Source organism: Mesorhizobium sp. W050, assembly GCF_054719535.1.
The window spans coordinates 5,787,234-5,897,324 of the sequence record NZ_JBTTIH010000001.1; the positions used below are offsets into that span (position 1 = coordinate 5,787,234).

At 62.9% G+C, this 110,091-nt stretch carries 112 protein-coding genes, 1 tRNA gene and 1 pseudogene (2 of these 114 running past the window's edge); 63 read left to right on the top strand and 51 right to left on the bottom strand.

The genetic code is table 11. The features are described from left to right. The 3 genes and pseudogenes from ACYG9Y_RS27990 to ACYG9Y_RS28000 all read left to right on the top strand — a co-directional run. Positions 1-76, top strand: a pseudogene (locus tag ACYG9Y_RS27990) (chloramphenicol phosphotransferase CPT family protein); it begins 473 nt to the left of the window's first position. Between the two features lie 174 nt (positions 77-250). Beyond that, positions 251-1,381: a sterol desaturase family protein gene (locus ACYG9Y_RS27995; RefSeq protein WP_031253464.1), complete on the top strand. Its 1,131-nt coding sequence runs from the start codon at positions 251-253 to the stop codon at positions 1,379-1,381. An 80-nt stretch (positions 1,382-1,461) separates the two neighbouring features. Continuing rightward, positions 1,462-2,214, top strand: a complete 753-nt coding sequence (locus ACYG9Y_RS28000) for a Stf0 family sulfotransferase (RefSeq protein WP_023737362.1) — start codon at positions 1,462-1,464, stop codon at positions 2,212-2,214. On the opposite strand, the gene ACYG9Y_RS28005 is transcribed toward ACYG9Y_RS28000, so the two are convergent. The 3 genes from ACYG9Y_RS28005 to ACYG9Y_RS28015 all read right to left on the bottom strand — a co-directional run bounded on the left by ACYG9Y_RS28005 (position 2,215) and on the right by ACYG9Y_RS28015 (position 5,885). Further along, a complete protein-coding gene (locus ACYG9Y_RS28005) occupies positions 2,215-4,557 on the bottom strand; it encodes a response regulator (protein WP_023737363.1) in 2,343 nt (780 codons plus the stop codon). An 85-nt stretch (positions 4,558-4,642) separates the two neighbouring features. Continuing rightward, complete coding sequence (locus tag ACYG9Y_RS28010) at positions 4,643-4,828, bottom strand: hypothetical protein (RefSeq protein ID WP_023684018.1); 186 nt, start codon at positions 4,826-4,828, stop codon at positions 4,643-4,645. Between the two features lie 37 nt (positions 4,829-4,865). Further along, positions 4,866-5,885 carry a LacI family DNA-binding transcriptional regulator gene (locus tag ACYG9Y_RS28015; protein ID WP_031208759.1) on the bottom strand — a complete coding sequence of 340 codons (1,020 nt, stop codon included), beginning with the start codon at positions 5,883-5,885 and terminating at the stop codon, positions 4,866-4,868. A 218-nt stretch (positions 5,886-6,103) separates the two neighbouring features. Here ACYG9Y_RS28015 and ACYG9Y_RS28020 point away from each other — a divergent pair, with 218 nt between their 5' ends. From ACYG9Y_RS28020 to ACYG9Y_RS28035, 4 genes are all read left to right on the top strand, one after another. Then, the gene (locus tag ACYG9Y_RS28020; RefSeq protein ID WP_050587730.1) at positions 6,104-6,937 is read left to right on the top strand and encodes an inositol monophosphatase family protein; all 834 of its coding nucleotides are present in this window, start codon (positions 6,104-6,106) and stop codon (positions 6,935-6,937) included. A 34-nt stretch (positions 6,938-6,971) separates the two neighbouring features. Further along, positions 6,972-8,024 carry an ABC transporter substrate-binding protein gene (locus tag ACYG9Y_RS28025; RefSeq protein ID WP_031253465.1) on the top strand — a complete coding sequence of 351 codons (1,053 nt, stop codon included), beginning with the start codon at positions 6,972-6,974 and terminating at the stop codon, positions 8,022-8,024. Between the two features lie 91 nt (positions 8,025-8,115). Continuing rightward, positions 8,116-10,320: an ABC transporter permease gene (locus ACYG9Y_RS28030; RefSeq protein WP_023749354.1), complete on the top strand. Its 2,205-nt coding sequence runs from the start codon at positions 8,116-8,118 to the stop codon at positions 10,318-10,320. A 14-nt stretch (positions 10,321-10,334) separates the two neighbouring features. After that, positions 10,335-11,435, top strand: coding sequence for an ABC transporter ATP-binding protein (locus tag ACYG9Y_RS28035; protein WP_023737366.1), 1,101 nt, complete (start codon positions 10,335-10,337; stop codon positions 11,433-11,435). Positions 11,436-11,598: 163 nt separating this feature from the next. On the opposite strand, the gene ACYG9Y_RS28040 is transcribed toward ACYG9Y_RS28035, so the two are convergent. From ACYG9Y_RS28040 to ACYG9Y_RS28055, 4 genes are all read right to left on the bottom strand, one after another. Next, positions 11,599-13,980 (bottom strand): xanthine dehydrogenase family protein molybdopterin-binding subunit, encoded by a 2,382-nt coding sequence (locus ACYG9Y_RS28040; RefSeq protein WP_023737367.1) that lies wholly within the window; start codon positions 13,978-13,980, stop codon positions 11,599-11,601. Then, positions 13,977-14,969: an FAD binding domain-containing protein gene (locus tag ACYG9Y_RS28045; RefSeq protein WP_023737368.1), complete on the bottom strand. Its 993-nt coding sequence runs from the start codon at positions 14,967-14,969 to the stop codon at positions 13,977-13,979. The genes ACYG9Y_RS28040 and ACYG9Y_RS28045 overlap by 4 nt, the downstream gene beginning before the upstream one ends. Beyond that, positions 14,966-15,457 carry a (2Fe-2S)-binding protein gene (locus tag ACYG9Y_RS28050; protein ID WP_023737369.1) on the bottom strand — a complete coding sequence of 164 codons (492 nt, stop codon included), beginning with the start codon at positions 15,455-15,457 and terminating at the stop codon, positions 14,966-14,968. Before ACYG9Y_RS28050 ends, ACYG9Y_RS28045 begins: the two co-directional genes overlap by 4 nt. Positions 15,458-15,696: 239 nt before the next feature. Continuing rightward, positions 15,697-16,530 carry an SDR family oxidoreductase gene (locus ACYG9Y_RS28055; protein ID WP_031253467.1) on the bottom strand — a complete coding sequence of 278 codons (834 nt, stop codon included), beginning with the start codon at positions 16,528-16,530 and terminating at the stop codon, positions 15,697-15,699. 156 nt (positions 16,531-16,686) lie between these two features. Between ACYG9Y_RS28055 and ACYG9Y_RS28060 the strand changes: the two genes are divergently transcribed. Beyond that, positions 16,687-17,580: a LysR family transcriptional regulator gene (locus ACYG9Y_RS28060; RefSeq protein WP_023737371.1), complete on the top strand. Its 894-nt coding sequence runs from the start codon at positions 16,687-16,689 to the stop codon at positions 17,578-17,580. A gap of 308 nt (positions 17,581-17,888) precedes the next feature. Here the strand turns inward: ACYG9Y_RS28060 and ACYG9Y_RS28065 are convergent, their stop codons facing one another. After that, a complete protein-coding gene (locus ACYG9Y_RS28065) occupies positions 17,889-18,476 on the bottom strand; it encodes a TetR/AcrR family transcriptional regulator (protein WP_023737373.1) in 588 nt (195 codons plus the stop codon). A 105-nt stretch (positions 18,477-18,581) separates the two neighbouring features. Here ACYG9Y_RS28065 and ACYG9Y_RS28070 point away from each other — a divergent pair, with 105 nt between their 5' ends. Beyond that, positions 18,582-19,397, top strand: a complete 816-nt coding sequence (locus ACYG9Y_RS28070) for an oxidoreductase (protein ID WP_023737374.1) — start codon at positions 18,582-18,584, stop codon at positions 19,395-19,397. 68 nt (positions 19,398-19,465) lie between these two features. Beyond that, positions 19,466-20,467 (top strand): NADP-dependent oxidoreductase, encoded by a 1,002-nt coding sequence (locus tag ACYG9Y_RS28075; protein ID WP_023737375.1) that lies wholly within the window; start codon positions 19,466-19,468, stop codon positions 20,465-20,467. Between the two features lie 97 nt (positions 20,468-20,564). On the opposite strand, the gene ACYG9Y_RS28080 is transcribed toward ACYG9Y_RS28075, so the two are convergent. After that, positions 20,565-21,482: a polyprenyl synthetase family protein gene (locus tag ACYG9Y_RS28080; protein WP_023693656.1), complete on the bottom strand. Its 918-nt coding sequence runs from the start codon at positions 21,480-21,482 to the stop codon at positions 20,565-20,567. 132 nt (positions 21,483-21,614) lie between these two features. Here ACYG9Y_RS28080 and ACYG9Y_RS28085 point away from each other — a divergent pair, with 132 nt between their 5' ends. From ACYG9Y_RS28085 to ACYG9Y_RS28100, 4 genes are all read left to right on the top strand, one after another. Further along, positions 21,615-22,322, top strand: coding sequence for a transglycosylase domain-containing protein (locus tag ACYG9Y_RS28085; RefSeq protein WP_050593100.1), 708 nt, complete (start codon positions 21,615-21,617; stop codon positions 22,320-22,322). A 153-nt stretch (positions 22,323-22,475) separates the two neighbouring features. Then, positions 22,476-22,658 carry a 50S ribosomal protein L32 gene (gene rpmF / locus ACYG9Y_RS28090; protein WP_008834724.1) on the top strand — a complete coding sequence of 61 codons (183 nt, stop codon included), beginning with the start codon at positions 22,476-22,478 and terminating at the stop codon, positions 22,656-22,658. Between the two features lie 197 nt (positions 22,659-22,855). Continuing rightward, a complete protein-coding gene (locus ACYG9Y_RS28095) occupies positions 22,856-23,803 on the top strand; it encodes an agmatinase (protein ID WP_023737377.1) in 948 nt (315 codons plus the stop codon). Positions 23,804-23,995: 192 nt separating this feature from the next. Continuing rightward, positions 23,996-24,397 (top strand): hypothetical protein, encoded by a 402-nt coding sequence (locus ACYG9Y_RS28100; protein ID WP_023670154.1) that lies wholly within the window; start codon positions 23,996-23,998, stop codon positions 24,395-24,397. Positions 24,398-24,644: 247 nt separating this feature from the next. Here ACYG9Y_RS28100 and ACYG9Y_RS28105 read toward each other — a convergent pair whose 3' ends face one another. The 3 genes from ACYG9Y_RS28105 to ACYG9Y_RS28115 all read right to left on the bottom strand — a co-directional run bounded on the left by ACYG9Y_RS28105 (position 24,645) and on the right by ACYG9Y_RS28115 (position 26,092). Continuing rightward, complete coding sequence (locus tag ACYG9Y_RS28105; RefSeq protein ID WP_023690074.1) at positions 24,645-25,076, bottom strand: GlcG/HbpS family heme-binding protein; 432 nt, start codon at positions 25,074-25,076, stop codon at positions 24,645-24,647. Positions 25,077-25,251: 175 nt separating this feature from the next. Then, the gene (locus ACYG9Y_RS28110) at positions 25,252-25,485 is read right to left on the bottom strand and encodes a hypothetical protein (protein ID WP_023670152.1); all 234 of its coding nucleotides are present in this window, start codon (positions 25,483-25,485) and stop codon (positions 25,252-25,254) included. A gap of 79 nt (positions 25,486-25,564) precedes the next feature. Further along, positions 25,565-26,092: a winged helix-turn-helix transcriptional regulator gene (locus ACYG9Y_RS28115; RefSeq protein WP_023737378.1), complete on the bottom strand. Its 528-nt coding sequence runs from the start codon at positions 26,090-26,092 to the stop codon at positions 25,565-25,567. A 114-nt stretch (positions 26,093-26,206) separates the two neighbouring features. On the opposite strand from ACYG9Y_RS28115, the gene ACYG9Y_RS28120 reads away from it, so the two are divergent. The 5 genes from ACYG9Y_RS28120 to ACYG9Y_RS28140 all read left to right on the top strand — a co-directional run bounded on the left by ACYG9Y_RS28120 (position 26,207) and on the right by ACYG9Y_RS28140 (position 29,024). After that, positions 26,207-27,040 (top strand): alpha/beta fold hydrolase, encoded by an 834-nt coding sequence (locus tag ACYG9Y_RS28120; RefSeq protein WP_023737379.1) that lies wholly within the window; start codon positions 26,207-26,209, stop codon positions 27,038-27,040. Positions 27,041-27,156: 116 nt separating this feature from the next. After that, positions 27,157-27,813 (top strand): glutathione S-transferase family protein, encoded by a 657-nt coding sequence (locus ACYG9Y_RS28125; RefSeq protein WP_023737380.1) that lies wholly within the window; start codon positions 27,157-27,159, stop codon positions 27,811-27,813. A gap of 5 nt (positions 27,814-27,818) precedes the next feature. Further along, on the top strand, positions 27,819-28,145 hold the full coding sequence (locus ACYG9Y_RS28130; RefSeq protein WP_023699361.1) for an ArsR/SmtB family transcription factor: 327 nt from the start codon (positions 27,819-27,821) through the stop codon (positions 28,143-28,145). Between the two features lie 23 nt (positions 28,146-28,168). Then, positions 28,169-28,543, top strand: a complete 375-nt coding sequence (locus ACYG9Y_RS28135; RefSeq protein ID WP_050593101.1) for a nuclear transport factor 2 family protein — start codon at positions 28,169-28,171, stop codon at positions 28,541-28,543. Positions 28,544-28,559: 16 nt separating this feature from the next. Continuing rightward, on the top strand, positions 28,560-29,024 hold the full coding sequence (locus ACYG9Y_RS28140; RefSeq protein ID WP_023715031.1) for an SRPBCC family protein: 465 nt from the start codon (positions 28,560-28,562) through the stop codon (positions 29,022-29,024). Between the two features lie 29 nt (positions 29,025-29,053). Here ACYG9Y_RS28140 and ACYG9Y_RS28145 read toward each other — a convergent pair whose 3' ends face one another. The 3 genes from ACYG9Y_RS28145 to ACYG9Y_RS28155 all read right to left on the bottom strand — a co-directional run bounded on the left by ACYG9Y_RS28145 (position 29,054) and on the right by ACYG9Y_RS28155 (position 30,879). Next, positions 29,054-29,317: an ArsR/SmtB family transcription factor gene (locus ACYG9Y_RS28145; RefSeq protein WP_023737382.1), complete on the bottom strand. Its 264-nt coding sequence runs from the start codon at positions 29,315-29,317 to the stop codon at positions 29,054-29,056. Between the two features lie 32 nt (positions 29,318-29,349). Continuing rightward, positions 29,350-30,588, bottom strand: a complete 1,239-nt coding sequence (locus ACYG9Y_RS28150) for an MFS transporter (protein ID WP_023683997.1) — start codon at positions 30,586-30,588, stop codon at positions 29,350-29,352. A 96-nt stretch (positions 30,589-30,684) separates the two neighbouring features. Then, the gene (locus ACYG9Y_RS28155; RefSeq protein WP_023670145.1) at positions 30,685-30,879 is read right to left on the bottom strand and encodes a DUF1192 domain-containing protein; all 195 of its coding nucleotides are present in this window, start codon (positions 30,877-30,879) and stop codon (positions 30,685-30,687) included. 146 nt (positions 30,880-31,025) lie between these two features. Here ACYG9Y_RS28155 and ACYG9Y_RS28160 point away from each other — a divergent pair, with 146 nt between their 5' ends. The 3 genes from ACYG9Y_RS28160 to ACYG9Y_RS28170 all read left to right on the top strand — a co-directional run bounded on the left by ACYG9Y_RS28160 (position 31,026) and on the right by ACYG9Y_RS28170 (position 33,551). Further along, positions 31,026-32,036: an NAD(P)H-quinone oxidoreductase gene (locus ACYG9Y_RS28160; RefSeq protein ID WP_031253468.1), complete on the top strand. Its 1,011-nt coding sequence runs from the start codon at positions 31,026-31,028 to the stop codon at positions 32,034-32,036. Positions 32,037-32,391: 355 nt separating this feature from the next. Continuing rightward, positions 32,392-32,532, top strand: coding sequence for a DUF1127 domain-containing protein (locus ACYG9Y_RS28165; protein ID WP_023670143.1), 141 nt, complete (start codon positions 32,392-32,394; stop codon positions 32,530-32,532). Between the two features lie 326 nt (positions 32,533-32,858). Next, positions 32,859-33,551, top strand: coding sequence for a DUF1013 domain-containing protein (locus tag ACYG9Y_RS28170; RefSeq protein WP_023670142.1), 693 nt, complete (start codon positions 32,859-32,861; stop codon positions 33,549-33,551). Between the two features lie 63 nt (positions 33,552-33,614). Here ACYG9Y_RS28170 and ACYG9Y_RS28175 read toward each other — a convergent pair whose 3' ends face one another. From ACYG9Y_RS28175 to ACYG9Y_RS28185, 3 genes are all read right to left on the bottom strand, one after another. After that, the gene (locus ACYG9Y_RS28175; protein WP_023683994.1) at positions 33,615-34,334 is read right to left on the bottom strand and encodes a helix-turn-helix transcriptional regulator; all 720 of its coding nucleotides are present in this window, start codon (positions 34,332-34,334) and stop codon (positions 33,615-33,617) included. Positions 34,335-34,460: 126 nt separating this feature from the next. Next, positions 34,461-34,871: a hypothetical protein gene (locus ACYG9Y_RS28180; RefSeq protein WP_031253469.1), complete on the bottom strand. Its 411-nt coding sequence runs from the start codon at positions 34,869-34,871 to the stop codon at positions 34,461-34,463. 181 nt (positions 34,872-35,052) lie between these two features. Beyond that, a complete protein-coding gene (locus ACYG9Y_RS28185; RefSeq protein ID WP_023670139.1) occupies positions 35,053-35,223 on the bottom strand; it encodes a hypothetical protein in 171 nt (56 codons plus the stop codon). Between the two features lie 203 nt (positions 35,224-35,426). Here ACYG9Y_RS28185 and ACYG9Y_RS28190 point away from each other — a divergent pair, with 203 nt between their 5' ends. Next, on the top strand, positions 35,427-35,588 hold the full coding sequence (locus tag ACYG9Y_RS28190; protein ID WP_023737386.1) for a hypothetical protein: 162 nt from the start codon (positions 35,427-35,429) through the stop codon (positions 35,586-35,588). Between the two features lie 9 nt (positions 35,589-35,597). On the opposite strand, the gene ACYG9Y_RS28195 is transcribed toward ACYG9Y_RS28190, so the two are convergent. The 8 genes from ACYG9Y_RS28195 to tkt all read right to left on the bottom strand — a co-directional run bounded on the left by ACYG9Y_RS28195 (position 35,598) and on the right by tkt (position 45,379). After that, entirely contained in the window at positions 35,598-35,747 is a 150-nt protein-coding gene (locus ACYG9Y_RS28195) for a hypothetical protein (protein ID WP_023737387.1), read from the bottom strand. Positions 35,748-35,944: 197 nt separating this feature from the next. After that, entirely contained in the window at positions 35,945-36,658 is a 714-nt protein-coding gene (locus ACYG9Y_RS28200; RefSeq protein ID WP_023737388.1) for an SGNH/GDSL hydrolase family protein, read from the bottom strand. A gap of 63 nt (positions 36,659-36,721) precedes the next feature. Beyond that, positions 36,722-37,462: a DUF899 domain-containing protein gene (locus ACYG9Y_RS28205; RefSeq protein WP_023737389.1), complete on the bottom strand. Its 741-nt coding sequence runs from the start codon at positions 37,460-37,462 to the stop codon at positions 36,722-36,724. Between the two features lie 172 nt (positions 37,463-37,634). After that, positions 37,635-38,660 (bottom strand): class I fructose-bisphosphate aldolase, encoded by a 1,026-nt coding sequence (locus ACYG9Y_RS28210; protein WP_460223145.1) that lies wholly within the window; start codon positions 38,658-38,660, stop codon positions 37,635-37,637. Positions 38,661-38,780: 120 nt separating this feature from the next. After that, a complete protein-coding gene (locus ACYG9Y_RS28215) occupies positions 38,781-39,983 on the bottom strand; it encodes a phosphoglycerate kinase (RefSeq protein ID WP_023737391.1) in 1,203 nt (400 codons plus the stop codon). 145 nt (positions 39,984-40,128) lie between these two features. Next, positions 40,129-42,015: a potassium/proton antiporter gene (locus tag ACYG9Y_RS28220; protein ID WP_023737392.1), complete on the bottom strand. Its 1,887-nt coding sequence runs from the start codon at positions 42,013-42,015 to the stop codon at positions 40,129-40,131. Between the two features lie 206 nt (positions 42,016-42,221). Beyond that, positions 42,222-43,232 (bottom strand): type I glyceraldehyde-3-phosphate dehydrogenase, encoded by a 1,011-nt coding sequence (gene gap, locus ACYG9Y_RS28225; RefSeq protein ID WP_023683984.1) that lies wholly within the window; start codon positions 43,230-43,232, stop codon positions 42,222-42,224. A gap of 155 nt (positions 43,233-43,387) precedes the next feature. Continuing rightward, a complete protein-coding gene (gene tkt / locus ACYG9Y_RS28230) occupies positions 43,388-45,379 on the bottom strand; it encodes a transketolase (RefSeq protein ID WP_023737393.1) in 1,992 nt (663 codons plus the stop codon). A 273-nt stretch (positions 45,380-45,652) separates the two neighbouring features. Between tkt and ACYG9Y_RS28235 the strand changes: the two genes are divergently transcribed. The 4 genes from ACYG9Y_RS28235 (at position 45,653) to ACYG9Y_RS28250 (ending at position 48,171) form a co-directional block, all read left to right on the top strand. Further along, positions 45,653-45,925 carry a DUF4164 domain-containing protein gene (locus ACYG9Y_RS28235; protein ID WP_023670128.1) on the top strand — a complete coding sequence of 91 codons (273 nt, stop codon included), beginning with the start codon at positions 45,653-45,655 and terminating at the stop codon, positions 45,923-45,925. 12 nt (positions 45,926-45,937) lie between these two features. After that, positions 45,938-46,303, top strand: coding sequence for a cell division protein ZapA (locus ACYG9Y_RS28240; protein ID WP_023670127.1), 366 nt, complete (start codon positions 45,938-45,940; stop codon positions 46,301-46,303). Positions 46,304-46,493: 190 nt separating this feature from the next. Further along, a complete protein-coding gene (locus ACYG9Y_RS28245) occupies positions 46,494-47,153 on the top strand; it encodes a peroxiredoxin (RefSeq protein WP_023670126.1) in 660 nt (219 codons plus the stop codon). Between the two features lie 145 nt (positions 47,154-47,298). Then, positions 47,299-48,171 (top strand): MBL fold metallo-hydrolase, encoded by an 873-nt coding sequence (locus tag ACYG9Y_RS28250; RefSeq protein WP_023706285.1) that lies wholly within the window; start codon positions 47,299-47,301, stop codon positions 48,169-48,171. A gap of 152 nt (positions 48,172-48,323) precedes the next feature. On the opposite strand, the gene rpoH is transcribed toward ACYG9Y_RS28250, so the two are convergent. Continuing rightward, positions 48,324-49,235: an RNA polymerase sigma factor RpoH gene (gene rpoH, locus ACYG9Y_RS28255; protein ID WP_023670124.1), complete on the bottom strand. Its 912-nt coding sequence runs from the start codon at positions 49,233-49,235 to the stop codon at positions 48,324-48,326. A 188-nt stretch (positions 49,236-49,423) separates the two neighbouring features. Further along, positions 49,424-50,482: an RluA family pseudouridine synthase gene (locus ACYG9Y_RS28260; RefSeq protein ID WP_023706286.1), complete on the bottom strand. Its 1,059-nt coding sequence runs from the start codon at positions 50,480-50,482 to the stop codon at positions 49,424-49,426. A 25-nt stretch (positions 50,483-50,507) separates the two neighbouring features. Here ACYG9Y_RS28260 and ACYG9Y_RS28265 point away from each other — a divergent pair, with 25 nt between their 5' ends. From ACYG9Y_RS28265 to ACYG9Y_RS28290, 6 genes are all read left to right on the top strand, one after another. Continuing rightward, complete coding sequence (locus tag ACYG9Y_RS28265; RefSeq protein WP_023701325.1) at positions 50,508-50,888, top strand: hypothetical protein; 381 nt, start codon at positions 50,508-50,510, stop codon at positions 50,886-50,888. 13 nt (positions 50,889-50,901) lie between these two features. Beyond that, a complete protein-coding gene (locus ACYG9Y_RS28270; protein ID WP_023706287.1) occupies positions 50,902-51,309 on the top strand; it encodes a VOC family protein in 408 nt (135 codons plus the stop codon). A 92-nt stretch (positions 51,310-51,401) separates the two neighbouring features. After that, positions 51,402-51,476, top strand: a tRNA-Glu gene (locus tag ACYG9Y_RS28275). Between the two features lie 588 nt (positions 51,477-52,064). Beyond that, on the top strand, positions 52,065-52,646 hold the full coding sequence (locus ACYG9Y_RS28280; protein ID WP_023683976.1) for a VOC family protein: 582 nt from the start codon (positions 52,065-52,067) through the stop codon (positions 52,644-52,646). 25 nt (positions 52,647-52,671) lie between these two features. Further along, complete coding sequence (locus tag ACYG9Y_RS28285; protein ID WP_023706289.1) at positions 52,672-53,556, top strand: glutathione S-transferase family protein; 885 nt, start codon at positions 52,672-52,674, stop codon at positions 53,554-53,556. A 220-nt stretch (positions 53,557-53,776) separates the two neighbouring features. Next, entirely contained in the window at positions 53,777-54,145 is a 369-nt protein-coding gene (locus ACYG9Y_RS28290) for a hypothetical protein (protein WP_023690097.1), read from the top strand. Between the two features lie 135 nt (positions 54,146-54,280). Here ACYG9Y_RS28290 and ACYG9Y_RS28295 read toward each other — a convergent pair whose 3' ends face one another. After that, complete coding sequence (locus tag ACYG9Y_RS28295; RefSeq protein ID WP_023690098.1) at positions 54,281-54,496, bottom strand: hypothetical protein; 216 nt, start codon at positions 54,494-54,496, stop codon at positions 54,281-54,283. Positions 54,497-54,788: 292 nt separating this feature from the next. Here ACYG9Y_RS28295 and ACYG9Y_RS28300 point away from each other — a divergent pair, with 292 nt between their 5' ends. Then, positions 54,789-55,694 (top strand): DUF2865 domain-containing protein, encoded by a 906-nt coding sequence (locus tag ACYG9Y_RS28300; protein WP_023737394.1) that lies wholly within the window; start codon positions 54,789-54,791, stop codon positions 55,692-55,694. 118 nt (positions 55,695-55,812) lie between these two features. Here ACYG9Y_RS28300 and ACYG9Y_RS28305 read toward each other — a convergent pair whose 3' ends face one another. Continuing rightward, positions 55,813-56,169, bottom strand: coding sequence for a hypothetical protein (locus ACYG9Y_RS28305; protein WP_023670115.1), 357 nt, complete (start codon positions 56,167-56,169; stop codon positions 55,813-55,815). Between the two features lie 188 nt (positions 56,170-56,357). Here ACYG9Y_RS28305 and ACYG9Y_RS28310 point away from each other — a divergent pair, with 188 nt between their 5' ends. The 7 genes from ACYG9Y_RS28310 (at position 56,358) to phoB (ending at position 67,608) form a co-directional block, all read left to right on the top strand. Then, the gene (locus ACYG9Y_RS28310) at positions 56,358-60,920 is read left to right on the top strand and encodes a PAS domain-containing hybrid sensor histidine kinase/response regulator (RefSeq protein WP_198018603.1); all 4,563 of its coding nucleotides are present in this window, start codon (positions 56,358-56,360) and stop codon (positions 60,918-60,920) included. Positions 60,921-61,416: 496 nt separating this feature from the next. Next, positions 61,417-62,445: a substrate-binding domain-containing protein gene (locus tag ACYG9Y_RS28315; RefSeq protein ID WP_023737396.1), complete on the top strand. Its 1,029-nt coding sequence runs from the start codon at positions 61,417-61,419 to the stop codon at positions 62,443-62,445. A 95-nt stretch (positions 62,446-62,540) separates the two neighbouring features. Further along, positions 62,541-64,001, top strand: coding sequence for a phosphate ABC transporter permease subunit PstC (pstC, locus tag ACYG9Y_RS28320; RefSeq protein WP_023737397.1), 1,461 nt, complete (start codon positions 62,541-62,543; stop codon positions 63,999-64,001). Next, positions 63,998-65,314, top strand: coding sequence for a phosphate ABC transporter permease PstA (gene pstA, locus ACYG9Y_RS28325; protein WP_023706294.1), 1,317 nt, complete (start codon positions 63,998-64,000; stop codon positions 65,312-65,314). The genes pstC and pstA overlap by 4 nt, the downstream gene beginning before the upstream one ends. 17 nt (positions 65,315-65,331) lie before the next feature. Next, positions 65,332-66,156, top strand: a complete 825-nt coding sequence (gene pstB, locus ACYG9Y_RS28330) for a phosphate ABC transporter ATP-binding protein PstB (protein WP_023670110.1) — start codon at positions 65,332-65,334, stop codon at positions 66,154-66,156. A 41-nt stretch (positions 66,157-66,197) separates the two neighbouring features. Beyond that, positions 66,198-66,902, top strand: a complete 705-nt coding sequence (gene phoU / locus ACYG9Y_RS28335; RefSeq protein ID WP_023737398.1) for a phosphate signaling complex protein PhoU — start codon at positions 66,198-66,200, stop codon at positions 66,900-66,902. A 16-nt stretch (positions 66,903-66,918) separates the two neighbouring features. After that, entirely contained in the window at positions 66,919-67,608 is a 690-nt protein-coding gene (gene phoB, locus ACYG9Y_RS28340; protein ID WP_031253470.1) for a phosphate regulon transcriptional regulator PhoB, read from the top strand. Between the two features lie 30 nt (positions 67,609-67,638). On the opposite strand, the gene ACYG9Y_RS28345 is transcribed toward phoB, so the two are convergent. Further along, a complete protein-coding gene (locus ACYG9Y_RS28345) occupies positions 67,639-68,874 on the bottom strand; it encodes an ROK family protein (protein WP_023737400.1) in 1,236 nt (411 codons plus the stop codon). 260 nt (positions 68,875-69,134) lie between these two features. On the opposite strand from ACYG9Y_RS28345, the gene xylF reads away from it, so the two are divergent. The 4 genes from xylF (at position 69,135) to ACYG9Y_RS28365 (ending at position 74,248) form a co-directional block, all read left to right on the top strand. After that, the gene (xylF, locus tag ACYG9Y_RS28350; RefSeq protein WP_023683968.1) at positions 69,135-70,175 is read left to right on the top strand and encodes a D-xylose ABC transporter substrate-binding protein; all 1,041 of its coding nucleotides are present in this window, start codon (positions 69,135-69,137) and stop codon (positions 70,173-70,175) included. Between the two features lie 144 nt (positions 70,176-70,319). Then, positions 70,320-71,636 (top strand): sugar ABC transporter permease, encoded by a 1,317-nt coding sequence (locus ACYG9Y_RS28355; protein WP_023737401.1) that lies wholly within the window; start codon positions 70,320-70,322, stop codon positions 71,634-71,636. 12 nt (positions 71,637-71,648) lie between these two features. Beyond that, the gene (locus tag ACYG9Y_RS28360; RefSeq protein WP_023737402.1) at positions 71,649-72,446 is read left to right on the top strand and encodes an ATP-binding cassette domain-containing protein; all 798 of its coding nucleotides are present in this window, start codon (positions 71,649-71,651) and stop codon (positions 72,444-72,446) included. Between the two features lie 155 nt (positions 72,447-72,601). Next, positions 72,602-74,248, top strand: a complete 1,647-nt coding sequence (locus tag ACYG9Y_RS28365) for a CHASE domain-containing protein (RefSeq protein WP_023737403.1) — start codon at positions 72,602-72,604, stop codon at positions 74,246-74,248. A gap of 39 nt (positions 74,249-74,287) precedes the next feature. Here ACYG9Y_RS28365 and ACYG9Y_RS28370 read toward each other — a convergent pair whose 3' ends face one another. From ACYG9Y_RS28370 to ACYG9Y_RS28395, 6 genes are all read right to left on the bottom strand, one after another. Then, positions 74,288-74,530 (bottom strand): YMGG-like glycine zipper-containing protein, encoded by a 243-nt coding sequence (locus ACYG9Y_RS28370; protein WP_023670102.1) that lies wholly within the window; start codon positions 74,528-74,530, stop codon positions 74,288-74,290. A gap of 83 nt (positions 74,531-74,613) precedes the next feature. Next, the gene (locus ACYG9Y_RS28375; protein ID WP_023670101.1) at positions 74,614-74,940 is read right to left on the bottom strand and encodes a hypothetical protein; all 327 of its coding nucleotides are present in this window, start codon (positions 74,938-74,940) and stop codon (positions 74,614-74,616) included. A 142-nt stretch (positions 74,941-75,082) separates the two neighbouring features. Further along, positions 75,083-75,259 (bottom strand): hypothetical protein, encoded by a 177-nt coding sequence (locus ACYG9Y_RS28380; protein ID WP_023683964.1) that lies wholly within the window; start codon positions 75,257-75,259, stop codon positions 75,083-75,085. Between the two features lie 123 nt (positions 75,260-75,382). Further along, positions 75,383-76,417, bottom strand: a complete 1,035-nt coding sequence (locus ACYG9Y_RS28385) for a sensor histidine kinase (RefSeq protein ID WP_023737404.1) — start codon at positions 76,415-76,417, stop codon at positions 75,383-75,385. Positions 76,418-76,577: 160 nt separating this feature from the next. Further along, positions 76,578-76,745 (bottom strand): DUF1328 domain-containing protein, encoded by a 168-nt coding sequence (locus tag ACYG9Y_RS28390; protein ID WP_023670098.1) that lies wholly within the window; start codon positions 76,743-76,745, stop codon positions 76,578-76,580. Positions 76,746-76,963: 218 nt separating this feature from the next. After that, on the bottom strand, positions 76,964-77,758 hold the full coding sequence (locus tag ACYG9Y_RS28395; protein ID WP_023670097.1) for a response regulator: 795 nt from the start codon (positions 77,756-77,758) through the stop codon (positions 76,964-76,966). A gap of 212 nt (positions 77,759-77,970) precedes the next feature. Between ACYG9Y_RS28395 and ACYG9Y_RS28400 the strand changes: the two genes are divergently transcribed. Beyond that, entirely contained in the window at positions 77,971-78,174 is a 204-nt protein-coding gene (locus ACYG9Y_RS28400; RefSeq protein ID WP_023670096.1) for a NepR family anti-sigma factor, read from the top strand. Between the two features lie 3 nt (positions 78,175-78,177). Beyond that, positions 78,178-78,729, top strand: coding sequence for a sigma-70 family RNA polymerase sigma factor (locus ACYG9Y_RS28405; RefSeq protein WP_023670095.1), 552 nt, complete (start codon positions 78,178-78,180; stop codon positions 78,727-78,729). Between the two features lie 56 nt (positions 78,730-78,785). Here ACYG9Y_RS28405 and ACYG9Y_RS28410 read toward each other — a convergent pair whose 3' ends face one another. Then, positions 78,786-79,103 (bottom strand): response regulator, encoded by a 318-nt coding sequence (locus ACYG9Y_RS28410; protein WP_050485906.1) that lies wholly within the window; start codon positions 79,101-79,103, stop codon positions 78,786-78,788. A 339-nt stretch (positions 79,104-79,442) separates the two neighbouring features. Between ACYG9Y_RS28410 and ACYG9Y_RS28415 the strand changes: the two genes are divergently transcribed. The 3 genes from ACYG9Y_RS28415 (at position 79,443) to ACYG9Y_RS28425 (ending at position 81,128) form a co-directional block, all read left to right on the top strand. Beyond that, positions 79,443-80,204, top strand: a complete 762-nt coding sequence (locus ACYG9Y_RS28415) for a Crp/Fnr family transcriptional regulator (RefSeq protein ID WP_023737405.1) — start codon at positions 79,443-79,445, stop codon at positions 80,202-80,204. Between the two features lie 124 nt (positions 80,205-80,328). Beyond that, complete coding sequence (locus tag ACYG9Y_RS28420) at positions 80,329-80,655, top strand: ElaB/YgaM/YqjD family protein (protein WP_023670092.1); 327 nt, start codon at positions 80,329-80,331, stop codon at positions 80,653-80,655. A gap of 11 nt (positions 80,656-80,666) precedes the next feature. Continuing rightward, positions 80,667-81,128, top strand: a complete 462-nt coding sequence (locus ACYG9Y_RS28425) for a hypothetical protein (RefSeq protein WP_023737406.1) — start codon at positions 80,667-80,669, stop codon at positions 81,126-81,128. Positions 81,129-81,185: 57 nt separating this feature from the next. Here the strand turns inward: ACYG9Y_RS28425 and ACYG9Y_RS28430 are convergent, their stop codons facing one another. Then, positions 81,186-82,760, bottom strand: a complete 1,575-nt coding sequence (locus tag ACYG9Y_RS28430; RefSeq protein WP_084014248.1) for a sensor histidine kinase — start codon at positions 82,758-82,760, stop codon at positions 81,186-81,188. A gap of 112 nt (positions 82,761-82,872) precedes the next feature. On the opposite strand from ACYG9Y_RS28430, the gene ACYG9Y_RS28435 reads away from it, so the two are divergent. After that, positions 82,873-83,100, top strand: coding sequence for a hypothetical protein (locus ACYG9Y_RS28435; protein ID WP_023693688.1), 228 nt, complete (start codon positions 82,873-82,875; stop codon positions 83,098-83,100). A 26-nt stretch (positions 83,101-83,126) separates the two neighbouring features. Here the strand turns inward: ACYG9Y_RS28435 and ACYG9Y_RS28440 are convergent, their stop codons facing one another. After that, on the bottom strand, positions 83,127-84,047 hold the full coding sequence (locus ACYG9Y_RS28440; protein ID WP_023670088.1) for a diacylglycerol/lipid kinase family protein: 921 nt from the start codon (positions 84,045-84,047) through the stop codon (positions 83,127-83,129). Between the two features lie 258 nt (positions 84,048-84,305). Here ACYG9Y_RS28440 and ACYG9Y_RS28445 point away from each other — a divergent pair, with 258 nt between their 5' ends. Continuing rightward, complete coding sequence (locus tag ACYG9Y_RS28445) at positions 84,306-85,610, top strand: PRC-barrel domain-containing protein (protein ID WP_023708587.1); 1,305 nt, start codon at positions 84,306-84,308, stop codon at positions 85,608-85,610. Between the two features lie 77 nt (positions 85,611-85,687). Here ACYG9Y_RS28445 and ACYG9Y_RS28450 read toward each other — a convergent pair whose 3' ends face one another. Then, positions 85,688-87,241, bottom strand: a complete 1,554-nt coding sequence (locus ACYG9Y_RS28450; protein WP_023737408.1) for an alkaline phosphatase family protein — start codon at positions 87,239-87,241, stop codon at positions 85,688-85,690. Positions 87,242-87,457: 216 nt separating this feature from the next. Here ACYG9Y_RS28450 and ACYG9Y_RS28455 point away from each other — a divergent pair, with 216 nt between their 5' ends. The 4 genes from ACYG9Y_RS28455 (at position 87,458) to ACYG9Y_RS28470 (ending at position 90,627) form a co-directional block, all read left to right on the top strand. Beyond that, positions 87,458-88,390, top strand: coding sequence for a VOC family protein (locus ACYG9Y_RS28455; RefSeq protein WP_023737409.1), 933 nt, complete (start codon positions 87,458-87,460; stop codon positions 88,388-88,390). Positions 88,391-88,394: 4 nt separating this feature from the next. Then, entirely contained in the window at positions 88,395-89,027 is a 633-nt protein-coding gene (locus tag ACYG9Y_RS28460; protein ID WP_023734636.1) for an alpha/beta hydrolase, read from the top strand. Next, entirely contained in the window at positions 89,020-89,319 is a 300-nt protein-coding gene (locus ACYG9Y_RS28465; protein ID WP_023737410.1) for a GNAT family N-acetyltransferase, read from the top strand. Before ACYG9Y_RS28460 ends, ACYG9Y_RS28465 begins: the two co-directional genes overlap by 8 nt. 249 nt (positions 89,320-89,568) lie before the next feature. Beyond that, the gene (locus ACYG9Y_RS28470) at positions 89,569-90,627 is read left to right on the top strand and encodes a dipeptidase (protein WP_023737411.1); all 1,059 of its coding nucleotides are present in this window, start codon (positions 89,569-89,571) and stop codon (positions 90,625-90,627) included. Between the two features lie 3 nt (positions 90,628-90,630). Here the strand turns inward: ACYG9Y_RS28470 and ACYG9Y_RS28475 are convergent, their stop codons facing one another. From ACYG9Y_RS28475 to ACYG9Y_RS28490, 4 genes are read right to left on the bottom strand one after another with little or no spacing between them, the layout of a single operon-like run. Beyond that, positions 90,631-90,876: a hypothetical protein gene (locus ACYG9Y_RS28475; protein ID WP_023708591.1), complete on the bottom strand. Its 246-nt coding sequence runs from the start codon at positions 90,874-90,876 to the stop codon at positions 90,631-90,633. 2 nt (positions 90,877-90,878) lie between these two features. Next, positions 90,879-92,105 (bottom strand): aminomethyltransferase family protein, encoded by a 1,227-nt coding sequence (locus tag ACYG9Y_RS28480; RefSeq protein ID WP_023737412.1) that lies wholly within the window; start codon positions 92,103-92,105, stop codon positions 90,879-90,881. 51 nt (positions 92,106-92,156) lie between these two features. Next, positions 92,157-93,722, bottom strand: coding sequence for a phytoene desaturase family protein (locus ACYG9Y_RS28485; protein WP_023737413.1), 1,566 nt, complete (start codon positions 93,720-93,722; stop codon positions 92,157-92,159). Further along, positions 93,709-95,328, bottom strand: a complete 1,620-nt coding sequence (locus ACYG9Y_RS28490) for a phytoene desaturase family protein (RefSeq protein ID WP_023737414.1) — start codon at positions 95,326-95,328, stop codon at positions 93,709-93,711. The genes ACYG9Y_RS28485 and ACYG9Y_RS28490 overlap by 14 nt, the downstream gene beginning before the upstream one ends. A gap of 201 nt (positions 95,329-95,529) precedes the next feature. On the opposite strand from ACYG9Y_RS28490, the gene ACYG9Y_RS28495 reads away from it, so the two are divergent. From ACYG9Y_RS28495 to ACYG9Y_RS28515, 5 genes are all read left to right on the top strand, one after another. Continuing rightward, positions 95,530-96,330: a class I SAM-dependent methyltransferase gene (locus ACYG9Y_RS28495; protein WP_023737415.1), complete on the top strand. Its 801-nt coding sequence runs from the start codon at positions 95,530-95,532 to the stop codon at positions 96,328-96,330. Between the two features lie 27 nt (positions 96,331-96,357). After that, on the top strand, positions 96,358-97,038 hold the full coding sequence (gene betI, locus ACYG9Y_RS28500) for a transcriptional regulator BetI (protein ID WP_460222749.1): 681 nt from the start codon (positions 96,358-96,360) through the stop codon (positions 97,036-97,038). A gap of 58 nt (positions 97,039-97,096) precedes the next feature. Beyond that, on the top strand, positions 97,097-98,179 hold the full coding sequence (locus ACYG9Y_RS28505; RefSeq protein ID WP_023737416.1) for an ABC transporter substrate-binding protein: 1,083 nt from the start codon (positions 97,097-97,099) through the stop codon (positions 98,177-98,179). Between the two features lie 115 nt (positions 98,180-98,294). Continuing rightward, on the top strand, positions 98,295-99,371 hold the full coding sequence (locus tag ACYG9Y_RS28510; RefSeq protein WP_023670074.1) for an extracellular solute-binding protein: 1,077 nt from the start codon (positions 98,295-98,297) through the stop codon (positions 99,369-99,371). Next, positions 99,368-100,657 (top strand): flavin monoamine oxidase family protein, encoded by a 1,290-nt coding sequence (locus ACYG9Y_RS28515; RefSeq protein WP_023737417.1) that lies wholly within the window; start codon positions 99,368-99,370, stop codon positions 100,655-100,657. Before ACYG9Y_RS28510 ends, ACYG9Y_RS28515 begins: the two co-directional genes overlap by 4 nt. Before the next feature lie 50 nt (positions 100,658-100,707). Here the strand turns inward: ACYG9Y_RS28515 and ACYG9Y_RS28520 are convergent, their stop codons facing one another. From ACYG9Y_RS28520 to ACYG9Y_RS28530, 3 genes are all read right to left on the bottom strand, one after another. After that, on the bottom strand, positions 100,708-101,781 hold the full coding sequence (locus tag ACYG9Y_RS28520) for an ABC transporter ATP-binding protein (RefSeq protein WP_023696411.1): 1,074 nt from the start codon (positions 101,779-101,781) through the stop codon (positions 100,708-100,710). Positions 101,782-101,872: 91 nt separating this feature from the next. Continuing rightward, on the bottom strand, positions 101,873-102,697 hold the full coding sequence (locus tag ACYG9Y_RS28525; protein ID WP_023690125.1) for an ABC transporter permease: 825 nt from the start codon (positions 102,695-102,697) through the stop codon (positions 101,873-101,875). Then, positions 102,694-103,611 (bottom strand): ABC transporter permease, encoded by a 918-nt coding sequence (locus ACYG9Y_RS28530; protein ID WP_023737418.1) that lies wholly within the window; start codon positions 103,609-103,611, stop codon positions 102,694-102,696. Before ACYG9Y_RS28530 ends, ACYG9Y_RS28525 begins: the two co-directional genes overlap by 4 nt. A gap of 292 nt (positions 103,612-103,903) precedes the next feature. Between ACYG9Y_RS28530 and ACYG9Y_RS28535 the strand changes: the two genes are divergently transcribed. Continuing rightward, positions 103,904-105,316 (top strand): aminotransferase, encoded by a 1,413-nt coding sequence (locus tag ACYG9Y_RS28535; RefSeq protein ID WP_023670068.1) that lies wholly within the window; start codon positions 103,904-103,906, stop codon positions 105,314-105,316. A 15-nt stretch (positions 105,317-105,331) separates the two neighbouring features. Here ACYG9Y_RS28535 and ACYG9Y_RS28540 read toward each other — a convergent pair whose 3' ends face one another. Further along, positions 105,332-106,534 carry an aromatic ring-hydroxylating oxygenase subunit alpha gene (locus ACYG9Y_RS28540; RefSeq protein WP_023737419.1) on the bottom strand — a complete coding sequence of 401 codons (1,203 nt, stop codon included), beginning with the start codon at positions 106,532-106,534 and terminating at the stop codon, positions 105,332-105,334. A 503-nt stretch (positions 106,535-107,037) separates the two neighbouring features. Between ACYG9Y_RS28540 and ACYG9Y_RS28545 the strand changes: the two genes are divergently transcribed. Further along, positions 107,038-107,418 (top strand): hypothetical protein, encoded by a 381-nt coding sequence (locus tag ACYG9Y_RS28545; protein WP_023737420.1) that lies wholly within the window; start codon positions 107,038-107,040, stop codon positions 107,416-107,418. 234 nt (positions 107,419-107,652) lie between these two features. On the opposite strand, the gene ACYG9Y_RS28550 is transcribed toward ACYG9Y_RS28545, so the two are convergent. Further along, positions 107,653-109,743, bottom strand: a complete 2,091-nt coding sequence (locus ACYG9Y_RS28550) for a hybrid sensor histidine kinase/response regulator (RefSeq protein WP_023737421.1) — start codon at positions 109,741-109,743, stop codon at positions 107,653-107,655. A gap of 222 nt (positions 109,744-109,965) precedes the next feature. Further along, a protein-coding gene (locus ACYG9Y_RS28555) for a response regulator (RefSeq protein WP_198018604.1) crosses the window boundary here: on the bottom strand, positions 109,966-110,091 show its end. It continues 651 nt past the right edge of the window; the window shows 126 of its 777 coding nt (coding positions 652-777); its start codon lies beyond the right edge, outside the window — the gene reads right to left on this strand; the stop codon is at positions 109,966-109,968.

Sequence of the window (110,091 nt, forward strand, 5' to 3'; positions counted from 1 at the left end):
CGACCTCGAAGTCGACACCAGCCGGCTGACGCCGCTTGAATGCGCCCGTCGCATCCAGGAAAGATTCCGACTATAGCGGCCGGTGTTCTTTTGTTGCAATCATAGCTCTTCCAATCGCCCAAAAGCGATAGTCACCCGTCATGTGCAGGGTCGTGGCGATTAAATATTAATGAGCCCTGCTGTAGCAAAAGAGGTCGATATCTCCGACGAGAGCTTTTTGCGATCGTCAAAAAGGCGGGGCATAGGGGCGGTGACAAATTTCCTTAGACGCGTTGTAAGTGAACTTGAAACGCCGCGCGCCAAACGGCCGTTCGGTTCTGGCTGGCTGTCCGGCTCGATTGGCTTGCTTGCCGGGGTCACCGCCCTGCTGATGGTCATCGTGCTGCGCTACCCGTCGCTTACATCGATGCCGGATCTGGCCCCCATCCACCAGATGCTGTTCTTCAAGCCGGTGCTCTATTTCGTCCTCATCTCCGGCTATATCCTGGCGATCCTCAGCATGACGCTGCGCAGGCAAAAGACGCTCGGCGCGGCAGCGATGTTCACTGTGCTGCTGGCGTCGCTGGTCGGCATGCTTCCGGTGCGCCATCAACTGCACATCGAAGGGGTGTTCTTCGGGCTTGATTTCTTCATCCTGAACGCCCTGTTCATGGGTGTGCTGTTCGTTCCGCTCGAACGTCTTTTCGCGCGCAACAAGGATCAGACCGTGTTCCGCGACGAATGGCGCGAGGACCTGTTCTACTATCTGGTCTCATCGCTGCTGGTGCAGATTTTGACCTACCTGACCTTGGCGCCGTCCAACTTCGTCAATGCGCAGGGCGCCCTTGGTTCGGTGCGCGCCTGGGTCCACGACTTGCCGTGGCTGGTGCAACTGCTGGCGGTAATGTTCCTGACCGACTTTGCCCAGTATTGGGTGCATCGGGCCTTTCATCGCACTCCCTGGCTGTGGAAGTTCCATGCCGTGCACCATTCCGCCAAGTCGATGGACTGGATTGCCGGTGCGCGCATGCATTTCCTGGAAATCATCATGCTGCGCAGCCTGACGGCAACCCCGATGTTCGTGCTGGGGTTCGATGAATCGGCTATCCAGACGTATATTTTGATCGTCTACGTCTATTCGTCTTTCATCCATTCCAACATCGGAACCAGTTTCGGTCCAGTCGAAAAGGTGCTGGTGTCGCCGCGTTACCACCACTGGCATCACGGCCTCGAGAAAGAAGCGATCGACGTAAACTTCGCCATCCATTTCCCGCTGCTCGACCGGCTGTTCGGTACCCATCATATGCCCGAAGGGCGCTGGCCGAACGGCTACGGCATTCAAGGACATCCCGTTCCGAACGGATACTGGCAGCAATTCCTCTACCCCTTCCGGCGCGGCTAGACTGGAGTCCTTCGCGAAGCGCGCGTGTCACCGCGCCTGGCGAGGTTAGCCCAATCCATGACAAGCGACAGAGCCCCGAGATGCGTGACGGCTACATAATCTGCGGCACGCCGAGAACCGGAAGCACCTTGCTGTGCGGCCTTCTGGCCTCGACGAAAACAGCCGGCGATCCGCACTCGTTCTACCGGCGGCAGGACAAGGCGGAATGGGCAGAAGAGTGGAAATTGCCGCATCCCGATACGATGAGCGCGCATGACTTCGATGTCGCCTACCTCAAGGCGGCAATCAGCGCGGGAAAGGGCGGAACAGCCGTCTTCGGCTTGCGCCTGATGCGGGAGAACCTGGGTGAACTCTCGGCCATCCTCGACCGGATCTACCCAGGCCTGCCATCGGACAAAGCACGCTTTGGAAAAGCCTTCGGGCGGGTCCTCTACATCCATCTTTCGCGCGAAAACAAGCTGGCGGAGGCGGTGTCGCTGATCAAGGCCGAGCAGACCGGGCTTTGGCACATCGCGCCCGACGGAACCGAGATCGAACGAGTCGCACCGCCGCAGGAACCCCGCTACGATTTCAAGCGGATACAGCGCGAGCTTGCCGAACTCGAAGCCTATGACGCGGGCTGGAACGTCTGGTTCGCGGAGCAGGGGATCGTCCCGCTGCGCATCGGCTATGAGCGCCTGTCAGGCGATCCGGCAGCGGCATTGGCATCCATCTGCAAGGCCCTGGGCGTTCCGGCGCCGAATGCCGCCGAAGTAAAGCCGGGCGTCGCCAAGCTCTCGGACGAGATTAGTCTGGACTGGATGCGCCGCTATCGTCTGGACGCGGCGATTTGATCAAGCCCTCTTTACCGCGACCGTTTCGCTGAGCCATGTGCCGATCTTGCTGCCGAGGCGGTCGGGCGACACCGGCTTGGGCAGATAGTCGTCCATTCCGGACTCGATACATTTGTCGCGGTCGCCCTTCAGTGCGTGCGCGGTGACGCCGATGATTGGTGTGTGATTGCCACTCGCTGCCTCCGCCGCCCGGATGGCGCGGGTCGCCTCGTAGCCGTTCATCTCCGGCATGGAGACGTCCATGAGGATCAGCTTCGGCCGCAGCGCCCGGTACATCTCGACGGCCGTGCGGCCATTGCTGGCGATGCGGTAGCTGAGGCCAAGCCCATTGAGGATTTGGCCGAACACCAGCTGGTTCACGTCATTGTCCTCGGCGATCAGAATATCGATCGGGCCGTTTGGCGTGGCGATCGATTCAGGCACTGTGGCCGCCGGAATTGCCGGGCCGCGAATGACGGTGAAGGCGGGTGGCGTCACGGGTGCCGCCTGCGTGACAACCGGCTCGCGAACAAACTGGGCCTTGCCGATCTGGGCCCGCGCTTTCTGGATGGCCGAGATGACGGTGCCGAGCAGGATGGCCGAGCGCGCCGGCTTGGTGAGATGCGCGGCGATGCCGAAATCGATGACCATCTTGCCGAAATCGACCTGATCGACGGAGGTCAGCAGCACCACCGGGATGGCGGAGAGACGGCTGTCGGCGGAAATCGCCTTGGCGACATCGGCGCCGTTCATGCCGGGCATCTGGTAGTCGAGAATGATGCAGTCGACCGCAGCACCGAGTTGGCTGGCCCGGTCTAGAAAGGCGAGGCCGACGGCGCCGCTTTCGGCGGCCGCGCAGTCGAAGCTCCAGCTTCTGAGCTGCTCCAGCAAGATCTCGCGGTTGACCGGGTTGTCGTCGATGACCAGCACGCGGGCGCCGGTGACATCGACCGGCACGGTCTCGTTGCGCGTGTCCTGCTGATGCGCCGGCAGCGGCACGGCGAACCAGAACACCGAGCCGCGGCCGATCTCGCTTTCGACGCCGATCTTGCCGCCCATCAGGTCGATGAGGCGGGCGGCGATGGCAAGGCCGAGGCCGGTGCCTTCATGGCGGCGCGTCGACGAGCCGTCGACCTGCGCGAATTTCTCGAACACGTTCTCGAGCTTCTCGGCAGGAATGCCGATGCCTGTGTCCTCGACGCGGACCTTGAGCTGGACGATGCCGTCGACCATCTCGCCGCCGACATCGATCAGCACATGGCCCTTCTCGGTGAACTTCACCGCATTGCCGAGCAGATTGGTGACGATCTGACGAAACCGTCCGGCATCACCGACGACATGGGCAGGCAGGCGCGGGTCGACACGCACGATCAGCTCGAGGTTCTTTTCGGCGACGCGCGCCGACACCAGTGTGGCCACGTCCTCGACCGCTTCGGCAAGCCGGAAGGGTGCAGGATCGAGCGTCAGCTGACCGGCATTGATCTTGGAGAAATCGAGGATGTCGTTAATGATGGTGAGCAGCGCATTGCCGGACTTGACGATGACTTCGGTGAAGGTCTTCTGGCGCGCGTTAAGCTCGGTCTTGGCGAGCAGTTCGGCCATGCCCAGCACGCCATTCATCGGCGTGCGGATCTCATGGCTCATATTGGCCAGGAATTCCGATTTGGCGCGGTCGGCCGCTTCGGCCTTGAACAAGGATGCGGCGGATTCGGTGAAGGCGCGGCGGATCGCCTTTTCCATCGGCCGGAAGATCCAGAGGGCAACGATGGCAAGAACCGCGAACAGAAGGCCGCTTGCCCACAACAGCAGCCTGTCGCTGGAGGCGTCGGCCAGATGGCGTTCGCCATCCATGGCGGTACGCACACGCACCAGCATCGGCTGGACGAACAGGTCGTTCTGGTTGAGGATTTCGCGCGAACTCCATTCGTCGGTCTGTTGCGCCGCCGACATCAGGTTGAAGTTGCGCACGATGTCGCGCGACGACCAGAACAGGTCGCCGTTGACGGCGGCCGACGAGAGTTCGTCCAGCGTTTTGGCCGATAGGCTCGGCTTGATCGCGGCCAACTCCGCGGACAGTGTTTCGATCTCGCTGGTCAGGCGTTGCGAATGGCCGCGCGCGGCGGCGGCAAGGCCGTCACGGGTTTCGGTGCGCCAGGTCGTGCTGGCGGTTTCGGCAAAGCTGGAGGCGTTGCGCAGGTCGCGGGTGAAGACGACGAGATTGCTGCTCAGCGCGTCGATGTCGTGGCGGAAGGAATTGACGCGATTGAGCGCAAACATCACCGCGGTGGAAGCCAGCGCAAAGATGAGCAATCCCGAGATGTAGCGGATCCGGATCGAGCGGATGAAGAAAGAATATTCCGGCATGCGCAACCCCAACACATACGCATCATTTTAACGGTCGGGATTACGCTTGATTTACATTAAAATTCCGTTCGCGCCTGGCGGGCCGTCAAGATCCTGGCTGCACGTGCCCGGAGTTGGCGCCATAGAGGGTGGCATCGCATTCGCGCATCATGCGCAGTGCTTCTTCCTCGGTCAGGCCGAACTTGCGCATCATGCTCCGGATTTCGGGGCCTACAGCTATCTCCACCGGTCTTGCCGCCTGGCGGGTCTTCCTGGCCTTTTTCTTGGACATCAGTACGTTTCCCGTCTTGACCGACACATGTTTCGCATCAGCCCTGGCCCGGCCTCACCGTGCTGCGCCAGACCATGGGCGCATGGCAGATCAGGCGGCTGCCAGCCTCCTCCCGCGCGCCGGTCGCGAGCCGCACGGCGCGCCTGGCGATCTCCTCGATCGGCGGCGAGAACGTCGTCAGCCGGTAAGAGGCCCAGTCGGCCTGTTCGATGTCGTCAAAGCCGATGACGCAGAGATCGCGGGGTACGCTGATGCCGAACTCGTGGCGGGCCGCATCGAGAAAGCCGCACGCAATCAGGTCGGTCACGCAGAACGCCGCATCCGGCCGCTGCCGGCCGGAAAAGAGCCGCCTGGCGCCATCGGCTCCGGTGGCATAGCCGGTGCGGCCCTCGCGCCACACGGTCACCTCCAGCCCTTCCTTCTGCGCGGCGGTAAGGAAGGCGGTTTCGCGGGAGAGCAGGCTGGGCGTGCCGGCGGCCGAGGTCACCAGAGCGGGGCGGGTACAGCCGGCGCGGATGAAGGCATGCAGCGCTGCCTCTGCGGCTGCAGCGTTGTCGACACCGATATTGTGCGGGCCGTCGAAGCGGTCATCGCGATTGATCAGCACCAGCCGCTGGCCGTTCTCAAGACAGGTGCGGATCAGCAACTGCGGCGGCGAGCCGGACAGAACGATGCTCGCATCGGCGCGATAGTTCAGCGTGTTGCGCAGCGCCTGGTCGACATGGTGGCTGGGGCCGGAGGTGTTGAACACCATGGCCATTTTGCCGGCGTCCCGCAGATGTTGGGTCAGCGCCTTCTGCAGGCGGGCATGATAGGGCGTGTCGCCATCGGCAACGATGAGGCAGACGATGCCGGTCGAAGCCCGCATCAGGCCGCGAGCCAGATGGTTGACGTGATAGCCGAGTTGCTCGGCCGCCAGCATCACGCGCTCGCGGGTTTCCCCGGAAACGGAAGCGCCGGGCGTGAAGGTACGTGACACGGCCGAGCGTGAAACCCCGGCGAGGTCGGCAACCTGCTGGGCGCTGGAAAAACCGGTGCGGATTCTCGGAACCGTCAAGCGAACGCTCTCGCTGCTGTTTTCGTGATTCTTTGCACGCCAGTGCAATGTAATGCAACTCTCCTGCCATTGCCACCCACCGCACTTGACAGGCATGGCCGAATGCAACAGCTTTGCACAGCCGTGCAATACAAGCCGGCTCAAGAGTGGCATCGGAGGAATACCCTGTCCATTTCGCCGAAGACGGCTTTGAGGGCGCGATTGTCCGGACCGGCTGCATGAGCAGGGCGGCGGCGCATCCGAAGGCGGACCGGCTGTCCAAGGCCGAGATGGACAGGCGTGCCGAGGTCTGCCGGAAACTGCTTGTCACGGCCGGGCAACTGGCGATGGAAGGCTATGCCCGGCAGGGCGCCGTCCAGCCGGTGGCGATGAAAGGCCCGCAGGATTTTCTCACTGAAACCGACGGCAAGGTCGAGGAGCACATCCGCGCGACGCTGGCAGAGGCTTTTCCGCAGGACGGGTTTTTGGGCGAGGAAGGCGGTGGCATGGGCTCTGCCCGCATGTGGGTCGTCGACCCCATCGACGGCACCGCCAATTTCATGCGCGGTATTCCGCATTTCTGCATTTCGATAGCTTTCGTCGAGAACGGCCGCAGCGAGATCGGCGGCATTGCCAATCCGGCCATCGGCGAAACGTACTTTGCCCGTCGCGGGCAGGGCGCGACGCGCAATGGCGCGCCGATCCATGTGTCGCCGACGCAAGCGTTCGACCGCGCCTTTGTCGAGTTCGGCTGGTCGCCCAGGATTCCCAATCGCGACTATCTGGACAAGGTGAGCCTTGTCTGGGCACTCGGCGCCAATGTGCGGCGCTCCGGCTCCGGAGCGCTTGGGCTGGCCTATGTGGCCGACGGCCGCTCGGATGCCTATGCCGAGCTGCACATCAATTCGTGGGACTGCCTGGCCGGATTGCTGCTGGTGGAGGAGGCCGGCGGCCGTGTGAACCGGTTCCTCGACGGCGACGGCATGGCGAAGGGCAATCCCGTGCTAGCGGCAGCACCCGGCGTTGCGGCGACATTGTCCCAGGTGATCGGAGTGCCGCTCGACGACGGGTAGATCGTTTCCAGTGAGAAGACAGGGAGGAATATCGATGAAGACATTTGACAGTAAGCAAGGCTTGCGCGCCGCCTGGCTTGGCCTTGGCGCGGCGCTGGCCATGTTCGGATTGGCGAGTGCCGCCCAGGCGGCCGACCGCAGCCTCACAATGTATTGCGCCGTCGACGAGGCCTGGTGCCGGGCGATGGCGACCACCTACCAGAAGGAGACGGGCGTCAGCGTCGACATGACCCGCATGAGCGCCGGCGAAATCTACGCCCGCCTCCGGGCCGAGAAGGACAATCCGCAAGCCGATATCTGGTGGGGCGGCACCGGCGACCCGCATCTGCAGGCGGCGGAAGAGGGCCTCACCCAGGAATACAAGTCGCCGCAACTGGCAAACTTGCGCGACTGGGCGCTGAAGCAGGCCGACAGGTCGAAGAACCGCACGGTCGGCATTTATCTCGGTGCGCTCGGTTACGGCTACAATGAGGAAGATCTGAAGCAGCGCGGGCTGACCGCGCCGGCGTGCTGGGCCGATCTGGTCAAGCCGGAATTCCAGGGCGAGATCGAGATGGCCGACCCGAATTCATCGGGCACGGCCTGGACCATGCTTGCCACCATCGTCCAGCTGATGGGCGAGGACAAGGCATTCGACTATCTCAAGCAGCTCAACAAGAACATCGCCGAATACACCAAGGCAGGGGCCGCGCCGGCGCTCGCCGTCGGCAAGGGCGAGACGCTGATCGGCATCTCCTTCCAGCACGACGTGATCAATGCCGCGAAACAGAACCCTGCCGTGAAGGTGGTGTCGCCTTGCGAAGGCACCGGCTTCGAGATCGGTTCGATGAGCATCGTGACGGGCGCCAAGCATGCCGAAGAGGCGCAGAAATTCTACGACTGGGCGCTGAGCCCGGACGCGCAGAAGCTCGCGGCGCCGAACGGCAGCTTCCAGATCCCGTCGAACAGCGCCACGCCGGTGCCGCCCGAGGCGCCGGACCTCTCGAAGATCAAGCTGATCGACTACGACTTCGCCAAATATGGCTCGTCCGCCGAACGCAAGCGGCTGTTGAAGAAGTTCACCGACGAGGTCCGCAATGGCGGCTGAGCGCGTTCTTTTGCGCTCACTCTAGCATCTGATCGCCGGCTGCCCTTCGCGGCAGCCGGCGCACCATCCTTTGGCAACAGAAAGACATTGAATGGCCGCGGCCGGTTCCATGGTCAGTTCCGCTCCTGGACGCAGCGCGCTCGCCTGGGTAATGGCCGCGTGGGCGAGCTTCGTGCTCTTGCCTTGGTACAAGGTCGAAGGCGGCTTCCTGTCGTTCGACTGGCTGGCACAGCCGGCGGATGCGACGCCGGCCATCATCCTGGCGCTCGGTGGCCGGCCCTGGCTGTTGCCGCTTGTCCTGCCGCTTCTGCTGGCGAGCTGGCTGGTGGGGCGCAACAACCCCAAGAGCCTTGCGGTTGCAGGCGCGGCGGGCCTGCTGTGGCTGGCCATCGAAGGCTTTTCCATCATCCATTCGGGCTGGGGATTTGGCTTGCTTACCCGGATCGCCGGCACGCCGGGACCGATGCAGCCGGGGCTTGGCTGGGGCGCGGCGCTCTATGCCGTGGCGATGCTGATGTTCATCGCCGAGGCGCTCGCCGCGCGGGGATGGTGCAAGGGCGACCGTTTCGTCGTCGGCTCGCTCTCAATCGTGATTGCTTCGCTGATCCTGTTCGTCGCCTATCCGCTGCTGTCGATCCTCACCTCGGCCATCAAGGACAATGACGGCAATGTCGTGCCGGCGCTGTTCTTGGATAAGATCTTCAGCGCCAATATATGGAGCCTGCGCTGCCTCTATGGCGAGGGCTCCTGCGGCGTCGCGTGGAACACGGTGGCGATCGCAGTCCTCGTCGGCTTTTTCTGCACGGCGCTTGGGCTGGCTCTGGCGCTGATTGCGCTTCGCACCAAGCTGCCGGCCAAATGGCTGCTGCGCGGCCTGTCCATCCTGCCGATCATCACGCCGCCCTTCGTCATCGGCCTGGCGCTGATCCTGCTGTTCGGCCGCGCCGGCATCGTCACCAACCTCATGTCGGTGCATCTCGGCATTCCGCGCAGCCGCTGGATCTACGGCATGGCCGGCATCACCATCGCGCAGGTGCTGGCCTTCACGCCGATCGCCTTCCTGGTTCTGGTCGGCGTGCTGCAAGGGGTCAGCCCAAGCATGGAGGAAGCATCACAAACCCTGCGCGCCAGCCGCTGGCGCACATTTCGCACCGTCACCTGGCCGTTGATCCGGCCGGGGCTGGCCAGCGCCTTCCTGATTTCGTTTATCGAGAGCATGGCCGATTTCGCCAATCCGCTGGTGCTGGGCGGAAACTTCAACGTGCTGTCGACCGACATCTTCTTTGCAGTGGTCGGTGCGGCGCACGACCAGGGCCGCGCGGCGGTGCTGGCGATCGTGCTGTTGATGTTCACGCTGGCAGCCTTCGTCATCCAGCGCCGCTGGATCGGCAGCCGCAGCTACGTCACCGTCGCAGGCAAGGGCGATGGCGGCGTACCGGCGACGCTGCCCAAGGCCTTACGGATCGGCTGCTACGCCGCCGTCGTTCCGTGGCTGGTTCTGACCATCGTGGTCTACGGCATCATCCTGGGCGGCGGTTTCGTGCAATCGATCGGGCGCGACAACACGCCGACGCTCGAATATTTCCTCACCGCCTTTTCGATCGAGAAAGGCGTCAATGGCTGGTTTTTCAGCGGCTCGGCCTGGCCGTCGCTGCTGATGACCATCGGCCTGGCCCTGGTGGCGATGCCGTTCACCGCGGCGCTCGGCATCCTGACGGCCTATCTGCTCGACCGGCAGCGTTTCGCCGGGCGCACGATGTTCGAATTCCTGGCGATGATGAGCTTTGCGATTCCCGGCACGGTGATCGGCGTCAGCTATATCCTTGCCTTCAACGTGCCGCCGGTGCAGTTGACCGGCACCGGGCTGATCATCGTGATCTCCTTCATCTTCCGCAACATGCCGGTGGCGATCCGTGCCGGGCTCGCCAATCTCGGACAGATCGACAAGAGCCTGGACGAGGCATCGCTGACGCTTGGGGCGCGATCCTTCGCCACCTTGCGGCGGGTGATCCTGCCGATCCTGAAGCCGGCGATCGTGACCGCGATGATCTACAGTTTCGTGCGCGCGGTGACGGCGGTCAGCGCCGTCATCTTCCTGGCGAGCGGCCGGTTCAATCTCGCCACGGTCTACATTGTCGGGCGCGCAGATGTCGGCGAATACGGCATCGCGATTGTCTATTCGGCGGTGATGATCGTCGTCATGATGGTCATCCTGATCGGCATCCAGCTGCTGGTCGGCGAACGCCGGCTCGGCCGGCGCCGGCCTGGTCCGGAAGCCGTTGTGGCAGCAATCTGATGGGGAGAAGCGGCGTGGATCAGACGGCGAAGACTGCTGCCCCGGTTGCGACGGACAGGCCAGCGGTGCGGTTCGAGGGCGTCACCAAGAAATATGGCGCGGTGACCGCCGTCGACAACGTCAGCTTCGACATCGCGCCGGCCAGCCTGGTGACGCTGCTCGGGCCCTCGGGTTGCGGCAAGACCACGACGCTCAGGCTGATCGCCGGGCTGGAACAGACCAGCACCGGGCGCATCCTGATCGACGACAAGGACGTCACCTTGCTGTCCGCCGCCGAGCGCGATGTCTCCATGGTGTTCCAGTCCTATGCGCTGTTTCCGCATATGAACGTGATGGAGAATGTTAGCTACGGCCTGCGGGCGATGGGGCTTGGCAAGGCGCAGGCAGCCGAGCGCGCCGCCGAAAAGCTGTCGCTTGTCGGCCTGTCCGGCTACGAGAAGCGCCAGCCGAGCGAATTGTCCGGCGGCCAGCAGCAGCGCGTCGCGGTGGCGCGCGCCATCGTACTGGAGCCGAAGGTGCTGCTGTTCGACGAGCCGCTGTCCAATCTCGACGCCAAGCTGCGCCGGCGGGTGCGCGACGAAATCCGCGGCCTGCAGCAAGATCTGGCGCTGACCATGGTCTATGTCACGCATGACCAGGAAGAGGCGCTCGCCGTCTCCGACCGCATCATCGTCATGAACGCCGCTCGCGTCGCCCAGGACGGCACGCCGCGCGACCTCTACAACGAGCCGACCAACCGTTTCATCGCCGACTTTATGGGCGACGCCAATCTGCTCGACGTCGAGGTGCTTTCCAGCAATGCGACCAGTGCAAGGGTCAAGGTCGGACCCTTGCTGCTCGACATGCCGGGTCGCGGTAACGCTCCGGGACCGGCGATGCTCGCTGTGCGCCCGAATGCCGTGCGAATCTTGCCCGGCCAGCCAGCGGGCACCATGAAGGGCCAGGTGGTCAAGAGCTCGTATCTCGGCGACCACATGGAATACCGGATCGCGATCAGCGATCCGGCGGTCGAACTGTTCGCGACATCGCCTGATGTCACACCCGCTGTGGCGGAAGGGACGATGGTCGGGATCGATTTCGATCCGGCGAAGATCGTGCTGATCAAAGACGATTGAACGCGCCGGAAAACCGTTGCACACTGTCTGGCGTTGCTTGGTGACGCGTCACAACAGGCGGCGACCAGGGATTAGCGCTCCAGTTTGCATTGGGTTTAGATCGTTCTGTTTGCATGCTCGCCTGTTGCGAGCCTGTGGATCACCAAGGGCGCATCGACCGAACTCAAACGAGCTTTTCCAGCGTGATTGGAAGGCTTCGAATGCGTTTGCCGGTGGCGTGGAAGACGGCATTGCCGATCGCAGGTGCGACCCCTACGACACCGATCTCGCCGACGCCTTTGCCGCCAAGAGCGGTTGCCTGCATGTCCGGAATTCCAACCGAAATCACCTGGATGTCGGGCACATCGGCGTTAACCGGGACGGCATAGTCGGCAAAATTCGCGTTGATGGTGCGCCCGTCTCGCTGGTCGACGTAACCTTCTTCCAGGAGAGCCTGCCCGAGACCCATGACCATACCGCCGATCCACTGGCTTTCCGCAAGCTTCGGATTGAAGATCCTGCCGCTATCGAATGCCGAGACCATGCGCTTGACGCGGATCGTGCCAAAATCCTCATCGATCCGAACTTCCACGAAATGCGCACACCAGCTATGGGCCGAGACGCCTCCTTCCACAGCGCCCTTCAACTGGGCAAAACTGCGGTCAGCTCCGTTCTTCATCTCCTCGGTGGCGCCGGGAGCAAAGGTGTTACCCTCGATTTCCAGTTTGTCTTTGCCCACTGCCTTCAACAGTTCCGCGATGCCGATACCGCCGTTCGGCCGCCGGGTCGGTCGCACCGAGCCGTTTTCGAACGTGAGGTCACTCGCCTTCGAGGTTGCCAACGGCGACTTCGGATCGGATGCGGCAAGCGCCAGCAAGGCGTCCCGTGCATTCCTGGCCGCCTTGTCCACCGCTCCCGTCAGGTTGTTGGCCTGCTGGGAGCCGCCAGCGAGCGCCGATCTGGGGAGGAGGGTATCACCCAGCCGCACCGCGACTGTCTCAACAGGAACGCCCAGAGCGTCAGCCGCTGTCTGGGCGAGAATGGTATAAGTCCCCGTTCCCATGTCGGTGCCCGCGCTGAGGACTTCGATCTGCCCACTGGCATGGAGTACGATCTTGGCTTCGCTCGCGGTACGGATCATGGGGTATGATCCGGCGGCCATTCCATAACCGATCAACTCGCGGCCTTCGCGCATCGAGCGAGGGGCCGGGTTCCGGTTCCACCAGCCGACGGCTTCCGCGCCAGCGGCATAGGCTTCGCGCAACTGTCGAGTGGTCCACGGCATACTGTTGCTGGGATCGATGTCCGCCCAGTTGGCAAGGCGCAGCGTGATCGGATCCATGCTGAGCGCATACGCCAGCTCGTCGATCGCGCTTTCCAGAGCATAGGCACTGGGGTTTTCGCCGGGGCCCCGTTTCCAGCCGGGCTGGACCGTATTGACCGGGACGACGTTGAGACGTGAAGAAAAGTTCGGCGTCGCATACATGATCTTCGTCACATTGTTGCAAGCCTCGATATGGACTTCGTCAATCGCCGTCTCGTTCCAGCTCTCATGGACGATCGAGCTTATCTTTCCGTCCTTCGAGGCTCCGATTGAGAGTGTCTGCCGTGTCGCCGGTCGGCCGCCAAGGCCGGTAAAGGTCTGCGGCCGCGTGAGAGAAACCTTGATCGGCCTGCCCAGTTTCCGCGAGGCCGCGCAAGCCAGCCCCACATGCGGATGTGCCCCGATCTTGGACCCGAACCCACCGCCGACATAGGGCGAGATCACCCGCACATTCTCGATGTCGATGCCGAGCCATTCCGATACGACGCTCCGTGCCCCGCCAACCCACTGGCTGGGCTCCCAGACGGTGATTTTCCCGTTGTCCCAGGAAGCGATGCACGCATGCGGCTCCATCGGCACATTGTATTCGCGTGACGTCATGTAAGTGACGTCTACCTTGACCTCGGCATTGGCCAACGCTGTCGCCGCATCGCCCCACGCGGCACCCATCTCATCGATGGGCTGCACTTTTGCCTTGGGATCGTTGATGTCGAGAATAGGGTCGCCGTCCTCGTATTCGACCTTGAGAAGGCTTGCCGCTTCCGTTGCCTGTTCAAAGGTTTCTGCGACCACGAGCGCGATATGCATGCCGTTGAAACGGACCACATCGTCTTGAATTGGGGTAAATTCCTCGGTCGCTCCGCCGCCCTTGCTGTAGACGGTCGGCTTGTTGAGCTTCAGGGAATTCTGCGCGGTGTAGACATCCAGGACACCCGGTAGAGCCTTGGCGGCCGACGTATCGATACTGACGATACGCCCTGCCGGCCGCGTCGATTGGACGGTAACGCCATAGGCCAGGTTCTCCAGCTTCTGCTCGATCGCATAGCGAGCCTGCCCGGTTACTTTCAACGGGCCTTCGGCGCGGGAAAGCCTGGCACCGAGAGCTGGCGCCTTGGCGGGGACGGTCTCAGCCGCAACGGCTTTTGACGAGAGATCGACAGCGGCGCCAGCGACAGCGGCTACGCCGGCGCCGAGCTTCAAGACGGTGCGGCGGTTGAGTTCGAACGCGTTACCGTGTGTCATACGATATCTCCTACCGTCATCAGGGCGCGTGCCACAACCTTCGGTGCCAGCTCGATCTTGAATGCGTTGTGTCCGCTCGACTTCGCGCCGTCGACGGCGGCTGCCGCGGCAGTACGAAGCGTCGCCTCGTCGAGCGTCTTTCCCTTGAGCAAATTTTCGACGGCGCGCAGGCGCCAGGGTTTGGTGGCGAGGCCGCCGACCGCAATGCGTACTTCGCGAATTGTCTTGCCATCGGCTTCCAATTCGATGCCGACAGCGGCGCTGGCCGCGGCGAACTCGTACGACGCGCGATCCCGGACCTTGAGATAATGCGAGCGTTCCAGGGCTGCCGAACGCGGGATCTCGATCCCGACGATCATCTCTCCGGGCGACAGATTATGCTCAAGGTGTGCGGTATCGCCAGGGAGCAGGAAGAATTCGTCGGCGGGAATTTTGCGTTCGGAAGCTCCCCGGATGATGACCGTGGCGTCGAATGCCACCAGGGAAACCGCAAAATCTCCGGGGTAGATTGCTATGCACGCGTCACTCGTGCCGAGCACCGCGTGGTTGCGGTTGACGCCGCCAAGGGCAGCGCATCCGGAACCTGGATTGCGCTTGTTGCAGTTCGAATAAGCGCCCGGGTCCCGGAAGTAAGTGCAACGGGTTCGCTGCATCAAGTTTCCACCGATGGACGCCATGTTGCGCAGCTGTGCCGAGGCAGCGCGCCACAGGCTTTCGGAAAGCACCGGCGCAGCCTGCTTGATATCGGCGTGGTCGGCGACCTTGCTCATCTTGGCGAGCGCACCGATGCGAATGGCATCCGCCGATACCTCGATCGTGTCCAGGCCGGGAAGGCGCGTGATGTCGACCACCCGCGCAGGACGCTCGACATTCAGCTTCATGAGGTCAAGAAGCGTGGTCCCACCGGCGAGAAATCTTGTCTCTGGCTTGGTAGCCTCGGCAAGCGCCCTCGCGGCATCTTTGGCGCGGAGATACTCGAAAGGTCTCATAGTGCTGCCTCCTTCTTCAGGCGGCTGGCGGCATCGCGCACCGCGGCGACGATATGGGGGTAAGCGCCGCACCGGCAGATGTTGCCGCTCATGTATTCGCGGATGTCCTCGTCCGTATCGGCGTGGCCCTCACGAATGCATGCAACGGCCGACATGATCTGACCGGGGGTGCAATAGCCGCACTGGAATGCATCGTGCTCGATGAACGCGGTCTGGACTGCGTGCATCACGCCGTTGGCAGCCTGGAGGCCCTCGATCGTCGTGACCTGACGGCCTTCGACCTGGGCCGCCAGCGTCAGGCAGCTCAATACCCGCTCGCCGTCGACGTGGACGGTACAGGCGCCGCACTGCCCATGATCACAGCCTTTTTTCGTGCCGGGCAGGTTGGCATGCTCGCGTAGTGCGTCCAGCAGAGTCACGCGTACATCAAGATTGAACTGGTGGCGCCGGCTGTTGATGTCCAAGGCTAGCTGTCGGGGCTCTGGCATGTCGTCTCCTCGGTGGCGGGCGGGATTGGGACTTCTCGCGAAATCGATCGGACCGACGAAGCCTACGGCATCGGTCGGAAAGGGACGTCTATTCAAAGGCCTGTCATTGGCCGGTTGCCTAAGGGTCAACCCTCAGGAGAGCACGGACGCGACATCCGAATTAGCCCTCAAAATTCGCATGAGCCTATCGACGGCGCTCATAAATAGACCTGCGACGACGGCAGTGCTGAATGCGACGTTCAGCTGTCGAAGGCCAGCGACCCGGATAGCTCCTCATGGGCATCGACCTGCTGCTGCAGCAGAGCGAGTTTCTGCCTGATCATTGCAAGAGCATCGGCGCCGGCGATGAACCGACGGGGCAACTCCGGCTTGTCGACCAGAGTGATCAACGCCTGCGCGAGTTTCGCGGGGTCGCCGACTTGCTGGCCGTTCGCGGCTTTCCAACCCGTTATCTGCTGGGCGCGACGTTCGCTGTAATCGCTGACGAATGACGGAGCATATTGTGTGGATTCGTCCGTCAGCAGCTCCGTGCGGAAAAACCCGGGGTTCACGATCATCGTTTCAATGCCGAACGGCGCCACCTCGGCTTGCAGTGACTCGATCCAGCCATCAACGCCGAACTTTGCCGCGGCGTATGCAGAACAGAACTCAAAGCCGACCAGGCCTGCCGTCGATGAGATGGCAATGACCTTGCCAGAACCCTGCGCGCGCATGACCGGCAGGACTGCGCGCGTGACGTTCATGGCGCCGGTCAGGGTGGACGCGAGCTGAAGTTCGATATGGGCCGGAGTCAGGTCCTCGAAATAGCCGGCATAGAAGCCCGCGGCATTGTTGACGAGCACGTCGAGGCGACCAAAGCGGTCCAGGGTTGCCTTCACCGCGGCGTCGGCGTCGGCCGGCTTGGTCACGTCCAACGTGACGACCAAAAGATTGTCCGACTGCCCGATCGCCTTGGCGACCCGATCTGGGTTACGACCGGTCGCAACGACCTTATCGCCGATGGCCAGGACCGCTTTGGCAAAGTCGAGGCCCATGCCTCGCCCTGCGCCGGTAATCATCCATACTCTGTTCATAGGCATATCCTTCATGGCCGGTATCTTTCAGTTTATGCCGCGTTGGCTTGTGGCACGTCCGTCTCAGCGTTTCGTTGTCTGCCTGGTGAAATAGGGAATAGGACTCGATACGATTAGCCTCTATAATCTGCATGAAGTTAGAAATGGGATTGATAAATGAGGCGCGGAGATTTCAGCGAGTTGGCAGTCTTCATCGCCGTAGCAGAGGCGGGCAGCTTCACGCGCGCCGCAGCAAAGCTTGGTCTATCGCAGTCGGCGCTCAGCTACGCTGTCAGAACGCTGGAACAGCGCATGGGAGTCCGGCTGATCTCACGCACCACCCGCAGCCTGTCCGTGACGGTAGCTGGAGACCGCTTGCTGCGAAGCCTGCGACCGGCCTTCGATCACATCGAAAGCGAGATCGCCGCCGTCGCCGCCCTGCGCGACAAGCCCACGGGCCTCATTCGCCTGACGACGTTCCGGTATGCTGCCAAATCAGTACTGTGGCCCGTCATCGCCAAACTCCTTCTGGAGTATCCGGATATCGAAGTGGAATTGAGCCTGGACGAAGGTCTGGTTGACATCGTTGCAAGCAAATTCGACGCCGGTATCCGGATCGGCGAGCAGGTCCAGAAGGACATGGTGGCAGTAAGGATCGGCCCGGACCTGCGTATGGCGGTGGTTGGATCACCGTCGTATTTTGCAACCCGAACGGTTCCAAAGACACCGCGCGAACTTGGGGAACACAAAGGCATCAGCTACCGTCAGAAGACCAGCGGCGGGCTCTTTGCCTGGGAGTTCGAAAAAGGCGGTGAGGAACTTGAAGTCAGGATGAATGGCCCCCTCATTATCAATGACGGGGAAATGCTGGAGGCTGCGGCCCTCGACGGGATCGGATTAGCATACACGTTTGAGAGCCAGGTCGCTCCGTTCGTCGCAGACGGACGCCTGATCCGGGTGCTGGAAGACTGGTGCCAACCCTTCCCGGGCTATCACCTCTATTATCCCAGCCGACGCCAGCACACTGCAGCGTTCGCTCTTCTTGTGGAGGCACTCCGTCTCAAGGCGTGACGGAAGGGCGAAAACACGCCGCTCTAACTTGGCAAAGTGAGTTATCCCTCCCTCATCAGCACAATTTTCGGGCCTCCAATCGATTCCTCCGTCGCAAGTTACCCCCCCTTACGGACTGCGTCGCGGTGGCCGTCCGATTCCGAGCCTTGAAGCTGCCAGTCGCTTCCGGCCTTATGCGGTCATTCCCTGATGCAGGTTGAGATGGCCTCGTGCTGGCAATGGCCGATGACTTTAGGCAAAGCGACCCTTCTTGTAGTGCGGCCCGCCATGATGAGGATGTCAGGCTCTTTGCTGCTGCCGCTCTATCTCTAAATGGATGCCTTCTCGCCGTCACGTGGCTGGATCAGGCTGCGCGCGGCGTCTGCTCCTGCCGCAAGGATGCGATCCGACAATTCCGTCCCCGCTGCCGCGCGGGCCAGCTGAAGCGTGCCTATGAGGGTCGCAAAAACGCCCAGGGCGGCGGCTTCCGGGTCCTTGGTCTGCGGAAGTACTGCAGACAACTGGCGCACCAGAACCAGCAAGCGTTCGGTATAGACTTGGCGCGTTTCGGGCGGCTGACGCGCGAGTTCCGGCAACAGGGCGGCCGACGCGCAGCCGGCTCCCGGATTGTCCCGGTGCTCAGCTGACAGATACGCCGCTATGCCCATCTCCGGACCACCGGCTGCCAATACCTCCTGCAGTTGCTGCGACTGGCTCTCCAGTGCCGCTACAAGGCTTTCTCGCACAAGCTCCGCCTTGGACTGGAAATGCGGATAGAAGGCTCCGTTCGTCAGTCCGGCGTCGCCCATGATGGCTGCCAGTCCGGACGCGGCGATGCCGTCACCGCGAAAACGCTGGGCTGCGGCCTCGACGATGCGATCGCGGGAGGCGTCCTTTCGGCCCTTTTCGTAGCGCATGGCGGCTCTTCCTTTCTGCTATTGCATTACGGTCGTAATTTGATATTATGATCATAATTCAACCAGCGAACGAAAGCTAGCCCCAGTGGCTTTGGAGCATAAAAAATGAATGCGAACTCTGGAAAGACCGCAGTCGTGACCGGAGCCTCTTCGGGCATCGGCCGCGCCACTGCCGAGGCCTTGGCGCGGGCGGGGTATACCGTCTTCGGGACAAGCCGCAGCAAGGCCGGCAACGGCCCGGCTAAGGTGTCCATGCTGACCTGCGACGTGACCGACGGGGAGTCCGTCAGCGCCCTCGTTGCAACCGTGCTGGCCCAGACCGGTCGTATCGATCTGCTGGTGAACAATGCCGGTGTCGGCCTGCTTGGCGGCGCCGAGGAATCTTCGGTCGCACAGGTGCAGGTTCTGTTCGACGTCAATCTGTTCGGCGTCATGCGCATGACCAATGCGGTGTTGCCGTCGATGCGGCGCCGCGGCCAAGGGCGCATCGTCAACATCGGCTCGATTCTAGGATTGGTGCCTGCGCCATACTCAGCGCACTACTCGGCGGTCAAGCACGCGCTGGAGGGCTATTCGGAATCGCTCGATCATGAGGTTCGCGCCTTCAACATTCGCGTCTCGGTCATCGAGCCGGCATTCGTGCGCACCGTCTTCGACCAGAACGGCATCGAGCCGGATTCCCTGTTGAAGGACTACGATCAGGCGCGCGCCGGTCTCAAGGCGCTGCTTGCCGATGTGATGCCCAAAGCCGATCGGCCGGAAGTGGTGGCGGATGTGGTCGTCAAGGCAGCGACCGACGCCCGTCCGCGACGGCGCTATACCGCAGGGAAGGCAGCGCGCCAGGTCAGCCTGCTGCGCCGCTTCGCCCCCGCGGGGATGTTCGACAAGACCTTGCGCAAGCAGTTCCGCCTGCCGGTCTGAACAACGGTGGGACGGAGAATTTCACACACAAACGGCACACCAACGGACACTCTCAGAAAGTCACTGCCATGAAGGCATTCGTTGTCGATAAATATAACAAGAAAGGCATTTTGCGGCTGGCCGAGATGCCGGAGCCGGAGCTGCTGGACAATGACGTCCTGGTCGAGGTCCATGCCGCCGGGGTGAACCTGCTGGATTCCAAAATCAGGACCGGCGAATTCAAACTCGTCCTTCCCTATCGCCGGCCCTTCATCCTCGGTCACGACGTTGCCGGGAGGGTTGTCAGGGTGGGCTCGAAAGTCCGCAAATTCAAACCCGGCGACGCCGTCTATGCGCGGCCGCGCGACGGCCGGATCGGGACATTCGCCGAATTCATCGCAATCGATGAAGCCGACGTGGCGCTGAAGCCGGCGAACCTCAGCATGGAAGAGGCGGCCTCGATCCCGCTGGTCGGTCTGACCGCCTGGCAGGCTCTCATCGAGAGGGCGGGTCTGAAGACAGGCCAGAAGATCTTCATCCAGGCTGGCTCCGGCGGCGTGGGGACATTCGCCATCCAGTTGGCAAAGCACCTCGGCGCGATCGTTGCGACAACAGCGGGCGCGGCAAGCAACGATCTGGTCAGGGATCTCGGCGCCGATGTCGTCGTCGACTACAGGAAGGACGACTTCGAGAAAATCCTGTCGGGCTACGACGTCGTCCTGAACAGCCAGGACGCCAAGACGCTTGAGAAATCCCTGACTGTGCTGAAACCGGGTGGGAAGCTCATCTCGATTTCCGGTCCTCCGGATCCCGAATTTGCCAGGAAACAGGGACTGAACGTGGTGCTAAGGCTGCTGCTGCGGCTGCTGAGCCGTGGTATCAGGACCAAAGCCAAGCGCCGGGGCGTGGGATTTTCGTTCCTGTTCATGTCGGCGCAAGGTGAGCAACTGAGCAAAATCACGTCCCTCATCGAAGATGGGGCGATTCGCCCGGTCGTCGACAGGGTCTTTCCTTTTGAAGCGACCAATGAGGCGCTGGCTTACGTCGAAACAGGACGCGCCAAGGGCAAGGTCGTCGTCAAGGTCAGATAGCGCGCCCAGTTGCTTTGGGGCATTTGAGAGACACCAAAGCAAGGCAGCGCAAGGCCGACAAATTCCGAAAACGGTTCGGCATCCGATCGCCCAAACCTCAGTTGTTGCGGATTGCAACGAAGCTTGCCGCTGCCTTCAGCAAGGCTGCCTGTCCGCCGTAAGGCTCGAGCAATTCATGGGCCTGCTTGACCAGCCCATGGAGCTGGCTGCGCGCCCAGTTCGCGCCATGCAGCGCCACCAGCGTCGCCTTGCCGGCGGCTGCGTCCTTGCCGGTCGCCTTGCCCATCTGGCTGGCATCGGCGGTCAGGTCGAGCAGGTCGTCGGCAAGCTGGAAGGCAAGCCCGACCGCCGAGCCGAATTCGGCCAGCCGGTCGCGGTCCTGCGGTGCGGCGCCGGCAATGATCGCGCCGGCTTCGCAGGCGAAGCGGATCAGCGCGCCGGTTTTCATCGCCTGCAGCCGGATAATGCCGGCTTCGTCCGGCCTGTTGCGCTCGGCTTCGAGGTCGAGCGTCTGCCCGCCAACCATGCCCCCGGTGCCAGCCGCGCGCGCCAGCGCCAGCACCAGCGCCGCCCTGCGCTCCGCCGGCAGCGCCGTCGCCTCATCGGCGAGGACATCGAAGGCAAGCGTCAGAAGCGCATCGCCGGCAAGTATGGCGGTAGCTTCATCGAAGGCCTTGTGCACGGTCGGCTGGCCGCGGCGCAGATCGTCGTCGTCCATGGCAGGCAGATCGTCATGGATCAGCGAATAGCAATGCACGCATTCGAGCGCCGCCGCCACGCGCATCGCCGCCTCGCCATCGGCGCCAAAAAGGGCGGCACTTTCCATGACCAGGAAGGGGCGCAGCCGCTTGCCGCCGTTCAGCACGCCATGGCGCATGGCCGCCATCAGACGCTCCGGTCGGGCGATCTCGCCGGCAAGCGTGCGGCCGTCGAGCAGCAGCCTGAGCCCGGCCTCGATCGCCGCCGCCCGCCCCAGAAGTGCGGCCTCAAAGGCCAATTGCTCGTCTTTCGTCATGGCCGGGAGCGGTAGCCGACACTCAGACGTTGCGCAAGAAGCCTCGCGCCATTATGCCGGAGGCGGGAGAGTGGCGCGGGTGGGGGCGGCTTGACGGAACCGATCGTCGATCATGAAACCGAAGGGTTTGAGATGGCGCGACCAAGGCGCGTGAACCGCGCCGGTCTGAAGCGCCTGGCACGGCGCGGCCTGGTCGTCGCCGTCGTGCTGGCGGCGATACCCGTTGGGCTGACCTTCCTCTATCTGCCGTCCTTCGTGCATCCGATATCGACCTTGATGGTCAAAGACCTCGCGACCTTCTCCGGTTACGACCGGCGCTGGGTGTCGATCGACGATGTGTCCCCGGTGCTGGCCAATTCGGTGATCATGTCGGAGGACGGGCAATTCTGCTTCCATCGCGGCATCGATCTCGGCGAATTGCGCGGCGTCGTCGACGATGCGCTGGCCGGCGAGGCGACGCGCGGCGCCTCGACCATCACCATGCAGACGGTGAAGAACCTTTTCCTGTGGTCGCGGCCGCTGGGCTCGGTGCGCAAGGTGGTCGAACTGCCGCTGGCCGTCTATTTCGACGCGGTGATGTCGAAACGGCGGATCATGGAGATCTACCTCAACATCGCCGAATGGGGGCCGGGCGTTTACGGCATCGAGGCGGCGGCCCAGCATCATTTCGGCGTTTCGGCCAAGCAGCTGTCGCGGCGGCAGGCGGCTTTGCTCGCCGTCTCGTTGCCCAATCCGATCGCGCGCAATCCGGCCAAGCCCGGCCCGGGTCTGCGGCGGCTCGCGTCGCTGATCGAACGCCGCGCCGGCCGTTCGGGCGCGTATGTCGGTTGTCTTGATTAGGTCGAACCGCTGCCAGTTCAAAAAAAATCGCCACGGTGCTGGCCAAAACGGCGCAGGGCGTGTATAGGCACCCGACTTTCTCAGATTATGGCCCTGACGCGGCCCTTTCACGAGGGCTATCGGGGCATTTTGACCATGTAGTGGAGCATATCCATGGCCGTTCCGAAACGAAAAACCTCTCCGTCCAAGCGCGGCATGCGCCGCTCGGCCGACGCTCTCAAGGCCCCGACCTATGTCGAGGACAAGAATTCCGGCGAAATGCGCCGCCCGCACCATATCGACCTGAAGACCGGCATGTATCGCGGTCGCCAGGTGCTGACGCCCAAGGAAAGCTGAGACCAGCTTTCGAAGGGTTTGAATACCAAAAGAACCGGCCATTGGCCGGTTTTTTTGCGTTTGGTGCGCCGCGCCGCCAACTATGCCAAAGACCGGGCGTCCGTGGCGATACAAGCTGCGGGGGCGGTGCTGTATTGAGTCCGCATGCCTTGTCGCGGCGCTTCCGCGCGATGATCGACCGGCTTCAGAGGGACCGCATGACCAAGCTCACCACAGCACCCCGCGATATCTTCCAGACCTTCATGAACTTCCCGCTGGTCGAGGACCTCGATGCGCTGAAGGCGGATGTCGCCATCATCGGCATGCCTTACGGCAGTCCCTACACGATCGACGAGCTGGTCAACGACCAGACCAAGGCGCCGACCGCGGTGCGGCGCGCCTCGCAGCGCATCAGCCTCGGGCTCGACCGCTATGATTTCGACATTGGCGGAACCCTGTTCGACGGGGAGGACGTCAAGGTGGTCGATGTCGGCGATGTCCCCGGCGATGCGGCCGGCAGCCACTACAGGTTGGCCGAAACGGCGATCCGCAAGATCCGCGTCGCCGGCGCCTTGCCGATCACCATTGGCGGCGATCACGGCATTCCGATCCCGATCCTGCGGGCGCTTGATGGCGAAGGGCCGATCACCCTGGTTCAGATCGATGCCCATCTCGACTGGCGCGACAATGTCAACGGGGTCAGGGAAGGCTATTCCAGCCCCATCCGCCGCGCTTCGGAGATGGCGCATATAGCCGGGATTTTCCAGCTCGGCATCCGCGGCCAGGGCAGCGCCCGGCTCGAGGAGGTCGAGGCGGCCCGCGCCTACGGCTCCAACATCGTCACCGCCAATGAATGGCAGGATATCGGTACGGCGGCGCTGCTCAAGCGCATCCCGGACGGCGGCCGCTATTACCTGACCATCGATGCCGACGGTCTCGATCCCGCTGTCATGCCGGCGGTCGAAGGGCCGGCGCCTGGCGGCATCAGCTACCGGCAGACGATCGAGCTGATCAAGGGGCTGTTCGCCAAGGGAAGTGTCGTCGGCATCGACATCGTCGAGATCGCGCCGGCGCGCGACGTCAACGAGATCACCTCGATGACCGCCGGCCTTTTCATCCTCAACGCTATCGGCGCCGCCGTGCGGACAGGCCAGTTCAAGCGCTGAATCCCGGCGTGTCGGTGGTCAGCCGGGGCAACTGTGGCTGACAGGGTTGTTTCGCGCGGTCTTTTTCCGTGTTTGCGGGCGCTAGCGAAAAATCTTGACGGCGTGCCTGCGGGGCATTCTACAGAAGGTGCCCCATTGTTTAGGCAATTCCTTGGGAAACCGCTTTCCTGGAATTGCTAGAGGAGACGCCTGATGTTCGGTGCCATCCCGCTGCTGATCGTGCCCTTCGTGGCCTACAATCTCGGACTCCTCGGAATATTCGGCAGCGGCGACGATCCGTGGGCGACCGAGATCTTCTCGTTCAGCATGATGTCGGGCGGGGTGTTCTCGATGACGCTCGGCGACCTGATGGTGGTGATCGGGCTGATCTTCCTGTTCCTCGAAATGGTGAAGTCGGTGCGCACCACGAACGCCTCGATCATGGACCATCTGTTGTCGACGCTGGTCTTCGTGGCGTTCCTGGTCGAGTTCCTGCTGGTGAAGGGCGCGGCGCACTCCGTCTTCTTCACGCTGATGGTGATCGCCCTGTTCGATGTGCTGGCCGGGTTTTCGGTGTCGATGCGGTCGGCGAGTAGAGACATAAATTTGAACTAGCCGCCTTCGTTGGATGGTCGCATCCGTTCGCGATTGGCGTGGCTGCTCTTTCTGGTCGTCATCCTGGGGCGAAGCAGGAGCGAAGCGACGCGGCGCAGACCCTGGGATCCATTGCGTGAAGCTAAGGCGTTGCAACGGTTCAGAATTCTGCTCCGCTTACACTTGCGGCAAAGGTCGCGGCATGGATCCCAGGGTCTTCGCGACGGAGTTTCGCTCCTGCTTCGCCCTGGGATGACGAAGCTCCCCCTCAGCCCGGATCGGCGGTGAAGCCCGCCGCTTCGATGCCGGCGATGGCGGCGGCTTCGTCATTGTCCGACGTATCTCCCGAAATTCCGACGGCGCCGATGACGGCGCCTGCCTTGTCGCGGATCAGCACGCCGCCGACGACCGGCAACACGCGTCCACCCGAGACGTCGGAAATGCCGGCGACGAGATGCGGCCGCTCCTTGGCGAAAGCCTCGACACGGCGCGAGCCCATGCCGATGGCGAGCGCGCCATAGGCCTTGCCGGCCGACATTTGCGGGCGCAGGAACGAGGCTCCGTCCTGACGCTGGAAGGCGACGAGATGCGCGCCGGCGTCCAGCACGGAAACGCCGAGCGGCTTGAGCTTCAGCTCGGCGCCCTTGGCGAAGGCGGCGTCGATGATGTGCTTGGCTTTTTCGAGGGTCAGTGCGGTCATGGCTGTCTCCTGATCAAAACGCGTCAATCATCGACCTGACATGCGGGATGCGAAATCCCGGTTGCGGTTGAAATTGCTTCGCGCGGGAAAGCGGAAATGGCGGGCATTGCTGATCGTGGCACATGGCGGATACGATCCGCCGGCATCCAGATGGCGCGTCGATGAAGAGACCGAGTTATTTTTTCTTGGCTCGGGCCGCTTTCTTGACCGGAGCGGCGGGTGCGTTGGCGAGGTCTTCCGCTTCCTTGGCAAGGCGCAATGCCCGGAGCTTGTTGGTCTTGGCCTGGCGGGCGTCGGCCTCGGCGACATACTCCGCCATCGCCTTTTGCCGCACCGTGGCTGCCTCTTCCTGCTTCTTGAAACGCATATCCGCCCGGGCGCGGGCAGTATCCTTAGAGTTCTCGACCAAGAGCGTTATCCAATCCCGTAAATTATGTTTTTCAGCCCCTTGATAGCAGAGCCGGCCTGATAATGGGGAAATAAGTTGGTCAAGCGGCCGGGGCCTCGATGCCGCTCGACGCCTTGCGGGCGACCACCGCCTCATATCCGGCCTGCAATGTAGCGCGGACGGAAGGCCCCGCGGGTGAGGCGACAGGCATGCCCAGATGGTCGTGGCGCAACTCGTCCATGAACTGCTCCCACATTGGCGGACCGCCTTTCTCCAGCAGTTCGGCGCGGATCGAAAGCTCCTCGCTCACCGGCAGCCAGACGCGGCCCCAAGCGCCGAGATGCGCCATGATCGGCACCAGCGTGATGGCCATCTCGGTCAGGCTGTAGATCGCCTTCTGCTTGTGCGAGGGGTCGTCGGCCTTGGTCAGCATGCCGAGTTCCATCAGCCGCTTCAGCCGGTCGGCCAGGATATTGGAAGCGATGCCCTCGATCGAGCCGTTGAGCAGTTCGCGAAAGTGGCGTTTGCCGCCAAAAATCATGTCGCGCAGGATGATCAGGCTCCAGCGATCGCCGAACACTTCCAGCGACAGATTGATAGGGCATCCCGAGCGGTGTTCGGTTTTCATCCGACTCTCTCCAAAAACCAGTTGCATTATCGTATCAGTTTTATTATCGTGCAACCGATTGCAAAACGCAATCAGTTTGATTGGCCTTTGATTGGCCCATGCGAGGAGAGTCCCATGACACGGGCAGCAGCACCCGAAATCGTCTCCCAGACGTTTGGGGATCCCGTCGATCCAACCGTTCTGCTGATCATGGGCGCCATGGCCTCGATGCTGTGGGGGCCGGAGGCGCTCTGCAAAAAACTCGCCGGCGAGGGCCGTTTCGTGATCCGCTACGACAATCGCGATACCGGCCTGTCGACCAAATATGCGCCGGGCGAGCCGCCGTATACCTTCGACGACATGGCGGACGATGCGGTGCGCGTCCTCGACGGTTGCGGCATCGGCAAGGCGCATGTGGTCGGGATGTCGATGGGCGGCATGATCGCGCAACGACTGGTGTTGAAACATCCCTCGCGTGTCATCACACTGACGGTGATCAGCAGTTCGCCGGTGGGGATCGATACATCGCCCCTGCCGGGGACGACCGAGGCCTATATGGAGCACTCGGTCGATGGCGCCAAGGTCGATTGGTCGGACCGCGACCAGGTGATCGGCTTCGTCGTCAAGGATGCGCGTGCGATCGCCAGCACCGCGCATCCCTTCGACGAGAAGGCGATGCGCGCGTTCGTCCAACAGGACTACGACCGATCCGGCGGCTTCCTGAGCGCGACTAACCATTTGATGCTGAAGAGCTGCGAGGATCTGAAAGGACGCCTGCGCGAGATCAAGGTTCCGCTGCTCGTCATTCACGGGACATCGGATCCGATCTTTCCGGTCGAGCATGGCGCAGCCCTTGCCGACGCTGTTGCCGGCGGGCGGCTTGTCCGCGTCGAAGGCGGTGGCCACGAACTGCATCCCGACGACTGGGGCACGATCGTTGCCGCCATCGTCACGCATACCAAGCCCTGAAGGCAGTCTCGAACCTTGACACATTCGCCTCACGGAAATAGTTAAGTAAATGCTTCAGTGTTGGCGCTGGCTGGCACCGCTCCAGTATCGACGAACCGCAAACAGACGAGCAAAAAATGTCCCTGACGTTCCATTTCCATCCGCTGGCATCGTTCTGCTGGAAACCGCTGATAGCGTTCTACGAGAACGACACGCCCTTCACGCCGGTTGTCGTCGACCTCGGCGACGAGCAGTCGCGGGCAGCGTTCCTGAAGGTGTCGCCGACCGGCAAGATGCCGGCGCTGCGTGACGATGCACGCAACCGCACGGTGCTGGAATCGACCATCGTCATCGAATATCTGGCCGCGCATTATCCCGGGCCGGTCGAGCTCATTCCGGCCGAGGCCGACCTTGCCCTCCAGGTCCGCCAGGCCGACCGTTTCTACGATTTCTACGTGCAGGCGCCGATGCAGAAGATCGTCGGCGACAGGTTGCGCCCGCAGGACAAGACCGATCCGTTCGGGGTCGATGAGGCGCGCGCGCAACTGCGCAACGCCTATGCGATCATCGAGGAGGAGATGCGCTCGAAACTCTGGGCGGCCGGGCCTACCTTCACCATGGCCGACTGCGCGGCCTCGCCGGCGCTGTTCTACGCCAACAAGGTCGAGCCATTCGGCGACAGCTATCCGGCCCTGAAACACTACCACGACCGCCTGCTCAAGCGGCCGTCCTTCGCCCGGGTGGTCGAGGAGGCGCAACCCTACTTCAAGTTCTTTCCCTACAATAACGGCTGATCGCGATGCTGCACGATCCCGCCCAGCTCGACCTGATGTTCCAGGCGCTCGCAGACCCGGCCAGGCGCAGCATGGTCGAACGGCTGTCGCGTGGGCCGGCCTCGGTCAGCCAGTTGGCCGAACCGCTGGCGATGTCGCTGTCGGCCGTCGTCCAGCATCTCAACGTGCTCGAAGCAAGCGGGCTGGTGCGCTCGGAAAAGCTCGGCCGCGTGCGCACCTGCCAGATCGCGCCGCAGGCGCTGCGCAGCGCAGAACACTGGATCAACGAACGGCGGCTGACATGGGAGCGTCGGCTCGACCGGCTCGGCGATTTTCTCGCCGGGACCGAATGACCTGAAGCAGAGGAGAAATGACCATGCTCGGCAAAAGCAGAGCGGAGTTGATCCGCGGCTATTTTTCCGCCTACCAGGCGAATAACAAGGCTGCCGTCGCGGCGGTGCTCGCCGACGATTTCACCTTCACCAGCCCCTATGACGACGCCATCAACCGTGCGACCTATTTCGAGCGCTGCTGGCCGGACAGCCCGGCCTTCAGCTCGATCGTCATCGAGCGGATATGCGAGGACGAGGACGCCGCCTTTGTCCTCTATCGCTGCGAGACGGCGGACGGAAAGACCTTCCGCAACACCGAACTGCATCTGTTCCATGACGACAGGTTGCGCGCCGTCGAAGTCTATTTCGGCGCGTCCTATCGCGACGGCGTCTTCGTCGCGCAGAAACCATCAAGCTGACCAAGAGGACCTGACCATGGCCGAACGATCCGTCGTCCACTCCACCTTCGTCCTCGAGCGCCTCTATCCAGTTGCACCGGCGAAAGTCTATTTCGCGCTCAGCGATCCGGCCGCCAAGCGGCGCTGGTTCGCCGACCCCGACAACCCGATGACCCACAGGCACGAAATGGATTTTCGCGTCGGCGGCCAGGAGGTCAATGCCGGCGGGCCGAAGGACGGGCCGATCCACACCTATACCGCCACCTATCAGGACATCGTGCCCAACCAGCGCATCGTCTACAGCTACGACATGCTGTTCGGTGATGTCAGAATCTCGGTTTCGCTGGCGACAATTGAGCTTCGCCCGGAAGGCACGGGCACGCGTCTGGTGCTCACCGAGCAGGGCGCGTTTCTCGATGGGCACGACACACCGTCATCGCGCGAGCATGGTACCGGATTCCTGCTCGATGCGCTGGGCAAGGCGCTGGCAACGGACACTTGAAAGCCAGGGAGGCGAGCTGGAATCTCGGCCTATGCTTCCCAGAACTGATCAAGCCAAATATTGAGCTTGACGAAGCCGGCACTGCTGACTGTATAGACCCGCCTCGTGCCCTCGGCCTTGGCCTGAACCAGACCGGCGTCCAGCAACACTTTCAAATGCTGGGACACGGCCGGGCGGGAGACTGGCAGGCCCGAAGCCAGTTCGTTGACGGTTTTCGGGCCACGCCGGAGCTCTTCCAGAAGATAGCGCCGGTTGGGGTCGGCAATCGCCATGAAGGCGTCAGAAAAGATCATGCCTATACTTGTGGGGCAAAGCTTTTCAAATCTCAACCGTCGGCTTCCGCTTTTCTGAGCCGCAGTGCTTCAGGGGTGACCGAGCGATCGGCTGGCTGGGTCTTGAAGGCATCGCGGTCTTCGATCGGCACCGGCGCCCGGCGGCTGATGCGCAGCAGCGTGTAGGCGGCGAGGCTGAGATGTGCCAGCGCGGTGGCCAGGAACAGGCCTTCTGGGCGAAGCCAACCCATCAGGGCGGCAGCCAGCAAGGGCCCGATCATCGTTCCGAAGCCATAAAGAAGCAGCAGGCCGCCCGAGACCTTGACGAAATCCTCCGATCGGGCGTGGTCGTTGGCATGCGCCACGGCGATCGAATAGAGCGTGTAGGCAAAGGCGCCGTAGGCGGCGGCGAAGACAATGACGAGGACGGCGGAACGCGGTTCGAACAGGAAGATCAGGATGGCGAACAGTGCGGCGCCGAAAGCCGCGCCCGCCAGCACGAAACGGCGGTCGGTCTTGTCGGAGAGGCGTCCGGCCGGAAGCTGCATGGCCGCGCCGGCAATAACGACAAGGCTCATCATCAGTGCGATCTGGGCGGTGGAGATGCCGATACGGGCGCCGTAGACGGCGCCAAGCGTGCCCCAGGCGCCATTGGCGATGCCGACCAACAGGCAGGCGATCGCCGACACCGGCGAGTTGGCGTAGAGACCTTTGACATCGAGCTTGACGTCCTGCAAAGGCTTGGGAGACGAAGCCGACGACACCGCGGTCGGGATCAGCGACAGGCAGAACAATATGCCGGTGATCATGAACAGCGACGCCGATCTGACGTCGCCGCCCGCAACGATCATCTGGCCGCCCATGATCGAGGCATAGGTGACCATCATGTAGAGGCCGAAGACGGTGCCGCGGTTCTCGTTGGTGGCCTTCTCGTTCAGCCAGCTTTCGATGACCATGAAGGCTCCGGCCATGGTGAAGCCGGTGAAGGCGCGCAGCAGGATCCAGACATATTCGTCGATGATCAGGCCGGTAAGCAACGCCACGATGGCGCCCGAAGCGGCAAAGGCGCCGAACGCCCGGACGTGGCCGGCGCGGCGTACCAGGCGAGGTGCGAAGAAGCAGCCGGTGACGAAGCCACCGGCCCAGGCCGTGCCCATCAGACCGAGCGATGCGGTCGAAAACCCTTCGAGCTGGCCGCGCAACGGCAACAACAGGCCGTGCAATCCCGAAGCCGCGAGCAGGAAAGCGGTGCCGCGAAGCAGCGAGAGGATCGGCCTGTAGCTTGCAAACATTGTTTGATCCGTCTGGAGATTCGGTAGCGGGGTCTGAAGACAGGCGCATTCGGGCTTTTCGGCGGCGGATGCTCAACGCCGAAACTAACGCGAAAACTAGCCGCGGCGAAACAGGGCTTCGGCCGCCGATTTGGTGCTGCCCTTGGTCTGGAGCTCGGCTTCCAGCCGGGCAATCTCCTCGCGCAGGATGCTGATCCGTTCGGTAAGGTCACCGACCGAAAGCAGCGACAGATCCTGTCCGATCTCATGCGGGCGGGCTTTCTTCTTGGGTTCGTCGTCGAAGATCGCCATCGTCGCTCCTCCCTATTCAGTATTGGGCTGATTTGGCCATTTGCCTGATCCGGCAATCAGCATACATAGGGCAGGGGCGCAGATGCAAACAGCCGGCAAGAAGCTGGCAGCCGGCGACAGACCGGCGGACCGAGACGGGAAATTTCATGGCGAGCGGACATAAAATTCCAGCCACAATGACGGCCATCGCAATCTCGCAACCGGGCGGGCCGCGGGTGCTGAAACCGGAAACGCGCGACGTGCCGGTGCCTGGTCCCGGCGAAATCCTGATCCGGGTGCGTGCGACCGGCGTCAACCGCCCCGACGTGCAGCAGCGCAAGGGCGCCTATCCGGCGCCGCCCGGCGCTTCCGACCTGCCCGGTCTCGAGGCATCGGGCGAAGTGGCCGCCCTTGGCGACGACATATCGCGCTGGCGCATCGGCGACCGGGTCTGCGCGCTGACGCCGGGGGGCGGTTATGCCGAATATGTCAAGGTTCATGCCGGCAGCGTGCTGCCGCTGCCCGCCGGCTTCACCCACACGGAGGCGGCGGCGGTTCCGGAAAACTATTTCACCGTCTGGCACAATGTGTTCGAGCGCGGCGGCCTGAAAAAGGGTGAGACGCTGCTGGTCCATGGCGGCTCATCGGGCATCGGCACCACGGCGATCCAGCTGGCGTCGGCCTTCGGCGCCTATGTCGTCACCACCGCCGGCAGCAAGGAAAAATGCGACGCCTGCCTGAAACTCGGCGCCGACCGGGCGATCAACTACCGCGAGGAGGATTTCGTCGCGGCGGTCAAGGATGCGACCGGCGGCAACGGGGCCGACGTCATTCTCGACATGGTCGGCGGCGACTATATCGCGCGCAACTACGAGGCCGCCGCGGTCGAGGGCAGGATCGTCCAGATCGCCGTCCAGGCCGGCGCGGTGGCGAGCGCCGATTTCTCGAAAATCATGGTCAAGCGGCTGACCCACACCGGCTCGACGCTGCGGCCTCGCACGGTCGAGTTCAAGGCGGCGCTCGCCGCCGCACTGGAAGCACAGGTGTGGCCGCTGCTCGGCACCCGGAAGGTAGCGCCGGTGATGGACATGATCTTCCCGCTGACCGACGCCTGGCGGGCGCATGAGCGCATGGAAGAGGGCGAGCATATAGGCAAGATCGTTCTCGACGTCGGCTAGATGGGGCGAGATTCAGGTGAGGCCGGCCTGCGAATGGCGGCTCCCTGCGCTTCCGGCCTTCGCCGGCCGAAGCCCTCATGAGGGGTTGCGGCAGTTAAGGCTACGGCCGGCGTAGGCCGGTGCTTCGTACTGAAGTACGCTCCGCTCCGGTTCTCGGGAGCCGCCATTCTCGGCTCGGCCTGACCTGAACCTCGCGCCATGCTCCGCGCTCAGCCTGTCGGCAAGATGAACAGAAGCTTAATGCTGCAATGCAGCATTTGCATTGCGGCTATGCAAAGACGTCTGTTCAATTCGTGGGCAGTCCTGCCTATCTAAGCGTCATCGAAACGATTTGATCCAACAACTGGAGGACACCATGAACCCGATCCGCGCTTTCCGTAACTGGCGTATGTACAACGAAACCGTGCGCGAGCTGAACAAGCTCAATGCCCGTCAGCTCAGCGATCTCGGCATCAGCCGCGGCGACATCGAGAGGATTGCCCGCAAGGCCATCTAATTCGAAGCCTGGTCGGCCGATGAGGCCTGACCACGCGGCAGAAGCAAGAGCCGCCGCAGACGGTATCCCGTCGCCGGTTCCGAGCCCGCTGGACCCTGTCCGGCGGGTTTTGTCGTTTTGGACCCCTGTTACAACTCGGCATCAATGATCGTCGGAGCCGAGGTCCTCCCGGCCTCCCCCGCTGTCCGGTGTCCGACGGCTGCGCCCTGCGCCAAAAACATTGCGAAACGGCAGCGGAGCGGTTATACAGGCCGCGAATTTCCCATTTTGGTGGCTCTAAACCACCGCCCGCGCGGGAACGCGGGCGAACGAGAAGGATTTTTGAAATGGCCAATACGCTGCTGATGCCCAAGGCGACCGCCGTCTGGCTGGTCGACAACACCGCGCTTTCCTTCGAGCAGATCGCGCAGTTCTGCGGGTTGCATCCGCTCGAGGTCAAGGCGATCGCCGACGGCGAATCGGCGCAGGGCATCAAGGGCATGGATCCGATCATGACCGGACAGCTGACCCGCGACGAGATCGCGCGCGCCGAGAAGGATCCGAACCAGCGCCTGAAACTGTCCGACCCCAAGGTGCGGGTGCCGGAATCCAAGCGCAAGGGTCCCCGCTACACACCGCTGTCGAAGCGCCAGGACCGGCCCAACGCCATCCTGTGGCTGGTCCGCAACCATCCGGAATTGAAGGACGCGCAGATTTCGCGCCTGGTCGGCACGACCAAGTCGACGATCGAACAGATCCGCGAGCGCAAGCACTGGAATTCGGCCAATCTGCAGCCGATGGACCCGGTGACGCTGGGTCTCGCTTCGCAGATCGACCTCGACATGGAAGTCAACCGCGCCTCGCGCGGCCGCGAGCAGGCGCAGCCTGTCGGCGACACGCTGCTGCCGGCTGCCGTGACCGAGCGCCTGGTGCCGGCGCCGGAGAAGCCGAAGGACGAGGATGCCGAGCTCGACGCAAACGCCGTGTTCGCCAAGCTCTCGGCGCTCAAGTCCAAGAAGGAAGATGCGGACGACGAGTAAGGTTTGCGACAGTTCATCAAAAAAGCCCGCTTCGAGCGGGCTTTTTCATTGATTATCGAAGTCTCAGCTGCGCGCCGCCCGGTCCGGCGTCATGCCATAGTCCTCCGAGCGTTCGACGGCGCGGTAGAAGTCGGCAAGCTGCTTGCCGCGCTCAGGCTTGAAGATGCGGCCGGCGATGACCACCGAGGCGATGCGGTCGATGCGGAAGGCGCGGAAATCGTCGCGCATCTCGCACCAGGCAACCAGCGTCCATACCTTGCCCCAGAACCACAGACCGAGCGGACGGATGTCACGCCCGGTGCCGCGGCCGGCCTCGTCGCGGTAGTCGATGGTCAGCACCTGTCGCTTCTCGACAGCGCGCTCGATCACGTCGATCGCCTCACGCGCGGCGTCGCTCACCACCCACATCGGCGTGTGGATCTCGGTGCGGGCGATGCGGTCCTTCTCGGCGTCGGGCAGGACGGCGCCGATCTTGACCAGCGCCTCGTCGGCCGCACGCGCCATGGCCGCGCCGCCAAAGGCCCGCACCATGCGGGCGCCGGCGACCAGCGCGACGATTTCGTCACGCGTGAACATCAGCGGCGGAAGGTCGAAACCCTCCCTCATCATGTAGCCGACGCCGGCCTCGCCGTCGATCGGCACTCCGGTCGACTGCAAATCGGCGATATCGCGGTAGATGGTCCGCTCGGAAACCTCGAGCCATGTGCCGAGCTTCTGGGCGGTGACCAGCCGGCCGCCACGCAGGTGCTGCACGATCTGAAAGAGCCTGTCGGCACGTCGCATCGTATGGTCCCTCGGCTGCTTGTCTATGAATGTCATGGTCCCAAAACCGGTTCCGGGTGACATCCATGTCCTGTTTTATGCTTGTCGTTCTCCCAAAAACCGCTGCGCACTTTTGGGCGACACGCATTATGGTTTAAGTCCTTCGCGCTTGCGCTGCACGGCGACGAATTCCGCGCCGAAGGACAACTTCTTCGTTGTCGGCGTGTTCACGTCGAGCACACGCCAGTACGGCGTGATATCGTTCAGCGTCATGCCGCGTTCGAGATCCTCATTGGCGGCTTCGGCGACGGTTCGCAGATGATAGCCGATGGTGACCGGACATGTCACTTGCGCCCCATGCTCGATGGCGAGCGCGGTGCGCAAGGCGCGTACATCCATCTCGAGGCCGCTGGGGATCGTGCGGATGAAATCATCGACCTGACGGGCCGTCGGCACCAGCATCGGCTGGCCCTCGACGACGTCGCCCATTGTGCGTGGCGTCGGCTTCACGCCGTTGACGCCCGGCGTGTTCAGCCTGTCGTTCCAGCTTTTCACCATTCATGTCTCCTGACACGTTTATGGCATGGTGCTCCTGACAGCATTCTGTCAGGAGCCTTCAGCATTGTCCGTAGCAGGCGCCAAAAGTCTTTGCGCCAGCCCAAGGCGTCGCCGCCGGGGGTCCATGTCAATGATCCGGGCGTTGCGGGGTCCGCATCCAAGCATTGTCATGTAAAACGCCTCAGATCTCGCGAATGCGGCTGTGACCCTCATACATATCCGGCCAGCCAATGTCCTTGCGGATGTCCGCCGGCAAGGAGTTCAGGAAGCGCTGGGTACGGACTTCATTGCGCATCGTGCGGATCTTGCCGACATAGTGCTGTACGCTGTTCAAAATACCAAAGCTGTTCATGACCATCTCCTCTTCTCTGATGGAGACACTATCGCATACCCCTCCTGACAGCAGTCTGTCAGGAGCATGTCAGCTCGTTGAAGAAAGCTGCGAGGTGCTTCGCGGTCGGTTCGGAACGAGCCTTTTGTCAGGAATGGCCAAGTCGACCGAGACCATGCAAGAACCGCTTTGACAGCCTGTCGCGATGCTGCTCAAAGGCGGGCATGTCGAAACTCCTCGCGCTCGTCATCATCGGCATGATGGCCATTCAGCTGATCAAGCCGCTCGGCTGGCCGGGCCTGAAGCGGCGCGGCGATTTCTGGAAGCTGGCCCTGCTCGCCATGGCGGCCATCGCGCTGGCGGGTGCGCTGGGGCACTGGACATAGCCTTGAGGGTCAGGTCGGGTCCATCGTTCCCATGGCAATCATCCGGATGGCGTTGAGGCTGGGCACGAAGAAGTAATCGCCACCGCGCGTCGTCATGAATTCCGGCAGGTTCGCCGCAATAAAAGGCGTGGCGTTGGCCGGGCCGGTCCGGAATGACATGCTTGCCCGATTCGGCGCGGTTGCCGGTCAGCGTGCAGGTGTCGTTGCCGGTTTCGGAATCCAGGCCGTAGCTCATCCATTGCTGCTGGATGATATTCTGGCTCAGATCCATTGGAAGCAGGCTGCAATCAACAGTATTTGGAAATACTCATGTCAGTTCTCTGAAGCCCACCAGTCCGAGCTTGTGCCCCCTCAGGTCAATCGGCGAGCACCCATCCGACCAGATGTTCGGCCCAGGCGCGGTAACCGGCTTCCGAGGCATGAAAGCCATCGGAGGCAAAGCCGGCCTCCGGGTTGGTGATCGGCAGCCGTGGCGCCGGCACGGCGCCGCGCTCGAAACAGAGGCGCTCGCCCATGCGGTTCATTGCGGTAGCGCGGATTTCGAGAATCTTGCCGAGCAGCGGCGGCATGGCCGGCGCGCGGGTGAACTCCAGCACCGGCGACCACACCACGCGCGCCTCCGGCCATTTGGCACGCGAGGCGTAGAGCAGGCCACCGAACTCCTTCTTGAAGCGCGGTACCGAGTGGAAATTCTTGGTGTCGTTGGTGCCGATGGCGAGCACGATATGCGTCCACGGATCGGCCGACAGATTGGGCAGCACATGGTCGCGGATCTGGCCCGACGTTGCCGAGTTGAAGCCGGCGGCGCGCCAGCGCACGGCAAGGCCGGTTCGTTGCGCGATCATGACGGCAAGCTGCGCGGCAAGCCCGTTCTCGGAATTGCCGATGCCAACGGAAGCGGCCGAGGAATCGCCCAGCACCAGCAGCGAGATGGCCGGCGCCTTGCCCGATATTTCGTGCATGACCGGCCCTTGTGCCGGCAGCATGCGGGTGGTGCGGCGGCGCACGCCGAGGCCCTGCCAGACATAAACGGGGTAGGCGAGCCAGGTAAGAAGGGCCGGGAAGCGCATGGCGATACCGTTTAGAGATCAGCGGCAGCCTTAGCGCAAGTTTCGCCTGAGGTGAACGAGCTTCTAGTCGCAGCAGTTCGGCTTGTCCGCCTGCTTGTCCTGATATTCGTCATGCAACCGCACCCAGTCCATCAGGCTATGATAAGGGCCATTTTCGCCGCGGCCCTTCGGTGTCATGTCGAGATAGTCGTAAGTGCCGATCTGCGCCTCGCCGCCGCGGGCGCGCGACATAAAGGTAAGGAATATGTCGCCGTTCTCTTCCTTGTAGAAAACACTGGTGCCGGGAAGGTCCTTTGACGTGCGCGGACGCGTCTCGAAATTGTAGGTGGTGTCGCCGCCCGCGATCTGCTTGTCGGTGAAGGAGACCTGCATGTCGAAGTTGAAATCCGAGGCGTAGGACGACACCCAGTCGAATTTCCAGCCCATACGCTGCTTGTAAGGCAGCAGTTCCGCCAGCGGCGCGCGCGCAACCACCACCAGCGACACGTCGTGGTGCCTGAGATGCTGATCGGCGCCGTCTATATGGTCGGCAAGGAAGGAGCAGCCTTCGCAGCGGTGGTTCGATCCTGGCGTCATCATGAAGTGGTAGACGATCAGTTGGCTGTTGGCGCCGAACAGTCCGGCCAGGTTCTTCGGACCCTGCTCGGTCTCGAAGACATAGTCCTTGCGGATTTTCATCCAGGGCAGTTCACGCCGCTCGGCGGCGATGCGCTCACGCAACCGTGTCAATTCCTTCTCGCGCGCCAGATGCGCCTTGTGCGCCTCAAACCAGTCTTCACGCGAAACCACCTTGCTGCGAGTCATGAAGTTCTCCCTGTCTGTTCACCCAAGGACGTTTGGGGTGGGCAGAAACCGACATCGCCGTCAGCTTTTGCCGAAAAGGAGATAAGGATGGACGAACTCCGTCCAAGCCGGGCTTTGCATAAACAAACCCGGGCGCATCGGCCCGGGTTGTATGACAACGGGAGGACTGCGCTCAGGCGGCCTGTTCGAGGCTCGCCGTCCATTGTCCCAGCGCCGCCAGATGGTTCATGTGGGCACGATGGGTGAAGGCGGCCTGGCCGGCGGCGACGTTCGATGCCTTGCCGCTCCAGGCCTTTTGCGGGGCGGCCTGCAAGGCGCGGCCATAGGAGAAGGTCAGCTTCCACGGATGCGGGCCGATGGCGTTGATGGCGTTGAGGTTGGCGGTAGCCTCCTCGTCCGACTGCCCGCCCGAAAGGAAGGCGATGCCCGGCACCGCTGCCGGTACGGTTTCGCGGAACAGTTTTATGGTCTTTTCCGCGACCTCTTCGGGGCTGCTCACCTTGCCCGACTTCCTGCCGGCCAGCACCATGTTCGGCTTCAGGATGGTGCCTCCCAGCAAAACGCGCGCCGCATGCAGCTCGTCATAGAGCTTGATCAGCGTTGCCTTCGAGATGTCGTAGCAGGTGTCGATGTCGTGCGCGCCGTCCATCAGCACTTCCGGTTCGACGATCGGCACGATGCCGGCCTCCTGGCACAGTGCGGCATAGCGGGCCAGCGCATGGGCATTGGAGGCAATCGAATTGGCCGAGGGCACGCCCTTGCCGGTGTCGATGTCGATCACCGCGCGCCATTTGGCAAAGCGGGCGCCGAGTTTGTAGTAGTCAGCGAGCCGCTCGCGCAAGCCGTCGAGGCCTTCGGTGACGGTATCGCCGGGAAAGCCGGCCAGCGGCTTGGCGCCGGTGTCGACCTTGATGCCGGGGATGGCGCCCGCCGCCTTGATGATGTCGACCAGAGGCGTGCCATCGGCAGCCTTCTGACGGATGGTCTCGTCGTAGAGAATGACGCCGGAGATGTACTTCGTCATCGCGTCCTTGGCGCGGAACATCATCTCGCGGTAGTCGCGGCGGCTATCGGCGGTCAATTCGACGCCGATAACGTCGAAGCGCTTCTTGATGGTGCCGGAGCTCTCATCGGCGGCCAGCAGGCCCTTGCCGCCGGCCACCATCGCGGCGGCAATGTCTTCGAGACGTTCGCTCATTTTTCTTCTCCTAAGGGGGTACGTTCCGCGCGTAACGGAAGTCTACCGCCAAAGGAATGGGATCGGAAAGCTCGAATCGATTGAAAGTTCCTCGCGTCCGTTTTTGCGCCCCCGATCCGGTCAGGCTTGTTTCTTCAGCACGTCGACGCCGGGCAGCGGCTTGCCTTCCATCCATTCGAGGAAAGCGCCGCCGGCGGTCGAGACATAGGTGAAGTCGTCGGCGACGCCGGCATGGTTGAGGGCGGCCACCGTATCGCCGCCACCGGCGACCGAGACCAGCTTGCCGGCCCTGGTGCGGGCCGCCGCGTGCCTGGCCGCCGCCACCGTGGCGTGGTCGAAAGGCTCGATCTCGAAGGCGCCGAGCGGGCCGTTCCAGACCAGCGTCGCGGCGCGGTCGATCCATTCACCGATCGTCTTCACGGTCTTTTCGCCGACATCGAGGATCATGCCGTCAGCCGGGACATCCGAAACGGCAACGGTCTCGCTGGCCGCACCCGCCTTGAATTCCTTGGCGACGACACCGTCGACAGGCAGGATGATGGCGCAGCCTGCCTCGGCGGCCTCGATCATGATCTGCTTGGCGGTCGCGGCAAGGTCATGCTCGCACAGCGACTTGCCGACAGCGGTGCCACGCGCGGCGAGAAAAGTGTTGGCCATGCCGCCGCCGATGACCAGCGCGTCGACCTTCTTCACCAGGTTCATCAACAGGTCGATCTTGGTCGACACCTTGGCGCCACCGACAATGGCGACGACAGGGCGGACCGGATTGCCGAGCCCCTTCTCCAGCGCCTCGAGCTCGGCCTGCATGGTGCGGCCGGCATAGGACGGCAACAGCCGCGCCAGGCCTTCGGTCGAGGAGTGCGCCCGGTGGGCGGCGGAAAAGGCGTCGTTGACGAAGATATCGCCATTGGCGGCGAGCCGCTCTGTAAAGGCCGGGTCGTTCTTCTCCTCGGTCTTGTGGAAGCGGGTGTTTTCCAGCAGCAGCACATCGCCCTTGTTCATGGCGGCGACCGCACTGCCCGCCGTGTCGCCGACGCAATCGCCGGCAAAGCCGACCGGGCGGCCAAGCACCTCCGCGGTAGCCTTGGCGATCGGCTCCAGCGAAAATTCGGGCGAGGGACCATCCTTCGGGCGGCCGAAATGCGCGAGCAGTATGACCTTGGCGCCCTTGCCGGACAGCTCGGCGATGGTCGGTGCGATGCGTTCGATGCGGGTGACGTCGGTGACCTTACCGTCGGCGACGGGCACGTTGAGGTCGACGCGCACCAGCACGCGCTTGCCGCTGATATTGCCGATATCGTCGAGTGTCTTGAAGGCGGCCATGCGGGTTCCTTTCCGTGGAAAATCGCCGGGACCATACCTCGCATCGATGACGATGCAAGGCTTGAGCCGGGGTGCGAGCTAAATTTTGAGATCAAGGCGAAGGCTGTCGTGATGATGCGGGACGTCAGCGTGAACCGATCGCTTGTCAGCCTTCTGTCGTTATCTTTTCCGCCGTCGGCTCAAGGGCCTTCTCATTGGCTGTCGCCTCTGCAGTCTGCCTCTCGGTCGGCTTGCGCCAGTTGCGGATGAAGGCGGAGACACGATCGCCGATCTCGCCGGCGCTCAGGAACACCGGAACCCGCGCCACCGGCGCGGTCGGCTCGAAGGAGAGGCCGAGACCGGTGATCTTGCCCTTGTCGTCGACGTCGCGGACGATCAATTCGATCGGGCCGATCAGCACCCGGTCGGCATATTCGGCATGGCCGCCGAGCCTTGCCGTCACCAGCGCGCCGACGGTGAGCTTCTGCTCGGCTTCGCTCAATCCCGGTGTGTATGCGGCCTCGAGCTCTGCGGCCGAGCGGGCGGGATCGACGGCGAAGGCGCCGAAGAAGTCGGCATCCTCGGGGTCGACTACGGCGCGGCTGGCAAACAGCTTGTCAAGCAGGCGCGGATAGCGGTCGGGCACGAAGATATAAACCTGGTCGCCGGCCGCGAGCCGGCCCATGTCCTGGAAACGCATCGAGCGGCCGTCGCGCAGCACCAACGAGGGCCGTGCCCAGCGCGGGATACGCTCGCCGCGCGCCACCGGGCTGCCGGGCGCCACGCGGTAGGCGAGCAGTTCGTGGTGGGCGGAGCCCGGCAGTTCGAGTTCGACCTTGTCGAGCGGCCCGAGCCTCGCCGGCACGATCAGGCCGAGCCGGCGCGCCAGCGGACCGACCGACCAGCCCTGCACCACCAGCGATACCAGCACGATGATGAAGGCGACGTTGAAGATGGTGCGGCCGTTCTCCAGTCCGCCGAGCAGCGGGGTGATGGCAAGCAGGATGGACACGGCGCCGCGCAGGCCGACCCAGGAGACGAAGGCGATCTCGGGACGCGGCAGGCGGAACGGGATAAGGCAGAGCCAGACGGCGACCGGGCGCGCTACAAACATCAGGAACAGGCCGAGCAGCACCGCCGGCACCATGATCGCCGGAAACTGCGAGGGTGTCGCGAACAGGCCGAGGATCAGGAACATGATGATCTGTGCCAGCCACGACATGCCGTCCTGGAAGCGCTTCAGGATGGTGACGGCGCGGATGTCGGAGTTGCCGGCAATCAGCCCGGCGAGATAGACCGCCAGGAAGCCCGAGCCGCCAATGGCGCCGGCCGCGGCGAACACCATCAGCGACAGGGTCAGCACGAAGATCGGCAGCAAGCCATGGTCGAGGTTGAGCCGGTCGACGAGGCGCACGATGCCGAGCCCGCCAAGCACGCCGACGACGGCGCCGAGCCCCATATTGAGCAGGAAGCCGAGGATCAGGTCGGTGACCAGCACATGGGTCTCGGGATTGGCGTGGGCGGCGATGATCTCGACCAGCGTGATGGTCAGGAAGATGGCGATGGGGTCGTTGGTGCCGGATTCGACTTCGAGCGTGGCGCGCACGCGCTCGCGCAGATTGATCTCGCCGGCGCGCAGCAGGAAGAACACCGCAGCCGCGTCGGTCGAGGCGACGGCAGCTCCAAGCAGGAAGGATTCCAGCCAGCTGAGGTCGAGCAGGTAATAGGCGGCGGCGCCGAACAGGCCAGTGGTCAGGATTACGCCGAAGGTCGCCAGCGACAGCGCCGGTCCGGCCGCCTGGCGCAGCGCGTTGAGCGGCGTGCCGAAACCGGAATCGAACAGGATGACCGCCAGCGCCAGCGAGCCGGCAAAATATGCCACGCGCGCATTGTCGAATTCGATGCCGAGACCATCGACGCCGCTGGCGAGGCCGATGCAGAGGAAGAGCAGCAGCAAAGGAGCGCCGAAGCGGAAGGCGATCAGGCTCGAGAACGCTGCGGCGACGACTAGCGCTGTGCCGACCAGCGTGACGAGATAGATCGCATGCTCCATCCGTGATTTGCCCCTCGAATTCCTCTTTCTACCGATTCACGGGAGAGTGGGGCGAAGGCATGGCCGGTGCAAGGCGCAAGGATGGCTTTTTGCCTTATGCCGCTGATTTTCCGGCGTTTGGCGGCTCGGCGCGCCTTGCCCGGCGCGCTGACGAAAAACGCCCGGGCAAAGCCGGGCGTTCGAAGCTGCAAGACGATGCCTTCAGGTCAGGCGATGGTCTTGCCGAAGGCGACCGAGGTGTCGGCCATGCGGTTGGAGAAGCCCCACTCATTGTCGTACCAGGACAGCACCGAAACGAAGTTGCCGTCCATGACCTTGGTCTGGTCGAGCGCCAGGATCGACGAGCGCGGATCGTGGTTGAAGTCGATCGACACATTCGGATGATGGGTGACGCCGAGAATGCCCTTGAGCTTGCCGTTGGAGGCGGCGATCACCGCTTCGTTGATCTCCTGCACGGTGGTGGCGCGCTTGGCGATGAACTTGAAGTCGACAACCGAGACGTTGGGGGTCGGCACGCGGATCGAGATGCCGTCGAGCTTGCCCTTGAGGTCGGGCAGCACCAGGCCGATCGCCTTGGCCGCACCGGTCGAGGTCGGGATCTGCGACAGGGCAGCCGCGCGGCCGCGGTAGAGATCCTTGTGCATGGTGTCCAGCGTCGGCTGGTCGCCGGTGTAGGAGTGGATCGTCGTCATCATGCCCTTTTCGATGCCGACGGTCTCGTGCAGCACTGCGGCCAGCGGCGCCAGGCAGTTGGTGGTGCAGGACGCATTCGAGATGACGATGTGGTCCTTGGTCAGCTTGTCGTGGTTGATGCCGTAGACGACGGTGAGGTCAGCACCTTCGGCAGGCGCGGAGACGACGACGCGCTTGGCGCCGGCGGTCAAATGCGCGGCAGCCTTGTCGCGGGCGGTGAAGATGCCGGTGCATTCGAGCGCGATGTCGATGCCGAGCTCCTTCCACGGCAGCTGCGCCGGGTCCTTGATCGCGGTGACCTTGAAGGTCTCCTTGCCGACGGTGATCTGGTCGCCCGAGACCGACACTTCGTGCGGGAAGCGGCCGTGCACGCTGTCATAGCGCAGCAGATGCGCGTTGGTCTCAACCGGGCCGAGGTCGTTGACGGCGACCACGTCGATGTCCTTGCGGCCGGATTCATGGATGGCGCGCAAGATGTTGCGGCCGATGCGGCCAAATCCGTTGATGGCAACTCTGACGGTCATTTTACTCTCCCTGGGAGCTGGAGGCGGAAGATGGGTCCGCAGCTTCATAGCGGCGGATGGCACAAGAATCCAGCCGCAGAAGGCCGAATTTAAATCGATTAGGTTAGTCCAGCCCCGCGAATCCGCCTTGGAGGTGCGCGGGACTGACCCTGATCTTACTTGCCGTGCAGGCGGGCTTCCGCAGCCTTGGCCGCGGCTTCGGCGGTGATGCCGAAATGCGGGTAGAGCTGCTCGATGGTGCCGGAAGCGCCGAAGCCGGTCATGCCGATGAAGATGCCGTCGGAGCCGATCAGGTGATCCCAGCCCTGGCGGATGCCGGCCTCGATCGCCATCTTGATCGGCGCGTTGCCGATCGTCTCCTTGCGGTAGGCGTCGCTCTGCCGGTCGAACAGTTCGAAGCAAGGCACCGAGACGACGCGGGTCGGGTGCCCATGCTTTTCAAGCAAATCACGGGCGCCGAGCGCGATCTCGACCTCGGAGCCGGTGGCGAAGATCGTCACCGCCGCTTCGCCGCTCGCCGCGGCCAGTTCATAGGCGCCCTGGCTGCTGAGGTTCCTGGCCGAGTGCTCGGTGCGCACCGTCGGCAGGTTCTGGCGGGTCAGCGCCAGGGTGGACGGGGTCTTTTCCGATTCAATGGCAATCTGCCAGCATTCGGCGGTTTCCACCGCGTCGGCCGGACGGAAGACATTGTGGTTGGGGATGGCGCGGAGCGCCGCCAGGTGCTCGACCGGCTGGTGGGTCGGCCCGTCTTCGCCCAGACCGATCGAATCATGGGTCATGACGAAGATCGAGCGGATGCCCATCAGCGACGCCAGCCGCATCGACGGACGGGCATAGTCGGAGAAGCACATGAAGGTGCCACCATAGGCGATGAGGCCGCCATGCAGCGTCAGGCCGTTGAGGGCGGCCGCCATGCCATGCTCGCGGATGCCGTAGTGGACATAGCGCTGGCCGTAATCGTCCGGCGTGATGTTCTTGGTCTGGCTGGTCTTGGTGTTGTTGGAGCCGGTGAGGTCGGCAGAGCCGCCGATGGTTTCCGGCACCGCGCCATTGATGACTTCCAGCGCCATTTCCGACGATTTGCGGGTGGCGACCTTCGGCTTGTCGGCCGACAGCTTCTTCTTGTAGTCGGCAATGACGGCATCGAAATTCGACGGCAGCTTGCCGGCAAGGCGGCGCTCGAACTCGGCCTTCAACTCAGGCTTGGCCTTGGCCAGGCGGCCTTCCCAGTCGGTGCGCGGCTTGACGCCGGCCTTGCCGGCGGTGCGCCAGGCGTCGAGAATGTCGGCCGGAATTTCGAAGGGCGGCGAGTCCCAGTTGAAGAATTTCCGCGCGCCTGCGATCTCGTCGGCGCCGAGCGGCGAACCGTGCGCCTTGTTGGTGCCGGCCTTGGTCGGGGCGCCGAAGCCGATGGTCGTCTTGCAGGCAATCATCGTCGGCTTGTCGGAATGGCGGGCGGCTTCGATGGCGTAGGCGATTGCCTCGGGGTCGGTGCCGTCAATGTGGCTGGCGTTCCAGCCCGAGGCCTGGAAGCGGGCGACCTGGTCGGTGTTGTCTGCAAGCGAAACCGGACCGTCGATCGAGATGTTGTTGTTGTCCCAGAAGACGATCAGCTTGTTGAGCTTGAGGTGCCCGGCCAGCGCGATGGCTTCCTGCGAAACCCCTTCCATCAGGCAGCCGTCGCCGGCCAGGACATAGGTGTAGTGGTCGACGAGGTCATTGCCGAAGGCGGCGTTCATGATGCGCTCGCCGAGCGCGAAGCCGACCGAATTGGCGAGACCCTGGCCGAGCGGGCCGGTCGTCGTCTCGATGCCGGTGGCATGGCCGTATTCGGGATGGCCGGCAGTCTTGGAACCCAGCTGGCGGAAATGCTTGATCTGGTCGAGGGTCATGTCCTCGTAACCGGTCAGATGCAGCAGCGAGTAGAGCAGCATAGAACCGTGGCCGGCCGACAGGATGAAGCGGTCTCGGTCCGGCCAATGGGGGTTCTTCGGATCATATTTCAGAAAGCGGGTGAACAGCACTGTGGCGATGTCGGCGCAGCCCATGGGCAGGCCGGGATGGCCGGACTGGGACTTCTCGACGGCGTCCATGGAGAGAAAACGGATCGCATTGGCCATCCGGTCATGTTGTTCACGCGACGTCATGGTACCTCCGGGGTGGGGATTTGTGGGCTTGGCAGAGCCCAGGAAAGAGTGCGCGACACATAGCAGCCACGGGCTTTTAGTCAACAAATCGGCTGCACATTTGCCGGTCTTGTGATGGCTTTGAGACCTTATGGGGCGACCTACATTAGCGTTAGCGGGGGACAGTCGCGAGAGCTTTGTTGACGTTGCCTTCACCCGGTGCCTAATGTTTCCTTGTTAACGCGTTCTGAACGCGAAGCGATTCGGTGATGGGCAGGGCACAGGACGAAGGCCATGACCGGCGAAACCACACTCAAGGAAGTCATCCACAGGCTGGGCAAGGCCATCGAGGGGCTGGAAAACGCCGTCGCGGCCAAGCTCGAGCACGAGCGCGACTATTCCGAAGCCGAGGCTGAGGTGCAGCGCATGAACGCCGACCGTTCACGGCTGGCGCAGGAACTCGACAATTCCGAAGCCCGCGCCGAACGGCTGGAAGATGCCAACAAGGAAGTGTCGCGCCGCTTGGTGACCGCCATGGAAACCATCCGCGCGGTGCTGGACAGGTAGGAGCTGCAGGCCATGGCACAGGTCACGGTTTCCATCGACGGCAAGCAGTATCGCATGGCTTGCGACGAGGGTCAGGAAGAGCACCTGATCGACCTCGCCGAGCGGTTCGACCGTTATGTCTCGCATCTGAAGGATTCGTTCGGCGAGATCGGCGACCAGCGGCTGACGGTGATGGCCGGCATCATGGTGATGGACGAGCTTTCGGAGCTGCAGAAGCGGGTCAAGGGCATGGAGACCGAAGTGCAGACGCTGCGCAAGACGCGCGACGAAGCGCTGACCAAGGCCGACAAGAACGACACCGTGCTGACCAGCGCGCTCGGCGCGCTCGCCCAGCGCATGGAAGACCTGGCCACGTCGCTGGCGGTCAACAAGGCCTGAGCCTTTCCCGCACAAACGAAAGATTGTCGGCCCAACGTCGGTCCGTAGAACGAAAGTGCTCGTTCCGTCGCCAATAATAGTTTCCTATTGTCCTGCAGCCGCGATTTTTGCGCTAAGATGCGGGAATGCCGGAGCGTTGACGCCGTCCACGGCCGCTCCTGACGAAATCTGTTGCTGGGGAAATAATGCCATGAGCCTTCGTATCAACGACATCGCGCCTGACTTCACCGCCGAGACCACGCAAGGGCCGATCAAGTTTCATGACTGGATCGGCGACGGCTGGGCGATCCTGTTCAGCCATCCGAAGAATTTCACCCCGGTCTGCACCACCGAGCTGGGCACGATGGCGGGGCTCGAAGGCGAGTTCAAGAAGCGCAACGTCAAGGTCATCGGCATTTCCGTCGATCCCGTTGCGAGCCACGACAAGTGGCAGGCCGACATCAAGACGGCGACCGGCCAGACGGTGAACTACCCGCTGATTGGCGACAAGGACCTCAAGGTGGCCAAGCTTTATGACATGCTGCCGGCGGGCGCCGGCGAGACGTCGGAAGGCCGCACGCCGGCCGACAACGCCACGGTGCGCTCGGTCTATGTCATCGGGCCGGACAAGAAGATCAAGCTGGTGCTGACTTACCCAATGACGACGGGCCGCAACTTCGACGAGATCCTGCGCGCGGTCGATTCCATGCAGCTGACGGCCAAGCACCAGGTGGCGACGCCGGCCAACTGGAAGCAGGGCGAGGATGTGATCATCACCGCCGCGGTTTCGAACGAAGATGCGGTCAAGCGTTTTGGCGCTTTCGAGACGATCCTGCCCTATCTCAGGAAGACCAAGCAGCCGTCAGCCTAGGTTTTCTCCGTCGGAGCTATTTGGGGCTTCAGTCCTATTTGTGGCAAGGCGTGCTTGACCGGCGCGCTTTGCCAGATGACCATGCTCTTGTTCAACCCGACGGAGAAAACGGTTCCTGTCGGGCAAGGGGCAGGGGGGCCGGACATTGGACATCGCTTCGGCCAAACCTGAGGTCGCCGGCTTCTACGACAAGCCGACCGGCGCCATCCAGTATGTCGTCACCGACCCGGTGACGAGACGCTGCGCCGTCATCGACCCGATCCTCGATTTTGACGAAAAATCCGGCGCGACGGCGACGAAGAATGCCGACGCCTTGCTGGATTTCGTCCGGGCAAACGGGCTGGAGCTCGAGTGGATTCTGGACACCCATCCGCATGCCGATCATTTCTCGGCGGCGCACTATCTCAAGGAAAGGACCGGCGCGCCGACGGCGATCGGCGACAGGATCGTCGAAGTCCAGGCGCTGTGGAAGGCGATCTACAACTGGCCGGATTTCCCCGCCGACGGCTCGCAGTGGGACCGGCTGTTTGGGGAAGGCGAAACGTTCATGATCGGCAACCTTCCGGTCAAGGTGCTGTTCTCGCCCGGCCACACGCTGGCCTCGATCACCTATGTCATTGGCGACGCAGCCTTCGTCCACGACACGCTGTTCATGCCCGACAGCGGCTCGGCAAGGACGGACTTTCCCGGCGGCAGTGCCGCGCGGCTGTGGCATTCGATCCAGGGCATTCTGGCGCTGCCGGACGAAGCGCGGGTGTTTGTCGGCCACGACTATCAGGCCGGCGGCCGCGAGCCGTGCTGGGAGAGCACGGTCGCCGAGCAGAGGGCAAAGAATATCCACCTCGTTGCGGCGCGCAGCGAAGCCGAGTTCGTCGACTTGCGCGAAGCGCGCGACAAGACACTGCCGATGCCGCGGCTGATCCTGCATGCGCTGCAGGTCAACATGAATGGTGGACGGCTGCCGGAACCGGAGGCCAATGGGAGGCGGTATCTGAAGTTTCCGCTTGATGGGCTTTGAGAGGGCAGTTGGCGAAGCTGCCGATCTCCCCCGCAAGGGGGGAGATTGGATGTCAAGAATGCTTTCGCCAATCGCCAGCGTAAGCGTAAGACATAAAAAAAGGCGGCGCCGGTTTCCCGACGCCGCCTTCTGTTCCTTAGCCGAACCCAGCTTTACGCCGCGGGCTGCGCCTCGATCGTGCGCAGGGCCTGCATCTGGCGCTTGGCGGCGGCCTTGACCGCGTCCTGCACCTTTTCGAAGGCGCGCACCTCGATCTGGCGCACGCGCTCGCGGCTGATGTCGAACTCGGACGACAGTTCTTCCAGCGTCAGCGGCTCCTCGGCGAGGCGGCGGGCCTCGAAGATGCGCCGCTCACGATCATTGAGCACGGCCAGAGCGCCCGACAGCATGCCGCGGCGGTTTTCCAGCTCGTCCTGCTCGATCAGCATGTCTTCCTGGCTTTCGTGGTCATCGACCAGCCAGTCCTGCCATTCGCCGGATTCACCTTCGCTGGCGCGGATCGGCGCGTTCAGCGACGCGTCGCCGGACAGGCGGCGGTTCATCGACACGACTTCAGCTTCCGACACGTTCAGCCGGGTGGCGATCTCGGTGATCTGGTCGGGCTTGAGGTCGCCATCGTCCAGCGCCTGGATCTTGCCCTTCACCTTGCGCAGGTTGAAGAACAGGCGCTTCTGATTGGCGGTCGTGCCCATCTTGACCAGGCTCCACGAGCGCAGGATGTACTCCTGGATCGAGGCCTTGATCCACCACATGGCGTAGGTCGCGAGGCGGAAGCCACGCTCGGGTTCGAATTTCTTGACGGCCTGCATCAGGCCGACATTGCCTTCCGAGATCACTTCGCCGATCGGCAGGCCGTAGCCGCGATAGCCCATGGCGATCTTGGCGACGAGCCGAAGATGGCTGGTGACGAGCTTGTGCGCAGCGGAAGTGTCTTCATGCTCGGCGTAGCGCTTGGCGAGCATGTACTCTTCCTGCGGCTGAAGCATGGGAAAGCGGCGGATTTCTTCCAGGTAGCGGCTGAGGCCGCCTTCGCCGGAAACAATACTGGGTAGTGACTGGGCCATGATTGCGCCCCCTCTCTATTGGAGTGATGCCCCCGAAACGCGGCGGGCATGTGACGCGAGCACCAAAAGGCTCGCCCGCGGCAACTGATTTATATAGGAACAAAACCAGAAAAGACAGGCATTTGTTCAACACGAAACAGTGTGTCACGCTGAAGTGAACAATGCCGCTCAGGTTTTAGCTGGCTGGTTCAGAGCTTGCGGAAGCCGCCGACGAGTTCCTCCATGTCCCCCGGTATCGGCGCCTCGAACCTCATCGATAAATGGGTAGCCGGGTGCCGAAATGCAAGGAGCCAGGCATGCAAAGCTTGCCTGGAAAATGCCTTGACCTGGGTTTTCAGCGGCTCGGGCAGCCGGTTGGCCTTGGTGCGGAAGGCCTGGCCGTAATCCGGGTCGCCGATGACGGGGTGGCCGATATGAGCCATGTGGACGCGGATCTGGTGGGTGCGGCCGGTTTCCAGCCGGCATTCGACCAGGCTGGCGGCGGCGAACGGCTGCTGGTTTTCGCCGAAACGCTCCTTGACGGTGAAATGGGTCACGGCGTGGCGGGCGTCGTCACGGCCTTCCGACACGACGGCGCGGCGCACGCGGTCGGCGGCACGGCCAAGCGGCGCGTCGACCGTTCCGGTCGGCCGCGACGGGATTCCCCAGACCAGCGCCAGATAAGCACGTTCGAGGTCGCCGGTGCGGCCGTGGTCGGCAAAGGCCTCCGACAGCGCCTTGTGGGCGCGGTCGGTCTTGGCCACCACCATGACGCCGCTGGTTTCCTTGTCCAGCCGATGGACGATGCCCGGCCGCCTGACGCCGCCAATGCCTGAAAGACTGTCGCCGCAGTGGTGGATCAGGGCATTGACCAACGTGCCGGTCCAGTTGCCGGCGCCGGGATGGACGACGAGGCCGGCCGGCTTGTTGATGACGATCAGCTCGTCGTCCTCATAAAGCACGTCGAGCACGATGGCCTCGCCTTGCGGTTCGGCCGGTTCCGGCTCGGGCATGACGACCGATACGCGCTCGCCGGCACTCATCTTGCGCTTGGTCTCGTCGACCGGCTTGCCGTCGATCGAAACGGCACCTTGCCGGATCAGCATCTGCACCCGGCTGCGCGACATGTCGGGACCAAGGGCGCTCGCCAGCCACTGGTCGAGGCGCTGGCCGGCCGCTTCCGCGCCGGCTTCGAGCACGGTTGGCGCCGCCTCTATGAATTGTCCAGCCTCTATCAATTCAGGGGTCTCTTCGCTATGAGCGCTCATCGAAAAAAGTTCCGGAAGTTCTGCCATGGCCCGGCCCGTTGCCGATGAAGAAGAAAAGCCGCTCGATCCCGAGATCGAAAAGGTGCGCGGCAGGCTCATCCGTTTCATGGCCATCAATCTCGGCCTGCTTTTGCTGGCCCTTATGGTGGTGATCGCGGCCATTGTCTACAAATCGCGCAAAGCGCCGCCCGCGAACCCGCCGCTCGCCAACGACATTCCAGTTCCGCCCGGCGAGCCGCTCGCGGCCGACATAGTGCTCCCGGTCGGAGCCAAGGTGATCAGCCAGGCTCTGTCGGGCAATCGCATTTCGATCGACGCCGAGATCAGCGACGGCAGCCGCACCATCTTCGTCTACGACATCGCCGAGCGCCGTATCATCGGCCGCTTCGCCATACGCAACAAATGAGCGGGCCGAAACAATGACCGGGTTTGCCGACCATCGCCGCATAGCAACCGTTACGCTCGTCGTCGCCGACTATGACGAGGCGATCGCCTGGTATGTCGGCAAGCTTGGCTTTGTCCTCTGCGACGACATCGAGCTCGGCGACGGCAAGCGCTGGGTGACGGTAACGCCGGCGGTCGGGCAAGGGCCCCGGCTGCTTCTGGCGGAAGCATTGGACGATGTGCAGAAGAGCCGCGTCGGCGACCAGACCGGAGGCCGCGTGGTTTTGTTTCTCGAAACCGATGATTTTGACAGTGACCATGCGACCATGCTGGAAAACGGCGTCGACTTCCACGAAACGCCACGCCATGAGCCCTACGGTACCGTGGCGGTTTTCGCCGATCTCTACGGCAATCTGTGGGACCTGATCGAGCCGAAACGCTAGGTTCGCGAAGCGACATTACACAGAAGCGGTCCGGCCGTTCCAAGCCCAGTTGCTTTTTCCAAACCGTCAGCCTATATCGCCGGTTCTTGAACGCGCCCATCGTCTAGCGGTCAGGACACCGCCCTCTCACGGCGGGAACAGGGGTTCGATTCCCCTTGGGCGTACCAAGCAACGACTTTCCTTCCGCATCATCGAAAATTTCGGGCAGCAGCCGCGCGGATCGCGTGTGACCGCGAGGGTCGGCGCATCAGCGAAATTCGGCAAGTCCGCGCACCCGAATACACCCAATTTAAGTCAGGCCGCGACGCTTGAAAGCGTAGCGATCTCTGTTACTTGCGGTGCGGGGATAGCATCTGCGGCAACGCGGATTTGGTTTGGCATAGCAGGCATGAATTCGGCAAAAATGATATGCCCGTGCTGTCACGGCAGCGGGCAGGTTTTCGATTGCTTGAAATGGCGTGAGTCGAAAGGGCATTGCTGCCCGCAAGGCACGCACCGGGCCGGCTGTCCCGGGCAGACGATGGCATGCGCCGAATGCGCGGGCCTGGGAACGCTGGCGGAAGCCGATCTCAGAGCCGTTGCATAGCCTCAGGTCATGCAACTCAAACCCCTTTCACCATCCAGCGCCGGCAGTCTCCGCGAGCTTCTGGCGCGGCGCTGCCAATTGCACTAGCATCATGTACGAATTCGCCAAAGGGCGTTGCGGCGCGCAAGACGCCGGGGAACATAGGCGAGGGTCGGCGAGGAGGAGACCGATGCAGAAACTGCAGTCGCAGGGCGTCCATCACATCACCCTCGTCGGCGCCGGGCGCCAGACTTCGATCGATTTCTGGGAGGGCGTGCTCGGCATGCCGTTCATCTTCGAGCAGCCCAACCTCGACAAGCCAAGCGAAAGTCATCTCTATTTCGATCCCGGCGACGGCAGGTTGATCACCGTCTTCACCGACGAGAGCCGCACGCCGGTCAAGCGGCGCACGCCCACCGAACCGGGCTGCGTCCATCATATTGCGTTCTCGGTGTCGCGCGTCACTTTCCTGCAGGCGGTCGCCCGGCTCGACGAACGCGCCATCAAGCACAGCGGCGTCAAGGATCGCGGCTTCATGGATTCGATCTATTTCGAGGATCCGCTCGGCCTCTTGATCGAACTCGCCTCCTATCGCTTCGATCCGCCGGCAGGTTTCACCCATGCCGACGTGCTGATGCAGGCGCACAAGCTGCGCGTTGCGCGCGGCGACTACAACATCGCCGAAGTGCACCTTGCCGACGCGATCCAGACGCTGGTCGAGTGGTCGCGCGCGACCTTGTCGGACGACCGGACGCCGAAGAATCCATACTGACGGCCAGCAAAAGGGGAGGACCACAATGGCAAAGACAGTGATCAAGAGCGCCGGGAAATCAGCGGCCAAGCCTGCGGCGAAAGCGGCTGCGAAGCCGGCCGCAAAGGCGGCCGTAAAGGCCGCGCCGAAGGCAGCCGCAAAGCCGGCCGCGAAAGCCGCGACGAGGCCGGCTGCCAAGAAATCCGCGCCGAAGGTCAAGGCGGCGAAAAAACCGGCGCTGAAGCTCTCGATGCTGAAGCCGAGCGTCAACAACATGACCGTCCGGGTGTTTGCCCGTGCGGCCGGGTTCGACGCCGCCGAGACCGACGCCTGGGGCCACACGCGCTCGCCCGAATATATGGCGCGCAATCCGGCGCATCTGACGCCGATGATCGAGGACAAGGGGCTGCCGCGCGGCGTGCTCTGGGAGAGCTGTGCCATCATGCAGTATCTCGCCAACAAGCACGGGCTGGAGAAATTCTATCCCAAGGCGCCGGCCAAGCGGGCGATGGTCGACAGCGCCATGTTCTACCTGATCGGCACGCTCTACCCGTATGTGGCGCGCGCCACCTATCCGGCGCTGGGTTTCCCGCACTATGCCGGCGAGGTCGGCCATAGCGACGCTCATCCGGAGAAGAAGTCCGAGGCGCAGAAGGCCGCCATGGCGGCGATTGCCGAGCCGCTGGAGGTGTTTCACTCCTTCTTCAGGGACGGCAAGCCGTTCATCGGCGGCAAGCACCCGTCGATCGCCGACATACGCCTGGCATCGACGCTGGAGTTCCTGGCCGTCATCGACTATGCGCTGCCCAAATGGGCCAAGGAGTATGTCGCTGCGATGGAGAAGAAACTCGGCCAGGCCTATGCCGAGCCGGCCGGCGATGTCAGAGGCTACATTGCCTATGTGAAGTCGCAGGCCAGCGCGCAACGCTAAGGATTCATTAACCAGAACGCTGTCTATTGAAGGCACCGCGCGACCACGGATGTACTGGCGCAAGGGTGAAGGGAAAGGTCGGCGCAATGCCGGCCTTTTGCTTTTCGCCGATGCGCCATCAGGCGCGTCTCATGCTGTAAAGTCCGACATCAGGCATATTGCCATCGTCTGCTTCGACCCTACCATCATGGTCGGCGGACGACACACGAGGAGCTTTGCGATGAAGGGCGTAGCGAGAGTGTTTGCGATTGCCGGTGTTGTGTTGGTCGGAGGCTACCCGTGCAATGCCGCGCCGCTCGACACGATGGCGGAGGTCGGCGATGCCATCCAGGCGTGCTGGACGCCGCCGGCGGGTGTTGGAAATGCCAGCGTCACCTTGAGCTTCAGCTTCAAGCGCGACGGCACGCTGATCGGTCCGCCGCGGCCGACGGCGATCAAGGTCGATGGCGATGCCGATACCAGGAAGTCATTCGTCGACGCCGCAACCACTGCCCTGCAAAAGTGCCTCCCGTTGAGCTTCTCGCCGACGCTGGCGCAAGGCGTCGCGGGCAATGTCTTCACCGTGCAATTCGCTTCGCCCAAGCAGTAGGCGAGCGGGCGAGCGTTTCACCGTTTTCACAGAAACGGCGACCCCCTCTCTCGTTGTCTTGACGCAATTCCCAGGGGAAAGCGCTACGCGCTTTTCCCGGAAAAACGACTCACACTTTTCCTGAAGTTGCTCTGATCAGTTGTGCGGGCGTCTGATATCGACATGCCGCTGCAGTTCCGGCGTCTCGAAGACGTAGTCGGCCCAGGCGGATTCCGGAATCTGTCCGGCCAGATAGCATTCCAGCAACAGGCTCTGTTCGGGATCGAGCGCTCTCGGCGCCCGCTCATGGTCCAGCCCCAGCGAGTGGAACAGGTTCCTGGTCAGGCCAGAGACAGTGAAGTGAATAGACATCTTCGTCTCCTTTGCCCGACACAACGCGAGACACCGGAGAAAGGTTTCATCCGCAAGGGCCCGATAACGCGGGATCGATGATTGCGGCGGCCCGGGCTCGCCCGAGCCTGGCCTCGTCGCAATCTTGAAACAAAAGTGTAATAGCGAATTTACAGGAACCGGCATAATACACTCGGCATAAAATACCTGGCGGTTGCTGGCGTCTCTTGAATTAGACTTACCTCACGCATTGAGGCTCAATCGGCTGGAGCGGCGATCGGCTCCACAGGGGTACAAGGACCAGGTGTCGCCGATGATGCGTTTGTGGCTTGTCGTGACCTTTGCACTGGTGTCGGCAAGCGTCCTCGGCATTTCGGCTTCCCTTGCCGATCCATGCGCCGCGCTCAGGAGCCAGCTGGCACCGTCCGGCCGCAGCGGCGGGATCAGCTCCGAGCTTGCGCAGCTGCGTCGCCAGCTTGCGGCGATCCAGGGGCTGGAGAGGCAACGCCGGTGCACGGCGCAAAGTGCGGTGGGGGGCTTCTTCAATGCTTGCGCCGACCTCGCCAAAAGCCGCACACAGGTGCAACGCCAGATCGCCGGCGCCGCGATTTCGCGCCGGGATGCGTCCGGACTGCAGGCCAGGCTCGTCGCGCTCGGCTGCACGCCCGCCGCCGGGCAACAAAGACAGCGTCCGGCTGGCGCCATGATCGGCAGCAATTCGATGCTGTTTTGCGTTCGTCTCTCCGACGGCTATTTCTTCCCGGCGCCGAAATCGCAGTTCGTGCAAGGCGGCGATGTCAAGGAGATGGTCGATCAGTGCCGCTACATCTGCGACGATGCCGGCGTCGACCTGTACACGCTCAGTGATCCAAGCCTTGAAACCGAAGAGATGGTCGCGCTCGATACGCGCACATCCTACAAGGACCTGCCGACGGCCTTCAAATATCGCAATGATGCGAACTTCAGGGCCTGCGACCTCAAGCGCTATCACCGGCGCGTTGCCGAGCTGAGAGCGCGCACGGTGACGCCAGCCAATATGGCCAACGCGATCATTCCTTTGCCGTCAGCGAAGCCGGATCTTGGCACCGTGGCGCAACTTCTCCAGCCTGGCGCAGACGCTGCAGAGGCCAGGGGCGCCGCCCAGCGACAATCGGTCGAGCCATTGGCCGGCTCGCGGCCGGTCAGGGTGGTCGGGCCGGCTTTCTTCCCGGCGGAGTAACCTGCGCCTAGAGCGTTTCACCGTTTCACCGAAACGGCGAACCGCTCTATGTCTTTGTTTTACGCAATTCCGGACGGAAAACCGTTTCACACTTTTCCTGGAATTGCACTAGTACCAGCTATTCGCAAACCATCCTGTAGCGTTTGCCGGGTTCGCTGACATTCTTGCAGGTGAGCGGATTGGCCGGTTCGGAAGCCATGCTGGGAGGGCTGGACCTGACGTGCCGCCTTGGCGCAGCTATTTGTGTCGTGTGCCTGCGTGCCGCGGGCCGGTAGGGCTCCTGCGGCGGCGGCGTCGGAAACACACCGGCTGCCGCCTGCATCCGGCTGGCCTCAGTCTGCGACGGATCGCGATCCCAGACCCGCCTGATATCGAGCGGCTTCGGGATCACCACCGTGCCGTCATAGCTGCGTGCGCAGCCGCTGCCCGCAAGCAGCGCCATGCACAGGAAACAAGGCACGATCCAACCGGTCATCAGCAACACCCCCGCCGACTTATAGCCCGGCCGGGGTTCCGCCGACAACCGGCGGAATACCGCAGGGCAATGTGGCTCTGGCCGCAGTCTGGATTGGTTATGGTTAGCGGATCATTAATGCTTCTCGGGCACATTCCGCCGGCGAACCGCTGAGGGGGTTCGGCCTTGGCTTTCGGGGTGGGAACGGGATGGCTGACGGGACTGTTGGAACACGCGGCGGACGCGGTTCCCGAAAAGGGGTGGTGAACGGCGAGGATACGTCCGTCGGGGGTTCGCCCGAAGCGCTGCGCGAACTGGTCGGGGCCGGCGCCGACTGGGTCTGGGAGACCGACGCCGAGCTGCGCTTTTCCTGGCTTTCGGAGAACTACCAGGCCGCCACCGGCATCGATCCCGCCAGCATTCTTGGCCGTTTCCGCTTCGATTTCCTCAAGCAGATGGTGCACGGCAATCGACACGCCGCCGCGCATCTGGAGGATCTGCAGGCGCATCGGCCGTTTCGCGACTTTGTTTATGAGTTGAAGGGCGGCCGTCCCGGCTGCCGCTGGGTTTCGATCACCGGTTCCCCGCGGTTCGACGGCGAAGGCGAATTCATCGGCTATCGCGGCATCGGCCGCAACGTCACGGCACTGGCCGGTGCGCTGGACGAACTGCGGCAGGACGAGAGCGATCCGCCGGCCGGCGAGGCTACGCAGCACCTCGCCGATCTCGAGCGGACAATGGATGCCATGCATATGGGCGTCGTGGTGCTTGACGCGAAGTTCGACACGCTCATCGTCAACAAGGCCTATCGCGAGCTCTCCAGGATTCCCGACGGCGCCGTCACGGTCGGCGCGCCGTTCAGCCTGTTGATGGAACTCAACCGCCGCAACGGCATCTACGGCGATCTCGATGAACAGCAGTGGCAGCACTACCTAGCCACCCGCATCGAGGAGATCAGCGCCGGCTCGGTTGCGCCACGCGAATTTCTCCATGCCAATGGCAGGACGATGATGTTCTCCGTGACGGCGTTGTCCGGCGGCAAGCGGCTGTTGACCTACTACGACGTCTCCGAGCTCAAGCGTCGCGACGCCGAGATCGAGAGTGCCAACGCCAAAATTACGGAGACCTTCGCCAATCTTCGCACGATGGTCGACCAGATGCCGATCGGCGTGCTCGTCCTCGATGCGGAGATGCGCGCGGAGGTGATCAACCGCGCCTTCTATGATTTCTGGGAAATCGATCCCCGACGCGCCGGCATCGGCTGCGGCTTCCGCGAACTGATGCAGGCCAGCCGCGATATGGACCCTTACGGTGCTGACGATGCCGAATGGCAGGGCCACATCGCCGAGCGCGAAACAGAAATCTCGGCCGGCCTGGTTGGCTCCAGGCAACTGCCACGCAATGACGGCCGTACGCTGATTGCCTCGCTGGCGCCGCTCGCCGGCGGCAAAAGGCTGATCTCCTATGTCGACGTCACCAACATGAAGGATCGCGAGGCTGAACTCGCCCAAGCGCTGGAGAAATCGCGGCTGGCCGAGGCGGTGATCAACGGCGTCAAGGACCCGATCTTCGTCAAGGACGACAATCTGCGTTTCGTCTTCGTCAATGAGGCGTTTTCGGCACTGTTCGGACAGAGCCCGCAAGCGATGCTGGGCAGGCCCGGCGGCGACTTCCTCAAGCAAAAGGACGCCGCGCAATTCGAAGACAGCGAACGCGCCGTGCTGGCGACCGGCACGCCCTACGAGGTCGAGGAGACTTTCGACGCCGAGGGCGCCAGCCGCTCGCGCATCGTGCGCAAGAACCGCGTCGGCATGCCCAGCGGCCGCAACTATGTCGCCGGTTTCCTGTTCGACATCTCCGACATGAAGCGCCGCGAGACCGAAGCCGAGGACGCCCGCAAGAACCTCACCACGGTGCTGGAGTCGCTGCCGGCGGCCGTCATCATCTATGACCGCGACGACAAGTTCGTCTTTGCAAACCGCAAGCTGCAGGACACGCTGCCGGAGCTGAAACCGGCATGGCAGCCCGGCCGCAGCTTCCGCGAGGCCCTGGAACTCGGACATTCGGTCGGCTATTTCCGATCGAGCGGCGATCGAGAAATCGATAGGCTCTATGAAGGCGACCCCGATGTCTGGCTCAATGCCATCCTCGCCCGCTATCGCCTGCCCAACTCGTCCTATGAGCGCCTCAATGCGGACGGCCGCTGGTATCAGGTCTACGATATGCGCACCGAGGACGGCACCTTCATCGGCGTGCGCGTCGACATCTCGGAGATCAAGAGCCGCGAAAAGGCGCTGCAGGAAAGCATGCGCCAGATCGACCTGTTCCGCCACGTCATGGACGAACTGCCGGTCGCCGCCTTCATCAAGGCGCAGGATCTGAGCATGGAATTCGTCAACAAGGCCTGGTGCGCGCTGACCGGCATCCCCAAGGAGGAAGTCATCGGCCGGACCGATCTCCAGCTTTTCGGCATCGACGACGCCGAAACCTACACCCATGACGACACCGAGGTCGTCGTCACCGGCCGCGGCCGCGAGATCGAGGAGCCCGTTACCCATCGCGACGGCACGGTGCGGCAATTGATGACGCGCAAGAGCCGGCTGGTGGCGCTCGATGGGTCGGTGCACCTTGTCGGCTCCAGCACCGACATCACCGACGTCAAGGCGCGCGAGCAGGCGCTGGAAGAGAGCATGCGCGAGAACGAGGTGTTCCGCAATCTCATCGACAACGTGCCGGTGTCGATCTACGCCAAGCGCTCCGACCTCAGGCAGTTCTACGTCAACAAGGGCTGGTGCGACCTCACCGGCCTCCGCAGGGAAGACGCGATCGGCAAGACGGACATCGAGATTTTCGGCGAAGACGGCGAAGCCTTCGTCAACAGTGATCTCGCCGTGCTGCGCACAGGCGATACACAGGAGATCGAGGAAACGGTGACGCTTGCCGACGGCAGCGTGCGCCACCAGTTCGCCCGCAAGGGCGCGATGATCGCGTCCGACGGTTCGCTCTATCTGATTGGGTCGACCACCGACATCACCGAACTGAAGCTGCGCGAGGCCGAACTGCGCGAGGCGCGCCAGCGCGCCGTGCTGGCCGACCGCGCCAAGTCGGAATTCCTGGCCAATATGAGCCACGAGATCCGCACGCCGATGAACGGCGTACTCGGCATGGCCGAGTTGCTGGCCAAATCCGACCTCGATCCCAAGCAGAAGACGTTCACCGATATCATCGTCAAGTCGGGTAACGCGCTCTTGACCATCATCAACGACATACTGGACTTCTCCAAGATCGATGCCGGACAGCTGGTGCTCGACCCTGCGCCCTTCAACCTGCCCGAAGCGATCGAGGATGTGGCGACGCTGATATCGACGCGCGCCAAGGAGAAGGACCTCGAGCTCATCGTGCGCGTCGAGCCGGGCCTGGAAAGCCTGTTCGTCGGCGATGTCGGTCGCGTCAGGCAGATCGTCACCAATCTGGTCGGCAACGCGGTGAAGTTTACCGACGAAGGCCACGTGCTGGTCGACGTGACCGGACAAAGGGGGCCGACGGGGACAAAGCTTACCGTTTCGGTCACCGACACCGGCATCGGCATTCCGCAGCAGAAATTAAAGCTCGTCTTCGAAAAATTCAGTCAGGCCGACACCTCGTCGACCAGACGCCACGAAGGCACAGGGCTCGGGCTCGCCATCACCTCGCGGCTGGTCGAGTTGATGGGCGGCGAGATCGGTGTCGAGAGCGCCGAAGGCAAGGGCTCGACCTTCTGGTTCACCGTGACATTGCCCAGGGCCGAGGAACAGACCGGACGGCGGATCATGCCGGTCGACGTGACCGGCTCACGGGTGCTGATCGTCGACGACAATGCCGTCAACCGATCGATCCTGAGCGAGCAGATGGCGTCATGGACCTTCGATTCCTGCGCCGCCGAAAGCGGACCCGAAGGGCTCAAGGTGCTGGTCGCCGCGGCTGCCTACGGCGTGCCGGTCGACTGCGTCGTGCTCGATTATCAGATGCCGGGGATGAGCGGCGCCGAAATGGCGCGCGTCGTGCGCAACACCGCAGGGCTGGCCGACACGCCGATCATCATGCTGACCTCGGTCGACCAGTCGCTCGCCAACACCAGCTATCGCGATCTCGGCATCGACGCCCAGCTGATCAAGCCGGCGCGTTCCTCGGTGCTTCTGGAAACGCTGGTCGCCACCATCCAGCGGCACCATCACAATATCACGGACGGCCGTGTGCTGCCGGCGGCAAGCAGCGGTTCCGGCGGCGGCAGGAACGAACCGTCGCCGGCAAAGCCGCCGCTCGCTGCATCGGAACGCGCCTTGCTGCAACCGCCGCCGGTTCGTGCCCGCGCCCGGGCCGCCGGGGATGAACGCCGGCTCGACATTCTCGTTGCCGAGGACAATGAGGTGAACCAGATGGTGTTCACCCAGATAATCGGCGAAACCGGCTACAGTTTCGAAATCGTCGGCAACGGCCGCAAGGCGCTCGACGCCTTCGGCCGGCTTAATCCGCGCATGATCCTGATGGACGTCTCGATGCCGGAGATGAACGGGCTCGAGGCCACCGCCGCAATTCGCCGGCTGGAAGAACATACGGGTATGCATATCCCGATCGTCGGCGTCACCGCGCATGCCTTGAAGGGCGACCGTGAGCGCTGCCTGGAAGCCGGCATGGACGACTATCTGCCCAAGCCGATCAGCCCCAGGGCGCTGCTCGAAAAGGTCGAGCGCTGGGTCGGCATATCAGGCGAAGCCCAACGAGACGCTGGATAGCAACCTGCGGCGCCGCCGGGATTCGGCCGCGCCGCAACAGCCAAGGATATGGTGCGATCGCACCATATCAAAGCTGGCGCCCAGTCAGGACAATGGTCGCAACGAAACCGCTCATTCAGTTACGGGCGGGAGCAAGCGACCGCCGACAAGAAACAGCGTCGAATCTACCCCAACGGACCTGTTTTTGGCGATGGCTCGGCCAAGATTCGCTCTGGTCACGGGCAACGCGCTCCCGTCCGGTTTTTCTTTCTCGGCATCGCGGCCTGCGGTGTGCCGGGACTTGATGCCAGCACGAATTGCGCAAGCGTCTGATTCCAGCGGCAACTTCCATTCCCACAAACCGGCTTAAAGGGTGCGGCCCACAAGACGTCTGTGCGACGTTACCGGGCTGACACGAAACTGTCATGCGACTGTAATAATCGAAGGCTATTGGCCTCAGCGGGCGCCGGTTTGAAGAGGGCGCCAAGAGACCATCTTCCGAACAGGAGCAGGCCACATGAAGAAATTCCTCGTTACGGCATCGGCCGTGGCGGTAGCGTTCGCCGCATCGTCCGGTGTCGCCGCTGCGCGTGACCAGATCCAGGTCGCCGGTTCGTCGACCGTGCTGCCTTACGCCAAGATCGTCGCCGAGCAGTTCGGCGAAACTTTCATCAGCTTCAAGACCCCGGTGGTCGAGTCCGGCGGCAGCGGCGCCGGCATCAAGGAGTTCTGCAAAGGCGTCGGCGAAGACACGATCGACATCGCCAACTCCTCGCGCCCGATCAAGAAGGACGAGCTGAAGTCCTGCGCCGACGCCGGCGTCAAGGACGTCCAGGAAGTCCGCATCGGCTATGACGGCATCGTCTTTGCCACCGACATCAAGGGTCCGGACTGGGCGCTGGTTCCCGCCGACATCTACAAGGCGCTCGCCGCCAAGCTGGTGGTCGACGGCAAGCTGGTCGACAACCCGAACACCAAGTGGAACCAGGTCAATCCGAAGCTGCCCGACTGGGATATCGCCGCCTATATCCCGGGTGAGAAGCACGGCACCCGTGAAGTGTTCGAGACCAAGCTGCTCGACGCCGGCTGCGACAAGGCCGCTTTGAAGGCTGCCGGCATCGCCGACGACAAGGAAATCGGCAAGACCTGCATCGCCATCCGCAAGGACGGCAAGGCTGTCGACATTGACGGCGACTACACCGAGACGCTCGCCCGCATCGACTCCAACAAGACCGGCGTTGGCGTGTTCGGCCTCGCCTTCTACGAGAACAATGCCGACAAGCTGAAGGTCGCTACCGTGGAAGGCATCGTGCCTTCGACGCAGACCATCGCCGATGGCACGTACCCCGTGTCGCGGCCGTTGTTCTTCTACGTCAAGAAGGCGCATCTGGGCGTCGTTCCTGGCCTCAAGGAATATGTCGAGTTCTTCCTTGATGACCAGATGATCGGCCCGGAAAGCCCGCTCGCCCAGTACGGCCTGGTTTCCGCTCCCGACGCCGAACGTCAGGGCCAGCGCGACGCCTTCGCCGCCGGAAAGACAATGTAATCAACGGACGGATCAGGGCGCGGATGAACTCCGCGCCCTGATTTCGCCGCTTGCCGCAACGGCGGCGGCGATCTGAATTTTCCCTGGGGTGGGTTATGTCGTCCTTGCTCGTACTCGCCATAATCATCGTCATAGGCGTGGTCGCTTTTGTGGTCGGCCGCCAGCGCGCCGCGGCGCAGGATGCCGGCAAGGTCAAGCCGCATTCGCGCGCGCATTATCATGGCTGGTGGGCCTTTCTGCTCGCGGTCCTGCCTGCCGTCCTTTTGCTCGCCGTCTGGGATATCGGCTCTTCCTTCTATCTCGACCGGCATATCCATGCCGCTTTGCCCGAGCGCACCGCCGACACAAAGGTCGCCAGCGAAGCGCTCGACGCCAGCCTGGTGAAGAGCCTGGCCAAGGGCTTGCGCCGGCTCGATGGCGATACCGCACTTCCCGCTACTTTCGCCGAATTGCAGCCGCTGCTCGCCGCCAAGGGCGTGGCACTGGCCAGCGACACACAGGACTACATGATCCCGATCGCGGTCGAGGCGAACCAGGTCCAGGACCGGCTCGGCCTGTTCGGCGCCGTGCTGACCTTCGCGCTGTCGGTCGCCGGCGCCTTCTATGCGCTGAGGCAGATCGCGCCGCGCGCCAGGGCGCGCAACAATGTCGAGAAGCTGATGCTGTGGGGGCTGCTTGCGGCCTCGACCATCGCCATCCTGACCACGGTCGGCATCGTGCTGTCGATGCTGTTCCAGACGATCACCTTCTTCGAAAGCGTATCACCGATGAGCTTCTTCTTCGGCACGGTGTGGGATCCGCGTTTCGCCGCCGCCGGTTCCGGCGGCAGCCAGGGTCAGTTCGGCCTGATCCCGCTACTCGCCGGCACGCTCTACATCGCCGCCGTCGCGCTTCTGGTCGCAGTGCCGGTAGGGCTGATGTCGGCGGTCTACATGTCCGAATACGCCTCGCGCAGCGTCCGGTCGGTGGTCAAGCCCGCGCTTGAACTGCTGGCCGGCATCCCGACCATCGTCTACGGCATCTTCGCCGTGGTCACGCTCGGACCGTTCCTGCGCGACCTCTCAGCAGCCCTCACCGGCGGCTCTCCCTTCATCCAGGGCCAGAGCATCTTCACCGCCGGCCTGGTGATGGGCGTCATGCTGATCCCGGTCGTGTCCTCTTTGTCCGACGACATCATCACCGCGGTGCCGCGCGCAATGCGTGACGGCTCGCTCGGCCTCGGTGCCACGCGCTCCGAGACGATCAAGCGGGTGATCCTGCCGGCGGCACTGCCCGGCATCGTCGGCGCCATCCTGTTGACGGCGTCGCGCGCCATCGGCGAGACGATGATCGTCGTGCTGGCGGCGGGCGTCGCGGCCAATCTGACGGCCAACCCGTTCGAGGCGATGACGACCATCACCGTCAAGATCGTCAACCAGCTGACCGGCGATCTCGAGTTCAACTCGCCGCAGACGCTGGTCGCCTTCGCGCTCGGCCTGACGCTGTTCGCGCTGACGCTGGTGATGAACATCGTCGCCCTCTACATCGTGCGCAAGTACCGGGAGCAGTACGAATGACCGACATCCCCCTGGACACGATGGCGGGTGCCGTCGCGCGTCCGCGCCGCGACATCGGGCTGAAGGCGCGCTACGCCGCCGAACGCCGGTTCCGCATCTATGGCGTGATTGCGATCTCGGTGGGCCTGGCGTTCCTGGCCATCATGTTGATCACCATCGTCTCGAAAGGCTACACCGCCTTCTGGCAGACGACGGTGACGCTGCCGGTCACCTTCGACGAGAAGGTGATCGATCCCTCCGGCAAGCGCGCGACCGACCCTACCGTGCTGATCAAGGCGAACTATCCCAAGCTCGCCGAAAACGCGCTGGTGGCCAAGCTCGGCATCGATCCGGCCAACAAGCCGATGATGCTGAAGCTCAAGGGCTTCCTGTCGGAAGGCGCCCGCGTCCAGCTGCGCGACATCGTCTCCGCCGATCCGTCGGTGATCGGCACGACGCGTGACGTCGACATCCTGGCCGCCGCCAATCTCGACTCGGCCTTCAAGGGCCAGATCGACCTCGGCGTCGATGAAGCGCGCCGCAAGGTGTCCGACCAGCAGATCGACTGGATGAACAAGCTCAAAGCCGAAGGCGCGATGGCCGAGCATTTCAACACCGGCCTGTTCAGCTATGGCGCCTCCAGCCGGCCCGAGACGTCGGGCATGGGCGTGGCCATCATCGGTTCGTTCTACATGATGGTGATCGTGCTTTTGCTGGCGCTGCCGATCGGCGTCGCCGCCTCGATCTATCTCGAGGAGTTCGCCAAGAAGAACCGCTTTACGGACCTGATCGAAGTCAACATCAACAATCTCGCGGCGGTGCCGTCGATCGTCTTCGGTCTGCTTGGCCTTGCCGTGTTCATCAACTTCCTCGGCATGCCGCGCTCGGCTTCCTTCGTCGGCGGCCTGGTGCTGACCTTGATGACGCTGCCGACCATCATCATCGCGACGCGCGCCGCCCTTGCCGCGGTGCCGCCGTCGATCCGCTCGGCAGCGCTCGGGCTCGGCGCCTCCAAGATGCAGATGGTGTTCCACCACATCCTGCCGCTTGCCGCCCCAGGCATCCTTACCGGCACCATCATCGGCCTGGCGCGTGCGCTCGGCGAGACAGCACCGCTGCTCTTGATCGGCATGGTCGCTTTCGTCGCCGATTATCCGACGACGCCTTTCGATCCGGCGACCGCGCTGCCGGTGCAGATCTACATGTGGGCAAACGAGGCTGAGCGCGCTTTTGTCGAGCGCATGTCCGGCGCCATCATCATCCTGCTCGTCTTCCTCATGGCCATGAACATCACCGCGATCGTGCTTCGGCGCCGGTTCGAGCGGCGCTGGTAGAAAAAAGGCAATTTGGTATGAACATCATGACCGAACAGTCCCTTGAGAATGCAGTGGGCGACAAAATGAACGCCAAGTCGAACGAAGTCATCAAGATGCGCGGCGACAAGGTCGGCGTCTTCTACGGCGAGAAGCAGGCGTTGTTCGACGTCAATCTCGACGTCCGCCAGAACCAGGTGACGGCGCTGATCGGCCCGTCCGGCTGCGGCAAGTCGACCTTCCTGCGCTGCCTCAACCGCATGAACGACACCATCGATTCGGCGCGGGTGACCGGCAAGATCACGCTCGATGAAGACGACATCTACGACAAGAACATCGATGTCGTCGAACTGCGCGCCCGCGTCGGCATGGTGTTCCAGAAACCCAACCCGTTCCCGAAGTCGATCTACGAGAACGTCGCCTACGGCCCGCGCATCCATGGGCTGGCCAAGCGCAAGTCCGACATGGACCAGATCGTCGAGCAGAGCCTGAAGAAGGCTGCGATCTGGAACGAGGTCAAGGACCGCCTGCAGGAGCCCGGCACCGGCCTGTCCGGCGGCCAGCAGCAGCGCCTGTGCATCGCGCGCGCCATCGCCGTGTCGCCGGAGGTGATCCTGATGGACGAGCCCTGCTCGGCGCTCGATCCGATCGCCACCGCCCGTGTCGAGGAGCTGATCGACGAACTGCGCCAGAACTACACGATCGTCATCGTCACCCACTCGATGCAGCAGGCGGCGCGCGTGTCGCAGCGCACGGCGATGTTCCATCTCGGCTATCTCGTCGAGGAGGGCGCCACCGACAAGATGTTCACCAACCCCGACGACAAGCGCACCCAGGACTACATTACCGGCCGCTTCGGCTGAGCCGTCCGGCGGGTGAATTTTCAGGCACGAGGACCAAGATCATGGGTGAACATACCGTCGCCTCCTTCGATGAAGAGCTCGGGCAGATCAGCAAGCTGATACGCGACATGGGCGATCTGGCCGGCTCGATGGTCAGCGGCTCGACCAAGGCGCTGCTCAATTCGGACAATGCGCTGGCACAGCGTGTCGTGTCCGACGACGCCATCATGGATGCGCGCCAGCGCGAACTGGACGACCGCGCCATCACGCTGATCGCCAAGCGTCAGCCGATGGCCAACGATCTGCGCGCCGTGGTCGGCTCGATCCGCATGGCGGGCGACCTCGAGCGCATCGGCGACCTCGCCAAGAACATCGCCAAACGCGTCGGCACCGTGGGCTTGAGCGTCACGCCGCGCGACCTCTCGCACTCCATCGACGCCATGGCGCAGCTGGTGCTGATCCAGGTGCAAGGCGTCGTCGAGGAATATGCCGCCACCGATGCGGCAGCGCTTGCAAAACTCAGGAATGACGACGAGCGCATCGACGTCAAATACACGTCCGTGTTTCGTGAGCTCTTGACCTACATGATGGAAGACCCTCGCAACATCACCGCCTGCACGCATCTCTTGTTCTGCGCCAAGAATCTTGAGCGCATCGGCGATCATGTCACCAACATCGCCGAAAATGCGTATTATGTGCTGACCGGCCAGCAACTGCCCGCCAATCGTCCGAAGCAGGACGAGACGGCGATGGCCATGCCGGCCTGATGAGGGTGAACTGCCGATGATCGCGCCACGCATCATGGTCGTGGAGGACGAGGAGCCGCTAGGCGTGCTCCTCCGCTACAACCTCGAATCCGAAGGCTATCACGTCGAGGTGGTGACACGCGGCGACGAGGCCGAGATCCGCCTGCAGGAAAACGTGCCCGATCTCCTGGTGCTCGACTGGATGGTGCCCGCTGTTTCCGGCATCGAGCTCTGCCGGCGGCTTAGAGTGCGGCCCGAAACCGAGCGGCTGCCGATCATCATGCTGACCGCGCGCAGTGAGGAAAGCGATCGCGTGCGCGGCCTGTCCACCGGTGCCGACGACTATCTGGTCAAGCCATTCTCGACGCCGGAGTTCATGGCGCGCGTGAAGGCGCTGCTGCGCCGGGCCAAGCCGGAAGTGCTGTCCAGCGTGCTCAAGGTCGGCGACATCGTGCTCGACCGCGAGTCGCACCGTGTCTACCGCAAGAAGAGCGAGATCAGGCTCGGACCGACCGAGTTCCGGCTGCTCGAATTCATGATGCGCCATCCCGGCCGCGTGTTCTCGCGCAGCCAGCTGCTCGACAATGTCTGGGGCGAGACGATCTACATCGACGAGCGAACCGTCGACGTCCATGTCGGGCGCTTACGCAAAGCGGTCAACAACGGCCGCATGCCGGATGTCATCCGTACCATTCGCGGCGCCGGCTACGCGATCAGGGAAGACTAGGATGCTGCGCGTCGCGCCGTTGCCGGCCATTCAGGCGACATGCTTGCCGGATTTGGCCTGAATGCCCGGCGCGAAAATCTCCTGATCGACGAAGCCGAGCGCGCGCATGGCACAGCCTTCGCGGATCAGCGGCAGCTCGTTGGGCTCGGTGTCGAAGGAGATCGACTTCGAGTGCTGGCCGCCGGCGGTCTGGGCGATCGCTTCGCGCAATGCCGGCTCGATCAGGTCGAAGGCGGCGGCGCTGACGCCAACCATGGCGACAGGCGCCGGGTCGATCAGCGCAAACAGGCTGCCGAGGCCGAAGCCGAGCGCCTCACCGGCCTTGCGATAGGCTTCGCGCTCCGGGCCATCGGTTTCGCGGGCGCGCGCGGCGAGTGCGCGCATATCAGCGTCGCCGATATCGACCGGCTCGGCATCTTCGCTCATCATTTTGGCGCTGCGCCAGATGGCGTAGTTTCCGGCATAGGCCTCGACGCAGCCGCGCCGCCCGCAGCGGCAGAGCGCGCCGCCCGGACGGTGGATCATGTGGCCGAACTCGCCGCCCGAGGAATGGGTGCCGGTGAACAGTTCGCCTTTCAGCACCAGCCCCATGCCGATGCCGTGCGACAAGAGGATCGCGATGAAATTGTCGCGGTAGCGCTCGGGCTGGCGCCATTGCAGGGCCACCGCCATCATATTGCAGTCGTTCTCCATGGTGGCAGGAATGCCGAATTCCGCTTCCAACATGTCGGCGAAGGCAATGTCGGTCAGTGGCGTGATTGGCGACCACAGCATGGCCCGCGCCTGCGAATCGGTGATGCCCTGGATGCCCATGGCAATGCGGGCGATGCTCTGGACATCGAGGTCCGGGTCCGCGAGACGCCGCCCGACGATTGCTACGCATTCGCCGATCAGCTCGTCGCGCGGCATGGTCAGCGTGTCGAGCCGGCGCTGTTCTTCCGCGACCACCTGGCCGGCATAGTCGGTGACGGTGACGGAGAGGAAGTTCAGCGACAGCACCACGGTCATGACCGCCGCCGCTTCCGGGTTGAGGCCAAGGCCGACCTGCGGCCGGCCGCGTTTCAGCGAGCCGGTCTCGCCAGGCTTGCCTTCAATCAGGATGCCTTCTTGAATTAGATCAGACGAGATTGCCGATATCGTCGAATGGCTGAGGCCGGTGGTCGCCGCAATCTCGGTCCGCGACGGCTGGCCGGCCCGGCGCACGGCCGAAATCACCATCGCACGGTTGCGACGGCGCAGATCGTCGTGGCGGATCCCAACCGACATTTGTTTTCCTCCCGGCCTCCTCGCGCCTCATGATAGTGTTCGACGGCACCAGCCAAATATTGGCAGACGCCGGCAGCCCTGTCATTGTTTATTGCGGAGCTCGAAAAAATTCGGCAACGCCATCAGAATCCATCAGAATCGATGTTGACAGCGCCTTATCATTGAACCAGTATTTTTTCGAGGCTCGAAAAAATAGGGCCTCCGTGTGCCGGCCCTCGGGCCAGTTTTGTCGCGCCGCACCCGGCGCAGGGAGGATTATGATGAACAGATTTGCAGCCGCCATGCTGGCGGGTGTCGCCATGTCGCTGGCGCTGATGTCGGTCGCGCAGGCGAAGGACAAGGTCATCGGCGTGTCGTGGTCGAACTTCCAGGAAGAGCGCTGGAAGACCGACGAGGCGGCGATGAAAACGGCGATCGAAGCCGCCGGCGACAAGTACATTTCGGCCGACGCGCAGTCCAATCCCGGCAAGCAGCTGACCGACGTCGAAAGCCTGATCTCGCAGGGCGCCAACTCGCTGATCATCCTGGCGCAGGACGCCTCGGCCATCGGCCCGGCGGTGCAGAAGGCGCTGGACGAAGGCATTCCGGTCGTCGGCTATGATCGCCTGATCGAGAACAAGGACGTCTTCTACCTGACCTTCGACAACAAGGAAGTCGGCCGCATGCAGGCCCGCGAAGTGTTCAAGGCGAAGCCCGAAGGCAACTATGTCTTCATCAAGGGCTCGGGCTCGGATCCGAATGCCGATTTCCTGTTCTCGGGCTCGATGGAAGTGCTCAAGGAAGCCATCGACTCGGGCAAGATCAAGAATGTCGGCGAGGCCTATACCGATGGCTGGCTGCCGGCCAACGCCCAGAAGAACATGGAACAGTTCCTGACCGCCAATGACAACAAGGTCGATGCCGTGGTTGCGGCCAATGACGGCACCGCCGGCGGCGTTGTCGCCGCGCTGACGGCGCAGGGCCTTGCCGGAACGGTTCCGGTCTCGGGCCAGGACGGCGACCATGCCGCCCTGAACCGCATCGCGCTCGGCACGCAGACGGTGTCGGTGTGGAAGGACGCGCGCGAACTCGGCAAGAACGCCGCCGAGATCGCCTCGCAGCTTGCCGATGGCAAGAAGACGGGCGACATTGCCGGCGCCAAGGACTTCACCACGCCTGGCGGCAACACCGTCAAGTCGCTGTTCCTGACCCCCGTCGCGATCACCAAGGACAACCTCAACGTCGTCATCGACGCCGGCTGGATCAAGAAGGACGAAGTCTGCACCGGCGTCGCCGCCGGCAGCGTCGCGGCTTGCAACTGATCTCGACGACTTGAAGAAATGAGGCGCCGCGGCTGTCAAGCCGCGGCGTTTTCTCTACGAGAATTGTGTGTTTCCGCCATCGGCGGCAAACTTCTAGGCTGTGGTCCGGCATCCGCGCCAGACGGCAAGCCGCTGGAGGACATCATGACCGACACGACCTCAAATCCGCAGGCCGATACGGCACGAGCGTCTGAACTCGGCGCGGTCGCCCGGTTCCTGAAAGCGACCGAGCTCGACACGCGCATGCTCGGCATGGTCGGCGCGCTGCTGGTCATCTGGGTCGGCATACATATCCTGTCGGGTGGGCTTTTCCTGACGCCGCGCAATCTTTGGAACCTGTCGGTGCAGACGTCCTCGGTCGCGATCATGGCGACCGGCATGGTACTGGTCATCGTCATGCGCAACATCGACCTTTCGGTGGGCTCCGTCGAAGGCGTGATCGGCATGATCATGGGCGTGGCACAGGCCGAATTCCTGATTCGCGTCATCGGCTTCCAGCTTGGAAACCCCTGGCTCTGGATCGTCGCGCTTGCCGCCGGCGTGGTGCTTGGTCTGCTGATCGGCGCGTTCCAGGGCTTCATCATCGCCTATATGCAGGTTCCGGCCTTCATCGTGACGCTTGGTGGCCTGCTGGTCTGGCGCGGCATGGCATGGCTCATCACCAGCGGGCGCACGGTCGCGCCACTCGACGCCACCTTCCAGCTGATGGGCGGCGGACCACGCGGCTCGATTGGCGCCGCTGCCAGCTGGATCGTCGGCATCGTCGCCTGCGCGGCGGTCGCCTTCGCGCTGCTCAACGGTCGCTCGCAGCGCAAGCGCTTCAGCTTTCCACTGCGCCCCGTCTGGGCCGAGACCCTGCTTGGCGTGGTCGCTTGCGCGGCCATCCTCGGCGCCGTGTGGATCGGCAATTCCTATCCATGGCCGATCGGCATCGTGCGCCAGTACGCACAGCAGAACGGCATCACCGTTCCCGAAGGCGGGCTGTTCATCGCGCATGGCATCGCCATACCGGTGCTGATGGCGGTGACTGCCGGCATCATCATGACGTTCATCACCAAGCGCACGCGTTTCGGCCGCTATGTCTTCGCCATCGGCGGCAATCCGGAGGCAGCGGAACTCGCCGGCATCAACACGCGCTGGGTGACCATGAAGGTGTTCATGATCATGGGTGTGCTGGCTGCAATCAGCGCGGCGATCTCGTCGGCCCGTCTCAATGCGTCAACCAATGCGCTGGGCACACTGGACGAGCTTTTGGTGATCGCGGCCGCCGTCATCGGCGGCACGTCGCTCGCGGGCGGCGCCGGAACGGTGATGGGCGCCATGCTCGGCGCGCTTCTGATGCAGTCGCTGCAATCCGGCATGGTGCTGCTCGGCATCGACTCGCCGCTGCAGAGCATTGTCGTTGGCGCTGTCCTGGTCATCGCCGTCTGGCTCGACACCGTCTACCGCAAGCGGGTCTAGGGAGGAACGACTATGGAAAAAACTGCTCCCACCGGTACGCCACTGATCGACATGCGCAACATCTCGATCGCGTTCGGTGGCATTCGCGCCGTCGACGATGCGTCCATCGATCTTTTCCCGGGCGAAGTGGTGGCGCTGCTTGGCCACAACGGCGCCGGTAAGTCGACGCTGATCAAGATCCTGTCGGGCGCCTACAAGCGCGATGCCGGCCAGATCTTGGTCAACGGCCAGGAGGCCTCGATCTCCAATCCGCGCGACGCCAAGAAATACGGCATCGAAACGATCTACCAGACGCTTGCGCTGGCCGACAATGTCGACGCTGCCGCCAACCTCTTCCTCGGCCGCGAACTGATGACCGCGTGGGGGACACTCGACGATGTCGCCATGGAGGCCGAGGCGCGCAAGGTGATGGGCCGGCTCAATCCGCGCTTCCAGCGCTTCAAGGAGCCCGTGATCAAGCTATCGGGCGGCCAGCGCCAGTCGGTGGCGATCGCACGCGCCATCCTGTTCAACGCCCGCATGCTGATCATGGACGAACCGACGGCGGCGCTCGGGCCGCAGGAGACGGCGCAGGTCGGCGAACTGGTAAAGCAGCTCAAGGCCGACGGCATCGGCATTTTCCTGATCAGCCACGACATTCACGACGTGTTCGAGCTTGCCGACCGGGTCTGCGTAATGAAGAACGGCCAGGTCGTCGGCACCGCGCTCACCACCGATGTGACGCAGGACGAAGTGCTCGGCATGATCATCCTGGGAAAGTGTCCGCCCGGCGCCATTCCCGGTCCGGGTGCGCTGAAGATCGCGGCCTGAGACCACGATATCATCGGCTCTCATCTTCACCGATGTTCGACCGATAAGCCGGCTAAATATACGTGATATGCCAGCCGTCATTATGGCTTGGCCGCGCCATTGTCTTGCCGCGGCGAGTTGCCCATAAAGGTTCCCGAACCGTCCATGGGCCTGCGTTGAAGAAGCTTTTCCCGATCCTTGCCTTCATTGCCGTTGCACTGATCAGCCTGACGATGGCGGGCTTCGCCTATTTCGCCACCCAGGAAGCGGCGCGCATCAAGTTCGAGGCGACGGCCGACGACGCGCTCAACCGCATCGAAAGCCGTATCGATCTGCATCTGTCACTGCTGCGCTCGACGCAGGCGCTGTTCGACGCCCGCAACGGCGAGATTTCAGGTAGCGAATTCAAGGCCTTCTTCAGCGCCCTCAATCTCGATAACAATTTCGCCGGCCTGCGCGGCATCGGCTATCTCAGGCTGGCCAAGACCGGTGACGAAGCGGCGGTCGAGCGCGACATGTTGCGCGACCGCGGCGCCGGCCACACGGTCTATCCGGACACGACACAGCCGTGGCGCACGCCCGTCGTGCTGTTCGAGCCGCTCGACCCTGCCAACGAATCCACCATCGGCTACGACATGTTCACCGAGCCGGTGCGGCGCGAGGCGATCGAAAAAGCGCTGGCCGATGACGCACAGCACGCAAGCGGTCTGGTCCAACTCGGCCAGGACACGGGGGCGGCGCAGACCTTTACCGGTTTCCTGGTCTTCGTCAGGCTCAATGTCAAAACCGCGCCGGATGGTATCAACGCGTCCAGATCATCGACATCAGGCCTTCTCTACGCGGCCTTCCGCGCCGGCGACCTGTTCCAGACCGCGCTCAGCCGCACGCCTTTGCTGCCGGTCAACACCGCGGTCTATGACGGCACGGCCGACGCCGACAATCTTCTGTTCCAGTCGGAGACGCCGCCGGTTGCGAGCTTTGGCGACAGGCTGTTGGTGACGCGCAAGATCATCGTCGCCGGTCGGCCGTGGACGGTGCTGTTTCGGCCGACAAGTGCATTTTCGCAACCGTCCTCGCGCGCCATTCCGGTCATGCTCGGGCTGTTCGGCCTGCTTCTGGCCGGCGCCATAGCGTTGGTGGCCCGCTACCAGGAGCGCGCCTACGACGCCAAGTCGCTGCTGCATGAAACGACGGAAAAAAGCCTGCTCGAAAAGGATTTGATGCTGCAGGAGATGAAGCATCGAATCAAGAATTCGATCACGCGGGTGCTGGCGATTGCGCGCCAGACGGCAGCGCAAGCAACCGACGTGAAGGAGTTCTCAACTTCCTTCTCAGCCCGCCTGCAGGCAATGGCGGCTTCCCAGGACATGCTGACGCGTTCGCGCTGGCAGAAGGCCGATCTTGGCGACCTGCTGCGCATCGAGCTCGGCCAGGTGTTCGGCAAGGAGCTTCCGGAAGGGATATTGTCAGGGCCTCAGGTGCTGCTCGACGAGAGGACGACGCAGGCGCTTGGCCTGACCTTTCACGAACTGGCGACGAATGCGCTGAAATATGGCGAGGCCGGCAATTCCGTGGGTGCGCTGAAGGTCGACTGGTCGTTCGAGGGGCGCGGGTCCGAGCGGATGCTGGTTCTGAACTGGCGCGAGGCCGGGCAGAAGGAACTCGAAGCGCCGGCGAAGACCGGCTTCGGCACCAAGCTGATCGACCTCAATGTCACGCGCGAATTGCGCGGCACGATTGCCCGAGATTTTCGCGCCGATGGGCTTACGGTGGAAATCAGGATCCCGCAGCCTGATGCAGTCAAACAAACGGAGACCGGCTGACCGGTCTCCGTCGCGATTGTCTGACGCTTTTGAAGCGGATCAGCAGCGAGCGGTGTAGAGCCGGCCGCGATTGTCGCGATACTGGCAATAGCCGTTGCGCAGGTTGCGCACCAGCAGGCCGGAACCGGCGCCAACGGCTGCGCCGATCAGCGCACCCTTGCCGCCGCCGATCAGTCCGCCGGCCAAAGCACCGACACCGGCGCCGACACCGACATCCTGCTCGGTCGTGCTGCAGCCGCTGACGGCGACCACCGCAACCATGGCAATAATCAATTTCCGCATAGAATCTCTCCTCACTTTTGTCCTCACTTTAGTAAGCTCCAGCCGCTATTTAGCACGAAACAGCAGCCTTTGCCCGCTCGATCTTATTGTTGGCTAAGAGAGTCTTTTTCGCGGCGCGTGGCGTTCGACGCGACCACGACACTGGAAATCTGCAAAGACGCGTCGAGGGTGCCGTCCGGGCGCACGTTCCAGACGATCTGGTCGTAATCATCTTCCAGCGCGGGGTCGACCGTAAGACATTTGGCAACGACGTGCTCGGCCTGACCCTGCACGTCGCCGGCAGCGAATGGACGTTCTGCCGTGCATGCTTCGGCGGTTTCGAAAACACTGACCGGCACCGGCAGTTCACGGCATTCGGTCATGTTGTTCGAACAGCCAATTACCAAAAGCAAAGCGGCGATGTGTTCCACGGCGACACGTCCTCTCGCCATAAGAACGGTCCACAGCCGTCAAAGTTCCTGTGCCGAAAGGGGCGTTAATAATTGGTCGGCTACGAGCTGGACAGTTTCTGAGCCAGGCTGCTTGGGAGCAGCGTGAACCTGAGCATCTGGCTCAGACCAATTGCGACGCCACGATCAGCACAACAGCGGCGACGAGCGCGACAGCGGCGACGCGAAGCAAGGGATGCCAGGCGTGCTGCAAAGGCGAGGCTGAAGCGTCAGGATCCTGAAAGCCGCTCATCGACACCCGGGCGGCCTGCTCCAGCCTGTTCATATCGGCAACCGTCATGATCATTCCTCCCGCGTTGCAGGCTGCGGCCGAAACATCGGTTGAATCGGTCAAGATCCAGCAATCTCTGGGAACCACAGCATCGGATTTTATGGTGAACAGCCGGTTAAGGAATCCCGCCGCTCATTCGGTTTCGAAATTGCCGTGCGGAACGACGAGGCGATATTCGAGGCGGTCACTGGTGATCTCCAGCGTCGCCGTGCCGTTCAGCGATGCCGGCACGACACGTTCGAGGGCAACGCTGCCGAAGCGTTTCTCGGTGCGCCTGTTATCATTGGCGACAATGGCCTCGACCCAGGTCAGCGACAAAGCCGGCTTGTCTGCGGCCTCTGCGACGTTCGACAGATCGGCGGTTACCTCGACAAAGCCGTCCGGCCGCGCCAGGGCCCCGTAGCTGAATGAATTGACGGCGAGTTCGTGCATTGCCAGGCCGATATGGATTGCCGCGTTGGGATTGAGGTACGGGTTGACGCCATTGAAGCGCAGGCTCTGCGCGGGATCGGCGCCGTAGCGAACGACCTGGCCGCGGATAAGCTCGCGAAGTGCTGCACCCCGCCAGTTCGACGACGTCACCAGATCCTGCGAGGAAGCCAGTGACTGCAGGCGGCCGCGAAAGCGCTTCAGGAAATCGTCGGGTGTCTCGGAATAGCGGCCGGTCTGGGTGGCAATACTCTGGATGATGGCCAACAGGTTCTTGGAGCGGTGGCTGACTTCGCGCAACAGCGTCTTCAGCGTCTGTTCGCGGCGTTTCTGCTCGGTGGTTTCCACCATCGTGGTGACGACGCCCTGCACGTCGCCGCGATGGCCCCGATCGGCATCGACCCATACCTGGAACCACCGCATGCCATCACCGGTGGGAACACTCAGTTCAAGGCGTTCCGGATTGCCGGAAGCGATAACATTGCCTTTGGCGGCGGCGATTTGCTCAGCTTGCGCCGGTGGCAGCGCGCCGTTGCTGTCGGCTGTGTCTGAAACCCACGGCGCACGCATGTTGCGGGCCCATACAGTCTTCAATTCACGATCCTGATAGAGGACGGAAATGCCGGCATTGTGCAGAGCGTGAAGCAAGGCCCGGCCAAGCTGCATTCCGCTTTCAGCCGGGTGCAGTGCGATCACCTCGTCGCCCTGTCCGCTCTCGCCTCCGCCAATAGAACGCATCAATCACCTGTCCACCTGATCAGGACCGAACGATTCACTTGGACTCAGTTCCTGAGTAGGTCCCCAGAAAAGGTCCGCCGGACGATGTCCCGTTGAAGGACATCGCCCGGCGGTGGCTGGAAACCGTTTGAGGGGTGCGGCTTCCAGTGTTCGCCCGCTCCTACGATGCCCGTCTGAACAGGCCGGCCAGAAGCGAGATGACGAGGAAGGCGAGAAAGATGAAGAACAATATTTGCGCGATACCGGCCGAGGTACCGGCGATGCCGCCGAAACCAAGCGCGCCGGCGATGATCGCCACGACGAGAAATACGAGCGCCCAGTAGAGCATGATCTGTCTCCTTCCGATACTGGATCAAAACGTGAGTGATTGCTGTTTGTTCCACCATTTGCCGAAAAAGAAGGTCTTTGGAAGAGGCCCGGATGCGAATTGATTCACGCGCGTGCGTCCCATACGGAGCGACGGGCAGCCGCTGATCGCCGGTTTGGCGATCGCCAGTGCCGGCAACGCTGCGAGGCGGCGAAAAGTTGGAGATTGAAGGCCCTACTTCACGCGGCGGCCTTGGCCTGCCGGTCGAAGAACAGCGCTTGGCTGATCAGCGCCTTTACCATGTCGGGATTGAACGGCTTGGTGACGAGGAAGGCCGGTTCAGGCCGCTCGCCGGTCAGCAGACGTTCGGGGAAGGCGGTGATGAAGATTACCGGCACCGAAGTCGACGACAGGATTTCGTTGACCGCATCGATACCCGAGCTGCCATCGGCAAGCTGAATGTCAGCCAGCACCATCTTCGGCCTTGTCTTGCCGAACATCGCCACCGCCTCGGTATGGGTGCGCGCGGTTCCGACCACGTGGTGGCCGAGGCTCTCGACCATTTCCTCGATGTCCATGGCGATCAGCGGCTCGTCCTCGATGATCAGCACATCGGTCGCCACCTGGCGAGAGATCTCATTGCTCGCCTGGGCAAGCAGTTCGGAGAATTCCTTGGCGTCGACATCGAGAATTTCAGCTGCCTCGTCTTCACCGAAGCCTTCGACCGCGACCAGCAGGAAAGCCTGGCGTGGCCGTGGCGCAATGGCGTTCAGATTGGCGGCGGCGCGCTGCTCCCATGCCGATTGTGCCTGCTCCTGCGGAACGCGGATGGCAATGGAGGTGAACAGTTTGGCGAATACCTTGTAGAGCGCGATGCGGTCGCTTGACGCTTGCGGGAAGATGTCGACGTCGGCGATGATGGCTTCGAGCATCGCGGCTACCAGCGCATCGCCACTCTCCTGCGATCCGGATACGGCGCGTGAAAAGCGGCGCAGGAACGGCAGGTGCGGAGCGATGGTTGCGGAAAGGCTCATGGTAGACGTCTCCCTCAGATGACGTGATTGCATAGATTGCAGGTCAAGCTGATTGCAAGCCCCAACATCCAAACGCGGGTTTTGCGAAAAAGTTCCGACACTTGTGGAACGAAACTGCACGGGCGACGTTTGTGGTGCGATGGGCAACCAGACGAGGGGGCCGCTTTGCGTTGTGTAATGGGGCGGCTCGGGGCGCTGGATTTAAGGGCGAAATGAAGGACATGAATAAAGAAACGCTGGCTGGCGCCGCTGACAGGCGCCGGGCCAATTCCGGCGACCCGCTCGGGGCGAATTCGGAAATTGGCCGTAAACTCAAACAGTATTATGACGAGCTGGTCTCGGACAATGTGCCGGATCGCTTTGCCCAGTTGCTCAGCCAACTGGAAAAGGCCGAACCCGCACAGAAGAAGGACTGAGGCATGGCAGCTGTCTCACAAGGGTTCAAGACCGACCTGCTCGGCTCGATCCCGAGCCTGCGGGCCTTTGCCGTGTCGCTGACGCAGAATGCCGACAAGGCCGACGATCTGGTGCAGGAGACGCTGGTCAAGGCTTGGGACAAGCATGAGAGCTTTCAGCCCGGCACCAATCTCAAGGCATGGCTGTTCACCATCCTGCGCAACGAGTTCTATTCCCAGATGCGCAAGCGCGGCCGCGAGGTGCAGGACAGCGACGGCATCATGACGGCCAGGCTTGCCGTTCATCCGGCTCAGCACGGCCAGCTTGACCTCAAGGATTTTCGCGGCGCGCTCGAGCAACTCCCCGAGGACCAGCGCGAAGCCATCATCCTCATCGGCGCTTCAGGCTTTTCCTATGAAGAGGCCGCCGAAATCTGCGGCTGTGCGGTCGGAACGATCAAGAGCCGGGTCAGCCGGGCCCGCACGCGGTTGCAGGAGATCCTCAAAATCTCCGGCGAAGACGAATACGGGCCGGACGCGATCTCGTCCCAGGTGACGGGTTCAAACGCTGCCTGACGGCGGAGGCCCCGTTTGCGGGCCTGGGCTCTCTACACATACGCATCGAAGATATCTCAGACTGGCGCGCGGCCGCAGGCCGCCGCCAGAGCCTCGACGAGATCGGTCCCCGAATAAGGCTTGGTGACCAGGCGGATGCCGGGAAAAGACCCTTTGATCTCATCGGGGTCCGAATAGCCGGAGGCAAAGACAAACGGCAGGCCCGATTGGCGCAGCCGCGCGGCGAAATCGAGTGTGGACGTTCCGCCCAGCATGAGGTCCACGATAGCGGCGTCGAACTCGCCAACGACCTTCTGCTCATCGATCTCGGCCAGAGCGCGGGCAATCACTACGTCGTTCGCGCCATGGTCGCGGCAAAGCTGCTCGACATCCATGGCGATCAGGAATTCATCCTCCAAGACAAGAATTCGCAATCCCTCAAGCAATGGCGGCACTTGGCAATCTCTCCTCAATTCTTGCAGCATCGGGTACAGTGACTCCAGTCAACCGCATCGCGGACCTTGGGGGATCGGTCAGGCCTTAATCCGAAAAGTTCGCCCACCGGCTCTACTCCACAAGCGAGCTTCGAATTCGCCTCAGTGGAGTGTAGCGAGTCATGATCGCTATTTGCCATCCTGTCATTTAAAAAAGACATGCCATCGGCAGCGGAACCGCGGCCTTGCAAAGGCGTAGCACTCAGTCTCTGGCACGAGACTTTCGAAAGAGGGATCGAAATGTCTGGCCAGAATGGTCGTTCGTTTTCCAGCCGTCAGTACCCATGCGAGATCTGCCCGCTTCGGCCATTGCCGGTGTTCCGGGAATTCGAGAAGCAGGAGCTTGCCTATGTCAGCATGTTCAAGAAGGGCGAACTGGCCGTCGACAAGGGCGCCACAGTGCTGGTCGAAGGCAGCCAAAGTGCTCATCTCTACACCGTGCTTTCGGGCTGGGCCTTCCGCTACAAACTATTGTCGGACGGCAGGCGCCAGATCCTGAACTACTCCATGCCCGGCGATCTTATCGGGCTGCAGGGCAGCCTGATGGGCGAAATGCAGCACTCGGTCGAGGCGCTGTCGCCCATGCTGTTGTGCGTCTTCGAGCGTGAAAACCTGCACGAGCTCTACCGCAACCATCCGGGCCTTGCTTACGACATTACCTGGCTGGCGTCGCGCGAGGAGCGCATGCTGGACGAGAACCTGCTCAGCGTCGGTCGGCGCACGGCGGTCGAGCGCACCGCCTATCTCATTGCCTTCATCGCCAGCCGCGCGGCGATAGTCGGGCTCAACGGCAAAGCGCCGGTGCAAATCCCGATTACCCAGCAGCATGTCGCCGATACGCTCGGCCTGTCGCTGGTCCACACCAACAAGACGATCCGCAAGCTCATCGATCGCAAGCTGATCGCCTGGCGCGACGGCGGTTGCGAAGTGATAGACAGGGAGGGGCTGAAGAATCTCGCGCGTTGGGAGGGCCTAAGTGAAGGCCGTCGGCCGCTGATCTGACAGGCAGGCCTCCAACTGGGGCTGGACTCGCACTTGCAAACACCCTTTCATGGATACGGTCTCCGGTTTCGGAACCATGACGTGTGTCGGGCGTTTGAAGCCAAGCAAACGCAAGGAGTTTAGAATGGCAACTGCCGCAGGAAAAACCGCCAACGAAAGTCAGACGAACGCCGACCTCGAAGCCGACATTCGGCAGTTGAAGGCGGATATCGAAAAGTTGACCAAGCAATTGGCCAAGACCGGCGAACATGGTTACGGCACGGCGCGGCGCGCTGCTGCCGAAGGCGTCGACCAGTTGCGCGCCCAGGGTGAAGCCGTCTTCGACAGCCTGCGTGGCAACGCCAAGGATCTTGAGGCCCAGATCACGGCCAATGTGCGCGAGAAGCCGGTTACTTCACTGGCGATCGCGGCCGGCGTCGGCTTCCTGTTTGCGCTTCTTGCCCGGCGCTAGTTTCGACAGAGATGGGCATGCTGGCACCGCTTATCTCGGCCTTGGCCTCGGGTGAAGCCATTGCCGCCATGCGCCGCGCGCGCACGGCGGCAATCGTCTACGGGTTCGCCGCCGTCGCTGCCCTGTGCGGCCTCGGGTTTCTCCTGGGGGCGGCCTACATCTGGGCGGCTGACCGTTATGGCTCGATGGCCGCCTGTCTCGGCTTCGCGGCTGGTTTCCTGGTACTGGCCGGGCTTATCGTGCTCATTCATCAACTTGCGGCTGGAACGCGTGCGCGCCGACGTGCGCGAAGGCGCAATGCCGACCTGAAGGCGCTCGGTATCACCGCGGCGCTTGCCGTGCTGCCGGCCTTGCTCAAGGGGAAAGGCGGGAAGGGCGTCATTCTCGGCCCGATGATCGCGCTCGCGGCCTATGCCATCTACCGTGAGAACATCAAGCCGGACCGGGGCGATCCGGACAGCGAAGCCGACTAAAGCGCGCGCGCTGATACGCTGTTCCCGGGAAAACCGCTTCGCACTTCTGGAATCGCTTTAAGCCGGCAGATCTTCAAGCGGCATCGATATTTCGGCGAACACGCCTTCGCTGCGGAATTCGTGGGTCACTTCGCTCGACAAAACCTTGGCGAGGCTGCGGCGGATCAGGATAGAGCCGAAGCCCTGGCGTTCCGGCGGGTCGACTTTCGGCCCACCGCTTTCGCTCCAGGTCAGCACAAGGCGGCGCGCGCCTTTCTTGCCCGCCGCCTTCCAGTCGACATCGACCTTCCCCGAGCCAACCGACAGCGATCCGTATTGCAGCGCGTTGCTGGCCAGTTCGTGCATGATCAAACCGAGCCCCACCGCCTGGTCGGGCGAAAGCAGCAGATCCGGACCGGCGATCACGATGCGCGGCCGTTCTGCCGAATCGAACGGCTTGACCTCGATCTGCATCAGTTCGCGAATACCGATGCCGCGCCATTCGCGATCCGACAGCAGGTTATGGGCAGCGCCCAGCGCCTGCAGCCTGGCGCCGAAGGCTTCCAGGAATTCGCTTGGGCGGCGAGCGTGGCGAACGGTCTGCGTCGCCAGCGCCTGCACCGTCGCCAGCGTGTTCTTGACCCGATGGTTGAGCTCGCGCAGCAGCAGCCTTTGCCGGTCCTCGCCGAGCTTGCGTTCCGAGATGTCGTAGTTGACGCCAAAGATAAGCGTCGGCTTGCCTTCGCCGTCGCGCTCGATGACGCGGCCGCGGGTGACTATCCAGCGCGGCGGATCGAAGCCTTTGACCCGGTATTCGCCGAAATAGTCGTCGCTGCCGGTCAGGGCATCGCGAAAGCGCGTCTCGGTCTGGTAGACGTCGCGCGGGTCGATGGCGGCCAGAATGTCGCGCGCCCGCAGCCGGTTCGAACGCGGCAGGTTGAACAGCTCCGACAAACGCACGTCGCATTCGATCATGTCGGTGCGGATATCCCAGGCCCAACTGGCGAGCGAGGCGGCGTCGAGCGCTATGGCTCGGCGCTTTTCCTCCTGCGCCAAAGCAGCCGTGGCAATGGCGCCGCTGCGGTTGGCGTCCTTGAGGGTAAACAGGCTGGCGGCGAGGCTGGCCAGCGATTTCAAATGATCGAGCGCGGCAGCGGACGGAAATTCATGCGGCTCCCGGTCGAGTACGCACACCGTGCCGACGCGCGCGCCGGCGACCACCATCGGCGCGCCGACATAAAAGCGGACATGGTGTTCGCCGGTGACCAGCGGATTGCGGGAGAAGCGAGGGTCGATGCTGGCATCCGGCACCACCATCGGCTCGTCGCCGGCGGCAATGGTATGGGCGCAGAACGATATGTCGGTCGCGGTTTCGGTCTCGTTAAAGCCGACACAGGATTTGAACCACTGTCGTTCGGTGTCGAGCAGCGTGACGAGCGCGATCGGCGCCCGCATCACGGCGGCGGCAAGGCCGGTGATGCGATCGAAGTCGGGATCGGAGTCGGTGTGGATCGCGTCAAGCCCGTGCAGTACGGCAAGCCGCTCCGGCGACGCCACGGCGCGGCGGACCTCAACCGGCAAACCAGCCTGCTTCGCCACCTTGCTATCCACCAAGCCCCCTCGCTTGCAGGCCCCACCTGTGGTGGCGCGCATCTCGCGCGGCCGTCGCGCGCCGGAACTTTTGTAGCAAGCAATCGTTACCCCACCATGTTTCGCCGGCGATGGTTTTATCCACCATGCCGGTTGCGCGACAGGAACGCCGCCAATGACCAAGATCGCCCCTGAAAACAAAGCCCGTCAGGGGCGCTGGGGTTGGCACGGCCTGCGCATATTGGTCGCCGCGCTGCTCCTGGCTTTCATTGCTTGGGGAGCGGCCGAGATTTATGGCCAAAAGATCGATCCAGATACCCCTGAAAGCCAGGGGCAGCCCACCGGCCAGACCGCGCCGGCCGACCAGAGCGCGCCAGCCGGCGAGGGGCAGTCGGGCGGCTAGGGTTTTCCTCGTCATTCGTAATCGCATCAGGCGGCCTTCGCCTGGGCGGCTTGCGCCGGAACCAGGACGTTCAGTGCGCCAGGGTGGATCTGGATTGTCGTTTCACGCTCCAGCTTGACCAGTTCGCCGTCGATGACGGCACCGAATTTCTTGCTCCCTGTATGGATTTTCACGATTGCCTTGTCGGCCTGATGGGTTTCGACATGATCGCTGTCGCGCCACCTGCCGCGAGCCATGTCGAAGAGGGCCCTGACCAACTCGCCACGCTGCCGCGCCACGGTGACATAGATGCCGAGCACGCCGCCGGCAGGATTGTCGGCATAAGGCAGATGGCCTTCGCCAAACAGATTGTTGGAAATGCCGATGCCGCTGATGCGGGTCACGATCTCGGCTTCGCCGACCGTCAACGTCACCTTCATGGCGGGAGGATTGTTGATCGTCGTCCAGGCGGCCTTGGCCGAGGCGCGAATCTTTCCCAGGCGCGAGGCGAATTCCATATTGTCGCGCAGCTTCACCATCCTGGCGTGCAGGCCGATCGAGAACTGATGCACGAACGGCCGGCCATTCGCGCTCGCGATATCGACCGCCATGATCTCGCCGTCAGCAAAGGACTTCAGCGCGCCATCGATGGTCTGCGGAATCCCAAGGCCGCGGGCGAACAGGTTCATGGTTCCTGCAGGCAGGACGGCCAGCGCCTTCTTGCCATTCATCAGCCGCCCCGCGGCGGCCGAAATGGTGCCGTCGCCGCCACCGGCCAGCACGACGTCGATGTCGCGCCGCGCGGCGACCTTGTCGAGCGCCGCGACAATCTCCTTGCCGGCGACGATGTCGATCTCGATGGAGTGACCAGCCGCCTCGAGCGTCTGGCGCATCCGGTCGGTTAGCGCGGAAAGATCGGTGGTCCGCAAGGTGCCGCCGTCCCGGTTCAGCACCGCTGCAAATCGCATGCCCCACTCCGTATTCTTTTTAGCGGCCGGAATGCCAGCCGCAGGCTGAAACGGGCAAGCTTGGCAAAGGTTCCATCGGCCGGGCGGGAATGTCGGGCGATTCCGCGGACTTGCCCAGGGTATTTCGATGCTCCCGTTTTTTCGGAACAAGCGCCTTGTCACAACGTTGTGATCCCATTGGAGGCGCCGCCTTCGGTCTCCCGGCAAGTGGTTTGCCGATTGCGGCGCGCATGAGATCACGCAAGAGGAGACTTAATCATGATCCGCACACTGTTCGCGACAACTGCACTCGCAACGCTGATCGCTACCGGTGCGTTTGCGCAGTCAACGACGGCCCCGGCGACGACCCCAGCGCCGGCTGAAGCCCCTGCTACCATCGCGCCGGCGCCGCAACAGGCCGACGGCGCGCTGATGACCAATATCATCGGCGAGTCCGTCTACAATGGCACTGGCGACGATGCGCAGAAGATCGGTGACGTCAGCGACGTCGTCCTCGATGAAAACGGCCAGGCGAAATCCGCCATTATCGGCGTTGGCGGCTTCCTCGGCATAGGCAGCAAGAACGTCGCCTTCGACTACGGCAAGTTGCAATGGGTCGAGAGGAATGGTGACCGCTGGCTCGTCGCCGAGACGACGAAAGAAGCGTTGACGGCGCTGCCCGACTTCGACCGTAAGCCCTACGATCCGGCCTCGGCGCCTGCTTCCACGGCGCAGAACGACCCGCAGAAGCCGGTTGATCTCAACGCCGCGCCGTCAGAACCGGCGGTGAAACGCGCTGACGGCAATCTCGCAACCAACATCATCGGCGAGAATGTCTACAATGGCACTGGCGACGATGCCCAGAATATCGGCGACGTCAACGACATCGTGCTGACCAAGGATGGCAAGGCGCAGTCGCTGGTGATCGGCGTCGGCGGCTTCCTCGGCATGGGTGAAAAGAACGTCACCTATGATTTCGCCAAGGCGCGGTGGGCCGAAAAGAACGGCGATCGCTGGCTGGTGGCGCAGACGACCAAGGAGGAACTGCAGGCGCAGCCTGATTTCGACCGGAAGCCCTATGATCCGGCGCCCGTGACGACAACCTCCGACGCGACGCAGCCGACTGCTCCCGCTGCCCCGACGGCCGTTGCACCGGCTGACAATGCTCAGCCAGCCGACAAGACCGCGGAAGCTCCGGCCGGTACAAAAGCCACCGATCCGACGCAAACGGCAGCGATCGACAAGTCCACATTGACCGAAATGCCGGTCGGTAACATCAGAGGCGACGACCTGAAGGGCACCACCGTCTATGGCGCCAACGACGCCAAGGTCGGCGAGATCGGCGACGTCGTGCTCACGCCCGACAGCAAGCCGGATGCCGTCATCATCGATGTCGGCGGCTTTCTAGGCATCGGCGCCAAGGAGGTCGCGGTCGGCATGGACAAGCTCAAATTCATGACCGACAAGGACGGCAACAAATATCTCTACACCAACTTCACCAAGGAGCAGCTGCAGGCGCAGGCCGCCTATGACAAGGGCAGCTATGCCGAGAAGCGCGACCAGCAGCGGATGATGGTACAGTAAGGGAATAGGCAGTAGGGATTAGGCAGTAGGCGAAAACTAGGCGATCAGGCACCAGGCCGCCAGGAACATTCTACTGCCTACTGCCTACTGCCTACCCACATACCCACCACTCCCTCGTCCGTCAGCTCTGCAAGCGCCAACGACTGGTCAAGATGCTCGGCGCGCCAGGCAAGCAGTCGCTCGGCAAATTCAAGCCGCACGCTGAGATAGGCCGGGTCGGCGGCAACGTTGGCCAGTTCGCCCGGATCCTTCTGCATGTCGAAGAGCAGCGGGGGCAGGCCGCCGCCGAAATGCACGTATTTGAATTTTTCCGTACGGATGACGGCGAGGTTGCACTGGCGCGAGCCGATGCCGAAATGCCGTTCGGCCTCACCGCTGGCAATCGAGCGGAAGTCGAACTCCCAATGCGCCGCGTCGCGCCAATCCTTAGGCGGTTCATCTTGCAGGAACGGTTTTAGCGAGCGGCCGTCGAGATGCATCTGGGCGTCGGCGTCCAGCAGATCGAGCAAGGTCGGGAAGATGTCGACGGCCTCGGTGAAGTGGTTGACGGTCGAGCCGGCTGCATTGCCGTGACGCGGGTCGCGCACGATCAATGGGATGTGATAGCTGCCGTCGAAGAAGCCGCCTTTGCCCAGCATGAAATGGTCTCCCATCATCTCGGCGTGGTCCGAAGTCAGCACGATGATGGTGTCATCCCATGCATTCGCCGTCTTGATCGCTTGCCAGATGCGGCCAAGCTGCGCGTCGACCTCCGAGATCATGCCGTAATAGATCGCGCGGATGGCCCGGATGTTGTCGTCGCCCCAGTCGCGCACGTGGCCGTCGGTGCCGGGGCGGAAGCTTCTCCGCTTCTGGCGACCAAGGTCGTAAGCCAGATAGGGATGCCTTTGCGCCTCGGCCTGCCAAGTCTCGACATGGCGGAAGGGCGGTCCGTCCGCCGGATCATACAGCGTGTTGTAGGGCTTCGGTACGACAAAGGGCGGATGCGGGCTGATGAAGGAGACATGCGCGAACCATGGCGAATCCTGTTCGTCCAGCCAGCGAATGAATTCGCCGGCAAGAAAAGCGGTCGCAGTCTCGTCCCTGGAATAGACAGGCGGCGCGCTGGTCACGGCGTCGCCCGCTTCCCCGCCCACGGGGCGGTGAATGCCGGGAGAGCCCGCGCTGGTGTCGACGCCACGTGCCTTCAGCCATGACAGCCATGGTTTCTGATGCTCAGGCAGGAACTGGCGAACGCTGAAGCCGGGCAGCACGCCCTCATAGCTTTTCAGCCGGGGATCGCCCGGCGCCATCGTGCGGGGATCGGGCGAGACGTCGGTGTAGCCGAACAAAGTCGGATCATAGCCGAGGGCGCGGGCCGAAAGCGCCATGTTGCCGTGGCGGGCGTCGAGCGGCGTGCCGTTGCGGCAGACGCGATTGTTCATCTGGTAGAGGCCGGTGTAGAGGCACGCGCGGGCCGGCGAGCAGGGCGCCGCGCCGCCGTAATGCCGCATGAAAAGGACGCCTTCGGCGGCGAGCGCATCGGCATTCGGCGTCTTCACCACGGCATGGCCGGCAGCCGACAGGCAATCGCCCCGCCATTGGTCGCAGGAGATCAATAGGATGTTCGGGCGTCTGCTTTTCGCGGCCAATGCTCTATCCTGCCACGTCGGGAAGACGTTCAATGAACCGGAATTTGGCGGCAGCGCAAGCCTGTCAGTCTTGCTTAAATGGTGAACGAAAATTTCCTGCTGTTCACTATTGGGATACAGTCCATTCTGAGTTTGCCGCCTTTGCCATTGCCAGGCGGCCACTCATATAGGCGTGGACAGCGGCAAGAGCCGCAAACCGAAGGGAGGAGCAAGACAATGCTCGACCAGATCAAGGGCCTGCATCACGTGACGTCGATGGCCGGCGATGCGCGCCAGAACAATAATTTCTTCACGCACAAGCTCGGCCTGCGCCGGGTCAAGAAGACCGTCAACTTCGACGCGCCAGATGTCTATCACCTCTATTATGGTGACGAGCACGGTACGCCCGGCTCGGTGATGACCTATTTTCCGTTCCCGGACATTGCCAAGGGCCGCCATGGCGTCGGGGAAGTCGGTACCACGGCCTATTCGGTGCCGGCCGGCACGCTCGGCTATTGGGAAAAGCGCTTCGCCGATGAAGGCGTTGCGGGTGTCTCCCGCGAAGAGACGTTCGGCGAGAAGCGGCTGGCCTTCGCCGGTCCCGACGGCGACGGTTTCGCGCTGGTCGAAGACAAGGCGGACAGCCGCGCGCCATGGTTGAAAGGCGGCATTCCCGCTGATGAGGCGATACGCGGCTTCCACTCGGTCTCGCTCAGATTGAAGGATGGTGGCGCCACGGAAGAGCTGTTGAAGTTCATGGGCTATGAGCAAGTGGACAAGTCCGGCAGTGTCAGCCGGCTCGCCATCAAGAACGGCAACGGCGCTGATGTTGTAGATATCGAATCGCTGCCTACCGCGGGCTTTGCCAATCTCGGCGCCGGCTCGGTCCACCATGTCGCCTTCGCGGTGGAGAACCGCGCCCAGCAACTCGAAGTGCGCAAGGCGCTGATCGATACGGGTTATGGCGTAACGCCGGTGATCGACCGCGACTATTTCTGGGCGATCTACTTCCGAGCGCCGGGCGGCGTGCTGTTCGAAGTCGCTACCAATGAGCCGGGCTTCGACCGCGACGAGGACACCGCCCATCTCGGCGAAGCCCTGAAACTGCCGACGCAGCACCAGCATCTGCGGCCCTATCTTGAAGAGCATCTGCAGAAGCTGGAAGGCTGAGACGATGAGCAAGGAAGCTTACATCCATAAGGCGCTGCCGGGTTCGCCCGGCGGCCCGCTGCTCTTCGTCTTTCACGGCACCGGCGCGGACGAGAGCCAGCTGCTGTCGCTCGGGCGCGACCTCGCGCCACAGGCGACGATCGTATCGCCGCGCGGCGATGTTTCCGAGCATGGTGCGGCGCGTTTCTTCCGCCGCACCGGCGAGGGCGTCTACGATATGGACGACCTCGCGCGGGCGACCGCCAAGATGGCCGGTTTCATCAAGGCGCAGGTGATAGCGGCAAGGCCATCTTCGGTCTTGGGTCTCGGCTATTCCAACGGCGCCAACATCCTGGCGTCCGTAATGTTCGCCGCGCCCGAGCTGTTCGATGCGGCGGTGCTGATGCACCCGCTGATCCCGTTCGAACCGCAGGTGCAGGGCAGCCTTGCCGGACGCCGCATCCTGGTCACCGCCGGCAAGCGCGACCCAATCTGCCCGCCCAACCTGACATCCCGGCTGGAGGCCTATTTGCGCGCCGATGGCGCCGATGTCACAGTGGAGTGGCACGATGGCGGCCACGAAATTCGACCAAACGAGATCGAAGCGGCGAGGCGGCTTTTTGCCGATGCGCCGGTTGAAGGAGCAAGCGATGCCTGACGAATTGCCTGAGATCGAACTCGAGGACCGCGGCTCGAAGGGACGTTATGTCCTGCGCGGGCCCGGTGGCGCCGAGGCGGAAATGACCTTCACCAAGGTCGGCGAGCACCAGATCATCATCGATCACACCGAAGTGCCGGACGTGTTTCGCGGCCAGGGCGCCGGCCTTCGGCTTGTCACACGCGCCGTCGAGGACGCGCGACAAGTGGGCAAGAAGATCATCCCGCTCTGCCCCTTCGCCAACGCCCAGTTCCACCGCCATCCGGAATGGGCGGATGTGCTGAAGCAATAGACCTTTTTCCCTTCTCCCCTTGTGGGGTGAGCAGCCGGTTAGCCGCAGGCGAATTCATCGTGCCGGTGGCATGATGAAAGGCCGGCGAACGCCGGGACGCTGCGAAGCAGCGGGGACCGGCAGGTGGTCGGAGTCGCTCAGCCACAAGAGCGAACGCCTCTCTGGCATTTGCGCAGTTCGGCCTTCTTGCCTAAGTACACAGTTCGCTGCGGTTCGTCCGCTCCTGCCAACTGACCGAATGGCTTCCTGATGACCGAATCCGATCTCGTCCCCGTCTTCGACGGCCACAACGACACGCTGCTGCGACTGTACCAGTCGAAAGACACCGACGTCGAAAAGCTGTTCATCGAGGGGACGCAGGGCGGTCATATAGATCTGCCGCGCGCCAAGAAGGGCGGCTTTGCCGGCGGCATGTTCGCGATCTTTCCACCGCCGGTCGAGAAGAGCAAACGCTCTGCGGTGCCGCCGGCGCCGAGCGACAATGAGCCGTTGCCGCCGGAACTGCCGCGCGCTGATGCGCTCAATTCCACCATCGGCATGGCATCGATCCTGTTTCGGCTGGAGCGAGCGGGGGCGCTGACCGTCTGCCGCAGTGCCGGTGACATTCGCGAGGCGATGGCGAAAGGTTCGATCGCGGCGGTGTTTCATATTGAAGGCGTCGAGGCGATCGATCCCGAACTTACCTTGCTCGACGTGCTCTACGAAGCCGGCCTGCGCTCGCTCGGCATTGTCTGGAGCCGCCCCAACGCCTTCGGCCACGGCGTCCCGTTCCGCTTTCCGTCGTCGCCCGATACCGGACCGGGGCTGACCGATGCCGGCAAGGCGCTGATCAAGGCCTGCAATCAGCTCAAGATCATGGTCGACCTGTCGCATCTCAACGAAAAGGGCTTTCGCGATGTCGCCGCACTCAGCGATGCGCCGCTGGTCGCCACCCATTCGAACGTGCATGCGCTGTGCACCCATTCGCGCAACCTGACGGACTGGCAGCTCGGCGCTATCCGCGAGACCGGCGGCATGGTCGGGCTCAACTTCGCCACCGGCTTCCTGCGCGAAGACGGACGGATGAACTCGGACACCAGCCTCGACATCATGGTGCGCCATGTCGACTCGCTGCTGCAGGCGCTGGGCGAGGACGGCGTCGGTCTCGGCTCCGATTTCGACGGCGCCATGATCCCGGCGGTCATCGGCGACGTTGCCGGTCTGCCGAAGCTGATAGATGCGCTGGCCGCGCGCGGATTCGGACGCGCATTGATCGAGAAGATCGCCTATCGCAACTGGCTGAACGTTCTCGAAAGAACCATAGGCTGAGGCTTAAGCGCCCATGCGCTTCAGCCAATCCTGGCCGCCGCGATCCCTGATCATCGGCAGCGGGTTCTCCCAGTCCAACCGCGCGCAGATGCGGTAGACTTCGAGCGTCTCGGCGCTCATTTCGCCGCGCTTGTAGAAGTACATGGCGGCGGCATAGCGGGTACGACCCGACCATTTTTCGCCGAGCGGCGTGTTGACCAGCTGCCACTGTTCGGCGGCTTCCGTATCATCATCCGGTTCGTCGGCCATGATCAGAAATCCGCCGGCGGATTGGCGGTGCGGCGGTCGAGCTTGATGAAAGGACGGGCCACCACCTTGGCCCGCTTCATCAGCTTCTGGTACTGCAACTCGCGCATGGCGTAGATCTCGACCCAGAGGTCTTCCACCATCGTATCACCATAGGGACGCGTCAGCGAGGCTATGGCGATATTGCGCTTGGCCATCGGCGACCAGATGGCGGCGCTGACCAGCCCGACCTCCTGATGCTTCTTGTGGTAGACGATGGCGTGCTCGGCCGGGATGTTGCCTTCGATCTCCAGCCCGACCAGCATGTGGCGCAGCCTGCGTTTGGCACGGGCTTCGAGGATGGCGCGGCGGCCGTTGAAATGGCCTTTTCCCAGGTCGACCATAAAGCCGAGACCGATCTCGTCCGGCATGCGCAGACGGTCGGCGCGAATGGCATGGTCTGCGGTGGTGAAGTCGGCATTGGCGACGATCAGGCCGGCTTCCAGCCGGGCGCGGTTGAGGGCGGCGTAGCCGATGGCGCGGATGCCGCGCAGTTCGCCTGCCGTCATCAGGCGGTCCCAGAGGCTGAGCGCTTTTTCGGCCGGCACGAACAGTTCGTAGCCGAGATCGCCGGTGAAGCCGGTGCGCGAGATGGTGATAGTGCCGCCATCGTGCGGGAGTTCGGCGAGATCGAACACTTTGAGTTTTTCAACGCCGGCGAAACCCGCCTCGTGCAGCACGGCGAAGGAGGTTGGGCCTTGCAGAGCGAGACCAGCGACGCTTTCAGTCTCTTCCTCGACGGTCACCTCGAAGCCGGTCGCGCTGTCCAGCAGCCAGGGCAGGTGCCGCTCCTGCGAACACAGGCGGAAGCGGGTCGGCGACAGCCGGAACAGCGTGCCGTCATCGAGGACAAAACCTTCGTCGTCGCACCATGCGGTGTAGTGGACGCGGCCCGGTTTCAGCTTGGTGACATCGCGCAGCGTGACGCGATCGAGGAAGGCTTCGGCAACCGGCCCCTCGATGCGGTATTTGGTCATCGGCGAGATGTCGAACAAAGCCGCCTGGCTGCGGATGGCGAAATATTCGAGTTCCTCGTCCCACAGCGAATGCGGCGCGCGATAGCCGGCCCAATTGTACCAGTCCTGGGTTCTGGCCAGCGCATCGATGCGCGGCTGGAACGGCGTGGCGAGACGCAGTGTGCGGAAATGCGACTGCGCTGTGGCGTGGGCGGCGTTGTTGATCGGACTCGTCATGACGGCATTCCTTCGCCGTAGAGTGCGGCGTTGACTGGCTGAAACATCCGATCATCCCTTCATCGCTATGATGCGCCGCGCCGCATTAAAACCGGGAGCACCCGAAACGCCGCCGCCTGGATGCGAACCGGCGCCGGCCAGGAACAGCCCCTCGATCGGCGTGTCGTAGCCCGACCAGCCGGAGACGGGCCGCGACATCAGCATCTGGTCGGCCTGCAATTCGCCGTGGTGCCAGTGGCCGCCCGGCATGCGGTAGTTGGCTTCGATATCGGCTGGCGTCAAAAGCTCGGCATGCAGCACGGACTTGCCAATACCGGGGGCATACGCTTCGAGCTGCGCCATAACAGCCTTGAGGAATTTCGGCTTGCCGGCATCCCAACCCTCTTTCAGCGCATAAGGCGCGTATTGCACGATCGCCGATAGCACGCAGGCGCCACTTGGCGCGAGCGACGGGTCGGAGAGCGAGGGCAGTGTGATCTCCATCACCGGTTCGGCTGAGAACTCGCCATATTTTGACGGGTTGAAGGCGCGCTCGACATGGTCGGGCGAGGGCGCGATGACCAGACGGCCCTTGTGATTATCGGCGTCGACGCCGGAAAATTGCGGTGGCCGATCGAGCGCCAGATGGAGCTTCGCCGCGTCGCCCCTCATGCGGATGTTCTTTACCTTGCGCATGAAACCCGTGTCGATCTCGCGCGGGCCGACGAGATCGAGCATTGTGGTCGCCGGGTTGATGGCGGAGACGATCGTTCTGGCGTGCAGCACCTCGCCGCCGTCGAGGGTCACGCCGAGGGCGCGGCCTTTCTCGACGACTATCCTGGCCGCGGGCGCTGCCGTGCGGACGGTGACGCCGGCTTTGTCCGCCGCCGCGCGGATCGCGGCGACGACTGCACCCATGCCACCTTTCGGCAGCGTCTGCGCGCCGGTTTTGCCGCCGGTCTCGCCGGCCAGCCGATAGTAGAGGCCGAGCAGGGAGGTCGGCGAACGCGGGCCGAGGTGGCTACCAAGCGTGGCGTCGAAGGCAAGCAGGCCCTTCAGCCTGATATCGGCAAGCTGCTCATCGAGCAGGTCGGCGACGTTCATCAGGAGCACCCGCAGGAAATCGCGCATGTCTTCCTTGCCGAGCTTTTTCAGCGCCACGGCCGTCTGGCCGAGCGCTGCGGTTTCACGCAGCGACATGCCACCGAGATCGGGCGGGCGCCGCGACAGGAACGGTTTCAGGATGCCGGCATAGCGCAGAAGTTGCGCGCGCAATTCCTCCCAGGCCGCCTGCTCGGATGGATTAGAGCCGGTCAGCACCTCGCCATAGGCGCCATGCAGGACAAGCGCTGGGCCGTCCTTCGACAAGGCAACCGACGGCATGAAGTCTGCGCGGGTGACCTGCAGCCCGTATTTCTCCAACTCCAGTGTCTTCACCACGTCGGGATGCAGGTGGTTCAGCACATGGGCGATCGACGAGACGCGAAAACCCGGCGCAAACTCTTCGGTGCGCGCGGCGCCGCCGACATCGCCAGCGGCTTCCAGCACCAGCACCTTGCGGCCGGCCTTGGCCAGCGTGGCGGCAGCGACAAGGCCGTTGTGGCCACCGCCAATGATAATGGCATCAAATGACGTCATGGGCCGGGCTCATATGGGAGGTCGATTTGGCGAGGTCGCGCAGGATCTCGGCTGCCGCATTGCGGCCGGGTGCGCCCATGACGCCGCCGCCGGGATGTGTCGAGGAGCCGCACATATAGAGCCCGCCGACCGGCGAGCGGTATTGTGCGTAGCCCGGCACCGGCCGGTTGAACAGCAGCTGGTCGAAGGTCAGCTCGCCCTGGAAAATATTGCCTTCGGTCAGCCCAACCTCGGCCTCGATCTCGCGTGGCGTGCGCACCTCCATATGGACGATGCGGTCGCGGAAGCCTGGCGAGTATTCCGCGATCTGCGCAACCACGCTTTCAGCGAAACCGTCGCGGTCGGCATCGGTCCAGTCCTGGCCATTCACCTTGGGCGGCGCGTACTGCACGAAGCAGCTCATAAAATGCTTGCCCGGCGGCGCCATGGTCGGGTCGAGCGTCGTTGGGATGACCATGTCGAGGAATGGGTCGGCCGACCAGCGACCGGCCTTCCAGTCGTCATAGGCGCGCTCCATGCGCTCCATGGAATCGGTGAAATGCATGTCGCCGCGATAAACGGGTGAATCCTTCGGCAGTGCCGGGAATTCCGGCAGAGAATCCATCGCGATGTTGACCTTGCCGGAGGAGCCGCGGATCTTGAAGTTCCTGACCCGCCGCAGGAAAATGTCGGGCAGTTCCTTCTCCTCGACCAGTTTCAGGAATGTGCGTTTGACGTCGGCGTTGGAGACGACGAGCTTGCCGTAAATCTCCTCGCCGCCAGCCAGCACCACGCCCTTGGCCTTGCCTCGGCTCACCAGCACATGGTCGACCTCGGCGCCGGTACGGATGGTGCCGCCGGACGCCTTGAAGGAACCGGCGAGCGCCTTGGCGACGGCGCCCATGCCGCCGCGCGCATAGCCCCAGGCGCCGACCGAGCCGTCGACCTCACCCATATAATGGTGCAGCAGCACGTAGGCTGTGCCGGGCGACATCGGCCCGAGCGCGGTACCGATGATGCCGGACAAAGCGAAGTTCGCCTTGATGACATCGGTCTCAAAATATTCGTCGAGGAATTCCGAGATCGACATGGTCCAGAAGCGCAGCGTCAGCGCCATTTCTTCTGATGACAGGCCGGCGAATTTCTTGCCGAGATAGAGAAGCTCTCCGAGGTCACGCGGCTTGAGACTGGTCGGGTCCGGTGCGGTGCGCATCAGCAGCGGCTGGATGAAGCGGCACTGCCGCGTCACGTCGCGCGAATAACGGTCATAGGCCTCGGCGTCGCGCCTGGAGAAGCGGGCAAATTCGCGCCGGTGCGCATCGTGGTCACGGTAGTTGGCGAGGTAGTCGCCATCGCGCGTGAACACGGCGCCGCCCTCATAGGAAATCACCTGCAAGCCGAAGCGCGGCAGTTCGAGGTCGCGCATGATTTCGGGGCGAAACAGCGAGCAGACATAGGAGCAGTTGGAGTAGAGGAAGCCCGGCGTTAGCTCGCGGCTGGTAGCGGCGCCGCCGACCCAGTCGTTCTTTTCCACCACCAGCACGTCGAGCCCGGCGCGTTGCAGATAGCTGGCGTTGACCAGGCCGTTGTGTCCGCCGCCGATGACGATCGCATCCCAAGCTTTCATTCGCGCCCAGCCTTCATGGTGCTCGACCCTTCATTTTCGCGTGATTTGTCGCCGAATGCGCGGAATTTGGCACGGCAGCGGCTATTCTGTCCAGCCATTCTGAATGAATGTTCAACAAATGATATTGCGTTTTCCTGTTAATACGCTACGCTTTGCCGGCATTCGAACCTGCGCAATTCGGCTGATGGGACTTAAGGTCTGATGATCGAAACGGCAGATGGCGAGCCGGAATATGACGCTGCCGCGATCCGCTTCCTCGAGGCGCTGTGGGGCGAGGGTTATCTGTCGCCGGGCGGACCCGACGAGGTCGACCGGGTGGTCGAAGGGCTGTCGCTCAGGGGCAAGACGATCCTCGACATCGGCTGCGGCTCCGGCGGCATCGCGCTGCATCTGGTGGAGCGCGACGGTGCCGCTCATGCCACCTGCTTCGATATTGAGCGGCCGGTGATCGAGGCAGCCAGAAAGCGTGCCGCTGTACGAGGGCTTTCAGACCGCGCCAGCTTCGTCCAGGCGCCGCCGGGGCCGCTGCCTTTTGCCGACGCTTCGTTCGATGTCGTCTTCTCCAAGGATGCGCTGGTGCACGTGCCCGACAAGGACGCGCTGTTTGCCGAAATCCTCCGCGTGCTGAAACCGGGCGGCGTCCTTGCCGCCTCCGACTGGCTGATCGGCCATGACGGCGAGCCGTCATCTGAGATGAAGGCCTATGTCGCGGCCGAAGGCCTGTCCTTCGCCATGGCCTCGCCGGCACGCTATGCGCAAGCGATGCGCAGCGCCGGCTTTGCCGATGTCGCCGTCAGAGACCGCAATTCTTGGTATCGCAAGGTCGCGCGGGGCGAGTTGGAAAGGCTGAAAGGCCCGCTCTACGAGACGGCGGCAGCCGCAGTCGGAGCGGCCTATCTCGACAAGAACATACGAACCTGGGAGGCCATGCAGAAGGTGCTTGACAGTGGCGAGCACCGTCCCACTCATCTTCGCGGGTGGAAGCCGGCTGTGGTGGGATAGCCGACAATGTGGAGCATGACGGCACCGATGAAAGCTGCAGCGCGCGAAGAGCGATCTTCCGACACGTCTGGAAAAACCGAACCGGAAAAACGCGGCCGCAAGGCGTCGAAGGAGGTCAGGCAACAGCAGCTGATCGAAGCGACCATCGATTCGCTGGCCAAGCGCGGTTATTCGGAAACGACGATGGCCGATGTCGCTGACGGCGCCGGCCTGTCGCGCGGCATCGTCAACTTCCATTTCGAGAGCAAGGAGAAGCTGCTCGTCGCCACGCTGGCCTATATGGCCGACGAATATGCGGCGCATTGGCGCGTCGCGCTGACCAAGGCCGGCGAGGATCCAGCCCGGCAGCTGCGGGCGCTGGTCGCCGCCGATTTCGACCGTTCGATCTGCAACAAGCGCAAGCTCGCGGCGTGGTGCGCGTTCTGGGGCGAGGCCAAGTCGCGGCCGACCTACCAGGCGCTGTGCGGCGCGCGCGACGCGGCCTACCAGAAGATCTTCATCGACCTCTGTGCCACGCTCAAGCAGGGCGGTGGTTATGCCTATGAGCCGCAGGTCATGGCGCTCGCGCTCAGCGCCATGCTGGAGGGCTTGTGGCTGCGGCTGATGATGGGCACCGAGGACGTCACCCGTGAGAGCGTGCTGCAGGCGGCAAACGAATTCCTGTCAGCCGCCTTTCCGAAACACTATCCGCCGGACAGCGGACGTTGACAACAACCGGCGGATCCAAGCCGGAGCGAACAATCAGAAACAAAGAGGATGGAACAGCATGAAAAGAACAACCCGACGCCTGACACTGACATTGGCGCTGACGGCGACGCTGGCGGCTTCGGCCGCCGCGCTTGCGGTCGCCGCCGACAAGGACCTGATCGTGTTCGACTGGTCCGGCTATGAGGACCCGAGCTTCCACCCCAGATATGTCGAGAAGAACGGCGACTCGCCGACCTTCGCCTTCTTCGGCGACGAGGACGAAGCCTTCGAGAAAGTGCGCTCCGGCTTCAAGGCCGATCTTGGTCATCCCTGCTCGCAGAGCGTGACAAAGAGGCGCGAGGCGGGGCTGCTGCAGCCGCTCGACACCTCGAAGATCACCGGCTGGAAGGATCTCAATCCCGGTATCATGGCGATGAAGGATCTGGCCACCACGTCGGACGGCAAGGCCTGGTTCATGCCGTGGGACTGGGGCAACACCCAGCTCACCTACAACTCCGACAAGATCGACGCGAAGGATGTGCAGTCGCTGAAGGCCTTCGCCGATCCCAAGTTCAAGGGGCGGGTCTCGATCGGCGACAATGTCGACGACGCCTATGCGCTGGCCAGCCTTGCCATCGGGCTCAAGGACTGGACCAAGATGACGGACGACCAGTTCAAGCAGGCGTCCGATTTCCTGCGCCAAGTGCACAAGAATGTGCGCTCCTACTGGACCGACACCACGGACGTCGTCCAGCTGCTGAGCGGCGGCGAGGTCGATCTCGCCTGGGCATGGAACGATGCCACGGTACAGTCCGTCGCTGCCGGTGTGCCGATCAAGTCCAAGAAGGATACGGACGAAGGCATCTCGACCTGGGTCTGCGGCTACGTGCTGTTCAAGGACGCACCCGGCAATGTCGACAAGGCCTATGACTACCTCAACGCAATCAACGATCCCGAGACCGCCAAGGTGCTGGTCAAGGACTGGGGTTATGGCCAGGCCAACGCCAAGGGCATGGCCGGCGTCGACCCGGCGATCCTGAAAGAAAAGGGCTATGACGACGTGCAGAAATTCGTCGACAAGACACTGTTCCAATCGCCCGTGCCGTCGTCGCTCAAGCTCAAGATGATCGCCGAATTCGAGAAGATCAAGGCAGGCTACTAAAGCTCTGTCCGGCCTCCTCCGTTGCCTGTCGGTGCGCCGGGCAGACGGTCTCGCCAAGGCCGCTGAAATTCCGTAACGTCGCCCGGCCGCTTTTCGCGATGAGGAGTTTCGCGCCATGAATTCCATGCTTCGCCGCCTCGCCCTTGCCGCTGCTCTTACAGTCGGCGCCGGCGCCGTGCTTGCTTATGCCGAAGGCGGCGGCGACCTCGTCGTGTTCGACTGGTCAGGCTATGAAGATCCGTTGCTGCACCCCGACTACACCGCCAAATACGGCGCCGAGCCGACCTTTGCTTTCTTCGGCGACGAGGAGGAAGCGTTCCAGAAGATGCGCGCCGGCTTCAAGGCCGACATCGCCCACCCCTGCTCACAAAGCGTGACCAAGTGGCGCGCGGCCGGCATTCTGCAACCGCTCGACACCTCCCGGATCGCCGGCTGGAAGGATCTCAATCCCGGCATCATGGCGATGAAGGATCTCGCCGTCACCGCCGACGGCAAGGCCTGGTTCATGCCGTTCGACTGGGGCAACACTTCGCTGCTCTACCGCACCGACAAGGTCACGGCGGAGGAAGCGCAGTCGCTGAAGATTTTCGCCGATCCCAAATTCAAGGGCCGCGTCACCATCGGCGACAATGTCGATGACGCCTATGCGCTGGCCAGCCTGGTCATCGGCCTCAAGGACTGGACCAAGATGACCGACGCGCAGTTCCAGGAGGCGTCCGCCTTCCTGCGTGACGTCCACAAGAACATCCGCTTTTACTGGACCGACGACACCGACCTCAACCAGGCCTTTACCGGCAATGAGGTCGACCTCGTCTGGGGCTGGAATGAGACCTTCGTGACGCTCAAGGGCCAAGGCATGCCGATCGCCATGAACCGCGACACCAGGGAAGGCATATCCACCTGGGTGTGCGGCTATGTGCTGATGAAGGATGCGCCGGGCAAGCTCGATCAGGCCTATGATTTCCTCAGTGCGGTCAACGCGCATGCCGTGTCCGATTACTTGGTCAAGACCTTCGGCTACGGCCACGGCAACAGCGCCGGGATGGCCGCGATCGACCATCAGGTGCTGAGCGACCGTGGCTTCGACAATCTCGACAAGTTCTTGGACAAGACGCTGTTCCAGCAGCCGGTGCCGCCTGAGCTCAAGCAGCGCATGGTCACGGAATTCGAGAAGATCAAGGCCGGCTATTGAGCGACAGGACTGAAAGAACCGATGTCGTCATCGTCGGCGCCGGTTTCACCGGCCTGTCGGCTGCGCTTGAGCTGAGAAAGGCCGGCATCGATGTCGTGCTGCTCGAAGCACGCGACCGCATCGGCGGCAGGGTCGAGGCTATTCGCAACGGGCTTGGCGAGCGCATCGACAGCGGCGGACAGTTTTTCTGCGAAGACATGCCGGAGGTCACGGCGCTGGCGGCGTCCCGTGGCAAGGCCTTCGTCGAAACCTATGTGAATGGCGATTTCATCACCCATCCATCGCTGTCGGTCGAACAGGCCGAACGGACCTATCATGGCGCGATGGCAATCCGCGAGCGGATGAATGCGATCGAGCCGGACGATCCCTCGATCGCCGGCATGAGCGCTGCCGCCTGGCTCGAACGCCAGCCTGATCCCACTGACGCCAAGACGGCTTTCCGCTCGATGATCGAAGGCCTGTGGTGCCTGGCGATGGACAAGGTGCCGCTGTGGTACCTCATCGACAATGACCGCCGCATCACCAACGAGGTGCCCGAGCTGCAATATTCACTGCTTGAAACCATGCAGTCGCTGGCCGAGGACATGGCGGGAGATCTCGGCGACAGGGTTTGGCTGAACGAACCGGTTACGCGCATCGAGCACGGGCCGCAACGGGTTCGTGCCGTCTCGGCGAGCAGCTCCATCGAAGCGCGAAAAGTGCTGGTCGCGCTGCCGCCGGCGACGGCCGCGAAGCTGGATTTCGCGCCCGCTCTGCCGCCGGCTCTCGCAAAGGCGCTCGGCGTCTGGGAAAGCGGCGCGGTGATCAAGATCCTGGTGCGCTATCCCACGCCGTTCTGGCGCGAGCGCGACCTGTGCGGCATGGTGATGTGGCGCGACCTGCCGGGCCTGTTCGCCTGTGACGCCAGCAAGGACGCGCAACATGCCGCGCTGGTCGTCTTCGTCGGCGGACCACTGGCGTTGCGTTGGCGTCCGCTCGCGGACGCGGCGCTGCGTGGGGAGGTCACGGCAAGGCTCGTTGATGCCCTTGGCCCGGAGGCGGCCGACATTATCGATTTCAGCCAGCGCGACTGGATCGATGACCGCTGGAGCGGCGGCGCCTACAGCGACCTTATTGTCGATGTGACGGCACGGGATGCCGAGCGCACGATCCGTGCCGGCGCTGCCCCGGTTCATTTCGCCTCGTCGGAACTGTCGCCGTCATTCCCGGGCTATGTCGAAGGCGCCATCGTGATGGGGCGGATCGCAGCCAAACAGATCGCGACGGAACTTAAAATTCTTAGTTAGTGGAGCATGATCTTATTCCGAAAACCGGTTCCCACTTTTCGGGATCATGCTCAGTCCGCCATCGCCACCAGGGCCTCGGGATCGTAGCCGAGGCGGATCGAAGTGCCGACGGGGATATCGTCGGCGCCGAAGTCGTTGGTCTCGGTGACCGACAGTGGCTTTTCCAATCCGGGTATCTCGACGATCAGGTGGGTGATCTCGCCAAAATAGTGGCGTTCGACCACCTTGCCGGCCACTTCGAATTTCGCCGTCGCATTGTCCCACAGCACGCGCAATCGCTCCGGCCTGATGCCCAGAGTGGCGCCGCCGCCATTGCGCACGAAGGCCTTCGGCTTGTCGGTCCTGACCCGGCCGAAGCCCAGCGTGTCGACGACCAGCGAGGCGCTGCTCTCCTCGACGATCTGCGCTTTTACGAAATTCATGCCGCCGAGGAAATCGGCGACCTGGCGGTTGACCGGCCGCTGGTAGATTTCCTTGGGCGAGGCGACCTGGGCGATCTTGCCGCCGAACATTACGGCGATGCGGTCGGACATAGCGAGCGCCTCATACTGGTCATGGGTGACCAGCACGAAGGTGATGCCGACCGCCTGCTGCAGGCGGCGCAGTTCGACCTGCATCTGCTCGCGCAATTTCTTGTCGAGAGCCGACAGCGGCTCGTCGAGCAGCAGCACCTTGGGCCGCATCACCAAGGCGCGGGCGAGCGCCACGCGCTGGCGCTGGCCGCCGGAAAGCTCGGTGGCGAGGCGTTTGCCGAGGCCGGTGAGCGACACCTGCGCCAGCGCTTCCTCGACGCGGCGCTTTTCTTCCGTTCCGCCGAGCCTGAGCCGTTTCAGCCCATAGGCGACATTCTGCTCGACATTGAGATGCGGGAAGATGGCATAGCTCTGGAACACCATGTTGGTCGGCCGGCGGTTGGCCGGGATGCCTTCCATCGACTGGCCGCCGACCGAGATCGAACCGCTGGTCGGGTTGTCGAAACCGGCAATCATGCGCAGCAGCGTGGTCTTGCCGCAGCCGGAAGGGCCGAGCAGCGAAAAGAACTCGCCCTCCTTGATGGTCAGCGAGGCGTCGTCGAGCGCCTTGAACGCCCCATAGCTGCGGGTAACGCTGCGGATTTCGATCATTGCTCGGTCGGTTTGGGGTCGATCAGATTGGGCCCGCTCGGACTTATCTTGCTTGGATGGCTCATCCTGAGGCCGTTCGGCCCGGGACTGCTCAGGCATAGAGGCCTCCCTCGCTCTGGGTGCGTCTGGCCGCATGGCGGCGCAGGATCTCGGCAACGGTCATCAAAACGAAAGAGGCAACCAGCAGCAGCGTGCCCAGCGCCAACACACCCGGCAGCTTGGCGGCAAAGCGCAGCTGGCCCCAGATATAGATCGGCAGCGTCGTCTCGGTGCCGGTCAGGAAGAAAGCGATGACGAACTCGTCGAGCGAGATGGTGAAGCAGACCAGGAGGCTGGAAATGATCGCCGGCGCCACCATCGGCAGCGTCACCCGCCGGAAGGTGCCGAAGGCACTCTCGCCGAGATCGGCGGAGGCTTCTTCGAGGCTGCGGTCGAAGCCCTCGAAACCGGCGGTCAGCACCGTCATCGAATAGGGAATGCAGATCAGGACATGGCCGAGCACGACGGTGAACAGCGACAGGCTCAGGCCTAACTGCAGCATGACCAGCAGCATGGAGATGGCGAGGATGATTTCCGGCAGCACCAGCGGCGCCATGATCAGGCCATTGATTGTGCGGCGGCCGGGATAGCGGTAGCGGGTGATCGAGCGGGCGGCGAGGATGCCGAGCAGCGTCGACAGCACCGATGCCGAGATACCGACGATCAGGCTGTTCCAGGCGGCGTCAAGCAGCGCCGGCGTCTTCGGCAGGTCTTGGTACCATTTCAGCGTATAGCCGGTGAGAGGAAATTTTGGCGTCGGCGCGGTGTTGATCGAGAAGATCGGCAGGAAGATCACCGGCAGATAGAGAAAGACGACGTAGAGGAGGGCGTAGGCGGACAGCCAGCCGCCGGGGAAAAGGCGCCGCCTCGCCGTCATCGCGCCAGCCTCTGCAGCGCGCGGATGATGAGCACGGTGGCGCCCGCCATCAGCGTCACGACCAGCATGGTGGTCACGGACAGTGCCGCGCCGAGTGGCCAGTTGGAGGCCTTGTGAAACTGCGACTCGATGGCATTGGCGATCATCACGCCATCCTTGCCGCCGACCAGCCTTGGGGTGACGTAGTCGCCGACGGTGGGGATCATGACGATGAGAGCGGCCGAGATGACGCCCGGCGCCGACAGCGGCAGCGTCACGCGCAGGAAGGAGCGCAGCGGGCCGTCGCCAAGATCGGTGGCAGCCTCGACCAAGGTGCGGTCGACCTTCTCGAGCGAAACGAAGATCGGCAGGATGGCGAAGGCCGCCCAGGCGTGTGTGAGCGTGATGATGACGGCGCTGGAATTGTAGAGTAGCGCGGTCGATGGTTCGTCGATGATGCCGAGGCCCATCAGGCCGGAATTCAGCACGCCATTATAGCCGAGGATGACTTTCCATGACATCACGCGCAAGAGATAGCTGGTCCAGAACGGGATGGTAATCAGGAACAGCCACAGGCTCTTGTGGCGACCGCCATGGAACGAGATGAAATAGGCGATCGGATAGGCGAGGATGACGGTGAAAAAGCTCACCGTCAGCGAAATGTAGAGCGAGCGCCAGAGCAGATCGCGGTAGATCGGCTCGGTCAGCGCGATGCGATAATTCTCCAGCGTGAATGTATGGTCGATGGCGAGGTAGTTCTGCGTCCAGAAGGAGTGGGCGAAGACCACCAGGATCGGCACCAGCAGCAGGATCAAAGCGTAGACCAAGGTCGGGCTGATCAGGGCAAGGCCCTGGACGGATTCGGACTGCAGAAGGGCGTTTCGCCTTGCTCGCGTCATGCGTCGCGTGGGCACCCCTTCGGCAGCTACCGTCATTGCAGCGACCCGGGCGTGATCTCGGTTGCTGGCTCGAACTGTTCCGCCATGATGCTCCCATTGACCGGGCCGGCTGCCTGTTCCCAATTTTTGCGGAGCGCGCTTTGCTGGTTGCGCTCCAAGCTTGCCGGCTTTCTTTCATCATGAGCGCATCCGTGCATTGAAATCAAGCGCTATTTCTGTAATATTGATTGAACGGACATTCAAAATGAAGTGAAGAATGCCGGCTTTCCTGCCCTTGGCGCTTCGCTTTCTGTCCGGTGAAATTACGCTCAGACGATGCGAGGCAATGATGGCGGCTGCAAGAGACCTAAGAGCGATGGAAATGGCTGACGGTGGCGATGCGGTCGAGCTGGCCAAGCGCCATCTCATCCAGCCCTGGCCTTATGCCGGCTCGGTCGGCAATGAAGCGCGTGCGCTGATTGGCGAGGGCGATGGCATCTACATCACCGATGTAACAGGCAAGCGACTGATCGACGGGCCGGCCGGCATGTGGTGCATCAATGTCGGCCACCGCCGCGAGGAGCTGGCCAGGGTGATGTACGACCAGGCGATGATGCTGTCCTACAACACGCCCTGGTATACGATGAATGCGCCGTCGGCCGAGCTCGCCAAGCGCCTCGCCGATCATGCGCCGGGCGATCTCAGCCATACCTTCTTCACCACCGGCGGATCGTCGGCTGTCGAGACGGCACTGCGCTTCATGCAGTTTTACAACAATGTGCGCGGGCGGCCGGAAAAGAAGCTGATCCTCAGCCGCGGCGGCGCCTATCACGGCTCGACCTATCTGTCGGCTTCGCTCAACGGCCGGCCGCGCGACCGCGACTGGATGGACGGCGCCGACGATCTGGTCGTCAAACTGTCCTCGCCAGACCCGTTCCGGCGGCCGAAAGGCATTGACATCGCCGCCTTCTGCGATTTCCTGGTCGATCAGTTTCGCGATACGGTCGCCCGCGTCGGCGCAGAGAAGATCGGTGCTTTCGTCGGCGAACCGGTGCAGGCATCCGGCGGCGTCGTCGTGCCGCCGGATGGCTATCTCAAGCGCATTCGCGAAATCTGCAGGGACAACGATATCCTCTATATCTCCGATGAGGTGGTGACCGGCTTCGGGCGGCTCGGCCATGTCTTTGCCTCCGGCGATGGCTTCGGCATCGACCCCGACATGATCACCTTCGCCAAGGGCGTTACATCAGGCTATTTCCCGCTTGGCGGCGTCATCATCTCGGAGCGGCTGCTTCAGGAAATGCGCCGTTCCAACCATCCCGATGCGATGTTCGGCCATGGCCTGACCTATACCAGTCATCCCATCGGCTGCGCGGTGGCGCTGAAGAACCTCGATATCCTGGAAGACAGCGTGCTGGCCCACACGCGCGATGTCGCGCCCTATTTCCAGGCGCAGTTGAAGACGCTGGAGGAACTGCCGCTGGTTGGCGAAGTCCGCGGCATGGGCCTGATGGGCTGCGTCGAGTGCGTAGCCGACCGCGAAAGCAAGGATCCGCTGCAGCTCGACAAGGATGTCGGCAAGCGCATCGACGCGCATTGCCACGAACTCGGCCTCCTGGTCCGGCCGCTGATCAACATGTGCGTGATGTCGCCGCCGCTGATCATCACGCGAGAGCAGATCGACGACATGGTGGCGATCCTGCGCGAAGGCATTTCGCGGACCATGGATGATCTGCGCAAAGAGGGCGTGTGGCAGGGGTGACTGGCAGTTCCGCCCCTACACCTGCGAGCGCATAGCCTCATTGAGGTTCCACATGTCCTTCTCCTCCGGCGCCGTCTCCAGGCCCAGCACCGGGATCTGCTTGCGCAGATGGTCGTGGTGGGTGCGCACACCGTATTCGAGGTCGGAGAGATAAAAACCCTCGAAGGCCTCCGAGATCATGGACTCGTTTGACCAGACGGAAAGCTGCACGTCCTCGTTCATGGTATCGCGGTCGATGCGGTAGGCGAGATAGCGGGCGGCCGCCTGTTCCCGGGTCTCGTCGGGGTAGCGGTAGATGGCGCCGCGCAGCAGCGTCTCGCCGGTCGACAGCGGGAACTCCTGATAGAACTGCACCGATTCCGGCATGATCGACAGCGCGTTGTTGGGGAAGATGCCGTAATAGATCCAGGCCCTGCGCAGATGCTCCGGCAGGTGTGAGGCATCGGGCGTGAGCTTGATGTATTCGCGCACGCTCCAGCGCCGGCCGGCATGCGGATTGTAGGTGGCAAACGAGCGCGACACGCCGTTGATGAACGGCTCGTCGAAATAGGTCGAGCCGTAGAGATCCTGCAGCGCCGGATGCGCCATGGCGACGTGGTAGCCTTCATTGTCGACGTCGCGCACCGACTTCCAGTTGACCGGCGTTTTCTGTGTCGAGATGCCCCAGGACGGCACCATCTCGGCCACGTTGTAGTGTGCCATCTCGGCCTCGATCGGCTTCAACAGTTCGGCCACCGAAGGCTGCGGGCCGCCCTTGCGAAAGCGGACAAAGATGAAGCCCATCCATATCTCGAGGTCGAGCGGCATCAGGCCGAATTCGGTCTTGTCGAGCTCGGGGAAGGAGCGCGGCCGGGCGGCGCCGCGCAGCGTGCCGTCGAGATTGTAGACCCAGCCATGGAACGGGCAGACCAGCGCGTTCTTGCAGGTGCCCTGGCTGTCGGCGACGACGCGGCTGCCGCGATGCCGGCACATGTTGTTGAAGGCGCGCACGACGCCGTCCTTGCCGCGCACGATGAGCGCCCGCTCGCCGACCACGTCCATAGTCAGATAGTCGCCGGCATTCGGCACGTCGCAGACATGGCCGGCGATCTGCCAATGGTTGCGGAAGACGTATTCCTTCTCAAGTTCGAGAAGCGCGTCGGAGTGATAACTCCAGCCCGGCAGACCCCGCCGGTCCCAATCATTGGGGATCGCCACGTCACGGAGATGCGGGTTCATAAAAAAGCTCTTCTTTTATTGAATACTCATTCAATAAAACCATATTTTACATTGAAATGCAATGGCTTGTAGAAATCTCAACTTTTCAAGTCGGCACAACAGGACCAGCTGAAAGCCAGAAAATCCCGGAATATCCGGGCGTTAACCGGGGGCGTGAAATAGCCGTCCGGCATGCGGATTTGGCCGTGCCGAGCTTGCAAACACGGCCCGCTCCGAGACGAAAATACCTGGCGTCCGCAAATTCGATCCGCAGTGTGAGCTTGTTCATAGTGCGGCCGACAGGAAGCGGGCTTGGTGCGTTCGCGGCCCGCCTGTCGTCAACATTTGATTGCCCGCATGAAACAGCTTCGCAAACGCATCTTGCCGTCGGCACATGACCGGATCTGTCCGGATATGCCCGAATTTCTTGTTTCAAACCTGTTACGCGGGCAAGCCAAGCGCATCATTCGCCCGTTACCAGGCGCGCTTAGGTTCGTTTCATAAGAAAACGAAGGGGGGCAGCAATGCATACGAAAGTCGAGATCACTAGCAACGAACGACGCGCCAAACTGGCACTGCGTCAGCGCGCCAGCGACCATCCGGTTGCGATGTTCTCCATGTTGGGCGCCTGCGCTCTGGCCGTCATGTTCCTGACACCGGCTTCCGGTCCGGCTTTTGCTTCGCTCAACCCGCCGGCCAATGTTGTCCAGGGCGCGCCGACCACCATCAAGACCGCCCGGCTGCCGGAGCCGGAAATCGATTTTGCCTGCCAGGGTCACGCCTGGGGCGCCGAGAGCGCGGAGTGCCTGCGCGTCATCGCCGCCCAGTCCGGCGTGCACAAGGCGCGTTCCGTCCGCATGATCGCCAACGCAGCGCCGCTGACCACGACACCCAACGTTTTCTGAACCTCCCGAGCGCTTCCTCCCGCGCTCGTTCTTGGCTCCCGCCGCTTCCCTCGGTCGGGAGCCTCTTTTTTAGGGCCTATCGATATTCGGGTGAGGCCGGCCTGCGCATGGAGGTTCCCTGCGCTTTCGGTGCTCGCGTACTTCAAGTACGCTCCGCTCGGTTCTCGGGAACCACCATTCTCGACTCCGCCTGACCCGAATCTCGATAGACCCTACGTGGGTGCTTCGGAAAACTTAGCTGGCGGCGGCGACCTGGTCGGCTATTGCCGAGAGTACGCCGCGGACGTCCAGCGTCGAGAACGGCTTTTCCAGGATTTGCGGGCGCTGCGGCGCCGGCAAGGCTTCGATCTCGGCCTTGGCGCCGATCAGGTCGCCGGTTACCAACACGAAGCGTTTGGCCAGCGCCAGGTTGTCGGCGAGCAATTCGCGGTAGATGGCAATGCCGCTGGTGCCGGGCATGCGCAAGTCGGAAAAGACGATGTCTGGCGGCATGTGGCCGGTCAAGGTCGCCGCCGCCGACGTCCAGGCCGGCACGACCCGCGACTTGATACCCATCAGTTCCAGGATGTCGGAGAGGGAGCCGGCGACGTCGGGTTCGTCGTCGATGATCAGCGCATGGCGCAAGCCGCTGGAACGAGCCGGGCTGTCGCCGGCTGCTGCCGCGCCGCCGGTGATTACCGGCAGCTGGACGACGAAGCGCGCGCCACGCGGCAGCACCTCCTCGAACCAGATATTGCCGTTGTGGCGCTCGACGATTGATTTCGAGATCGACAGGCCGATGCCGGTGCCGACGCCGACCGGCTTGGTGGTGAAATAGGATTCGAAGATGCGGCTGCGGATCGCCTCGGGAATGCCCGGTCCGTTGTCCTCGACCGAAAACCCGGGGTTGCCGCGATCGCTGCGGAATGTCCGCACCTTGATCAGGCGGTCGCCGCCGATACCGGCCAGAGCGTGTTGGCTGTTGATCAGGAAATTGGCGGCCACCTGCGTGACGTGGTCGGCATCGGCCATCGCCAGCAGCGGGCCGGGCGCGAAATCGGTGTCGATGATGATGCCGCTCGAGCGTGCGCCATAGGCGGTCACTTCGAGTGCGGCGCGGATCACCTGGTTGAGATCGGTCTCGGCCTGCGCCGCCGGATGCAGGCGCACCATCGACAGGAAGCTTTTGACGATGCGGCCGCAGCGCTCGGCAGCGGCGCGCACTTTCTCGGCGCGAACCTTGGTCTGCGGGTCGGTGGCGAATTCATGCAGCAGCGTCGACTGCGCAACGACAACGGCGAGCGGGTTGTTGAGCTCGTGCGAAACACCGGCCAGCAGCGAACCCATCGCCGCCATCTTCTCGTTCTGGTGCAGTTTTTCGCGCTGGCGGTTGATCTCTTCTTCGGCGCGCAGCTTATCGCGCAGATCGCGGATCGAACCGAAGATGAGCTGACGGTCGGCCACCCGCATCTCGGTCGCCGTCAATTCGATGGGAAACACCTCGCCGGCCGCATTCTGTGTCACGGTCTCAAGCCGCTGGCCAACCATCGGCGCGCCGCGGCCCGACATGTATTCGGCGCCCGAGACATAGCCCTTGCGGTAATATTCCGGCACCACGGTATCGAGCAGGTCCTTGCCGAGGATGTCGCTGCGCTGATAGCCGAACATCTTTTCGGCGGCCGGATTGAATTCGATGATCGAGCCGGTCTCGTCGATGACGATGATGGCGTCGAGCGACGCCTGCAGCATGGTGCGGCGGATGACTTCGCTGGCATGGGCGTCGGACGGCGAGTGCTCGATGGCGTCGCCGATGGCGAGCGCGATGATGTGCATCGTCGCCTCTTCCTCTTCGGTCCATTCGCGCTCGTTTAGGCAGTCATTGACCGCGAACGTGCCCCACAGATGACCGTGCGCGAACACCGATACCGACAGGAACGACTTGATGTGCTGCTTTTCGAAATCGGCCCTGAGGAACCCGTCGAGATCGCGCGTATGGCCGGCGAAGATCTTGCCTTGCCGCTCGTCCTCTCCAATCCGCTCCAGCAGCGGATCGGTATCGACGATCGACTGCATGATCACCGTCGGCGAAGCCAGTTCGCCGCCGAAGCGAGGATCGATCCAGTAGGCGGCGACCGATTGGGCGAAGCCCTGGCCGGGCAATTCGCGCAGCCTGAACAGGATGCCGCGCTGGCAATTCATGGCGCTGCAGAGCGTTTCGAGGATGGTTTCCATCTCGCGCTGCCAGTCGCCGGCATCGCGCAACCGGCGGACGACGCGCACAGCCGCCATCGCGGCGCTCTGGCGAGCGCCTTGCGGGTCCATACGTGGTGCTGGTTCAGCGGTCATGTCAGCCATCAGTAAAGGGCCGTCGAATTAGGCAGCTATGGAGCATTTCACGAAAAAGGTGAAACGCTCCATGTTTCAATGCAATCCCGAACGGAAAATCGCTACGCACTGTTCCTGGAATTGCTAAAGCGCTTCACCGTTTCACTGAAACGGAGAAGCCTCTATCTCTTTGTTTTCACACAATTCCGGGCGGAAACCGCGTACACTTTTCCTGTAATTGCTCTAGTGCCCGTCACCGGTCGGCAGCGAGAAGATATAGCCTTCGCCGCGCACTGTGCGCAAAAATTTCGGATTGGCCGGATCGGTTTCGATCTTCTTGCGCAGCCGCATGATGCGAATGTCGACGGC

Bases quoted from the DNA above. Each gene is read 5' to 3' on its own strand.
- ACYG9Y_RS28465 (WP_023737410.1), top strand. From the start codon at position 89,020: ATGCCTGACGAATTGCCTGAGATCGAACTCGAGGACCGCGGCTCGAAG.
- ACYG9Y_RS28010 (WP_023684018.1), bottom strand. From the start codon at position 4,828: ATGTCCAAGAAAAAGGCCAGGAAGACCCGCCAGGCGGCAAGACCGGTG.
- ACYG9Y_RS28025 (WP_031253465.1), top strand. From the start codon at position 6,972: ATGAAGACATTTGACAGTAAGCAAGGCTTGCGCGCCGCCTGGCTTGGC.
- ACYG9Y_RS28400 (WP_023670096.1), top strand. From the start codon at position 77,971: ATGAAGGACATGAATAAAGAAACGCTGGCTGGCGCCGCTGACAGGCGC.
- ACYG9Y_RS28050 (WP_023737369.1), bottom strand. From the start codon at position 15,457: ATGCCAGAGCCCCGACAGCTAGCCTTGGACATCAACAGCCGGCGCCAC.
- ACYG9Y_RS28190 (WP_023737386.1), top strand. From the start codon at position 35,427: ATGTCGAAACTCCTCGCGCTCGTCATCATCGGCATGATGGCCATTCAG.
- ACYG9Y_RS28505 (WP_023737416.1), top strand. From the start codon at position 97,097: ATGAAAAGAACAACCCGACGCCTGACACTGACATTGGCGCTGACGGCG.
- ACYG9Y_RS28065 (WP_023737373.1), bottom strand. From the start codon at position 18,476: ATGCGCTACGAAAAGGGCCGAAAGGACGCCTCCCGCGATCGCATCGTC.
- ACYG9Y_RS28150 (WP_023683997.1), bottom strand. From the start codon at position 30,588: ATGTTTGCAAGCTACAGGCCGATCCTCTCGCTGCTTCGCGGCACCGCT.
- ACYG9Y_RS28170 (WP_023670142.1), top strand. From the start codon at position 32,859: ATGGCCAATACGCTGCTGATGCCCAAGGCGACCGCCGTCTGGCTGGTC.
- ACYG9Y_RS28245 (WP_023670126.1), top strand. From the start codon at position 46,494: ATGAGCCTTCGTATCAACGACATCGCGCCTGACTTCACCGCCGAGACC.
- ACYG9Y_RS28345 (WP_023737400.1), bottom strand. From the start codon at position 68,874: ATGTCGGTTGGGATCCGCCACGACGATCTGCGCCGTCGCAACCGTGCG.
- ACYG9Y_RS28265 (WP_023701325.1), top strand. From the start codon at position 50,508: ATGGCCCGGCCCGTTGCCGATGAAGAAGAAAAGCCGCTCGATCCCGAG.
- ACYG9Y_RS28440 (WP_023670088.1), bottom strand. From the start codon at position 84,047: ATGCGATTTGCAGCGGTGCTGAACCGGGACGGCGGCACCTTGCGGACC.
- ACYG9Y_RS28105 (WP_023690074.1), bottom strand. From the start codon at position 25,076: ATGACCGCACTGACCCTCGAAAAAGCCAAGCACATCATCGACGCCGCC.
- ACYG9Y_RS28430 (WP_084014248.1), bottom strand. From the start codon at position 82,760: ATGCGCGCCACCACAGGTGGGGCCTGCAAGCGAGGGGGCTTGGTGGAT.
- ACYG9Y_RS28160 (WP_031253468.1), top strand. From the start codon at position 31,026: ATGGCGAGCGGACATAAAATTCCAGCCACAATGACGGCCATCGCAATC.
- ACYG9Y_RS28385 (WP_023737404.1), bottom strand. From the start codon at position 76,417: ATGCGTTCTATTGGCGGAGGCGAGAGCGGACAGGGCGACGAGGTGATC.
- ACYG9Y_RS28280 (WP_023683976.1), top strand. From the start codon at position 52,065: ATGCAGAAACTGCAGTCGCAGGGCGTCCATCACATCACCCTCGTCGGC.
- ACYG9Y_RS28445 (WP_023708587.1), top strand. From the start codon at position 84,306: ATGATCCGCACACTGTTCGCGACAACTGCACTCGCAACGCTGATCGCT.
- ACYG9Y_RS28055 (WP_031253467.1), bottom strand. From the start codon at position 16,530: ATGAACAGAGTATGGATGATTACCGGCGCAGGGCGAGGCATGGGCCTC.
- ACYG9Y_RS28100 (WP_023670154.1), top strand. From the start codon at position 23,996: ATGTTCGGTGCCATCCCGCTGCTGATCGTGCCCTTCGTGGCCTACAAT.
- rpmF (WP_008834724.1), top strand. From the start codon at position 22,476: ATGGCCGTTCCGAAACGAAAAACCTCTCCGTCCAAGCGCGGCATGCGC.
- ACYG9Y_RS28495 (WP_023737415.1), top strand. From the start codon at position 95,530: ATGATCGAAACGGCAGATGGCGAGCCGGAATATGACGCTGCCGCGATC.
- ACYG9Y_RS28195 (WP_023737387.1), bottom strand. From the start codon at position 35,747: ATGTCATTCCGGACCGGCCCGGCCAACGCCACGCCTTTTATTGCGGCG.
- ACYG9Y_RS28550 (WP_023737421.1), bottom strand. From the start codon at position 109,743: ATGACCGCTGAACCAGCACCACGTATGGACCCGCAAGGCGCTCGCCAG.
- pstC (WP_023737397.1), top strand. From the start codon at position 62,541: ATGTCGTCCTTGCTCGTACTCGCCATAATCATCGTCATAGGCGTGGTC.
- ACYG9Y_RS28410 (WP_050485906.1), bottom strand. From the start codon at position 79,103: ATGGATGTCGAGCAGCTTTGCCGCGACCATGGCGCGAACGACGTAGTG.
- ACYG9Y_RS28540 (WP_023737419.1), bottom strand. From the start codon at position 106,534: ATGAACCCGCATCTCCGTGACGTGGCGATCCCCAATGATTGGGACCGG.
- ACYG9Y_RS28520 (WP_023696411.1), bottom strand. From the start codon at position 101,781: ATGATCGAAATCCGCAGCGTTACCCGCAGCTATGGGGCGTTCAAGGCG.
- ACYG9Y_RS28310 (WP_198018603.1), top strand. From the start codon at position 56,358: ATGGCTGACGGGACTGTTGGAACACGCGGCGGACGCGGTTCCCGAAAA.
- ACYG9Y_RS28140 (WP_023715031.1), top strand. From the start codon at position 28,560: ATGGCCGAACGATCCGTCGTCCACTCCACCTTCGTCCTCGAGCGCCTC.
- ACYG9Y_RS28380 (WP_023683964.1), bottom strand. From the start codon at position 75,259: ATGACGGTTGCCGATATGAACAGGCTGGAGCAGGCCGCCCGGGTGTCG.
- ACYG9Y_RS28370 (WP_023670102.1), bottom strand. From the start codon at position 74,530: ATGCGGAAATTGATTATTGCCATGGTTGCGGTGGTCGCCGTCAGCGGC.
- pstA (WP_023706294.1), top strand. From the start codon at position 63,998: ATGACCGACATCCCCCTGGACACGATGGCGGGTGCCGTCGCGCGTCCG.
- ACYG9Y_RS28455 (WP_023737409.1), top strand. From the start codon at position 87,458: ATGCTCGACCAGATCAAGGGCCTGCATCACGTGACGTCGATGGCCGGC.
- rpoH (WP_023670124.1), bottom strand. From the start codon at position 49,235: ATGGCCCAGTCACTACCCAGTATTGTTTCCGGCGAAGGCGGCCTCAGC.
- ACYG9Y_RS28545 (WP_023737420.1), top strand. From the start codon at position 107,038: ATGCATACGAAAGTCGAGATCACTAGCAACGAACGACGCGCCAAACTG.
- ACYG9Y_RS28115 (WP_023737378.1), bottom strand. From the start codon at position 26,092: ATGAAAACCGAACACCGCTCGGGATGCCCTATCAATCTGTCGCTGGAA.
- ACYG9Y_RS28510 (WP_023670074.1), top strand. From the start codon at position 98,295: ATGAATTCCATGCTTCGCCGCCTCGCCCTTGCCGCTGCTCTTACAGTC.
- gap (WP_023683984.1), bottom strand. From the start codon at position 43,232: ATGACCGTCAGAGTTGCCATCAACGGATTTGGCCGCATCGGCCGCAAC.
- ACYG9Y_RS28180 (WP_031253469.1), bottom strand. From the start codon at position 34,871: ATGGTGAAAAGCTGGAACGACAGGCTGAACACGCCGGGCGTCAACGGC.
- ACYG9Y_RS28490 (WP_023737414.1), bottom strand. From the start codon at position 95,328: ATGAAAGCTTGGGATGCGATCGTCATCGGCGGCGGACACAACGGCCTG.
- ACYG9Y_RS28130 (WP_023699361.1), top strand. From the start codon at position 27,819: ATGCTGCACGATCCCGCCCAGCTCGACCTGATGTTCCAGGCGCTCGCA.
- ACYG9Y_RS28085 (WP_050593100.1), top strand. From the start codon at position 21,615: ATGGCGCGACCAAGGCGCGTGAACCGCGCCGGTCTGAAGCGCCTGGCA.
- ACYG9Y_RS28530 (WP_023737418.1), bottom strand. From the start codon at position 103,611: ATGACGGTAGCTGCCGAAGGGGTGCCCACGCGACGCATGACGCGAGCA.
- ACYG9Y_RS28525 (WP_023690125.1), bottom strand. From the start codon at position 102,697: ATGACGGCGAGGCGGCGCCTTTTCCCCGGCGGCTGGCTGTCCGCCTAC.
- ACYG9Y_RS28030 (WP_023749354.1), top strand. From the start codon at position 8,116: ATGGCCGCGGCCGGTTCCATGGTCAGTTCCGCTCCTGGACGCAGCGCG.
- ACYG9Y_RS28215 (WP_023737391.1), bottom strand. From the start codon at position 39,983: ATGGCCGCCTTCAAGACACTCGACGATATCGGCAATATCAGCGGCAAG.
- ACYG9Y_RS28260 (WP_023706286.1), bottom strand. From the start codon at position 50,482: ATGAGCGCTCATAGCGAAGAGACCCCTGAATTGATAGAGGCTGGACAA.
- ACYG9Y_RS28185 (WP_023670139.1), bottom strand. From the start codon at position 35,223: ATGAACAGCTTTGGTATTTTGAACAGCGTACAGCACTATGTCGGCAAG.
- ACYG9Y_RS28040 (WP_023737367.1), bottom strand. From the start codon at position 13,980: ATGACACACGGTAACGCGTTCGAACTCAACCGCCGCACCGTCTTGAAG.
- ACYG9Y_RS28270 (WP_023706287.1), top strand. From the start codon at position 50,902: ATGACCGGGTTTGCCGACCATCGCCGCATAGCAACCGTTACGCTCGTC.
- ACYG9Y_RS28485 (WP_023737413.1), bottom strand. From the start codon at position 93,722: ATGACGTCATTTGATGCCATTATCATTGGCGGTGGCCACAACGGCCTT.
- ACYG9Y_RS28360 (WP_023737402.1), top strand. From the start codon at position 71,649: ATGGAAAAAACTGCTCCCACCGGTACGCCACTGATCGACATGCGCAAC.
- pstB (WP_023670110.1), top strand. From the start codon at position 65,332: ATGAACATCATGACCGAACAGTCCCTTGAGAATGCAGTGGGCGACAAA.
- ACYG9Y_RS28165 (WP_023670143.1), top strand. From the start codon at position 32,392: ATGAACCCGATCCGCGCTTTCCGTAACTGGCGTATGTACAACGAAACC.
- ACYG9Y_RS28220 (WP_023737392.1), bottom strand. From the start codon at position 42,015: ATGGAGCATGCGATCTATCTCGTCACGCTGGTCGGCACAGCGCTAGTC.
- ACYG9Y_RS28535 (WP_023670068.1), top strand. From the start codon at position 103,904: ATGGCGGCTGCAAGAGACCTAAGAGCGATGGAAATGGCTGACGGTGGC.
- ACYG9Y_RS28405 (WP_023670095.1), top strand. From the start codon at position 78,178: ATGGCAGCTGTCTCACAAGGGTTCAAGACCGACCTGCTCGGCTCGATC.
- ACYG9Y_RS28435 (WP_023693688.1), top strand. From the start codon at position 82,873: ATGACCAAGATCGCCCCTGAAAACAAAGCCCGTCAGGGGCGCTGGGGT.
- ACYG9Y_RS28120 (WP_023737379.1), top strand. From the start codon at position 26,207: ATGACACGGGCAGCAGCACCCGAAATCGTCTCCCAGACGTTTGGGGAT.
- ACYG9Y_RS28475 (WP_023708591.1), bottom strand. From the start codon at position 90,876: ATGGCCGACGAACCGGATGATGATACGGAAGCCGCCGAACAGTGGCAG.
- ACYG9Y_RS28420 (WP_023670092.1), top strand. From the start codon at position 80,329: ATGGCAACTGCCGCAGGAAAAACCGCCAACGAAAGTCAGACGAACGCC.
- ACYG9Y_RS28155 (WP_023670145.1), bottom strand. From the start codon at position 30,879: ATGGCGATCTTCGACGACGAACCCAAGAAGAAAGCCCGCCCGCATGAG.
- ACYG9Y_RS28425 (WP_023737406.1), top strand. From the start codon at position 80,667: ATGGGCATGCTGGCACCGCTTATCTCGGCCTTGGCCTCGGGTGAAGCC.
- ACYG9Y_RS28290 (WP_023690097.1), top strand. From the start codon at position 53,777: ATGAAGGGCGTAGCGAGAGTGTTTGCGATTGCCGGTGTTGTGTTGGTC.
- ACYG9Y_RS28070 (WP_023737374.1), top strand. From the start codon at position 18,582: ATGAATGCGAACTCTGGAAAGACCGCAGTCGTGACCGGAGCCTCTTCG.
- ACYG9Y_RS28470 (WP_023737411.1), top strand. From the start codon at position 89,569: ATGACCGAATCCGATCTCGTCCCCGTCTTCGACGGCCACAACGACACG.
- tkt (WP_023737393.1), bottom strand. From the start codon at position 45,379: ATGACGTCGCGTGAACAACATGACCGGATGGCCAATGCGATCCGTTTT.
- ACYG9Y_RS28175 (WP_023683994.1), bottom strand. From the start codon at position 34,334: ATGCGACGTGCCGACAGGCTCTTTCAGATCGTGCAGCACCTGCGTGGC.
- ACYG9Y_RS28240 (WP_023670127.1), top strand. From the start codon at position 45,938: ATGGCACAGGTCACGGTTTCCATCGACGGCAAGCAGTATCGCATGGCT.
- ACYG9Y_RS28300 (WP_023737394.1), top strand. From the start codon at position 54,789: ATGATGCGTTTGTGGCTTGTCGTGACCTTTGCACTGGTGTCGGCAAGC.
- ACYG9Y_RS28045 (WP_023737368.1), bottom strand. From the start codon at position 14,969: ATGAGACCTTTCGAGTATCTCCGCGCCAAAGATGCCGCGAGGGCGCTT.
- ACYG9Y_RS28145 (WP_023737382.1), bottom strand. From the start codon at position 29,317: ATGATCTTTTCTGACGCCTTCATGGCGATTGCCGACCCCAACCGGCGC.
- ACYG9Y_RS28295 (WP_023690098.1), bottom strand. From the start codon at position 54,496: ATGTCTATTCACTTCACTGTCTCTGGCCTGACCAGGAACCTGTTCCAC.
- ACYG9Y_RS28000 (WP_023737362.1), top strand. From the start codon at position 1,462: ATGCGTGACGGCTACATAATCTGCGGCACGCCGAGAACCGGAAGCACC.
- ACYG9Y_RS28005 (WP_023737363.1), bottom strand. From the start codon at position 4,557: ATGCCGGAATATTCTTTCTTCATCCGCTCGATCCGGATCCGCTACATC.
- ACYG9Y_RS28390 (WP_023670098.1), bottom strand. From the start codon at position 76,745: ATGCTCTACTGGGCGCTCGTATTTCTCGTCGTGGCGATCATCGCCGGC.
- betI (WP_460222749.1), top strand. From the start codon at position 96,358: ATGAAAGCTGCAGCGCGCGAAGAGCGATCTTCCGACACGTCTGGAAAA.
- phoU (WP_023737398.1), top strand. From the start codon at position 66,198: ATGGGTGAACATACCGTCGCCTCCTTCGATGAAGAGCTCGGGCAGATC.
- ACYG9Y_RS28480 (WP_023737412.1), bottom strand. From the start codon at position 92,105: ATGACGAGTCCGATCAACAACGCCGCCCACGCCACAGCGCAGTCGCAT.
- ACYG9Y_RS28080 (WP_023693656.1), bottom strand. From the start codon at position 21,482: ATGACGAAAGACGAGCAATTGGCCTTTGAGGCCGCACTTCTGGGGCGG.
- phoB (WP_031253470.1), top strand. From the start codon at position 66,919: ATGATCGCGCCACGCATCATGGTCGTGGAGGACGAGGAGCCGCTAGGC.
- ACYG9Y_RS28395 (WP_023670097.1), bottom strand. From the start codon at position 77,758: ATGAGCCTTTCCGCAACCATCGCTCCGCACCTGCCGTTCCTGCGCCGC.
- ACYG9Y_RS28285 (WP_023706289.1), top strand. From the start codon at position 52,672: ATGGCAAAGACAGTGATCAAGAGCGCCGGGAAATCAGCGGCCAAGCCT.
- ACYG9Y_RS28415 (WP_023737405.1), top strand. From the start codon at position 79,443: ATGTCTGGCCAGAATGGTCGTTCGTTTTCCAGCCGTCAGTACCCATGC.
- ACYG9Y_RS28095 (WP_023737377.1), top strand. From the start codon at position 22,856: ATGACCAAGCTCACCACAGCACCCCGCGATATCTTCCAGACCTTCATG.
- ACYG9Y_RS28235 (WP_023670128.1), top strand. From the start codon at position 45,653: ATGACCGGCGAAACCACACTCAAGGAAGTCATCCACAGGCTGGGCAAG.
- xylF (WP_023683968.1), top strand. From the start codon at position 69,135: ATGAACAGATTTGCAGCCGCCATGCTGGCGGGTGTCGCCATGTCGCTG.
- ACYG9Y_RS28210 (WP_460223145.1), bottom strand. From the start codon at position 38,660: ATGAGCGAACGTCTCGAAGACATTGCCGCCGCGATGGTGGCCGGCGGC.
- ACYG9Y_RS28125 (WP_023737380.1), top strand. From the start codon at position 27,157: ATGTCCCTGACGTTCCATTTCCATCCGCTGGCATCGTTCTGCTGGAAA.
- ACYG9Y_RS28460 (WP_023734636.1), top strand. From the start codon at position 88,395: ATGAGCAAGGAAGCTTACATCCATAAGGCGCTGCCGGGTTCGCCCGGC.
- ACYG9Y_RS28205 (WP_023737389.1), bottom strand. From the start codon at position 37,462: ATGACTCGCAGCAAGGTGGTTTCGCGTGAAGACTGGTTTGAGGCGCAC.
- ACYG9Y_RS28355 (WP_023737401.1), top strand. From the start codon at position 70,320: ATGACCGACACGACCTCAAATCCGCAGGCCGATACGGCACGAGCGTCT.
- ACYG9Y_RS28020 (WP_050587730.1), top strand. From the start codon at position 6,104: ATGAGCAGGGCGGCGGCGCATCCGAAGGCGGACCGGCTGTCCAAGGCC.
- ACYG9Y_RS28200 (WP_023737388.1), bottom strand. From the start codon at position 36,658: ATGCGCTTCCCGGCCCTTCTTACCTGGCTCGCCTACCCCGTTTATGTC.
- ACYG9Y_RS28315 (WP_023737396.1), top strand. From the start codon at position 61,417: ATGAAGAAATTCCTCGTTACGGCATCGGCCGTGGCGGTAGCGTTCGCC.
- ACYG9Y_RS28060 (WP_023737371.1), top strand. From the start codon at position 16,687: ATGAGGCGCGGAGATTTCAGCGAGTTGGCAGTCTTCATCGCCGTAGCA.
- ACYG9Y_RS28135 (WP_050593101.1), top strand. From the start codon at position 28,169: ATGCTCGGCAAAAGCAGAGCGGAGTTGATCCGCGGCTATTTTTCCGCC.
- ACYG9Y_RS28075 (WP_023737375.1), top strand. From the start codon at position 19,466: ATGAAGGCATTCGTTGTCGATAAATATAACAAGAAAGGCATTTTGCGG.
- ACYG9Y_RS28305 (WP_023670115.1), bottom strand. From the start codon at position 56,169: ATGACCGGTTGGATCGTGCCTTGTTTCCTGTGCATGGCGCTGCTTGCG.